Annotated in this window: 99 protein-coding genes, 1 tRNA gene, 1 pseudogene and 1 riboswitch (2 of these 102 cut by a window edge); of the genes and pseudogenes, 61 read left to right on the top strand and 40 right to left on the bottom strand. The window is 42.7% G+C overall.

All coding sequences use genetic code 11. The features are described from left to right. The 4 genes from alaS to VB775_RS00735 all read left to right on the top strand — a co-directional run. Positions 1-1,095, top strand: partial view of an alanine--tRNA ligase gene (alaS, locus tag VB775_RS00750; protein WP_281007435.1) — the final stretch only. Its footprint begins 1,548 nt before the window's first position; 1,095 of the gene's 2,643 nt are visible here — the last part of the coding sequence; the start codon falls outside the window, past its left edge; it ends in the stop codon at positions 1,093-1,095. A gap of 33 nt (positions 1,096-1,128) precedes the next feature. Continuing rightward, entirely contained in the window at positions 1,129-2,202 is a 1,074-nt protein-coding gene (locus VB775_RS00745) for an AAA family ATPase (RefSeq protein ID WP_281007436.1), read from the top strand. A gap of 6 nt (positions 2,203-2,208) precedes the next feature. Then, the gene (locus tag VB775_RS00740; protein WP_281007437.1) at positions 2,209-3,147 is read left to right on the top strand and encodes a hypothetical protein; all 939 of its coding nucleotides are present in this window, start codon (positions 2,209-2,211) and stop codon (positions 3,145-3,147) included. Positions 3,148-3,209: 62 nt separating this feature from the next. After that, positions 3,210-4,037 carry an ATP-grasp domain-containing protein gene (locus tag VB775_RS00735; RefSeq protein WP_281007438.1) on the top strand — a complete coding sequence of 276 codons (828 nt, stop codon included), beginning with the start codon at positions 3,210-3,212 and terminating at the stop codon, positions 4,035-4,037. A 46-nt stretch (positions 4,038-4,083) separates the two neighbouring features. Here VB775_RS00735 and VB775_RS00730 read toward each other — a convergent pair whose 3' ends face one another. Further along, positions 4,084-4,230: a chlorophyll a/b-binding protein gene (locus VB775_RS00730; protein ID WP_126388604.1), complete on the bottom strand. Its 147-nt coding sequence runs from the start codon at positions 4,228-4,230 to the stop codon at positions 4,084-4,086. Positions 4,231-4,410: 180 nt separating this feature from the next. Between VB775_RS00730 and VB775_RS00725 the strand changes: the two genes are divergently transcribed. Further along, the gene (locus VB775_RS00725; RefSeq protein ID WP_281007439.1) at positions 4,411-4,683 is read left to right on the top strand and encodes a hypothetical protein; all 273 of its coding nucleotides are present in this window, start codon (positions 4,411-4,413) and stop codon (positions 4,681-4,683) included. Between the two features lie 45 nt (positions 4,684-4,728). Here VB775_RS00725 and VB775_RS00720 read toward each other — a convergent pair whose 3' ends face one another. The 3 genes from VB775_RS00720 to VB775_RS00710 form a co-directional block, all read right to left on the bottom strand. Then, positions 4,729-5,160 carry a photosystem I reaction center subunit II PsaD gene (locus VB775_RS00720; protein ID WP_323216609.1) on the bottom strand — a complete coding sequence of 144 codons (432 nt, stop codon included), beginning with the start codon at positions 5,158-5,160 and terminating at the stop codon, positions 4,729-4,731. Positions 5,161-5,347: 187 nt separating this feature from the next. After that, positions 5,348-5,749, bottom strand: coding sequence for a Holliday junction resolvase RuvX (gene ruvX, locus VB775_RS00715; protein ID WP_281007440.1), 402 nt, complete (start codon positions 5,747-5,749; stop codon positions 5,348-5,350). A gap of 247 nt (positions 5,750-5,996) precedes the next feature. Beyond that, a complete protein-coding gene (locus tag VB775_RS00710) occupies positions 5,997-6,884 on the bottom strand; it encodes an alpha/beta hydrolase (protein WP_281007441.1) in 888 nt (295 codons plus the stop codon). Between the two features lie 164 nt (positions 6,885-7,048). On the opposite strand from VB775_RS00710, the gene VB775_RS00705 reads away from it, so the two are divergent. Both VB775_RS00705 and VB775_RS00700 read left to right on the top strand, forming a co-directional pair. Further along, positions 7,049-7,273: a helix-turn-helix domain-containing protein gene (locus VB775_RS00705; RefSeq protein ID WP_281007442.1), complete on the top strand. Its 225-nt coding sequence runs from the start codon at positions 7,049-7,051 to the stop codon at positions 7,271-7,273. A gap of 1 nt (position 7,274) precedes the next feature. Next, positions 7,275-8,045 (top strand): LlaMI family restriction endonuclease, encoded by a 771-nt coding sequence (locus VB775_RS00700; RefSeq protein WP_281007443.1) that lies wholly within the window; start codon positions 7,275-7,277, stop codon positions 8,043-8,045. Here VB775_RS00700 and VB775_RS00695 read toward each other — a convergent pair. Both VB775_RS00695 and trpC read right to left on the bottom strand, forming a co-directional pair. Continuing rightward, positions 8,042-9,034, bottom strand: coding sequence for a DNA cytosine methyltransferase (locus VB775_RS00695; protein WP_281007444.1), 993 nt, complete (start codon positions 9,032-9,034; stop codon positions 8,042-8,044). The two genes, VB775_RS00700 and VB775_RS00695, sit on opposite strands and share 4 nt — an antisense overlap. A gap of 29 nt (positions 9,035-9,063) precedes the next feature. Continuing rightward, a complete protein-coding gene (gene trpC, locus VB775_RS00690; protein ID WP_281007445.1) occupies positions 9,064-9,936 on the bottom strand; it encodes an indole-3-glycerol phosphate synthase TrpC in 873 nt (290 codons plus the stop codon). Between the two features lie 176 nt (positions 9,937-10,112). On the opposite strand from trpC, the gene VB775_RS00685 reads away from it, so the two are divergent. Then, entirely contained in the window at positions 10,113-11,930 is a 1,818-nt protein-coding gene (locus VB775_RS00685; protein WP_281007446.1) for a hypothetical protein, read from the top strand. 131 nt (positions 11,931-12,061) lie between these two features. Here the strand turns inward: VB775_RS00685 and VB775_RS00680 are convergent, their stop codons facing one another. Both VB775_RS00680 and VB775_RS00675 read right to left on the bottom strand, forming a co-directional pair. Next, on the bottom strand, positions 12,062-14,029 hold the full coding sequence (locus VB775_RS00680) for a CHASE2 domain-containing protein (protein WP_281007447.1): 1,968 nt from the start codon (positions 14,027-14,029) through the stop codon (positions 12,062-12,064). 341 nt (positions 14,030-14,370) lie between these two features. Beyond that, the gene (locus tag VB775_RS00675; RefSeq protein WP_407073011.1) at positions 14,371-15,378 is read right to left on the bottom strand and encodes a type I glyceraldehyde-3-phosphate dehydrogenase; all 1,008 of its coding nucleotides are present in this window, start codon (positions 15,376-15,378) and stop codon (positions 14,371-14,373) included. A gap of 864 nt (positions 15,379-16,242) precedes the next feature. On the opposite strand from VB775_RS00675, the gene lnt reads away from it, so the two are divergent. Together lnt and VB775_RS00665 are read left to right on the top strand one after the other, a co-directional pair. Beyond that, positions 16,243-17,781, top strand: a complete 1,539-nt coding sequence (gene lnt / locus VB775_RS00670) for an apolipoprotein N-acyltransferase (RefSeq protein ID WP_281007449.1) — start codon at positions 16,243-16,245, stop codon at positions 17,779-17,781. Between the two features lie 209 nt (positions 17,782-17,990). Continuing rightward, the gene (locus VB775_RS00665; protein ID WP_281007450.1) at positions 17,991-18,152 is read left to right on the top strand and encodes a hypothetical protein; all 162 of its coding nucleotides are present in this window, start codon (positions 17,991-17,993) and stop codon (positions 18,150-18,152) included. Positions 18,153-18,210: 58 nt separating this feature from the next. On the opposite strand, the gene VB775_RS00660 is transcribed toward VB775_RS00665, so the two are convergent. From VB775_RS00660 to VB775_RS00640, 5 genes are all read right to left on the bottom strand, one after another. Continuing rightward, positions 18,211-19,692, bottom strand: coding sequence for a glycosyl hydrolase family 57 (locus tag VB775_RS00660; protein ID WP_407073012.1), 1,482 nt, complete (start codon positions 19,690-19,692; stop codon positions 18,211-18,213). A 245-nt stretch (positions 19,693-19,937) separates the two neighbouring features. Continuing rightward, positions 19,938-20,387, bottom strand: a complete 450-nt coding sequence (locus VB775_RS00655; RefSeq protein WP_281007452.1) for an Hsp20/alpha crystallin family protein — start codon at positions 20,385-20,387, stop codon at positions 19,938-19,940. Between the two features lie 433 nt (positions 20,388-20,820). Then, entirely contained in the window at positions 20,821-22,224 is a 1,404-nt protein-coding gene (gene lpdA / locus VB775_RS00650; RefSeq protein WP_281007453.1) for a dihydrolipoyl dehydrogenase, read from the bottom strand. A gap of 140 nt (positions 22,225-22,364) precedes the next feature. After that, complete coding sequence (locus VB775_RS00645; protein ID WP_281007454.1) at positions 22,365-22,742, bottom strand: helix-turn-helix domain-containing protein; 378 nt, start codon at positions 22,740-22,742, stop codon at positions 22,365-22,367. A gap of 25 nt (positions 22,743-22,767) precedes the next feature. Continuing rightward, positions 22,768-23,061 carry a type II toxin-antitoxin system HigB family toxin gene (locus VB775_RS00640; RefSeq protein WP_281007455.1) on the bottom strand — a complete coding sequence of 98 codons (294 nt, stop codon included), beginning with the start codon at positions 23,059-23,061 and terminating at the stop codon, positions 22,768-22,770. A gap of 133 nt (positions 23,062-23,194) precedes the next feature. Between VB775_RS00640 and VB775_RS00635 the strand changes: the two genes are divergently transcribed. Next, positions 23,195-23,818: a Uma2 family endonuclease gene (locus VB775_RS00635; protein ID WP_281007456.1), complete on the top strand. Its 624-nt coding sequence runs from the start codon at positions 23,195-23,197 to the stop codon at positions 23,816-23,818. Positions 23,819-23,861: 43 nt separating this feature from the next. Here VB775_RS00635 and VB775_RS00630 read toward each other — a convergent pair whose 3' ends face one another. Further along, positions 23,862-24,368: a hypothetical protein gene (locus VB775_RS00630; protein ID WP_281007457.1), complete on the bottom strand. Its 507-nt coding sequence runs from the start codon at positions 24,366-24,368 to the stop codon at positions 23,862-23,864. Between VB775_RS00630 and VB775_RS00625 the strand changes: the two genes are divergently transcribed. The 3 genes from VB775_RS00625 (at position 24,342) to VB775_RS00615 (ending at position 25,787) form a co-directional block, all read left to right on the top strand. After that, positions 24,342-24,752: a hypothetical protein gene (locus tag VB775_RS00625; RefSeq protein ID WP_281007458.1), complete on the top strand. Its 411-nt coding sequence runs from the start codon at positions 24,342-24,344 to the stop codon at positions 24,750-24,752. The two genes, VB775_RS00630 and VB775_RS00625, sit on opposite strands and share 27 nt — an antisense overlap. Before the next feature lie 175 nt (positions 24,753-24,927). Next, positions 24,928-25,602 (top strand): DUF4033 domain-containing protein, encoded by a 675-nt coding sequence (locus tag VB775_RS00620; RefSeq protein ID WP_281007459.1) that lies wholly within the window; start codon positions 24,928-24,930, stop codon positions 25,600-25,602. 111 nt (positions 25,603-25,713) lie between these two features. Continuing rightward, positions 25,714-25,787, top strand: a tRNA-Arg gene (locus VB775_RS00615). A 40-nt stretch (positions 25,788-25,827) separates the two neighbouring features. Here VB775_RS00615 and VB775_RS00610 read toward each other — a convergent pair. Further along, entirely contained in the window at positions 25,828-26,907 is a 1,080-nt protein-coding gene (locus tag VB775_RS00610; protein ID WP_281007460.1) for an LCP family protein, read from the bottom strand. A 61-nt stretch (positions 26,908-26,968) separates the two neighbouring features. On the opposite strand from VB775_RS00610, the gene VB775_RS00605 reads away from it, so the two are divergent. From VB775_RS00605 to VB775_RS00595, 3 genes are all read left to right on the top strand, one after another. Beyond that, positions 26,969-27,925 (top strand): NDP-sugar synthase, encoded by a 957-nt coding sequence (locus tag VB775_RS00605; protein ID WP_281007461.1) that lies wholly within the window; start codon positions 26,969-26,971, stop codon positions 27,923-27,925. Between the two features lie 388 nt (positions 27,926-28,313). Further along, positions 28,314-30,374 carry a zinc metalloprotease HtpX gene (locus VB775_RS00600; protein WP_281007462.1) on the top strand — a complete coding sequence of 687 codons (2,061 nt, stop codon included), beginning with the start codon at positions 28,314-28,316 and terminating at the stop codon, positions 30,372-30,374. Between the two features lie 222 nt (positions 30,375-30,596). Continuing rightward, a complete protein-coding gene (locus tag VB775_RS00595) occupies positions 30,597-30,833 on the top strand; it encodes a DUF433 domain-containing protein (RefSeq protein ID WP_281007463.1) in 237 nt (78 codons plus the stop codon). A gap of 104 nt (positions 30,834-30,937) precedes the next feature. Here the strand turns inward: VB775_RS00595 and VB775_RS00590 are convergent, their stop codons facing one another. The 3 genes from VB775_RS00590 to VB775_RS00580 are packed head-to-tail and all read right to left on the bottom strand — an operon-like array spanning position 30,938 to position 32,715. Then, the gene (locus VB775_RS00590) at positions 30,938-31,453 is read right to left on the bottom strand and encodes a hypothetical protein (RefSeq protein WP_281007464.1); all 516 of its coding nucleotides are present in this window, start codon (positions 31,451-31,453) and stop codon (positions 30,938-30,940) included. After that, a complete protein-coding gene (locus VB775_RS00585; protein ID WP_281007465.1) occupies positions 31,434-32,318 on the bottom strand; it encodes a hypothetical protein in 885 nt (294 codons plus the stop codon). The genes VB775_RS00590 and VB775_RS00585 overlap by 20 nt, the downstream gene beginning before the upstream one ends. After that, positions 32,305-32,715, bottom strand: a complete 411-nt coding sequence (locus VB775_RS00580) for a prevent-host-death family protein (protein ID WP_281007466.1) — start codon at positions 32,713-32,715, stop codon at positions 32,305-32,307. Before VB775_RS00580 ends, VB775_RS00585 begins: the two co-directional genes overlap by 14 nt. A gap of 274 nt (positions 32,716-32,989) precedes the next feature. On the opposite strand from VB775_RS00580, the gene VB775_RS00575 reads away from it, so the two are divergent. Beyond that, positions 32,990-33,244: a hypothetical protein gene (locus VB775_RS00575; protein WP_281007467.1), complete on the top strand. Its 255-nt coding sequence runs from the start codon at positions 32,990-32,992 to the stop codon at positions 33,242-33,244. Next, complete coding sequence (locus tag VB775_RS00570) at positions 33,225-33,572, top strand: type II toxin-antitoxin system PemK/MazF family toxin (protein ID WP_281007468.1); 348 nt, start codon at positions 33,225-33,227, stop codon at positions 33,570-33,572. The genes VB775_RS00575 and VB775_RS00570 overlap by 20 nt, the downstream gene beginning before the upstream one ends. Positions 33,573-33,590: 18 nt before the next feature. Here VB775_RS00570 and VB775_RS00565 read toward each other — a convergent pair whose 3' ends face one another. Next, positions 33,591-33,926, bottom strand: a complete 336-nt coding sequence (locus VB775_RS00565) for a XisI protein (RefSeq protein WP_281007469.1) — start codon at positions 33,924-33,926, stop codon at positions 33,591-33,593. Positions 33,927-34,202: 276 nt separating this feature from the next. Here VB775_RS00565 and dnaG point away from each other — a divergent pair, with 276 nt between their 5' ends. Further along, positions 34,203-36,161 carry a DNA primase gene (gene dnaG, locus VB775_RS00560; RefSeq protein WP_281007470.1) on the top strand — a complete coding sequence of 653 codons (1,959 nt, stop codon included), beginning with the start codon at positions 34,203-34,205 and terminating at the stop codon, positions 36,159-36,161. 354 nt (positions 36,162-36,515) lie between these two features. Here dnaG and sds read toward each other — a convergent pair whose 3' ends face one another. Next, positions 36,516-37,499, bottom strand: a complete 984-nt coding sequence (gene sds / locus VB775_RS00555) for a solanesyl diphosphate synthase (protein ID WP_281007471.1) — start codon at positions 37,497-37,499, stop codon at positions 36,516-36,518. Between the two features lie 343 nt (positions 37,500-37,842). Here sds and VB775_RS00550 point away from each other — a divergent pair, with 343 nt between their 5' ends. The 8 genes from VB775_RS00550 to VB775_RS00515 all read left to right on the top strand — a co-directional run bounded on the left by VB775_RS00550 (position 37,843) and on the right by VB775_RS00515 (position 44,877). After that, complete coding sequence (locus tag VB775_RS00550) at positions 37,843-38,583, top strand: response regulator transcription factor (RefSeq protein ID WP_323216611.1); 741 nt, start codon at positions 37,843-37,845, stop codon at positions 38,581-38,583. Between the two features lie 514 nt (positions 38,584-39,097). After that, complete coding sequence (glgA, locus tag VB775_RS00545; protein ID WP_281007473.1) at positions 39,098-40,474, top strand: glycogen synthase GlgA; 1,377 nt, start codon at positions 39,098-39,100, stop codon at positions 40,472-40,474. A 582-nt stretch (positions 40,475-41,056) separates the two neighbouring features. Beyond that, positions 41,057-41,941 carry a hypothetical protein gene (locus tag VB775_RS00540; RefSeq protein ID WP_281007474.1) on the top strand — a complete coding sequence of 295 codons (885 nt, stop codon included), beginning with the start codon at positions 41,057-41,059 and terminating at the stop codon, positions 41,939-41,941. 266 nt (positions 41,942-42,207) lie between these two features. Next, positions 42,208-42,630 carry a hypothetical protein gene (locus tag VB775_RS00535; RefSeq protein WP_281007475.1) on the top strand — a complete coding sequence of 141 codons (423 nt, stop codon included), beginning with the start codon at positions 42,208-42,210 and terminating at the stop codon, positions 42,628-42,630. 420 nt (positions 42,631-43,050) lie between these two features. Then, positions 43,051-43,254 (top strand): DUF751 family protein, encoded by a 204-nt coding sequence (locus VB775_RS00530; RefSeq protein ID WP_281007476.1) that lies wholly within the window; start codon positions 43,051-43,053, stop codon positions 43,252-43,254. Between the two features lie 69 nt (positions 43,255-43,323). Continuing rightward, entirely contained in the window at positions 43,324-43,614 is a 291-nt protein-coding gene (locus VB775_RS00525; RefSeq protein WP_323216606.1) for a DUF6464 family protein, read from the top strand. Between the two features lie 260 nt (positions 43,615-43,874). Then, positions 43,875-44,258 (top strand): 30S ribosome-binding factor RbfA, encoded by a 384-nt coding sequence (gene rbfA, locus VB775_RS00520; protein ID WP_094528551.1) that lies wholly within the window; start codon positions 43,875-43,877, stop codon positions 44,256-44,258. Continuing rightward, positions 44,251-44,877 (top strand): MotA/TolQ/ExbB proton channel family protein, encoded by a 627-nt coding sequence (locus tag VB775_RS00515; RefSeq protein WP_281007478.1) that lies wholly within the window; start codon positions 44,251-44,253, stop codon positions 44,875-44,877. The genes rbfA and VB775_RS00515 overlap by 8 nt, the downstream gene beginning before the upstream one ends. A gap of 67 nt (positions 44,878-44,944) precedes the next feature. On the opposite strand, the gene VB775_RS00510 is transcribed toward VB775_RS00515, so the two are convergent. From VB775_RS00510 to VB775_RS00500, 3 genes are all read right to left on the bottom strand, one after another. Beyond that, positions 44,945-46,369, bottom strand: coding sequence for a carotenoid oxygenase family protein (locus tag VB775_RS00510; protein WP_281007479.1), 1,425 nt, complete (start codon positions 46,367-46,369; stop codon positions 44,945-44,947). A gap of 204 nt (positions 46,370-46,573) precedes the next feature. Next, the gene (locus VB775_RS00505; protein WP_281007480.1) at positions 46,574-47,038 is read right to left on the bottom strand and encodes a cupin domain-containing protein; all 465 of its coding nucleotides are present in this window, start codon (positions 47,036-47,038) and stop codon (positions 46,574-46,576) included. Positions 47,039-47,060: 22 nt separating this feature from the next. Next, on the bottom strand, positions 47,061-47,549 hold the full coding sequence (locus VB775_RS00500; RefSeq protein WP_281007481.1) for a hypothetical protein: 489 nt from the start codon (positions 47,547-47,549) through the stop codon (positions 47,061-47,063). Positions 47,550-47,850: 301 nt separating this feature from the next. Between VB775_RS00500 and VB775_RS00495 the strand changes: the two genes are divergently transcribed. The 3 genes from VB775_RS00495 (at position 47,851) to VB775_RS00485 (ending at position 50,669) form a co-directional block, all read left to right on the top strand. After that, the gene (locus VB775_RS00495; protein ID WP_281007482.1) at positions 47,851-48,387 is read left to right on the top strand and encodes a PadR family transcriptional regulator; all 537 of its coding nucleotides are present in this window, start codon (positions 47,851-47,853) and stop codon (positions 48,385-48,387) included. 285 nt (positions 48,388-48,672) lie between these two features. Then, positions 48,673-48,861 carry a PCP reductase family protein gene (locus VB775_RS00490; protein WP_281007483.1) on the top strand — a complete coding sequence of 63 codons (189 nt, stop codon included), beginning with the start codon at positions 48,673-48,675 and terminating at the stop codon, positions 48,859-48,861. Between the two features lie 113 nt (positions 48,862-48,974). Beyond that, entirely contained in the window at positions 48,975-50,669 is a 1,695-nt protein-coding gene (locus VB775_RS00485; RefSeq protein ID WP_281007484.1) for a GspE/PulE family protein, read from the top strand. Positions 50,670-50,744: 75 nt separating this feature from the next. Here the strand turns inward: VB775_RS00485 and VB775_RS00480 are convergent, their stop codons facing one another. Continuing rightward, positions 50,745-51,029, bottom strand: coding sequence for a DUF427 domain-containing protein (locus VB775_RS00480; RefSeq protein WP_281007485.1), 285 nt, complete (start codon positions 51,027-51,029; stop codon positions 50,745-50,747). A gap of 147 nt (positions 51,030-51,176) precedes the next feature. Between VB775_RS00480 and VB775_RS00475 the strand changes: the two genes are divergently transcribed. The 5 genes from VB775_RS00475 to VB775_RS00455 all read left to right on the top strand — a co-directional run bounded on the left by VB775_RS00475 (position 51,177) and on the right by VB775_RS00455 (position 57,439). After that, positions 51,177-53,318, top strand: a complete 2,142-nt coding sequence (locus tag VB775_RS00475; RefSeq protein WP_281007486.1) for a sugar transferase — start codon at positions 51,177-51,179, stop codon at positions 53,316-53,318. 160 nt (positions 53,319-53,478) lie between these two features. Then, on the top strand, positions 53,479-54,525 hold the full coding sequence (gene trpD / locus VB775_RS00470) for an anthranilate phosphoribosyltransferase (protein WP_281007487.1): 1,047 nt from the start codon (positions 53,479-53,481) through the stop codon (positions 54,523-54,525). A gap of 349 nt (positions 54,526-54,874) precedes the next feature. Beyond that, complete coding sequence (locus VB775_RS00465) at positions 54,875-55,282, top strand: VOC family protein (RefSeq protein ID WP_281007488.1); 408 nt, start codon at positions 54,875-54,877, stop codon at positions 55,280-55,282. 252 nt (positions 55,283-55,534) lie between these two features. Then, the gene (locus tag VB775_RS00460; RefSeq protein ID WP_281007489.1) at positions 55,535-56,449 is read left to right on the top strand and encodes a M15 family metallopeptidase; all 915 of its coding nucleotides are present in this window, start codon (positions 55,535-55,537) and stop codon (positions 56,447-56,449) included. A gap of 279 nt (positions 56,450-56,728) precedes the next feature. Continuing rightward, the gene (locus VB775_RS00455) at positions 56,729-57,439 is read left to right on the top strand and encodes a hypothetical protein (RefSeq protein WP_281007490.1); all 711 of its coding nucleotides are present in this window, start codon (positions 56,729-56,731) and stop codon (positions 57,437-57,439) included. A 175-nt stretch (positions 57,440-57,614) separates the two neighbouring features. Here the strand turns inward: VB775_RS00455 and VB775_RS00450 are convergent, their stop codons facing one another. After that, positions 57,615-59,060 (bottom strand): folate/biopterin family MFS transporter, encoded by a 1,446-nt coding sequence (locus tag VB775_RS00450; protein WP_281007491.1) that lies wholly within the window; start codon positions 59,058-59,060, stop codon positions 57,615-57,617. 353 nt (positions 59,061-59,413) lie between these two features. Here VB775_RS00450 and VB775_RS00445 point away from each other — a divergent pair, with 353 nt between their 5' ends. The 3 genes from VB775_RS00445 to VB775_RS00435 all read left to right on the top strand — a co-directional run bounded on the left by VB775_RS00445 (position 59,414) and on the right by VB775_RS00435 (position 62,455). After that, the gene (locus VB775_RS00445; RefSeq protein ID WP_281007492.1) at positions 59,414-60,028 is read left to right on the top strand and encodes a nucleoside triphosphate pyrophosphatase; all 615 of its coding nucleotides are present in this window, start codon (positions 59,414-59,416) and stop codon (positions 60,026-60,028) included. Beyond that, positions 60,025-61,815 (top strand): 2-succinyl-5-enolpyruvyl-6-hydroxy-3-cyclohexene-1-carboxylic-acid synthase, encoded by a 1,791-nt coding sequence (menD, locus tag VB775_RS00440; protein WP_281007493.1) that lies wholly within the window; start codon positions 60,025-60,027, stop codon positions 61,813-61,815. Before VB775_RS00445 ends, menD begins: the two co-directional genes overlap by 4 nt. Before the next feature lie 70 nt (positions 61,816-61,885). Then, positions 61,886-62,455 (top strand): Uma2 family endonuclease, encoded by a 570-nt coding sequence (locus VB775_RS00435; RefSeq protein WP_281007494.1) that lies wholly within the window; start codon positions 61,886-61,888, stop codon positions 62,453-62,455. Between the two features lie 34 nt (positions 62,456-62,489). Here VB775_RS00435 and thiO read toward each other — a convergent pair whose 3' ends face one another. Then, complete coding sequence (thiO, locus tag VB775_RS00430) at positions 62,490-63,521, bottom strand: glycine oxidase ThiO (protein ID WP_281007495.1); 1,032 nt, start codon at positions 63,519-63,521, stop codon at positions 62,490-62,492. 104 nt (positions 63,522-63,625) lie between these two features. Next, complete coding sequence (locus VB775_RS00425; RefSeq protein ID WP_281007496.1) at positions 63,626-64,285, bottom strand: class I SAM-dependent methyltransferase; 660 nt, start codon at positions 64,283-64,285, stop codon at positions 63,626-63,628. A gap of 267 nt (positions 64,286-64,552) precedes the next feature. Between VB775_RS00425 and VB775_RS00420 the strand changes: the two genes are divergently transcribed. The 8 genes and pseudogenes from VB775_RS00420 (at position 64,553) to VB775_RS00385 (ending at position 74,877) form a co-directional block, all read left to right on the top strand. Beyond that, entirely contained in the window at positions 64,553-65,584 is a 1,032-nt protein-coding gene (locus VB775_RS00420) for a chlorophyll a/b binding light-harvesting protein (RefSeq protein WP_281007497.1), read from the top strand. 193 nt (positions 65,585-65,777) lie between these two features. After that, positions 65,778-66,416: a Crp/Fnr family transcriptional regulator gene (locus VB775_RS00415; protein WP_281007498.1), complete on the top strand. Its 639-nt coding sequence runs from the start codon at positions 65,778-65,780 to the stop codon at positions 66,414-66,416. 89 nt (positions 66,417-66,505) lie between these two features. Then, positions 66,506-67,015, top strand: a complete 510-nt coding sequence (gene fldA, locus VB775_RS00410) for a flavodoxin FldA (RefSeq protein WP_281007499.1) — start codon at positions 66,506-66,508, stop codon at positions 67,013-67,015. 514 nt (positions 67,016-67,529) lie between these two features. Then, a complete protein-coding gene (locus tag VB775_RS00405) occupies positions 67,530-68,453 on the top strand; it encodes a FecCD family ABC transporter permease (RefSeq protein WP_407073013.1) in 924 nt (307 codons plus the stop codon). 2 nt (positions 68,454-68,455) lie between these two features. Then, positions 68,456-69,322 (top strand): ABC transporter ATP-binding protein, encoded by an 867-nt coding sequence (locus VB775_RS00400; RefSeq protein ID WP_281007501.1) that lies wholly within the window; start codon positions 68,456-68,458, stop codon positions 69,320-69,322. A 611-nt stretch (positions 69,323-69,933) separates the two neighbouring features. Beyond that, complete coding sequence (locus VB775_RS00395) at positions 69,934-72,600, top strand: TonB-dependent hemoglobin/transferrin/lactoferrin family receptor (protein ID WP_281007502.1); 2,667 nt, start codon at positions 69,934-69,936, stop codon at positions 72,598-72,600. Between the two features lie 330 nt (positions 72,601-72,930). Further along, positions 72,931-73,284: pseudogene (locus VB775_RS26305) on the top strand (VOC family protein); the annotation flags it as partial. Between the two features lie 669 nt (positions 73,285-73,953). Continuing rightward, complete coding sequence (locus VB775_RS00385) at positions 73,954-74,877, top strand: ABC transporter substrate-binding protein (RefSeq protein WP_281007504.1); 924 nt, start codon at positions 73,954-73,956, stop codon at positions 74,875-74,877. Between the two features lie 212 nt (positions 74,878-75,089). On the opposite strand, the gene VB775_RS00380 is transcribed toward VB775_RS00385, so the two are convergent. The 6 genes from VB775_RS00380 to VB775_RS00355 form a co-directional block, all read right to left on the bottom strand. Further along, positions 75,090-76,118 carry an iron ABC transporter permease gene (locus VB775_RS00380; RefSeq protein WP_281007505.1) on the bottom strand — a complete coding sequence of 343 codons (1,029 nt, stop codon included), beginning with the start codon at positions 76,116-76,118 and terminating at the stop codon, positions 75,090-75,092. 166 nt (positions 76,119-76,284) lie between these two features. Next, on the bottom strand, positions 76,285-77,505 hold the full coding sequence (locus VB775_RS00375; protein WP_281007506.1) for an ABC transporter substrate-binding protein: 1,221 nt from the start codon (positions 77,503-77,505) through the stop codon (positions 76,285-76,287). A gap of 140 nt (positions 77,506-77,645) precedes the next feature. Then, positions 77,646-78,512 (bottom strand): (2Fe-2S) ferredoxin domain-containing protein, encoded by an 867-nt coding sequence (locus tag VB775_RS00370; RefSeq protein WP_281007507.1) that lies wholly within the window; start codon positions 78,510-78,512, stop codon positions 77,646-77,648. A gap of 63 nt (positions 78,513-78,575) precedes the next feature. Then, positions 78,576-80,711 (bottom strand): TonB-dependent receptor, encoded by a 2,136-nt coding sequence (locus tag VB775_RS00365; RefSeq protein ID WP_323216604.1) that lies wholly within the window; start codon positions 80,709-80,711, stop codon positions 78,576-78,578. Positions 80,712-80,944: 233 nt separating this feature from the next. Then, the gene (locus tag VB775_RS00360) at positions 80,945-81,310 is read right to left on the bottom strand and encodes a DUF1636 domain-containing protein (protein ID WP_281007509.1); all 366 of its coding nucleotides are present in this window, start codon (positions 81,308-81,310) and stop codon (positions 80,945-80,947) included. 303 nt (positions 81,311-81,613) lie between these two features. Beyond that, a riboswitch (cobalamin riboswitch) is annotated at positions 81,614-81,786 on the bottom strand. A gap of 132 nt (positions 81,787-81,918) precedes the next feature. Beyond that, on the bottom strand, positions 81,919-82,452 hold the full coding sequence (locus VB775_RS00355) for a PadR family transcriptional regulator (RefSeq protein ID WP_281007510.1): 534 nt from the start codon (positions 82,450-82,452) through the stop codon (positions 81,919-81,921). A 394-nt stretch (positions 82,453-82,846) separates the two neighbouring features. Here VB775_RS00355 and VB775_RS00350 point away from each other — a divergent pair, with 394 nt between their 5' ends. The 3 genes from VB775_RS00350 to VB775_RS00340 all read left to right on the top strand — a co-directional run bounded on the left by VB775_RS00350 (position 82,847) and on the right by VB775_RS00340 (position 89,138). After that, positions 82,847-84,175 (top strand): efflux RND transporter periplasmic adaptor subunit, encoded by a 1,329-nt coding sequence (locus VB775_RS00350; protein WP_281007511.1) that lies wholly within the window; start codon positions 82,847-82,849, stop codon positions 84,173-84,175. Positions 84,176-84,323: 148 nt separating this feature from the next. Next, positions 84,324-87,425: an efflux RND transporter permease subunit gene (locus tag VB775_RS00345; RefSeq protein ID WP_281007512.1), complete on the top strand. Its 3,102-nt coding sequence runs from the start codon at positions 84,324-84,326 to the stop codon at positions 87,423-87,425. 552 nt (positions 87,426-87,977) lie between these two features. Further along, complete coding sequence (locus VB775_RS00340; RefSeq protein WP_281007513.1) at positions 87,978-89,138, top strand: 5-(carboxyamino)imidazole ribonucleotide synthase; 1,161 nt, start codon at positions 87,978-87,980, stop codon at positions 89,136-89,138. A gap of 256 nt (positions 89,139-89,394) precedes the next feature. Here the strand turns inward: VB775_RS00340 and lipA are convergent, their stop codons facing one another. Then, on the bottom strand, positions 89,395-90,255 hold the full coding sequence (lipA, locus tag VB775_RS00335; RefSeq protein WP_281007514.1) for a lipoyl synthase: 861 nt from the start codon (positions 90,253-90,255) through the stop codon (positions 89,395-89,397). A 362-nt stretch (positions 90,256-90,617) separates the two neighbouring features. Here lipA and VB775_RS00330 point away from each other — a divergent pair, with 362 nt between their 5' ends. Continuing rightward, on the top strand, positions 90,618-91,937 hold the full coding sequence (locus tag VB775_RS00330) for a hypothetical protein (protein WP_281007515.1): 1,320 nt from the start codon (positions 90,618-90,620) through the stop codon (positions 91,935-91,937). Positions 91,938-92,011: 74 nt separating this feature from the next. On the opposite strand, the gene VB775_RS00325 is transcribed toward VB775_RS00330, so the two are convergent. Continuing rightward, complete coding sequence (locus VB775_RS00325; RefSeq protein ID WP_281007516.1) at positions 92,012-92,530, bottom strand: RNA recognition motif domain-containing protein; 519 nt, start codon at positions 92,528-92,530, stop codon at positions 92,012-92,014. A 436-nt stretch (positions 92,531-92,966) separates the two neighbouring features. Here VB775_RS00325 and VB775_RS00320 point away from each other — a divergent pair, with 436 nt between their 5' ends. Then, a complete protein-coding gene (locus VB775_RS00320) occupies positions 92,967-93,125 on the top strand; it encodes a hypothetical protein (protein ID WP_323216603.1) in 159 nt (52 codons plus the stop codon). Positions 93,126-93,341: 216 nt separating this feature from the next. Beyond that, the gene (locus VB775_RS00315; protein WP_281007518.1) at positions 93,342-93,926 is read left to right on the top strand and encodes a rhomboid family intramembrane serine protease; all 585 of its coding nucleotides are present in this window, start codon (positions 93,342-93,344) and stop codon (positions 93,924-93,926) included. Positions 93,927-93,967: 41 nt separating this feature from the next. Here the strand turns inward: VB775_RS00315 and VB775_RS00310 are convergent, their stop codons facing one another. Together VB775_RS00310 and VB775_RS00305 are read right to left on the bottom strand one after the other, a co-directional pair. Further along, the gene (locus VB775_RS00310; RefSeq protein ID WP_281007519.1) at positions 93,968-94,345 is read right to left on the bottom strand and encodes a response regulator; all 378 of its coding nucleotides are present in this window, start codon (positions 94,343-94,345) and stop codon (positions 93,968-93,970) included. A 412-nt stretch (positions 94,346-94,757) separates the two neighbouring features. Then, positions 94,758-95,909, bottom strand: a complete 1,152-nt coding sequence (locus tag VB775_RS00305) for a UDP-sulfoquinovose synthase (protein ID WP_281007520.1) — start codon at positions 95,907-95,909, stop codon at positions 94,758-94,760. Between the two features lie 336 nt (positions 95,910-96,245). On the opposite strand from VB775_RS00305, the gene VB775_RS00300 reads away from it, so the two are divergent. Together VB775_RS00300 and VB775_RS00295 are read left to right on the top strand one after the other, a co-directional pair. Then, entirely contained in the window at positions 96,246-97,307 is a 1,062-nt protein-coding gene (locus VB775_RS00300; RefSeq protein ID WP_281007521.1) for a hypothetical protein, read from the top strand. Between the two features lie 161 nt (positions 97,308-97,468). Next, positions 97,469-98,107, top strand: a complete 639-nt coding sequence (locus VB775_RS00295; protein ID WP_190576524.1) for a hypothetical protein — start codon at positions 97,469-97,471, stop codon at positions 98,105-98,107. A gap of 25 nt (positions 98,108-98,132) precedes the next feature. On the opposite strand, the gene VB775_RS00290 is transcribed toward VB775_RS00295, so the two are convergent. Continuing rightward, positions 98,133-98,423 (bottom strand): hypothetical protein, encoded by a 291-nt coding sequence (locus VB775_RS00290; RefSeq protein WP_281007522.1) that lies wholly within the window; start codon positions 98,421-98,423, stop codon positions 98,133-98,135. Between the two features lie 110 nt (positions 98,424-98,533). On the opposite strand from VB775_RS00290, the gene VB775_RS00285 reads away from it, so the two are divergent. The 4 genes from VB775_RS00285 (at position 98,534) to VB775_RS00270 (ending at position 107,086) form a co-directional block, all read left to right on the top strand. Then, positions 98,534-99,862 (top strand): hemolysin family protein, encoded by a 1,329-nt coding sequence (locus VB775_RS00285; RefSeq protein ID WP_281007523.1) that lies wholly within the window; start codon positions 98,534-98,536, stop codon positions 99,860-99,862. Positions 99,863-100,136: 274 nt separating this feature from the next. Beyond that, positions 100,137-102,854, top strand: coding sequence for a cation-translocating P-type ATPase (locus VB775_RS00280; protein ID WP_281007524.1), 2,718 nt, complete (start codon positions 100,137-100,139; stop codon positions 102,852-102,854). 277 nt (positions 102,855-103,131) lie between these two features. Continuing rightward, complete coding sequence (locus VB775_RS00275; protein ID WP_281007525.1) at positions 103,132-103,716, top strand: cobalt transporter; 585 nt, start codon at positions 103,132-103,134, stop codon at positions 103,714-103,716. Between the two features lie 229 nt (positions 103,717-103,945). After that, positions 103,946-107,086, top strand: a complete 3,141-nt coding sequence (locus VB775_RS00270) for an efflux RND transporter permease subunit (protein ID WP_281007526.1) — start codon at positions 103,946-103,948, stop codon at positions 107,084-107,086. 79 nt (positions 107,087-107,165) lie between these two features. Here the strand turns inward: VB775_RS00270 and glyA are convergent, their stop codons facing one another. After that, on the bottom strand, positions 107,166-108,464 hold the full coding sequence (gene glyA / locus VB775_RS00265) for a serine hydroxymethyltransferase (RefSeq protein WP_281007527.1): 1,299 nt from the start codon (positions 108,462-108,464) through the stop codon (positions 107,166-107,168). Positions 108,465-108,672: 208 nt separating this feature from the next. Between glyA and VB775_RS00260 the strand changes: the two genes are divergently transcribed. Further along, on the top strand, positions 108,673-111,951 hold the full coding sequence (locus VB775_RS00260; protein ID WP_281007528.1) for a helicase-related protein: 3,279 nt from the start codon (positions 108,673-108,675) through the stop codon (positions 111,949-111,951). Positions 111,952-112,189: 238 nt separating this feature from the next. Here the strand turns inward: VB775_RS00260 and VB775_RS00255 are convergent, their stop codons facing one another. Beyond that, the gene (locus VB775_RS00255; protein ID WP_281007529.1) at positions 112,190-112,339 is read right to left on the bottom strand and encodes a type II toxin-antitoxin system HicB family antitoxin; all 150 of its coding nucleotides are present in this window, start codon (positions 112,337-112,339) and stop codon (positions 112,190-112,192) included. Between the two features lie 147 nt (positions 112,340-112,486). Between VB775_RS00255 and VB775_RS00250 the strand changes: the two genes are divergently transcribed. Further along, on the top strand, positions 112,487-115,343 hold the 5' portion of the coding sequence (locus VB775_RS00250; RefSeq protein ID WP_281007530.1) for an Eco57I restriction-modification methylase domain-containing protein. It continues 449 nt past the right edge of the window; 2,857 of the gene's 3,306 nt are visible here — the first part of the coding sequence; its start codon is at positions 112,487-112,489; the stop codon falls past the right edge of the window.

Here is a 115,343-nt window from a genome sequence, read left to right as displayed (position 1 = left end):
GCGATCGCCAAAATCAGTGATGTTCAAAAACAAGCAGATCTGTTTATTCATATTGGACAAATCGAGCGTGGCGAAATTGCTGTCGGCGATAGTGTTAATGCTCAAATTGCAGTATCCGAGCGTCGTCGCATTCAATCACACCATACTGCTACCCACCTCTTGCAAGCAGCACTAAAGAAAATCGTTGATCCTAACGTCTCTCAAGCTGGTTCTTTAGTCGATAGCGATCGCCTCCGTTTTGACTTTAACCTCAATCGGGCAGTTACTGCGGAAGAAATCCAGCAAATCGAACTCCAAATCAATAACTGGATTGCTGAAGCCCATGACTCTGTAATTGAAGTATTACCCATCGCCCAAGCCAAAGCTAAAGGTGCGATCGCGATGTTCGGTGAAAAATATGGCGCTGAAGTCCGCGTTATGGATATTCCTAACGTATCCATGGAACTCTGCGGCGGTACGCACGTTAAAAACACTAGCGAAATCGGCGTATTCAAAATCATTGCCGAGGCTGGTGTTGCTTCTGGTGTGCGCCGCATCGAAGCGATCGCAGGTCAAGCCGTCCTCGAATATTTAACTGTGCGCGACAATATCACCAAAGATTTAAGCGATCGCTTTAAGATTAAGCCCGAAGAAATTAGCGATCGGATTACAGGGCTGCAAAACGAGTTAAAAAACTCTCAAAAAGAAATCGAATCTCTCAAGCAGCAACTAGCTCTAGTCAAAGCTGATAGCCTCCTCTCTGAAGCAGAACCTGTTGGCGCATTTAAAATTCTCATTGCTCAACTTCCAGACATTGAAGCAGAAGCCCTCAAAGCGGCTGCCGAAAAACTATCAGCGAAGTTAGGACATAGTGCCGTAGTACTTGGCTCCTTTAGCGAAGATGGCAAAGTCACACTGGTCGCTTCTTTCAGCAAAGAAGTAATTGCTAAGGGGCTACAAGCTGGCAAATTTATCGGTGCGATCGCCAAAATCTGCGGTGGCGGCGGCGGCGGTCGTCCGAATCTTGCTCAAGCAGGTGGAAAGGATGCCAGTAAGTTACCCGAAGCTCTAGAGGCTGCGGAAGCTCAGTTAAGACAAGCTCTTGGTAATTCTTAACAATATCTCTTAGGTCAAGATAGAAGTCTAACCATGAAACTACACTCGTTAGAAATTGAAAATTTTCGAGCCATTAAACATCTTGAATTAGATTTTACTGACGAATTATCAAAACCAAGATTAATGACTTTAATCGTTGGTCCTAATGGTTCTGGTAAAACTTCTATATTTGACGCTATTGATATCGTTGTCAAAACCTTTGAAGATCCACAAAATCCAAATCCTCAACTAAGAGATGGATTGATTTTTTCTCCTCAGCAAATTGTAAGAGGAAAAGGGTTTGTAGCGAATATAGGCTTTGAATATTCAATAAATAAGGATGAAGCAGAAGTAATTAAAAAAATTTATGCTGATCTTGGTATTTCTGCTTTTTTAGAACAGGGAAAAAATTTCCCAGTACAGGATAGTCTGAATCTCACTTGGTTTTTTCCTCCATCACAAATCATGGAGCAATTTAAGACTTTTGATTGTGATGAACCAACTAATTTACATAATATTTTAGGCGCAAGAGGAAAAGCTCGAAAGTCTATTGAGAGAAAGCTAGAATCTGAGAGCATTTTTGATAAAGTTGGTAGTATTTGTTATTTAGATCAAAGGCGCACAGTAAAGCTAGAACATAGTATTTTCAACAATAGAAATCATGAAGAATTAGAACATAATGGGGTTCTTTCGCTGCTATATAAGTACTATTCTAGGCATATCACATGGAATGAAGAAAAATTTGGTGAATCATATTGGACTAGAATAAAGCGATTATTTAATAAGATTTGTTATCCAGCAGAACTAGTTCGTTTTGAATCTGGACCTGATTTAGATACACTTATTTTGAGAAAAAATCAACTTGAATATGATCTATACCAAATGAGTTCTGGTGAGCATCAAATTTTGCGAATCTTAGTAGGTTTAACTTCGGCAATCGCAAAAAATTCAATTGTGTTAATTGACGAAATCGAACTTAATCTGCATCCTACTTGGCAAAAAAGACTAATTAAAGCACTGAGAGAAGACACAGACAATAATCAATATATTTTTACTACTCATTCGCCTGATGTGATTGGTCTTTTCTATGACTCAGAAATTATTCATCTTGGGAAATTGTCAGAGTAGTTAATAATGAATATTAAAGACGACACTCTATATATCCTAGTTGAAGGAGAACCAAATAGTCCTGAAGTTGAATCATTTGGTCGGCTTTTATCATCAGATATTAGTACAGTAAATTATGAATTTATTGAAATTGGTGGTAGTAGCAATTTTAATACAGTCGCAAAGCTAATATATAACAAAGTAAAAAACAGAGAAAATTCTATTCATAAAGTAATTCCTGTATTAGCGATCGCAGATCGTGATTTTCGTAAATCGTCAGACGATAATATCGCAGACAATCTTTTGATTGAAAGAAACAAAGCAAAAATCATCTATTGGGAACGCCATGAATGGGAAAACTTTTTACTTGATGAGCTAGATGTAATCACATCTTTCTTGAACCAACTACCAGATAAATCATTAAACAATAAGCCTACAAAGCAAGCCATAACTCCGATAACAGAAGAATTTATCAATGATTTTTTATTACAGTATTTTCAAAATCAGGTTCAAAAAGAATTTATAGAATGTATTAGATTTAGATTTCTACATTCAGACAAGTTATATCCTAAATTAGAAGCGCCCAATAACATTACAGGTATAGATGATTTACGGAAATGGTATATATCGCAAATAGATGAACAATCTCAACGATCTAAAAATAAAATAGCAAGTTGCGCTGCTATTTTTGATCAAGTTTTGGAAGAATATAATTGGAGAACTTGGATTGAAGATCCACAGTCTTTACGACTAGAGGATTGCAAACAATATTTTCGTGGAAAGGAAGCCTTTAAAAACCTCCTAAACCACTTGTCAAATGAATTCAAAATCCATCATCTTCATGAAAACAGATTAAAAGAGCGTATTCTCAGAGATTTAGAAAATAGTAAAGAATCGATTCTAGTTTCTCAGATTAATAAACTACTATCCCCTTACTTAGGAAAAGCTAGGGAGATTTTAGAATGACAAATAATTATTCTATTCAATTCCTAATGTCTACACATAGCTATTTATAGGATTAGAGAACTATGCTAACAAACATTAAAATGCTGATTGAAGCTTGCAAAAATTCATCCATCTCCTATGAGATTTTGCATCCTAATCAAAACTTAGTCAAAGTCATAATTAGCGATCGCGACTATTACTTTACTAACTATTCAACGCCATTAACACCTCAATCAGTTGCTGAAATTTTTAAAGATAAGCAGTATTTTTATCAAGTCTTCCAAGATGTCGTAAAGATGCCGCGAACTCAATCTTTCATTTCTCCCTACTGCGATGAAAAATATAAAGAGTACTTACAGTTTTTTCCCATAGATGAAATTGTTGCCGAAATCGAGAAAAAATTTGAACTGCCTATTATTCTCAAAAGAAATCGGGGATCGGGAGGAAGCAATGTTTTTAGATGTCACGATCCGCAGCAAATGCAAAAGGCTCTAGAGCATATATTTAATTTCAATTCTAAAAGCTACGACTATATTGCTCTTGCCCAAGAGTCTATCAATATTGTCAAAGAGTATCGCTGCGTATGTCTCAATGGCGAGCAAGTGATTTTGTATGACAAAGACTTTTCGCAAGCAAAATTTACAGGCAATCTGAGTCCTTTACATTGGGAAGGGGCGATCGCTAAACAAGTAAGCGATTCTCAAGTTATTCAGGCGATCGATGCATTCATTAAACCAATTTTTCAGAAAATGGCGATCGCCTATGTTGGTTTAGATGTTGCTTTGGATGATCAGGGGAGTTACTGGTTAATCGAAGCGAACTCTCATCCGAACTTTGATATTTTTATTCGTGATAATGGTGAAGATGCGATTATCAAGCTGTTTCAGAAAATTTTGGATTATTTAGCATAAAAGAAGGGGTCGGTGCTTAGCACCGACCCCTTCTTTTAACTAAAAACTATAGCAAGCCGATTTGAGAAAGAATACCTTGACCAGTGAGCAACTCTGTCGCTAAACCGATAACGAAGCCAAGCATTGCAAGACGACCGTTCCAAGTTTCAGCGAAGTTGTTAAAACCAAATTTAGGCTCTGTAGTGTCAGACATTGCAATTATCTCCTATGTGTTTTTGATTTCTAGACTTTAAAAATCTTTGCTTGAATTAATAATACTTTATATTTCTTAACAAGCTATACCACCAAAGATAGATTCGATAAAGCTATCAGAGTTATTACGAAAGCAAATGGGGAACAAGGGGCTTAAGCCCCTTGTTTAACAATCTACAAGATGAGTGGCGGCGCTTTGCGCCGCCACTCATCTTTTCGGTTTAAGAATGAGTGGTGCGGTGCTTCGCGCCGCACCACTCATTCTTGTGGGAGAAAGGACGCGATCGCGACAGCCTTTGGACTACTGAGAGACTCGCGCCAGCGAGTATCGACAAAACAAAAGCTGCCGAAATTATGCGATCGCGACAGCCTTTGGCCTACTTTGAGACTCGCGCCAGCGAGTATCGACAAAACAAAAGCTGCCGAAATCATGCGATCGCGACAGCTTTTGTAAAAAATAAAAATAAATGAGAGCGATAGTAATAGCCAAAGCTATTAATTAGACATCGTAAGTAGCCTTACCTGTAAACTTGACGCTTATAGGATTAGGATTATCACCAATCTTGCGGCTGACGCTATTAGCGGCAACACGACCAGCATTCACCTTCTCAGGGAATACACCATCACTAGGATGTAGATATACTTGGTCGCCATTAGGAAATTCGCGCCAAATTTTGTAATTGGTGATCTTAAATTTACGCAACTGTGTACCCAAAGCAAGAGCTTGCTCTTTCTTTGCTAAGTAAAGCAAGTTGTCGCCACTGACCATAGTTGCAGCGCCGCCTGTAGGCATTTCAAATACTTGCTCTTTGGGGCTATTCCAAGAGATCAGGTACTTTTCCTCAGTAAAGGCTGCGTTGAGTAGGCCACCAGTGCTACCGCCCCAAATTGGGGTTTTGCCTGAAGGCTTTGCCATTGTTTCTTCTGACATTGAGATGTTCTCCCAAATTGCGTATACGCTTTTGATATCAAGTGCAAAGATATCATTTCTACATACCCCTGCTTCAAGCTTACTTAACGTTACTTTACGAAGCTTGACAAAACTTTTAGAGAAAAATCCAAATAATTTTTAATAAGACTGGCAAAGCCAGTCTTATTAAAAATTATTTGGGTTTGAGTCATGAACTAATTAGACGACTAAGATACCGCTCAATCAGGATGGCGGCAACAATGTCATCAATGGGGCGATCAGGCGATCTCATTCCGAGGGGGACTAACTTCATTAAGCCTTTAGCTGGATAAATTTGCCAAAACCTTTGACGCGCCTCTTCGCTACTAAAACGCTCATCTACGGTGATAATTCGTAAATCAGGGAATGTGGATTGTAGTTCAGCTTTCCACTGCTTAGAGGCGGTTTGATCGCCCATGATCATTAGGGAAATGGGATAGCTATCTAACAAGTTACCGACTTTAGCGATCGCTTCGGCACTTGGGATGACTGCCTGAAAATGCAGCTTACGATCTAAGCCCATCACAGCGACACCACATTTTTGTTTTCCTGGATCGAAACCTAGCAGCACAGATAGATCTTCCTAAGTTGATAATTCGTAACTCTTATAGCTGTCGCCATTCTTGTTAGGGCATAAAAGCCAAATAGTGTGAGACGGCGCGAAGCGCCGTCTCACACTATTTGGGTTTTAATTCATAAAAGTGTAATTGCACTTTTATGAATTAAAACCCAAACCTAGTAAGGATTTTCAAGTTAAGAAATGGCATAGCCATTTCTTAACTTGGGATAATTCGTAATTGTTGGTTCGCTGTTCACGATTATATACTTTTGATAAATTCGTTAAGCCCATTACGATAGGTTTCGAGGGAATCCAGAAAGCCGCCATTATGATCGCCACGTAGTTTAACTAGTTTTTTAGGCTGATTGGCTACTTGGAAGTTGCGATCGCCATGATGAAAAGGAATGATCTCATCATCAATGCTATGAATCACTAAAACGGGGATTTTAATGCTGGGCAAACGGTCAATGGAGTTGTAGGAAAATCGCGACAGAAATCGAATTGGCATAAATGGATAAAGCTCAGCCGCGCGATCGCTAATTGAGGTAAATGTTGAGGCAAGCACCAAACCACCTGCATTATTGTTGCCATTGGGTTGTGAGATTTTCTGGGCTAAGTAAGAGGCGATCGCGCCCCCCAGAGATTCACCATAAATAATAATTTTTTGCGGGGGAATTTGTCTTTCTTGAGTCAGATATTGCCATGCAGCTTCAACATCTGCATAAGTTCCTTCTTCGGTAGGAGTCCCTCCACTTTTGCCATAGCCACGGTAATCAAACAGGAAAGTTGCCAGCCCTAATTCTCTAAAAATCGGTAAATAACTGATGCGGTTACTAATATTGCCACCGTTGCCATGACAAAATAAAATCACTCCTTTGCCAACTAAGTCATTATCTTTAGCTGGTACAAACCAGCTATCTAAATTAACATTATCTCTAGTTGTAATTTGAATGTTTTCAAACTTTATTCTCAGCATTTCAGGTGTTTCTATGACATCTTTACTAGGCATAAAAACCAAGTTTGATTGCCCAATGTACAACACGATCGCTAAGCCGATATAAGCAAAGGCAAGAATGCGAATAACTGGCAGTAAAAACTTCTGAAATATTGTAATAATTTTAGCTTCTAGAAGCTTTCTTCGTAACATCCTAAATCGCTCCGTACCAATCAAAAATTTGTCCGTACAACTTAATTATTTGTTCTCCTTACATCAATTTTTAAGTTGATTATGGTGGCAAGAACATGATTTAACCATGAAAATGAGACGGATTGTCCGTTGTCGTTTTGTCTGCATTACTTTAGCTTTGAGCTATGGATGATGACTCAAAGTTAACACTAAAACTTCTGGCAGAGCAGATTAAAAAAAAGCGGAAAACGCTTGGATTGTCTCAAGAAAAATTGGCTGAAAAATGTGGGTTTGACAGAACTTATATCAGTCTACTAGAAAGAGCCGAGCGAAATCTCTCCTACTTAAATTTGAAGAAGCTCAGTGATGGCTTGGGTATTAGTCTATCCGAACTATTAGATGAGCTATAAAATGGATCAAGGTAAACAGGAAATCATCAGACGTTTTAATAATAATGTGAGGGGTAAAAAACCTGATACATCTATTGGCAATCAAAACCATGATGGTAGATCAGGACATTGGCTTGAGCGTCAGATGGGAATTGAGGTTAACAACAGAACTGAAGCAGATTTATTTGGTTATGAAATGAAAAATCAAACTACTTCTGGGAAAACAACTTTTGGTGATTGGTCAGCAGATTACTACATTTTCAAAGATTCTAGATATTTTAATTCTAGAGTTAATGGGATAAATAGAGATCGGTTTATGCAGATATTTGGGACATACAAACCAGACAAGGGACGTTATTCTTGGTCTGGTGAAGTTATTCCTAAAATAAATAGCTTTAATCGATATGGGCAAAAGTTAATAGTTGATAACGACAAAAATATTTTTGCAGTTTATAGTTACGATCAAGATTTAAGAGCAGATAAATCAATTGTTATCGAATCTAATATGCAAACAAATGATTTGATTTTAGCGCAATGGAGAAATGATTCTATGAAGAAAAGAGTTGAGTCAAAATTTAATAATAAAGGTTGGTTCAAGTGTCTTCAAAATAATTTAGGAATTTATAATGCCATTCAATTTGGAAAACCAATTACTTTTGAAGATTGGATAACACTTGTTAAAAAAGGAACTATTTTTTTCGATAGTGGTATGTATCAAGGCAATAATAGACCTTACTCTCAATGGCGTGCTTTCAATGACTTTTGGAATAGCCTTATAATAGAGACTTACTAATCTGATTCTAAGCAATTTAGTATGCTAATTGCTAAATGTTCAATAACAGGAACAGCTACACTATTCCCAAATTGTTTATATGCCTGTACATCACTAACAATAATTTTAAATTCATCAGGAAATCCTTGAAGTCTCCCAGCTTCTCTAGGTGTTAGTTTTCGTGGATTTTCATTTTTTTGTTCAATTAAGATTTCAGAACCATCTTTGTAATATCTAGCACTAATTGTACTGGTATAAGATGATTCATCATTAAACAAAGAATATCCAAATCCATTACCTTTTGCTTGATGTTCAGCTTTTCTTCTTTGATGTCCTTCCCATAATTTATCAGAAATAGTATATTTACTATCAACTTTAGTTTCCAAAATATTGCCTAATTTGACATCTTTACTACCTCCAATAGGAAATGTAAAATCAATATCTTGATTGAGAAAACCAATAATATAAATCCTTTCTCTGTTTTGAGGCACACCAAAATCTTTTGCATTTAAGACTTCAGCAAACACCTTATATCCAAACTCATTGAGAGTCTTTTTAACAACAGCAAATGTATTTCCTTGGTCATGGTTTTTAAACCCTTTGACGTTTTCAAGAAAAACAACTTTTGGATGATGAAACTCTACAATTTTTGCAATATCAAAAAATAAAGTACCTCTTATATCATCAAACCCTTTCTTCAGTCCTGCGTGGGAAAAAGGTTGACAAGGAAAACCAGCTAATAAAAAATCAAATGCTGGGATGTCTTGAGGATCAACTTTAGTAATATCACCATGAGGGATATCACCAAAGTTATTTTCGTAAGTTATTCGAGCGTATTTATCAATTTCAGAAGCAAAAACAAATTCTATTTGATTCTCAAATACTTGCTGAAAACCTAACCTTATGCCACCTATGCCTGCGAACAAGTCTATTGCTCTGTATGAGGTTTGCAAAGGTATTGTAAGTTGTTTGAACAAATTAAATTGCTCATGCTTTGTTAATTGCTTCATTGTTTTTACCGTCTGGATATATAAAATATTTAAGATTGTTTTAGCAAGTTATTAACAGCCTCTTCAATATTTTCTTGCTTAATTAAAGATTCACCTACCAATACAGCACTTGCACCACAACTTTGAACAAAATCTAAATCTTGACGAGTATAAATACCAGATTCACTGACCCAGAGATACTTATTTCTAGTTTCTGGATCTAGTCTATCCATCAAAACTTTGGTCTGCTCAAGCTCGACCACAAAGTTTTCTAGATTGCGGTTGTTAATTCCGATTAAGCGCACATCAGGAATTTGTAAAACCCGATCTAATTCCGCTTGCGTATGCACTTCAACTAGAGCCGCCATCCCTAATTGGTGAATCAATGCTTGCAATTCGGTTAACTCGGCATCAGTGAGAATTGCAGCTATTAATAGGACGGCATCCGCGCCATGCGATCGCCCCCAATAGATTTGATAGGGGTCAATAATAAATTCTTTGCAAAGTAAAGGTAAATCAACGACTTGGCGGACTAATTGCAGATTCTGGAATCCACCTTGAAAAAATTCTGAGTCTGTTAATACTGAGAGACAACTTGCGCCACCAATTTCGTAGGCTCTAGCGATCGCTTGAGGATCAAAATCTTCACGAAAGACACCTTTGCTAGGAGAGGCTTTTTTAACTTCAGCAATCAATGCTGGTTTGGTGCGTGAATTTTCTAATCTGCCATAAAAATCTCGCGGGGGCTGAACATTCGCAACTTGAGATTTCACAACATCTAGGGATGCATTGACATACATCTGGGCAACCTCACGCTCTTTCTGCCAGACAATTTTTTCTAGGATATTTTGAGGCGCATCAGTGAGCGCGGAGATCGCATAGCCTTTGTTTCTAGCGGTTTCAGATTGGCGACGTACTTGCATTGATGAAAACAATTTTGAGCGTGAAAAGTATAACTTTTAGCATAAAGCAATTTATCAAAAAGCCGCCTAAGGTTACGCTTTAGCAAATTGCTTTATAAATTATGAGGTTTCTTTACAAGCAAAGCGCTCATTTTTCGGTATATTTGCCTGTGTAATCTGAGTTGAGCATAGTTTTTATGAGCGCGATCGCAAACTCTAACCAACCCGAAGACAAGCCAAAGACTTCGCGAGTTTCATCTTATTGGCGAAATATCCCTTGGAAAAAGTTATCCAGTTTGCTGATGGCGATCGCCCTGTGCTTTTACCTCACAGCTTGCGGAGGTGATAATAAATCAGTTAGTAAAGCCCCGACTAAAACAGTAGCTCCTAACATCAATATCACCGAAGTTTCGCCACCTACTGAAATTCAACGCCTCGGACGCCTGCTTGAGCGCTATACACCACAGGTCAGCATCGTTAGCCCCAAACCTGATGAAGAGCTAAACGATACCCAAGTGTCAGTCAAATTTGATGTAAAAGATTTACCGATTTTCAAAAATGCTGATTTTGGCTTGGGTCCCCATATCCATGTGACTTTGGATAACCAAGAATACAAAGCAGTTTACGATCTCAATCAAACCGCAACATTTGATCATCTCAGCGCAGGAACCCATACAATTCGCGCCTTTGCTTCCCGTCCTTGGCATGAAAGCTTCAAAAATCAGGGGGCATATGCCCAGACTACTTTCCATGTCTTGACCAAGACAGGTGAAAATACGCCAGAACCCAAAACCCCTTTGCTTACCTACAGTCGTCCTGTGGGAACCTATGGGGCTGAGCCGATCATGCTTGATTTTTATCTGCAAAATGCACCTTTACATTTGCTTGGCAAAGAGGAGGAAGCGATCGATGACTGGCAAGTTCGCGCCACCATTGACGGAAAAAGTTTTACCTTTGATCGCTGGGAGCCAATCTATCTCAAAGGTTTTAAAACAGGACAAAACTGGGTAAAACTGGAATTACTAGAGCCAGATGGCGATGCGATCGCCAATGTGTTTAATAGCACTGCTCATTTGATTAACTATCAACCCAATGGTACTGATACCCTAGCGCGTCTAGTCAGTGGCGAAAAGATTGCAAATATTGAGGCGATCGTCAATCCCGACTATGTGCCACCTGCCCCTGAAGTAACACCTGCACCTGTCGAGTCGGCAAGTCCAGAACCTGCCGCTATTACTCCTACAGAAAAGCCCGCAGAGACACCTAAAGCTATAGCTCCTAGCCCTGCATCCGCAATCAAGGAAGAGATTAAGCCTTCAGTAGTACCTGTGATTCCTGTTGCACCAGTTCCTGTAGTTCCAGTTCCTGTTGCACCAATCAAAACAACTCCCGAAGCGATCGCCCCTATTGCACCAAAATCAGCACCAATTACTGAACCCATTAAGAGCAAATCTACCCCTGTTGTAGAACCAGTCAAGGTTGCACCAGTTACTGCTCCAGTGATCACTAAGGTTGTCCCCGTTAAGGTTGCACCAGTTGCTGAACCTGCCAAAGTTACACCGCTCAAAGTCAAAGCTGCTCCTGTTCCTGTAGTGGTAGAACCCGCGAAGCCAGTAACACCAACAGTCAAGGTGAAAACCGCACCTGTTGTCGTGCCAACCAAGGCGATCGCGCCTAAAGTAGTAGCTCCTCCAGTGAATTCTAAGGAGTCCGCGAAAAATACAATTCAGGTAGTTCCAAAATCCGAGCCAGTCAAGGATGTCTTACCTGAAAAGGAGCCTAAGGTATTCAAGCCAACTGCTGCTCCCAATGATGTGTTCAAAAATTTCAGCAACTTTGATCCACGTAATTTTTTCCCAGCCAAAACTGAAGAGACAAAGCCCGAATCTAGTTCTCCTGACACCAAGGAAACCTCAGAAGTTAAACCTCAGGCTAAGTCAACAGACAAATCTCCAGTATTAACGGATTTGTCAACAACCACATCAACACCAGTTAAAGTGTTAACTAAAAAATAAATTATAAGCTGTCGCCATTCTTGGTAGGACATAAAACCCAAATAGAGTGAGGCGGCGCTTCGCGCCGCCTCACTCTATTTGGGTTTTGATTTGTCTAGCGAGGTACAAATGGCGGCGCGAAGCGCCGCCATTTATTTATTTTCAGTCAAGCCTGTGGGACTAAGTTGATTGTTTTTCTTGTGGATATCCAACACGCGATAAATTCCTGTTTCTTGGGTTTTTCCTTTGAGAGCAAATTTACCTACAAACTCAGTCTGAAAATTATTATCTAAGCGCCGATGTGTTTCTTCACTAATTAAGATGTGATGGGGCCCACCATCAACCTCTTTATTAAAGCTTTCTAGACGTGACGCAACGTTAACCGCATCTCCTAATACAGAATATTCAAGGCGCTCCGAACTTCCTAAACTTCCTGCAATCACTAGCCCAGAGTTAATGCCAATTCCTGTCGAGACAGGAGGTAATCCTTGGGCGACCCATATATCATTCATTTCTGCTAATTTACGGGCGATCGCTAAAGACGCAGCAACAGCAGATTGAGCATCACGGGTACGCTCAACTTCATTGCTATGGGGAATCGGTACACCAAATACTGCCATCACCGCATCACCAATATACTTATCGACCATCCCTCCATAGGCTAAAACTTCGTTTGCGATCGTACCCAAATAATTATTGAGCCAGTTAAGGGTCTCCCCAGGAGCCTGAGCCTCCGCCGCCGTACTAAAATTTCGCATATCTGTAAACAAGACCGTTACATATACCTCTTGTCCAGTGATCCGTCCCTCTTGCAGAAATTTTTCGCGGTTTGACCAAATAATATCGGCTAACTCCTTAGAGACATGTCGCGAAAACAATCCCATCAACACTTTGCGTTCTGATTGTTGAATCGCAAGCTGATAAGCCATCACAAGTACATTCGCCGAAATTAAACCTAATAGGGCAGGGAATAAGGGAATCCACAAAGCCTGACCAAAAGCAAAATAGCTAACCCAAACTAAGCCCCCAGCGAAAATAATTAAAAGTCCAATATTTTTACCAGCATGGGCAATAAATGCTGCCATCGCACCACCAGCGATCGCCCAACATAAAATCCAGATATTTTCGAGTTCATTTGACCATACTTGAATAAAACGGCGATCGTCTAAAGTACTACTAATCAACTGGCTGGCAATATTTGCATGGATTTCGACTCCATACATCACCTCACCATCAACATTGACAGGTGTAGGAAAGCTGTCTTTAGTACTTTCGGCAGTTACACCAATTAGAACAGCGCGATCGCGTAGTTTTTCAGGAGCAACACGTCCCTCAAGTACGTCAGTTGCGCGAATATGCTTGAAAGCTCGTACCTTTCCTCGATAGCGAATCATCATTTGATATCCACTATCATCCTCTTTGCGATATGCCCCATAATTTGTCGTTAATCTGGGAATAATTTGTTTTCCAGCCTTAAACTGAATTGCTTCGGGATTAAATTCAATGCTTTTGTTGTGTAATTTTTGTAAATATAAATTGGCAATTTCAAAGGCAAAAGAACCTGAATCCCCGACTATTGAAGCCCGCCTCACAAGCGCCCCTTTGTCCGTAGGTAAGTTTACATAGCCATGGGTGCTAATTTGTTCGAGATCTTTTGCAGGATCAACACCGCTTCTACCTGCTACCGTGGCAATAAATTTAGCGTTGACCACATTTCCTGCATTCTTAATTGCGGCAACTAACTCATCACGACCTACTAATACAGGTAAATCTAGATATTTATCAATGCCGATCGCGGCGGGTTTGGCTACGGCAATTTGATTAATCAGTTTGGCAAATAAGCGATCTGAAATCGGCCATCGCTCACCATATAGCTTAGAAAAGTCTTGAATATCCGCTTCTGAAATTTCGACAATGACCACACGACGATCTTGAGGTTCATGGAGTTGAGATCGCATCAAACTGTCATAGACCCAAAGCTCAATTTCCCTAAAAGCTCCACTTTCCCTTGATCCCAAGATCCCTAAGGACAACGAAAAAGTAATCAATCCAGCGACTAATTGCTGATGATTGCGTTTACAGAACGCTCCGAAATTAACCAAAGCAGAAGGTATTTTCATTGCGATTGCCGATGAGAAAAGAGTGCTTTGTTATTTTTTTGAAAAGAATCGAGGAGTTTTTTACAACAATAGCAACTGAATCTTAATTGTTTGCGATTATGTTGCGATTATGTAATGTAACTTTTATACCAAAACACAAAATGGCTAAGCCATTTTGTGTTTTAAAACTCTTACTGGATTTGGTTTTTAATTGACAAAATTATGACCACATTTTTGTCAACATTTTTATCAATTGGTAATACTCAATCTAACTGCATCGCTCTATATCCATACATCAGCGAAATTGCGTGAACTCAAAAAAAAAGAGGCGGTGCATAGCACCGCCTCTTTTTTTGAAAAATTTATTTCCAGTTCTTAGCTACAACTTCGGCTAAATCAACAACACGTTGGCTATAGCCCCACTCGTTGTCATACCATGCGACAACTTTTACCATGTTGCCGCCCATAACCATGGTCAGAGAGGAGTCAACAATCGAAGATGCATCAACACCGCGATAGTCAATGGATACAAGAGGCAATTCGTTGTATTCCAAAATGCCCTTCATTGGGCCTTCAGCAGCAACGCGGAATGCTTCGTTCACTTCTTGAGCGATCGTGTGCTTTTCGACTTCTACCACAAAGTCTACAACCGAGACGTTAGGAGTTGGTACACGCAAAGCAATCCCATTCAGTTTGCCAGCTAGTTCAGGTAGTACAAGAGCAACTGCCTTAGCTGCACCAGTTGATGTTGGCACAATGCTCAAAGCTGCGGCTCTTGCACGACGAAGATCACGGTGGCTAGCATCTAGCAAACGTTGGTCACCAGTGTAGCTGTGGGTAGTCGTCATCACGCCCTTAACAATACCGAAGTTCTCTAGAATGACTTTAGCTACAGGTGCTAAGCAGTTGGTGGTGCAGCTAGCATTACTGATGATGTGATGAATGTCGTGATTGTACTTATCTTCGTTTACACCAACTACAAATGTCCCATCTTCATTTTTGCCAGGAGCTGTAATCAAAACCTTCTTAGCGCCTGCGCCAATATGTCTACCAGCACCAACCTTGTCAATGAATACGCCTGTAGATTCAATAACGAGATCAATACCCCAATCTTTCCAAGGGAGGTTGTCAGGATTGCGATCGGAGACTGTTTTGATGGTTTTGCCATTGACAGTAATTGTGGTGTCATCAGCACTAACTTCGCCAGCAAATTTGCCGAGCATGGAGTCGTATTTGAGCAAGTGAGCGTTAGTTCTGGGATCGGATGTATCGTTAAGTCCAACTAATTCTATGTTTGTTTCTGAGCGACCAGCCCAACATCTGAGAAAGTTACGTCCGATGCGTCCAAATCCATTAATCGCTACCCTGATAGTCACTTCTTGTCGCCCTTTATATAAATTTAACTTTTTACTTTAATCTGATGCTTATGATACCGAAAAACCGTCACCAATTTATTCTCTGTCAAGCAAAATTTTTTTACTGCTGCGATGACATTTTTTGTGATGTCTCGCGCAAAGACAGGGCTAATTTTCAGGTTTGTAATTTATTTCTGTTGTTGATTTTAGCGATCGCATTGCCAAAAAAAGATTTTTCCATTTTGTTGACACAATCAAGGATATCTAGCTACTTATATACAACGACCAAGATCCTTCTCAGCCTACAAGCAATGGCGAGAGTCAGGAGTACTGAGGGAAATCAAGACTGCATTGCATGAAGGGGCTTGCAAGAAAATAAAATGCCAATCCAGATTTTCCAGAATCAGTGGGGCGGCGGAGCCGCCCCACTGATTCTGGTTTTATATTTGGTATTTTATTAAGTCTCAAGTCCTGAGCAGGTGAGAGGACAAGCTAGGCTTTGACTGAAATGTTTGCTCAAAATATCGACTACTGTGAATTGGTATAAGCAGGAAAAAGCTTCTCTGGGCATATCTGAGTTTTTGTTCATTCCTATGCGTTGGATTGTAGAATCTTCCAATACTTGGATGGAGTGTTGTAAAAGACCGTTCAAAAACTTTGATAGAACTTTAGATAAGGCTAATGTGAGAATCCATCTTTGCTTTATCAGGCTTATGGTTAGACGGATTGCTAAGACTTCCTAAGATACCAAATGGGTTCTATAGCCGTTTAGAGTATAGTCAGTTTCATAAAGATCTTTTATGCTAGATTTTAGTTTGGGAACTATTTTTAGCCATACTTACTGACTACATCATAATACAAAGGTTTTTTGGCGCTTCTATGCGAAATTTACGCAATATCCTATTTGCCGCTTTTGGTGGTGTGATGATGGGACTCACCCCAGATCCATTTAGTCAATGGTGGCTAGCATGGATCGCGTTGATTCCCCTTTGGATGCTTTCTCAAAGGTTAAAAGTCAAAGATGCGATCGCTATGGGAGCGATGTGGGGATTTTGCTATCATGGAATGGCTCTGTTTTGGATTACGAGTGTGCATCCGATGGAATGGATGGGTGTACCTTGGTGGACGAGTTTTTGGATTGCCACATTGGTTTGGTTGCTGATTACAGCTTGGGGAGCGGTATTATCGGGATTATGGGCTGGGGGAATGTCTCTCTTTACGCAGAATCTCAATGTAACTAGTCGGGTAATTATTGCCTGTGCGATGTTTAGTGGATTAGAAATTGTGTGGAGTTGGGGTCCACTTTATTGGACAGCACTGGGTTACACCCAAAGCCCCCATGATTTGCTGCTGTTACAAATTAGTCGGATTTCTGGACAACAGACTATGACTTCAGCGATCGTGACAATTAATGGATTATTTGCGGAAATTCTCTTGCAGAGAACTTGGGCAGATAAACGGCGCTGTGTGATCGCAGCCATTGCTCTCTTGATTGCGATCGCGGGTTATGGTGCATGGGAAATGCAAGGCGATCGCATGGCAAGCAGTAATGGACAAGCGATCAAAGCAGGGATTATTCAAGGCAACTTCCCAAATGCTCTGACTGTAAAGCCGAAAGGATGGGAAATTGCGGTTAACAACTATACCAAAGGCTATGAAAAACTAGCTCAGTCAGGAGCAGAAATGATAGTCACCCCTGAAACTGCGATTTCTTTTCTTTATCCTAATTACGATCCTCGTCGAGAACCCTTTGATCGCGCGGTGGAGAAATATCGAGTTCCAGTATGGCTAGGCGGATTTGGTACAACTCGTAATCCCAATGCGGAAGACCCAAATAATTATACAAATAGTCTGTTTCTGATTGATGGTTCTGGCAAGATTCTCAGTCAATACGATAAAGTTCGGCTTGTGCCAGTGGGTGAATATATTCCCTTTAAACCAATTTTAGGAAATCTAATTAGGCGCTTATCGCCATTGCGGGGTGAAGTGGATGCAGGCTCTAGTGAACAATTAGTCGATACACCTTGGGGACGCTTCATTGTAGCGATTTGCTATGAATCTGCCTATCCTGCTACTTTCCGTTTCCAAACTGCCGCAGGTGGCAAATTAATTCTCTCTGCTTCCAATAATGCTCATTTTGCCTCCTATATGTCGGCACAACATCATGCTCAAGATGTGGCTAGAGCGATCGAAAGCGATCGCTGGGCAGTGAGAGCAACTAATACGGGCTATTCGGGCTTTGTCGATCCCAATGGGCGCACGATTTGGCTATCTGATGTAAATACCTATGAAACGCATTTGGAAACAGTTTATTTAAGAGATACTAAAACTCTATACGTCCTATGGGGTGATTGGTTGACTCCTTTACTCTGTGTGATTAGCATTACAATCTATGGTAAGCATAGATTTACTAACTGATGTTACGTGGATCTCTGAGAATTGGGCTTGGAGACCAAGCCCCTACAATCAATATGCAGGGATTTGGTCTCCAAATCATCTTTTAATGTCAGTTCGATATAGCCATCATTTGTGTCGTGCTTTGCACGCCGCAAATGGCGAAAAATGGTAAGAATCGCTCAGCGATTCTTACCATTTTTCGCTTTCGTCGAACTGACGTTAATATAGCAATGCAAGAGATAGCTAGGACAAATCAAAACCCAAAAGATGAGTGGCGGCGCTTTGCGCCGCCACTCATCTTTTGGGTTTTATGTCCTGAGCAAAACTTACAATGCTATAGTGCCAACTTCATAGCAATTACCAATCATAATGAATCACAAGAAGATTTTTGAAAGCGTTGTGAAGCAAAGCTTTCAAAAATCTTCTTAATTGATCGCTAAGAGCGATGAATTACAAAGCTTCACCACGACGATAGAGTTCGCGAGCATAGTCTGTCCAAGTTCCTTGTCCCCAATAACGGAAGCAACTGGTTTGAACTAAGAGATTGTAAAGCAGAGCTTGCTGATAGTCCGATCGCTTAGTAACTGAGGGATCTTGTGCTACAAGCACATCATATTTTTCATGGAACTTGGCACTGAGTTTATTCATCGGCTCCAACACGTTTTCATAGCCATGTACCCAACTCATGCTATTTGTCCATGATGCACCATCCATATGGAATTGATGGTCACTTGCTTTGAGTTCAATAATCACTTGTTCAATGTCGGCTGTATTAAGACTATGGCGATCGCCGCTTTGTTCAATCTTATTCCAAACCTTATGCTGTTGCACCGCTTGAATCGTCGGGTAGTCAAGGGGACTGACTCCAGCCGCCTCAATCATTTCTAGATATTCGGTTCCATTTAAGCCCACAACGCCCGAACTGCCACGACCATTATTCTTCAGTTGATCCCATACCAATGGATAGTCACGGGGAAACTCATTCATCATTACGCCGCCATTCTCGCCATCGGCAATTTGCGAAACTAACGAAGGCACAGCAATATTACCAAGCATCTGTTTGTTCCGACTTTTTGCCTCATGATAAGGCTGCATTTGGGCGACTAGTTTCGTATCTGAGCCTTGGGTTTTAATCAAAGCGGTGATACTAATCGATTCGCCTTGGGAATTCATCGCCACTAAACGATTTGGCAAATATTTCTGATCTTGAGTTAGCCCTGAGCCATCCATACGCTCTACGGAATGTTCTTGAACCATCAACCATCGATAGCCGCATTCCTTAAGGGCTTTGATATATTCATACAAAGTGTCGGGATGATTGGGAAGGTGCATTTCTGGGGGCGAGAAACCTTTAACTCGCTTTAGAGCGTCAATGCCAAAAATGGAAGCAAAATGACTTTGCCATGCTTGAATATGCAGTTTCACATCGGGAATTGGTGTTGATGGAATCACTGCGTGACTCCACATTGTGCCAAGCCATTCCACATAGGGCTGATATTGGCGATCGCAGGTAATGCGTTTGAGATTGTCCAAAATGTCATGGCGTTGCATCTGCTGTAATCCCCAGAGCAAATTTCCTGAATAGTCCAGCATAATCCGAGGATTGCTGCCTTGCGCCACTAATTGCGGGATAAAGTCTCCCATGCGGCTATAGCACCAAGCAAACACCGAAGCGTTGTGATTATCACCTTCGCCTTGATGTTCAAACATATTTTGCAAGTTACAAATTAACGCTCCATTTGCACCTGCGGGAATTGTCGGTTGATGCATATGTAATGCACAGGCAAAGGCTGCGCTAATCTCTTCAAGACGCAAGTTATTATCGTTTAAAAATATAGGTGCATCATCTTGCACAGCGCGTTGAATTACGTCTTCATTTCCGCAAATAGCTGGGAAATCGGAGGTGACAAAGCTTGACGGTGTAGTTGTAATCAAAACTTGAAAACCTCAATATAAATTTATAGCAGATTTGAGATCATCAGTCTGGGCTGATCTCAAATCTGCTATGTTACATTCTGACAGAACTTGGGATGAAGAATCAAACAAATGGTGTTTATCGCAGACCATTATGTTATGCCAACTTACGAAAGTGCTGTCCACTTGTAGGAATTAAAAGCTAGACCCAGTAAGGGTTAAAAAACACAAAATGGCTATGCCATTTTGTGTTTTGGTATTAATTAGGAAGCAGGTAACTCGGCTGCAACGTTGACTTTAAAAGCTTTGACTTCATTAGCTTTAGGCAAAGTCAGCGTAAGGATGCCATTGGTGTATTCGGCTTTCACTTGTTCGTTTTCGATCGCTACAGGTAAAGCAAAGACACGACGGAACTTGCCGTAGCTCATTTCACTCCAGTAGTAGCCTTTCTCGGATTCTTCCTTGCGTTGAATATGACGTTCGCCAGAAATTGAGAGAGAATCCTTAGTTACTTGGATATCGAGATCTTTGGCTTCGATTTCAGGAAGCGCGAGTCTTAGAGTTAAGTAGTCGCCATCGTCACGTAGTTCACTAGCGGGAACCCATCCGCCTTTTGCTGTTTCTTGATCTAATGGAGCAAATTCGCGAAATAAGCGATCAAATTGACGACGCACTTCTTCCATTTCTTGGAAAGGTTGCCAACGTACTAACATAAATATCACCTTGAACTATTTCAAAACAACAATGAATTAACAATGAACGTTAGGAAGTAGAAAAAGAATTTGATGTTGTGTACTTCGCTTTCGTTCACAGCACTATTATGAAATAGTTGCAAAGCTATGAGGAGCAGGAGATCCTTACTTTTTAAGTGCGGTTCTCCCTACAGGCAAAGGGTTTGGATACAAAGTGCGATCGCTAAGCTGTCCCTCTCACTACGCAGGATGGAAGCTTCTGGTGTTGAGCTACTTAATATCAATTCACGAACGTGAGGCAATACTTTTATGGATTAAATGCCAAACCCAGTAATGGTTTTCAAAACACAAAATGGTGTAACCATTTTGTGTTTTGGTACAAATAAATACAATTCAAGAAATTAGGCGATCGCTAATAGACATAAAAAAGCACCCCATCGGGATGCTTTTTTAGTTAAATGTGTGCGGCGCGTTTGTAAGCTTCATCCAAGACTTCGCTGAGCGTTGGGTGAGCATGAACAATCGTCGCTAACTTCTGCACCGTTTGGCGATCGCGTATAGCCGCCGAAGCCTCATGAATCAAGTCCGAAGCATGGATACCAATGATATGCACGCCCAAAAGTTCGCCCGTATCTTCACGGTAAACAATCTTGGCTAGCCCCTCAGTTTCTCCCTCTGCGATCGCCTTGGAATTACCCTTAAAGTATGACTTCGCTGTAGCAACCTTAAAGCCTTCCGTCGCACCTTTTTCCTTAGCCTGTGGTTCCGTCAAGCCGACAAAGCTAACTTCAGGATGAGTAAACGCCGCCGCAGGGATGCTTTGATAGTCAACTGTAGAAGTACGACCACACATATTCTCAACAGCGACAATACCCTGCGCTGAAGCTGCATGAGCTAGCATCATCTTGCCCGTCGCATCACCGATCGCCCAAAGATGGGGAACGGAAGTTGCCATCGTGTCATCCACATCAATGAATCCTCGCTGATTAGGCGCAATACCTACACTTTCTAAACCAAGATCCTTAGTGAGCGGAATCCTTCCTGTGGCAACCAAGCAAGCATCCACTTCCAGAACTTCCACTACCTTCTTCGTTTTGGCATCGGTAAGTTCAATCTTGACGGGAGCACCTGCGGTAATCTTGGTAGCGAATACACCCGTTCTCGTTTCAATATCGCGAGGTTTGAGAAGTACACGCTCCGCGATCTTGGCAATATCAGGATCAAATCCGGGCATCAAAATATCTAATGCTTCGATCATCGTTACTTCTGAACCCAGCGCCGTATAGACATCGGCAAATTCTAGCCCGATGTAACCACTACCGATAATCGCTACCCATTGGGGCAAGGTTTCTAGACGCACAGCCTGATCGCTGGTGTAGACAGTTTTGCCATCGATTTCAATGCCGCGTGGCACAAATGGCTCGGAACCAGTGGCGAGAATAATGTCTTTAGCGGTGTAAGTCTTACTGCCGACGCTAACTTTCTGTACACCTGCGACACGACCACGACCTTCCAAAATATCTACGCCTAATCGTTTGAGGCTATTGGTCAAGTCACCGCGCAATTTCAGTACTAAGTTATCGGCATGACTAGCGATCGCCCCGCGATCGAAATTCACTTCACCCACATCAATACCTAGCGCCTTTAGGTGAGACTTTGCCCGCATTTCGCGTACCCGTCCCGAAGCCGCTAGTAATGCCTTGGAGGGGATGCAGCCACGATTAACGCAGGTTCCGCCCATTACGCCATCTTCGACGATCGCTGTTTTTAAGCCACAAGCGACAGCATGGAGGGCTGCGCCATGTCCGCCAACGCCAGCACCAATAATGATCAAATCGTAATCAAATTTGTCCGACACCTAATCTTTCTCCAGTAGAATCGATCTACTATTTTGACATCGTTTGCGCCTCCTGTTAGCTCTGGCAAGATGTAGCTGTTAAGGAAATTGCCATAGTTTGCTCATAAGATTCATCAAAATATCTTAACTGCAATAATTACTTAGGCAGAAGTTTGTAATGATTGGTAAGGCTGAATCAGAATCTCAGCGGGAACTCCAAGTTCTTTATGTAGCTTTCTGATCATTTCTAGGGTTAGAGAAAACTTACGCGCTAATATCTCAGTCGAACTAACTCGACTCCCAAGACAAGATTCCAAGTCATGGTGTGACCATCCACGCGCATCCATGTAGTAACTGATTGCTTCAATCGGATCGGGAAGTTCTATGGGAAAGTGTAATCTTTCATAGGATTCCGCTAAGGTGCTAAGAATATCTAGGCGATCGCATTCAGGGCTATTTGGTGCAGCATCGAATAATAATTCAATCTCTTGTAAGACTTGTTGATAATCTGCTTTAGTCCTAATGGGTCGTAGTTCCATAGGTTTACCTTCATTAGAGTAACTACTAAATTGTTGCTGCATCTACTCTGTCATATTCGGCATGAGTGCCAATAAACTTGATAAACACAATACCAATATCATAGCGAATTGCCACAATTAGCCGATAGCTGTTGCCTTTGATATTAAAAACCACGCGATTATTGGCAATGATGCTGGCGTTACGATGATTAGCTTTTATATCGGCTGGACTTTGCCAATTGGCATGGGATGCTTCGTAATACCAAGTCTTCAGGGCTTCTTCGGCATCTGGATGAGATTCCCAAAAGTCTCGCAATGTGTTGCGGGATAGGATACGCATTGTGTTTTTGAAATAGTTACCAGACTAGTCTGCAAATTTTTCTGTTTACTTAATCATTGCAAGTTTTGCCATAAAGTATTAGTCACAGCTAAAATTTGGTAAGCTGAAAATACTAATTGGGGCTAGATGACCTATGACCCTTGCGATCGCACAAGTACAGCATCAACCTGTCAGCCTAGATGAGTTTATTGCCCGTTATGGTGGGGATAATCGCTACGAATTGATTGATGGAGAGGTTTTCAATTTGGAACCAACGGGGCAGCATGAGGAAGTTGCGGCTTTGATCACAGCAAAAATCTGTGTGCAGATCGATCACTTAGGTTTGCCTTGGTTTGTGTTGCAAAGGGGCTTGTTTCGTCCCTCTAGTGCCAGTATGACGGCTTTTCGTTCTGATGTGATGGTTGTAGATCGAACAGAAGTTGCAAAAGAACTGCTCTGGCAAGAACAATCGATCATCACAATGGGTAGCTCAATCAAGTTTATTGCAGAAGTTGTGAGTGGTAATTGGCAAAACGATTATGCGCGTAAGGTTGAGGATTACGCGGCTTTAGGTATTCCTGAATATTGGATTGCCGATTATTTAGGTTTGGGTGGGATTCGACATATTGGCAAGCCTAAGCAACCTACTCTCTCGATCTGTACATTGGTAGATGGAGAATATGAAATTAATTTGTTTCGCGGTAATGATGCGATCGCTTCGCCCACATTTCCAAATTTGAACTTAACGGCTGAACAAGTTTTGAATGGTAGGATGTGAAACTGAAACTATACTTTATAGGATACAAGCAAGCATTAAATGGTTAACTACACTCTTGAAACTTCTGAACAATTTTACTAACAAGTAATTCTATTCTTGGATTATTAAATCTTGCTCCCAATTCCAGAAGATTTTCGCGTCCTAAATTAGAATGTTTTTGAGTAGAAAGAAATTTTAATAGAGCTTGAAATAAGTTTTTTCCTCGTAAAGCTCTAGTGTAGTCACTATAAATTTTGTCTACGAGTTCTTGTGGTGGATCAACAAAATTTATTTTTTGTTTGAAATCACTATCTAGAACATTATTTGGACATATTTTATACAAATCAAAATTGCATTGTGAAGAACCAGTCTCTATATAACGATTAACTTCAAAGGCAAACCAAATCGAGAGTTCTTTAATCAGCTTATAAAAATCTATAATTTCTTTTTTGTCTAATAACTGACTAAATTGCGACTCAATGTAAAGATCATTTTCCAAGGAATATCCATCTGTAAAAACGATATATTCCTCATATCTTTTCTCTTGAGGAATACCAACGAAAAACCACATATCCCTAATGATGCATCCAAGCAAGAAGTAGACAAAGAATCGAGTTTAGTTTCCCCTTCTACAAAATCAGATAATCCAAAGTCGGTTGGATCTGCGATTGACACTGATAACTCTAGAGCAAAACAAGCCCTAGATATTTACCTTCATCGTTTACGTTCTTGCCTTGGCTCTATGCTTATGAGTTTAGGTGGTATGGATGCGATCGTATTTACATCGGAATTAAGTGAGAATTCGGAGATCGTCCGCGAACTTATTTGTCAATCTTTAGGTTTTCTAGGATTAAAGCTTGATTTAAAACAAAATCAGAACGATCCTGTAGATTCTGATATTGCTACCACTAATTCTAAAGTGCGGGTGTTGGTGATTAATCCCCAAGAAGCTTAAGCGATCGCTTAAGCTAGAGTCAAAACCTGTAGCATATACTTAGCGTGTGTCATAGATTTTGACTTTGGTTTTATATTTAATTAAACCTAATTAATCACAACTCAAAGTACTGCGTGATTGAAAATTCAGTTAAGATCGCTATAGTAAATCTTGGTAGTCTGATTTAAAGGGATCTATGCAGTCTAAAGCCGTACAACCTATTGCGCCTATTGCTAAAGATGAATATAACGATAATTTGATCGATCGCTTATTCATTGGGCTGTTTTCTCGCAAGATGGCCCAAGCTTTGGGCAAGGGAACCAATATTGACGGCTATGATGGCTTTGTTGATTTATCGAAACAAATTATGCAAGGACGCAATGCTCAAGAGCAGCAGGTGCTTGTAGCGCAAGTATTGCAGTCTTTAGTTCCAGCACCCGCCCTATGGGCAATTCGCACATTTTTTTCTCCGACAAGACTGGTATGTGTGCTTAATGCGTGGTTTGCGGCGCAATTATTTGAGTGGCTAGTGGGTCCCTGTGAAGTCACTGAAGCTGAGATCAAGCTTGCCGATGGAACAGTGCGATCGCAACCTTCGGCTGTACATATTAAAAAATGTCGTTATCTGGTGGATAGTGGCTGTGTTGGTATGTGTGTCAATATGTGTAAAGTCCCAACTCAAACATTTTTTACTGAGAAGTTTGGTATTCCCCTCACCATGACCCCCAACTTTGAAGATTTAAGTTGTGAGATGATTTTTGGACAAATGCCTCTCGCTCCCGAAAATGATCCCGACTACAATCAACCATGTTTAAAGCAACAATGTCCTACAGCAAGTTTCACTAATGATGCTTGTCCTAAACTAAATTAACGTCAGTTCGACGAAAGCGAAACTTACATAGCCATATGACAAGCAAAAAAGAAAATTTATTTTTTGCTTGTCAAGATTGCACACTGTGTTATCATTAGATTCGCGAGTTAAGGGCTTGTAGCTCAGTGGACTAGAGCACGTGGCTACGGACCACGGTGTCGGGGGTTCGAATCCCTCCTGGCCCGTCCTAAATAATAAAAAAAGCAGCGCCTAGCGCTGCTTTTTTTATTGAGGATTTTGCTTAGTTGTAAATTTGTCAGCGATCGCCTGATCGACATCTTCAGGACTCACAATCCAATAACTAAAGCGAAATTCATTAGGATCACTTGGTCTACCTTTAAGACTATTAGCTTGGATTTGTTCAGGTTTTAAGGTCATGGTGAAAGTGGCGATCGCCATCATCTCGTCAAAACTGAGATTAGAGTCCACATGTTTTTGCATGACGTTAATCAAATCGGGAAGATTTAGTACAACCGCAGGATTAGCAATTTTTGCCTTCACTGCTTTCAACACAATCTGTTGTCGCTGAATCCGTCCAATGTCTCCATCTTCATCATTGCGAAATCGAGAAAAGCCTTCAGCCTGTTCGCCATTCAGAGTCTGCACACCCGCATAGAGATCGATATTTAGCTTTTGAGTATTATCAACATACTTCATCCTCTTGGGGACATTTACCTCAATGCCGCCAAGCGCATCAACCAAAGCCGATAGTCCATGGGTATCAAGACGGACATAGCGATCGATTTCCACACCGTTCAGCTTTTCTGAAACAACCTCTTGGGCTAGTGGCGCACCACCGTAGACATTAGCAGCATTAATTTTGGTCACGCCGTAGTCTGGAATTGGCACTTGGGTATCGCGAGGGATTGATAGCATATGCACGGAGCGATCAATCGGATCGAGGCGAATCAGCAGCATACTATCGCTACGACCGTTAAAGGACTCAGGAGAACCAAGAGGCGCATCCAGTACCCGATCAACCCCCATGACCAGAATCTGATAAGGACGGTCTAACTTGCGACCTAATCCCTCCATCAAGACATCTTCAGGCTTGCGACCCGTTAATAGTCCGCCCCAATCTAGGGCATTAATGGGGATAATCCGCCCTAAAAAAGCACCAACGCCTACTGAGACTAGTAGAGATAAAGTAAAACCAATTTTTGCAAAGGGGATGCGTTTCAATTTAGTAATGGTAGTTTGAGCCACATCGATTTGCGTTGCTTCTAGTGAATTAATAGGCAAATCAGCGCGATTGGTGGTATCGGCTGACCGAACTTTGGATGCAGTTATCGGTCTATTGCTCACACACCACTCCATAACTTCTATAATGCTCAACAAACAACATATACCGCAAGTCAACAACTCTATGCAAGCTGTAATTATTGCTGGTGGAAAAGGAACTCGCCTCAGACCCTTGACCTATGGCTGTCCTAAGCCAATGCTACCTCTGGTTGATCGTCCATTTTTAGAATGGATGATTAATCGTTGTCGTGAAGCTAGTGTGTGCGACATTTTGCTAAACGTGCAGTATCAAGCGCGACAAGTAATCGATTATTTTGGTGATGGCGATCGCTTTGGTGTCAAAATTCGGTATGTCGAAGAGTCCACACCACTTGATACCGCAGGCGCAATTAAGCTTGCTGAGCCATATTTCACAGGTGAGTCATTAATTATATTCAATGCCGATATCCTTACCAATTTAGACTTGACGGCGCTCATAAAGTTTCATAAGTCAACTGAAGCTGATGCAACTTTGACTTTGACAAGAGTTCCTGATATTACGCCTTTTGGCTTAGTAGAAATTAATGAGCAAAGTCAAGTCCAAGCTTTTCGAGAGAAACCAAATGCTGAACAAGCGGTAGAATTTCTGGCTCAAGGTATTGATACGATTAATGCGGGAACCTATGTTTTAGAGCCCAAGATTTTTGACATCTATCCAATGGGTGAACCTCTAAGCTTTGAGCGGAAAGTTTTCCCCAATGTTTTAGAGCGTGGTTTGAAGATGATGGGGTTTGTATGGGATGGCTATTGGATGGATATGGGAACACCTGAGAAGTATTTTCAAGCCCAGACTGATGTTTTGGAAGAAAAAGTTCCGTTTGATTTCGGCGATCGCGTTGAGCAGAGAAGCGAGGGAATTTGGATTGCGAAAACTGCTAAGGTTGCGGAGGGAGCATTTTTGAATGCACCTTGTTATATAGGAGAAGATGCTTCTATTGGCAAAGATGCTCACATTCCAGCAAAAACTTTAATTGGAGCAAATTCTCTTGTTAATGGGGCGATATCGTCAGGTATGTATGCCGCAGGTTCGATGTTGATTTAGTCAAGAGCTAGGGGATCGCTATTAGAAACCATTTACAGCGCTTTGCACTCAATCCCATGCTAAGAGAAAAATTTGAAAGCATTGCAAAGCTATGCTTTCAAATTTTTCTCTTGCGGCTCGTTTGCTCCAAACCAAAAAGATGAGTGGCGGCGCTTCGCGCCGCCACTCATCTTTTTGGTTTGGATTTGTCCTATCTATCTCTTTCGTTGATATATTTAACGCGAATTCGATATCGCCATTTGCTTCGTGCTTCGCACGAAGCAAATGGCGAAAAATGGTAAGAATCGCTTAGCGATTCTTACCATTTTTCGCTTTTGTCGAACTGACGTTATATTTAGTGCGGTAAGTGTCAAAATAAGTTCTAACGTTGTGAGATTGAGGCGAAACGATGTCACTAAAAGCTGGCAAAGAAGCATTGCTGCGAAAGCACTATACTGAGGCGATCGCTATCTTGACTGAATATAGCCGAGAAAGTAATGATCTGACATCCAAAGACTATGTGCAAGCGCAAATTTGGCTGGTTTCGGCGTACAAAAAAACAGGTCGAGCCGATAAAGCGATCGCTATTTGCGAGCAGTTAGAGGCTCATGCTGACCCGCAGTTGCAAAAATGGGCGCAAAAATCCTTAATTACCCTTCGCATTGAGCTTGATGCACCAACTGATGATCGCATCAGACGTAATGAAGATGTCGCTTCGGTAATCAAGTCCGATCCTCGCCGCTATCGCAAAAAAGACGTTACCCTATCCCTTCCCTCTCGCTATAAATATTTTCTGATTGCAGCGATCATTCTGACCGTTTGCGCGATCATCGGATTGCAATTTTTAATCAGCTATGGAATTTCGCGGATTTTTACCGATTACTTTTCGGAGGCTTGGGTAAAAATTACAGCGATCGTGTCAGTAGTATTCAGCGTTTTGCTGTTTTTTATGTCGCCTTGGATTATCGACATTACCCAAAAGCAATATCACCGCATTCAATGGATTACCTTGGCAGATTTGGATGAAAAGAGTCCTGAAGCTGTGGAAATCATTGAGAATTTTTGTGAAAAGTACAATATATTTGTGCCGCGATTGGGATGGATTGAAGATGATGCACCTGTAGCTTTTACCTATGGCGTAATCTCCAACTCGGCGCGAATTGTCGTCAGCCGTGGTCTATTTGCCTGTCTAGATGATGACGAAATTGCGGCGGTTTATGCCTATCAACTCGGAAGAATTCGGAACAAAAGCTTTGCAGTTTTGACCTTTGTTTCCGCTCCTGTTCAAGTTCTTTATTACATTTATGTGTTACTGAGCCGCCAAAGTTATCGCGCTAAAAGTGCTAAACAAATCTGGCAAATTGCAGCCACCTTTGCCAATGTTCTCTATTCTCTCAGTAATTATTTGTTGGTTTGGCTCTCCCATGCGAGTACGATCGTCAGCGATCGCTTTGCCTCAGAAGTAACAGGCAATCCCAACGCTTTAGCCCGTGCGCTACCCAAAATGGCGCGACAAATGTTGCCCTACAATCAGCCTGCCATGCCCACTAATCGTCTGCTAGAATCCACCAGAGCCATCGGTATTTGCGATCGCCAAACCATGACTGCGATCGGGCTAGCTATGGAAATTGCCCATGTTGGACAAACCGATCAAGATCCCTATCGAGTTTTCCTCTGGGAGCTATTTAATCCTTGGCGGCGTTGGCTAGAACTTCATTCTACCCATCCCTTAGTTGGGAAACGTTTGAAGTTTTTATCGGGATATTCCAAACAATTGGGACTACTAACAGAATATGACTTTGCGGAACTATTAAAGGAAGAGAAAAAGCTCAATAAAAAAGCCCTATATCGAAACTTTTGGCGCGATTTGCTAATTCAAATTTCGCCTGTTGTTGGTGTGGCGATCGCCGTAATTGCTGCCATGCTGTTATCGCAACTGTACAACCGATGGTTATTACTCAGCCTATTAATGATTGGCTTAGGCTTAGGATTTATGCTGCAAGGCAGTTTGCGCTATCCCGATTTTCGCAAAGTTGCCGACACTGATCTCGTGAGCCTCTTGATCGATCCCTATGCCAGTTATGTCCAAGGTACTCCCATCCAAATTCCGGGGGAATTGCTCGGCTATGGTACTGATGAGTTTTACATTGGTTATATGCTACGCCTAGAGGATCAAGGGGGCTTAGCCTTCATCAACTATATTCCCAACTTCCGTCAATGGATTATCGATCCTTCTAATACGCTTAAAAATCTAGAAATGTTATGCGATCACTCGATAATTGCGACAGGTTGGTTTCGACGCGGCAAGTTCCCAATTATCGATCTATCAACGTTACAACCAATCATGGAGGATCGCCCCAAGCAACGCGCTTCTCTCACCAGCTATCACCAATTCTGGAACAACATCGGCAGTTCGATTCTAGTTTTACTAGGCTTATCGCTTTTACTCCTAACTTCACGGTTGTTCTAAGAACCCATTTAAGAATTGGACACTTAAAACTCTAGGTGTCTAGCCCCCTAAATCCCCCAATACTGGGGGACTTAAATATGCTTCCCCCCAGAATTGGAGGGCTAGGGGGGCAAAAACTACAATTCTTAAATGGGTTCTAAAATGTAGAAGCATTTTCTTCTGCAAGTTAAGGAAAGACTGTAAGATGTAAAAAAAGAACAGCGATATATTCTAGATACTCCTATGGATTGGCAAGATAGAATCACCCTCAACCCCGAAGTGTTATTTGGTAAGCCAGTTATCAAAGGTACTCGCCTTGCTGTTGAGTTTATTATTGATCTTTTTGCTCAGGGTTGGAGTATCGATGAAGTTCTTCGCAATTATCCTGATATTACAATTGCAGATATTCAAGCCTGCTTTACCTATGCTAGTGCTTCTCTAAAAGCTGAGAAAATCTCAACAGCGATCGCATTTTTTTGAGGTAAAACCATAGCTTATAAGTTTTTCAATCTATCGTCTAAGTCCATTATCAAAAACTGGCAATGTGATCGCGGTAATTAAGGCTAATAAAGACAATCAGGCTGTCAAGATTTTCTGACCCGATCTAATAAGGGAGGAGAAACACTTCTATCGGCTACACAGCAAGAGATATTTTTAACATCCACAATTTTTATTGGGAAGCCAATAGTACGATAACCACAATTCTGAACGTGCTTTTCTTTTAATTGTTCTCTCTTTTGCCAGACAAGCAATCTAAAATCGGATGGTTTAACGATATAGAGATTGTTGTCTGGCACTAGAAAAATCCAATAATCTGCTTGTGAACTCCATCCCCAACCAGGTATCCCTGTAGTATCTACAGATGTGGTTTCAAAGAAAAGATTGCCAGTTCTACCTGCCGCTTTATCAAATTTATACTCTACTGATAGAGTAAATCCACTAGGATGAATCAGCAGCCTATCAATTCCTGAAGTTTGATATTGCAAGATATGCGATACATCAATGATTTGATACTTGGAAGATAACCAATCATCAAGAATCTGTTCTCCCTGCTTTCCGAGTGAGTCTTGTTTCTGAAAGCTATATGTTTTGGTCTGCATAAATGTATGGAATAAATAGCTGTTTACTGTCTGAACCTTCATAGCGAATTGGAGTTCCAGTTTTATGGCACAACCAGATTGCCCAAGTTCTCAATGCTTGTGCTCTACGTTTGCTTGTAACGTCAGTGTGATCGTGAGGACAGAGTTTTTTGTCAATTAAATCTTTAACAAACTGCAAGCTAAATGGTTGATCTTCGATAATCTCGCCATAGACTAGTTGCATGGGTTTGTAGCCAAGCATTGCCTCTATCATTACTCGTTCTTCGATGGCTGAATTTTTAGCAGTTGCAATGCGGCATCCTGATTTAGTTAGTTCATATTTGCTTCCACGACCGTGCTTTACTGTTCGACCAAGCCCTAGTTCACAAATAATCCTTCCAAGATACTGCCCATGCCTCTCGATACTTCTTTGTTCACCTTTATGTCCAAACTCATGAGCAATTTCAAAGGGAGATTTTGGTGCTGTCCCAATAAATTTTACTGCGCTAATAATTTTGTCTGGATTGTCAACTTGTGTTATGTAGATTGGATTATCTTCATCTGTGCAATTCGCGCTTCTAAAGGTCTTTATACATTCGTCTACCTCATAAGAAGTGAGAATGTGACAAGACCATATTTTCACACACTTTGATTGCCCATCAAATGTATATGTCAGCTTGAAATGATCACCATAAACCTCTCGAACACCACTTCGATTATCAATGCAAGGATGGCGAGTTAAATGAAATCCTGAAATCTCTCCAGTTGATTTCAACTTTTCAAGAAAATCTCTAATCTCATCTTTCTCACTTTGAGTACATAACTTTTCAAGGTTTAAAAAGATTTCTTGTACACCATCTGCATACTCGATCTTAAACTTTTGCATTGACACCTCCAGTTATTTGAGATTTGTTGATTTGAGAAAAAATCTGTTTTATATCCTCTGAATTGGTAAGAGGAATTGGTAAATAACTTGCTAAGTTACTACTAACAAAAGCTACGACTGGTCGATTATGAAATGTTAATTTTAAGCAATCAACACCAGACTGTAGTCGTTCCCAAGCATCATGTACTTGATCCCGAAACTTAGTTAATGGCATTTCCTCGGTTTTAACTTCTGGAAAGCCATTCTCTGGACTAATGTCACTCAAAGGAACAAGATATCCAATGATTTCGCCATAACAGGTAATGACTAATCTTTGTTTTCCTAGTTGAACGCTTCTTTTTAACTTTGATAATTGATGTCGTAGCTCAGATATTGGTATTTGAGGGAAAAGACTCATAACCTGAACTAAAAACTATAGTTTGAATACTTTTAAATCATAGTACGTTTTGTAGATTTTGTACGTTTCTTAATATTTCTTAACAATTGAGTTGCTAGCCGATAAACACCTAATCTTTATGTCAGAATTAGAAGAATATTCAAAATGAAGCTGAAAACCTATGATTTGGGAAATTGAAGAAGTAAAGCAGATTTTCTCGGAAATTATTAATGCATCTAGTTCAAACCCTCAAGTAATTTATCAATGCTGCCAATTTTTAAAGGGAGAATAATCAATGACAACAATTATTAAAGAATCTCTCAAACAAGAGTTAGACTACTTCAATGATGAACAACTGAAACAAGTTGCGGATTTTATTGCATTTATCAAATTTCAGACTAAATTAACGCGCCAAAAAACTGATCTCAGTCAGTTTGCTGACCTCTATCAAGAATTTGCTCAAGAAGATCGAGAATTAGCTGAAGCAGGTATGTCGGAATACGCCGAACTATTGAATAGTGAGGACAAAGATGAAAGTAGAACGTGGTGAAATATGGTTAGCCAATCTCGACCCCACCAAAGGCTCAGAACAAGCTGGAACTCGTCCGATTATCATCTTTCAAGAAAACACCATCTCTAAATTCACCAGCACGATTATCACAATTCCCCTCACAACTAATTTGCGCCGTGCGGCTTTACCAAGCTGTTTACTGATTCCTAGCGGTCAAGGCGGACTAAATCAAGACTCAGTTGCACTTTGTCATCAACTCCGAGTACTTGATAAAACTCGCTTGATTAAAAGAATAGGACAGCTAGACATAGAGGTGATCGCAGAATTAGAAAGAATTATTCTATTTACACTTGGATATCAAATGTAGTGAAGCTTTTAGGTAACGCTAGCTCACAGCAAACTCTGTATACTTTCTGGCATAAGGAGCATGATAAGCCAAGACAATATCTTGCTTAGGTACACCTAGATCAATTAGTTCATTGGCAACAGAATACTCCGTTCCATTATACTGAATCCAAATCTTTCCATCTTTAATATCCACATGAATTAAACAGCCGTACATCCGAAATCCATCTTCCCAGCCCACACTAACCACTTGATAATGATCGCCTGTTGTGTCAAATATAGTATAGGTTTCCATCGCTTCACCAACAGGATCGATTTTACAGTGATAAGTTAAGATGGATTGAATATGTTGGCGATAGAGAGTTAATTTATCCATTGTAAAATTTCCTCACGTTGAATATCAAAAAACGTGATTTTGATATTGTATTCAGAAATGCTGAGTATTGCTTTTAAGATCGCAAGTAGGTCAACAAAAGCAACCTGTAAATGCACAGATCCCCGACTTTTTCTAGGCACGCAAAGGCAACTTACAAATTCACAAAAAAAGTCGGGGATCTCAATCTGTGCTTTTTAAATAGGTTCTGCTTTTTTGAAGGTGATTGATATAAAATATATTGAGCATACTGCGGTTTACAAATAGGCGATCGCGATTATGTCTGGACAGTTCCAAATCCACAAAGACACCATTGACCAAGTAAGTCAAAGGGCAGACATCGTAGATATCGTCTCCGAGCGCGTTGTGCTACGTAAAAGTGGGGCAAACTTTCGGGGGGCTTGTCCTTTTCATAATGGTACAAATGCTACAGCGCTGACGGTGAACCCATCGCGGCAGATGTATCACTGCTTTAACTGTGGGGCGGCTGGTGGGGCAGTCAAGTTTTTGATGGAGATCGACAAGCGATCGTTCTCTGACGTAGTTTTGGATTTGGCGAAACGTTATAACGTTCCCATTCAAACTGTCGAACCCGAAAAAGCAAAAGAAATTCAGCGTCAAATCTCCCATCGCGATCGCCTTTATGAAGTGATGGCTCTGACGACAAGTTTTTATCAACATGCGCTCTATGCACCACAGGGAAGGCAGGCTCTTGCCTATCTTGCCGAAAAGAGACAAATGAGCAAAGAGACAATCCAGAAATTTCAACTGGGTTATGCGCCTGCGGGTTGGGAAACCTTAATGGGATATCTGGTGCAGCAAAAACAGATTCCTGTCAGTTTAGTAGAAGAAGCAGGTTTAGTAGTTCCGCGCAAAACAGGTAATGGATTTTACGATCGCTTTCGCGATCGTTTAATGATTCCTATTCACGATACTCGTGGGCGAGTGATTGCCTTTGGTGGGCGATCGCTTGGTGATGAAGAACCAAAATATTTAAATTCACCTGAAACAGAACTTTTTAGTAAGGGTACGGTTCTGTTTGCGATGGATAAGGCGCGAGATGCTATATCTAAATCTGATCAGGCGATTGTGGTGGAGGGTTATTTTGATGCGATCGCTTTACATCAAGCGGGAATTGAACAGGCGATCGCCACAATGGGTGTAGCGCTTAATGCCGATCAAATGAAGCAGTTACTGCGCTATAGCGAATCGAAGAATGTAATTTTAAATTTTGATGCGGATAAGGCAGGAATTACGGCGGCGGAAAAGGCGATCGCAGGTTTTAAGGAATTAGTTTTTAATGGCACAGTGCAATTGCGGGTGTTGACGATGCCCGATGGCAAGGATGCCGATGAATATCTCAAACAACATAGTGCTGAAGCTTATCGGGATTTGCTGACAAATGCACCATTGTTTCTCGATTGGCAGATTGATCAAATCCTTACAGGGCAAGATCTTAATCAAGCTGATCGTTTTCAAAAGAGTAGTCAAGCGATCGCGCAATTGCTCAATAATCTACCCGTTGATTCCTTCTTTCGCACCCATTACATCCATACTTCTGCTCAGAAACTATCTCAAGGCAATTCCTATCTAGCTTTGCGTTTGGAGCAAGATCTCCGTCGCCAATTACGGAATACGCGCTGGAATAGCAATAAACCTGCTCCTTCGCTGACAACGACTACAAATTCGCTGCATATTGCCGAAACTCAACTTTTGCAAATCTATCTGCATTTCCCCCAACACCGCGCTTATCTATATCAAGAGATTGCTGAAGAAGAGAATATTGAATTTACGCAATCCAATCATCGCTATCTTTGGCAAACAATTCTCAATCTGCTTCAAGAGAACAAAACTTCCCTTGCTGCTGAAGAACCCTATCCTGATCATCTAGTTCAGCAATTACAGATTCTCTGTGCTGAGCAAGAGGAAGTTGCCCAGCAATTGCAGCATCTGCTTTGGCTCGATGAAAATTCGCGTATCGGTTTATTGCGCCCCCAGATTGTTGTGAGAACTGCGATCGCGAAGATTCAATACATCATGTGCGAGAAACATGAAAAGGATTGGTTGAGCAAATATCAAAGTATTGATGTGATTGCTAATCCCGCATTTGGTTATGAGTGTCAAGCCAAAGTTAAGGAAGCAAGACAACGTAAAGCCGAAATCCGTAAACAGATTGAGGTTAATTATCTTGATCTCTCTGGTACTAGTACGAGTGAGAAGAATATCATTGAGTTTTAAAACAATATATTTAACCGCAGTTCGGGTTAATTCACAAAAGTGTGATAGGTAGCTCACCATAATTAAACCCTAGAAAGCTGTCCCGCCCGCTACGCAGGCGGGATAGCTTTCTAGGGTTTTAGTTTACTTACAGCAATTATCAATCAAACGAACCAAAAGAAAAAACTTGAAAGCGTTGCTTTGCAAAGCTTTCAAGTTTTTTCTTGGTTTGGGTTTGAGCGCAAAGGGCTGTATGTCTAATTACTTAATACTTTGGTGAATTGGTATTAGAGATTTGGAGAGTAACTATATCAATGCCAACATTATCAATGCCAACATTAGGGAGGTTAGCGCAAAGCGTTATGCTCACAATTTCTAATACAAGCGATCTAGAACGTAGTTAGTTAAACCGATGAGGGATTGCTTAGGCGCAGAAGATGGCAACCACTCGATCGCAGTTAGCGCAGACTTAACATGACTCTTCGCAAGGTCACGCGATCGCGAAATACCTTCACTTTTATTCACTAGTTCTAAAGCCTTATCGAGATCATCCACTTCACTAAACTCTCTTTCGATTAAGCCGCGCAACTGTGGAAATTCCTCTATCGCAAATAACACTGGTGCTGTCAAATTACCTTGCTTGAGGTCAGAGCCAGCAGGTTTACCCAAAGTCTCAGTAGAACTGGTGAAATCAAGAATGTCATCGACAACTTGAAAAGCAATGCCAAAATGCTTACCAAAGTTAAATAATTGCTCAGCCTGTACCTGACTGACACCGCTCAACACCCCCGCAGCCTTAGCACTACCCGCCATAAGCGAAGCCGTTTTATAAAAACTTTTTTCTAGATAATCCTCTAAGGTCAAATCGCTATCAAATGCAGTCAAGCTCTGCCGAATTTCACCCTCGGCAAAATCAGTGATTACCTTTGACAAAAGCTTAACGACTTCCAGATGATCCAAATTGGCAAGATACCAAGATGCTTGAGCAAACAGAAAATCTCCTGCTAATACCGCAATGCGATTACCAAAACTGCTATTCACAGTTGGCATACCGCGCCGTAGGTCAGCCGAGTCAATCACATCGTCATGCACCAGACTTGCAGTGTGGATCATTTCCGTGATCTCCGCGAGGCGGCGATGGCGTGAGGTGATATCGCGATCGCTCATGGTCGCCCGTGAAGCCAATAAGACCAGTGCGGGGCGCATACTCTTGCCCTTAGCTTCAAACAAATGCTCAGCAGCAGCATACAAAATTGGATGTCTTGCCCCAACCAACTGCTTCAGATTATCCGTGAGCATACGCAAGTCATCTTTGACTGGTGCAAAAAGTTCGGTGACAGAAGTAGTTGGAAGGCTCATGCGAATAAACCAGTATTAAATATTAAATCAATTTTTACATATCTTCATATATTGTATGAGTAATGTTGTAAGAGTTAAAGCCCGACTTAGCTTGTTTTTGTGGTCATCATCATTCAAACGACTGCAAACGGCTGATACTCTGTACCTACTACTCCTTTAGCCAGAAATTTTTTGGCGATCGTGATAGAGGAACCAAATTTTTTGTGACGGGGCTTAGCCGCGCCACAAAAAATTTGGTTCCTCTATTTTGAGGACTGCGTCACCTTTACTCGTTATGTATCGTAATGATATATATTATTTAACAAATCGTAATCCAATCGTATAGATGGAACTTTGACTAATGATGCCTAGGCTGCTCTTGATTGATGATGATCCGATAATCTCTGAGATGGTGACGCTGAACCTCGAACATGCTGGCTATCAAGTCAGTCAAGCGAGTGATGGTATCAAAGGACAAGCACTCGCCATTCAGTTAATACCTGACATGATCATCCTTGACTTGATGCTGCCTAGAGTAGATGGGTTTACTGTCTGTCAAAGATTGCGCCGTGATGAACGGACTAAAGAAATTCCTGTAATGATGCTCACAGCGATGGGGCAGACCCAAGATAAGGTCGAAGGATTTAATGCTGGTGCAGATGACTATCTGACCAAGCCCTTTGAGCTGGAAGAGATGCTAGCGCGAGTACGTGCTTTACTACGCCGTACTAATCGGATTATTGACACTGCTAAGCATGGTGAAATTTTAATCTTTGGTTCCTTGACGCTCGTACCTGAGCGCTTTGAGGCGATTTGGTTTAATAAAACCGTCAAGTTAACTCATTTAGAGTTTGAGTTGTTGCATTGTTTGTTACAGCGTCATGGTCAGACCGTATCGCCTAGTGAGATTCTCAAAGAAGTCTGGGGCTATGAACCCGATGATGATATCGAGACTATCCGTGTGCATATTCGCCATTTACGCACCAAGTTAGAACCAGATCCTCGCCATCCTAAATATATTAAAACTGTATATGGGGCTGGCTATTGCTTAGAGCTTCCCAAAGATGATGATAACCATCAAGACGAAGGGGCGATCGCTGAATAAATCGAAAAGAACTGGTTTTACAAGTTCTTTTTGCCAAGAAATTATGCGACAGCTATAAAAGTAAGTGAATTGCCCTTACTTTTATAGCTGTCGCCATTCTTGTTAGGACATAAAACCCAAGTAGTGTGAGGCGGCGCGAAGCGCCGCCTCACACTACTTGGGTTTTGATTTGTCCTGATACAGGTGGCTATAGCTATAGATACAACGATCAACAAAAGAAACCCCACGAAGTAGGGTTTCTTTTATCTCTCAAGCTACGCTTGTAAAAATTACTGCTGTAGCGATCGCGTCGATCATCCAAAAGAAAACCCACTCCTTGGGGTTTCTTTTTTACTCTCAAGCCACGTTGTAAAAATTACTGCTGTAGCGATCGCGTCGATCATCCAAAAGAAAACCCAAGCAGTGGGTTTTCTTTTTTTACTCTCAAGCTACGCTTGTAAAAATTACTGCTGTAGCGATCGCTATATGCCTGAAAATAATTTAGATAGCCTGACATACGAGTAATGATCAACAAATGAAAATTTTATTTGCGGCGGCTGAAGTTGCACCTCTTGCCAAAGTTGGTGGCATGGGCGATGTGGTGGGTGCACTCCCTCCGATTCTCAAGAAGATGGGACATGACGTGCGGATCATCATGCCTTACTACGGCGTAATCCCAGACAAACTCAAGGAAAACCCTGAATGGAAATGGAAAGGCTATGCCATGTTTCAGGAGTTTGATATTTTTGAAACCGTTTTACCGGGTACAGATGTGCCCTTGTACTTAATGGGGCATGGGTCATTTATTCCTGCTCGCGTTTACGGTGGTGAAGATGAAGATTGGCGGTTCACCATGTTTGCCAATGCCGTCGCCGAATTTGCATGGAACTATTGGAAACCAAATATTATTCACTGTCATGATTGGCATACAGGCATGATCCCTGTGTGGATGCACCAAGTATCTGACATTGGCACAGTATTCACGATTCATAACCTTGCCTATCAAGGTCCTTGGAAATGGTTCCTCGATAAAATTACTTGGACTCCTTGGTATATGGATGCCCATAACACCATGGCGGCAGGTATCAAGTATGCCGATCGCGTGAATACAGTATCTCCAACCTATGCTCAGCAAATCTGTACACCCACCTATGGGGAAGGGCTAGAGGGCTTACTATCGTTCCTGAAGCCTTGGGGAATTTTAAATGGCATCGATACCGAGCTAGAAAATCCCGCCACCGATCAATCTTTGGTGCAGAACTATTCTGTAGGAACCCTTGACGATCGCATGGCAAACAAAATTGCTTTGCAAAAAGAGTTAGGGCTAGCCGTAAATCCTGCAACTTTCTTGATTGGCATGGTCGGACGCTTAGTAGAACAAAAAGGTATTGATCTACTGCTGCAAACTTTAGAGCGCTTCTTGGCATATACCGATGCTCAATTTGTAGTTTTAGGAACAGGTGAGCGTTATTACGAATCACAACTCTGGCAAATTGCCTCTCGCTATCCTGGGCGCATGTCGGCACAGATCCTATTTAACTCAGCACTTTCCCATCGGGTTTATGCTGGTTCCGATGCCTTTTTGATGCCTAGTCGCTTTGAGCCATGTGGTCTGAGCCAACTAATAGCCCTGCGCTATGGTTGTGTACCAATTGTTCGTCGTACTGGCGGATTGGTGGATACTGTATCTTTCCATGATCCAATTGGGCAGACAGGTACAGGCTTTAGTTTTGATCGTTACGAGCCATTGGATATGTATACCTGTATGGTACGTGCATGGGAAAGCTATCGCTATACCGATGCATGGCGACTATTGCAAGAACGTGGCATGAGTAATAATTTCAGTTGGCAATCTTCCGCAGAGAAGTATATCCAGCTATATCGATCGATTCCTGGACTAGATAATGCCTAGATAAAAGCATTAATATCTTGACACACCATGCAAAAAATCCCCCCTTAGTCCCACCTTGGAAGCTACGGTGTACACACAAGTCATCAGCTAGAGCATGAGTTACTAATGATCCCCCTCAATCCCCCTTAAAAAGGGGGAAGAAGAAAATTCTCCCCCCTTTTTAAGGGGGGGCTGGGGGGATCTAAACCCTCAAACATAGACAGAGAGACTTGTGTGTACATGGAAGCCTTTGGAAGGGGGGAAGTCTAAGTTCTCCCCCTTCCAAGGGGGAGCTAGAGGGGGTTCTAGAGATTTAGTGCATCAAGTATGTTAATGCCTAGATCAAGAGGGGGCGTATAGCGCCCCCCCCTCTTGTTAGCAGCTTGCAAATCTCTCAAAGCACTGTAAGAATTACATTTAATTAACTCATGTTATGTAAAAGCTGAGATTTGGGCTTGGAGAGCAAGCCCCTACCTGTACAAATTCTGTAGGGGCTTGGTCTCCAAACCCTCTATCAACCTGACATTGAAACATTAGGAATATCTTTGTTCTAAGTAATATTCAGTTAATTAAATTTAATCGCTCTTTCAGGCTACCTAATCAATGCGTCAGTTTCCTACTATTCTTATTCCTCCAGAAGTGCAGCGCATTGCTCAGTCTAAGCCTGTTGCACCCAAGCTAAGTATGTCCTTGCCAAGGTTGCCTTCCAATCAACAGCCCACGCCAATTCAAATTCAAGAAGCGATCGCCTTGAGCTTTGGTTTGATTGTCCTAGTAGCAATAGTAACCGCCGTTGTCAAAGAGTTAGGGATAATGATGCTGATCGTGGGAACAGTAGCGATTGTGTTAAGGATCAGATATCAGTTTCTCACTTACAAAAAACGATATCAAAACCATCAAAATCAACTGCAAAACTATTTCGCAAAGCTAGAAGCTTATTCCCGCGAAGAGGTTAGTTATCAGCAACAATTGGCGATCTCCCATGCGCCTGAACGTATCCTTGAGTTTCGCCATCAGCAATTTCAGAAGTTCTTTGCCAAGATTCCGACCGTCGAAAATGCGATCGCCTTAGCCCAGAGTCGTAAGCCTACGGATCGCGATCAATCGGCTATTTATGATTTTGGAAAGACTCTCCAACAGTATTTATCGGGAACGCTCTATCAAGGTGTCAAGATTTATATTCCTAGCATTAACCATGATTGGGTTCCTGCTTTGACCTATATTGATCCTGCGTTGAATGTGCATATTGCGATCGAGATTATTGCAGATTCAGAAAGTGCGGCAAATCTAATGCAAAAGGATCTTAGCGATCGCTTTTTAGTAGATTCAGGCTGGATCATGATCAAGTTTTCACAAAAGCAAATCTTGCAAAGCTCAGCCCAATGTTGCAAGGAGTTTGCCAAGTTACTTGATCGCTTAAGTCTTGATCCATCTGTCCTACCAAACTTTGAGTCTATTCCTGATTTAGTAACTACCAGAAGCAATTGAGAGATTTGCTGCGCTGAGGCGAAAAATCCATAAAATTGGCTTTATAGTCAGAATTGCTACAGCGATCGCGAGTTAATAGGGTTTATTGTTGGCAAATGCTAAGATCAGTGACTATACCAATTCACAAAAGTGTGGCCACACTTTTGTGAATCAAAGTCTAAACCCAGTAAGGGTTTTTAAATTAAGAAATGGCGTAGCCATTTTTCAATTTGGGATTGCTAGCTGATAAATCTTCGTTTTGTAGGTTTTATGTGAGGGTACTGCCCGTGAATGCTGCTGAACAAGCTAGAAATGTGGAAGTAGCGATCAAAATCGCCACGATTGTCAATTTGTTTAAAGCTATTTACCCAGCCGCACGCTCTGATTTGAAACCTTGGCTAAATAATTCCGATACACGCAGATTACTCGATCCAGACTCGATTGATGTCGGCTTCCATTTCCCAGGGGTGAGCTGGCGGCTCAAGGTTCGTAGCATTCTTTTCCAAATTCGACTATATGAAGATCCTGTCGATGGAGATTTACGCGCGATCGGGGTTGAAGCTAGTGGACATGACTATAAGGGCGAATGTTGGCGATTTTCGACGGTGGATAACTGGCAATTTTTTGGTGAAAAGATGCCAATGGAAGATGGAGTTGAAAACCTACGTGAGTTTAGTCGTCAAACCTTAGAAGTTTTCAATCGTAAGTAATGTGAGATCGGGATAATTTCAAACAGACTTTGACTCTCAAATCCCATCATCAAAAGCGTTGCATAGCAAGGTTTTTGATGATGGGATTATAAAATTTGTAAAGTCTGTCAAGAGTTCCTAAAGTTTCATCGGTAGCGGATACTCTGTCTTGTTGTCACATAATTTAACGTGAGTTCGATATAGCCATTTGTGGCGTGCGAAGCACGCCGCAAATGGCGAAAAATGGTAAGAATCGCTTAGCGATTCTTACCATTTTTCGCTTTCGTCGAACTGACGCTAATTTAACAGATATTTTTTATGTTGATAGTGACCTACAAAAGTTAATGTAATTAATAAAACTACCAAAAAATTAAAACTACACCCTATATTCAATAGGATGTAGGCTATTTGTCTCAGCCTGTCTTATTGATATTCAAACCTATGAAAAACTTTATTCAAAATCTGCTCCGCTATCCTAAATTCTTAGCACTAATTACTGGCGGAGTCCTGTCTGTGGTAATTGCCCCAATTATTCCATTACTCAAACAACCCCTAACTGCGATCGCTATGATTACAGCGATCGTTAGTGGATTTATTGGTGTATCACTAGTATTAAGAGCTATGCTAGGACTAGACATCGCTTAGCATAGGTTTAGCAAAACTCGATTTGTCCAATACTTCGCCGCATGTTGAAATATCACCATGTTAAGCAATATGTTAGATATCGTCGTTATCTTACTAGTGGGTGTAGCACCTCCAATCCTGTCTTTATGGATACTTCACCGTACCCAAGATCATTATCGGCGAATAAATTCCGCTGTAAATGTAACTCCTGTAACCCTAAGCCTAAAAGCCTTACCCCCTGCTGATATGACCTGCATTGATGGCTTTGGTTATGTGATTGGCAAGGTTAGCTGCAAATACAATGCGCGATCGCCGTATATTCGCTGTGCGATCAATCCTAGTGGTCCCTGTCAAGATTGTCGGCATTACGAAAGCCTATGATAAAAGGCTCCAAGCCCTCACCCCTCTGCTTTTGGGCTACGATGTTCACCAAGTTATCAGCTATAGCGTGAGTTACTATTGATCCCCCAGCCCCCCTTAAAAAGGGGGGAGAATTTTCTTCTTCCCCCTTTTTAAGGGGGGCTGGGGGAGATCTAAACCCTCAAACATAGACAGAGAGACTTGATATGTACATGGGATCTCCTACAGGGATGAGGGCAACAAATTCAAAAATTAAAGTTTACTGTGATAAGTACAAATCTATGGCTACTACAAGACGAGTTGCGCGTGTTGCTGAATTAATTAAGCGAGAAGTCAGCAATATGTTGCTCAAAGATATTAAAGACGATCGCGTTGGTATGGGCATGGTCAGTGTCACCGATGCCGAACTATCAGGCGATCTCCAACATGTGAAAATTTTTGTCAGTATTTACGGTACTGAGGAAGCAAGACAGCAAACTATGGAAGCCTTGGCTTCAGCTACGGGGTTTATCAAGCGTGAAGTTGGTCAAAGACTAGCCTTGCGCCGTGTGCCTGAAGTCGTCTTCCATGAAGATCGCTCCTTTGAACGTGGTGTTAAGGTGCTGTCCCTCATCAATCAACTCAGCCGTGAACGTGAAGAAAAGGAGTCGAATCCCAGTGATTGAGTTGATCAAGGCGGGTGGACCAGTCATGTATCCACTCATCGCCCTATCGGTGTTTGCTTTGGCTGGGATCATGGAGAGGCTCATTTTTTGGTTCGACATCATTAAGCAAGAACAAAAAACTGCTGAGAATATTTTGGCGATCGCTCGTCAAGATTTAAAACTCGCCGCAGTGGCGGCTGAGCAATCCTTAAAAGTCCCTGTGGCAAGGTTTTTACATGCTCCTCTAGCTTTAGAAAATCCTGAACCTGAGCTTTTTCGCCTCGCGCTTGAAAGTACGGCTGATGAAGAACTAGCAGGAATGCTCAAGGGTGAGAAATTACTGGAAGCGGTGATTACACTCGCGCCTTTGTTGGGACTGTTAGGAACTGTGACAGGGCTGATTGGTTCCTTTGGTTCTCTCAAAATTGGTGATGTTGCGGCTAATACGAAGTCGGGATCGCTAACCGAAGGGATCGGACAGGCGCTAATTACAACTGCGGCAGGTTTAATTATTGCCATTTTTGCTTCGGCATTTCACCGTTTATTTTTGGCACTTCAAGATCAGCAAAGCAAGCTATTTATGAAGTTTGGCAATCAGTTAGAGCTAATCTATCGTCAAAATTGGCAACGCCATGAGTAGCTATAGCTATAGCTACTCACTGTATATACAAGAAAAAAAGAGGTGCTTTGCACCTCTTTTTTTCTTGCTACGATCGCCAAGTGCCATGAAAACCCATTGGCACAATACTGGGCAGAGCTAAACGACAAATCGGTTCGCTATCTAAGTGATCGCTATCAAAAATCCATACTTCCGAACATTGGCGATCGCCATCAAAGACCACCGTAATTACATAACCGCGATCGGGATTGGTGGAGTCAGGGGCAAATAATGGCTCCATCGGATAGCAATTTGCACCCAGATCCGCTTCGATCAGGGTATGGGTTTGGTAATCGTAACGAGCGATCGCACCGAATAGCTCTTGATTAATCACCGCATCAGGACGCTGAATTGAGAGATAGGTGTAGCGAGAGTCTTGACCTACTTGTGAAGGAGCCACACTAGGAAACTCAGAACCGCGATCTACCAATTGCGAAGCTTCGAGAAATTCACCTGTTTTCGGATCGAGTCGCATTTGCCAGAGAGTACCTTTGGCTTTAGTTTTAGTTTGCCCTGAAGCAACTTCCTTGAGAAACTGATTGGTAGTGAAATCAGGATAGCGGATTAAATCAAAGACTACATTGCCATCGCGATCGCTATAACCATTACCAAAATGCCATTGAAACCAAGGCTCAGCAACGTTGCGACTAACCAATTCAAGATTATGACGATTGAATACTAGAATTTCAGTCCCTTCTTGGGGCTTCCATTGCAATGACTCACTATAACTCTGTAAATTTAGCAGCACAGGAAATGGATTCATCCGTAAAGGTGGTACGCAAAAGATTAGGTAATCTCCAGCTAGTACAAAGTCATGAATCATTGGTATTCCATGCAAAGTTGCCTGATTCTTTTTAAGCAGCTTACCTGTGCGATCGCTACGGTAAATATGCAACGTGGCATTCTTGCCATAGGAAAGTCCAAAATTGAAAATCTCGCCTGTTAGAGGATCACGCTTCGGATGAGCCGAATAGGGCAAACGATTTTCTAGTCCTTCTAGATCTTCTAAACCATAGGTTTCGAGAGTTTCCAAATCTAAAGCATGGGGTAAGCCACCTTCCCAAAGGGCAAGCAGCTTGTCAGGTAATGCTAAAACGGAAGTATTCGCCACATTCTTAGTTGATTTACCGAAACGTTGTAGCCATGAGCCAGTGGCAACCATCCCGTAATTGCCATAAATGAATTTATTGGCGCGTTCTTCTTCTAAATATCCTTCAGTTTGCACATAGCGATAGGTAGCGCGAGATTGTCCTTCGGCAAAATGCACGGCAAGAATTGCGCCATCACCATCAAACCAATGTCCTACTTTTAATCCACCACGTTCCAATCGTGCGGGACCATTACGATAAAGAGAACCTTTGAGTGATTCAGGAATCTTGCCAGAAATAGTTGAGAGTTGGGTAAGGGGAAATTCTGTCGCTGATCTTGCGATCGCCTTTGCCCAAGATGCTTGTCTTTTCGTAGTTGTAGTCATGATATTTTCCAATGAATAAATTTCTATTGATTAATTGATGTTACGTGGAAGGAATTCCTATAATGGCATAGGTTTGGGGCTGGCACGGGGGGCACAGCCCCTACGAGAATCTTTAAATTTTGGAGTAGGGGCAATCCCCCCGTGGTTGCCCTGCTTCGCTACCAGCAAGAGATTCATCATGTGCGTTCCACATAACATCAGTGATTAAGAGAGATAAGGAATTCCATTCTTATGAGTAAATTGCCAGCCTTGTTCTGAAGCGATCGCAATCAGATCATCATCGGGATAGTTTGCAGAATCATCAGGAGTGCGATCGCCTATTTCTAGATAAGTAGCAACTTCGTCACTATGGTTATAGAGACAATGCCCATTAGCCTCACCCGCAGGAAATCCTGTCGCTTGTCCCGCTTGTAAAATTGAGTCTCCTGCATCGGTAATCAGGGTTAGCTCTCCTGATAGCACATAGATAAATTCATCCTGTTTTGTGTGCCAATGACGGAGCGCAGATCGAGATTTTGGGGGCAGGGTAGTCAAATTTACGCCAAAGTTTTTTAGTCCTGCTGCCTCACCTAAACGCTTTTTTTCACGTCCAGCAACTACTGGTTTGAAGTGATCGGGATAGTTACTTCCTGTTCGGCTGGGTACTTGGCTCGGATCAATGATTCTCATAGACTTGTGCTGGGAATTTGCTTTAAATTTTTGTAGCAATCTTCTGAGCAGATTGGGAAGCTTTACTTTTAACTAGTTCCTGTTCTGCTTGCGATAGATATTGGCGATACCACGCAATTGTATGGCGAATTGCTTCACGATGTGGTGTGGCAATATCACCAAAGGTCTTGACAAATTTAGAACTATCAACAACAAAGGGATTCTCAAACTGATACATCATCTCGATTGATTCCGCCGCTTCAGGAATAAAAACAGCACCGATTCGCATCATCAATTTGCCCATGCCATTCATTTTTGCTGGCAATTCCAATTCCTCAAAGAGAATATTTAACATTTCCCTTGTGGAAATCGTGGGCGCGTTGGGAACATGCCAGACTTGCCCGATCGCATCGTCTCGTTCTCCCAAAATGATCATCGCTCTCGCAAAATCTCGAATATTTGTATAGGTGTGTGGCAAATCCAAGTTGCCGATCGCTTCGGCAGTCTTGCCTTGAATTGCAGGAATAAACACGCGATCGCCAGACCCAATGCGCCCGTACCAAAAATAACGTGAAGTCCATCCTGAGAAGCATCCATGATTTTAGTCTCCTGTAACAAGATAGTGAGATGTTATGGCAATCTTCAATAGTTTGTGGAGGGCTACGACTTCGCTCAGCTAGCTTATACCGTCAGCTGAGCGAAGTCGAAGCCCTGTTTTTTTGAATTGCCTATAATATTCAATTAAGCTAATATGCACTAAATTGAATATGTTGAATAATGTATACTCAACTAAGTGCATATGTCAACCTTCATTATCGTTGATTTCCAAAAACATGTCCCTTGCTTACGCTCTCTTGGTTTCACTGGTTCAGGAACCCAAAAGTGGTTATGACCTCGCCAAACAATTTGATGGATCGGTGGGATTTTTCTGGCAAGCCACGCACCAACAGATTTATCGAGAGCTAACCAAACTGGAGCAGCAAAGTCTTATCTCTGCCGAAGCGATCGCCCAAGAGGGAAAACCAGACAAAAAGATATTTTCTGTTACAGATCTAGGTTTGTCGCATCTAAAAATATGGCTACTGCAATCTAGCGATGTTGCATCTGTAAAAGATGAATTTTTGCTTAAAATTTATGCAGGATATTTAATTCCTGAAGAGGCGATCGCCCAAAAAATTAAAGATCATCGTCAACTGCATCAACAACAACTGGAAATTTATCAGGCGATCGAGCGTAACTTTTTTAGTTCACCTCAAGATTGTCCTAAAGAGTCTCGTTTTGCCTACTTAACACTCCGACGAGGGATCAACTTTGAAAAAGGTTGGATCGATTGGTGCGACGAAACCTTGGAGATTCTGGCTACTTGGTAATAACTCAAAAGACAAATATCGTCGGAATATCCTAATAAGTACCTGTGCAGAATAAATTACCCAAACCCGTAAAGTTGCGCCCCGCAGGGGCGCAACTTTACGGGTTTGGGTTTGTAATTAATTATGCCCATCTACTGCAAGGATTTACTGTAGATTTGAAGATATAGCTATAAGAGGATAGTTGGGGCAAAGCCCCAACTATCCTTTTGGTTTTTAGAGTGGCGATCGCGATCGCTAGGTTAAACTTTAAGTAAAACTAAAAATCCAAATAGACTATAAAAACCAATGAGCGAAAAGATTGTATGGACTGCCGAAGCTGAAGCTAAGCTAAAAGATATTCCTTTTTTTGTGCGTCCTTTTGCCCGTAAAAAGATTGAAAAATATGCTCAAGATAATAGTTTCTCGCCAATTACAGTCGAGATTTACGATCAAGCTAAGAAAATGTTCAATAAAAAATACGACCAAATGAATTAAAAAACCAACCCAGTAATGATTTGAAAATCACAAAACGGCAGCGCCGTTTTGTGATTAGGGCAAAGCCCTTATTATTAAAATAGGGAAAGGTTCTAACACAGAGCTTACACAATATGAGTCAAACATCTGGGCAGTCAGTAGGGGAATCAGTCTGGAAAAGACTGCGTCATGGCAACATTGCAACCTGCGAAGAAGCATTACGATTTTTAGTAGATATTGAAGGCAATGTGCATTTGGCTTGGCTTGACCAAGATCTAACCCATCGGTTTTTTCGCGAATTTGAAGACCGTAGTATCTTGCAGCCCGTAATTCCATTACTACTATGGCGAAATTGTTTTTATATTGGTAGTCCCCAAGCTCTCAATGATGACCAAATCAAGCTGATTAGTGATCGCACCTTGACTGAGATCAGAGTGATCAGGATTACTACCGATAGCTATCGCAAATGGTTCCGTCGCCAAAATATTCCTAATCCTAATCAGATTCATTCAGCGCAGGCGATCAATCCTCTCACCGGAGAAACTGAGCAGGTTGATATTGGCGAAGTGACTGACCTCTATCTAGCGCAAGCTGTCGATCAAACTCGTCGCATTAATGCCCTGATCTCGATCGCTTTGCAGCATCGTGCCAGTGACATTCACCTAGAGCCAACGCCCACAGGTTTACGAGTTCGCTTTCGCATTGATGGTATTTTGCGTGACATCAAAACCCTGCCCCTTGAAATCAGCCGCAAAATGATTGTCGCCCTCAAGGTGATGTCGGATATGGATATCGCCGATAGTCGTCGCCCTCAAGACGGACGCATTGGTAAAGAATACACCAGTGAAGAAAGTCTACACCTCAATCTAGATATGCGGGTGAGTACTTTACCCTGTGTCTGTGGTGAAAAAGCAGTAATTCGATTGTTGCCCCGTGACAATCCTTTTTCTAATCATTTAGAATGTTTAGGATTTAGCGATCGCACCCTCAAAATTTATGACAGTTGGCTACGACAACCCCAAGGACTCATTATCATGACTGGCCCCACGGGTTCAGGTAAAACCAGTACTCTTTACACCAGCCTGCAAGCGATCGCCCAAGAACATGTAAACGTAATCACCGTTGAAGATCCCGTTGAATACATCTTGCCAAATATCACCCAAACTCAAGTTTGTGAACCCGCAGGCATGACCTTTGCGGCGGGATTGCGGGCGATTTTACGCCAAGATCCCGATATTGTAATGGTGGGTGAAGTTCGCGATCCCGAAACTGCGGAAACTGTCGTCAGAGCGGCGCTAACTGGGCATTTGGTATTATCAACAATGCATACGAACGATGCCGCTAGCGCCATCCCACGCCTCAAAGATTTAGGACCAGATCCAGGGTTGATTAGTGATGCTTTATTGGGTGTGGTCGCTCAGCGACTAATTCGCAAAAACTGTCCCCATTGCTCATCGCCCCATTATCCTGCCTTGTCGGAACTGCAAGCCCTGAGACTGGATCGTGATGATATTGATCCCAGTCATTGGCGCAAAGGTAAAGGTTGTGAAAAATGTTTTTTCACTGGTTATATTGGGCGAGAAGCTGTTGTTGAATTGATTGATATTGATGATGCTTTTCGGCAAATGATTTATGAAGGGACAATCACCCAAATGAATCGTTATCTTAATGAAATTGACTTTAATTCATTCCGACTTGCCGCGATCGACAAATTAAACGCTGGTATAACCACAACCGAGGAAGTTTTGCGGGTCTTACCCCGTAGCGCTATATATCGAGTGAACTCACCTACGTCTCGCCAAGCTCATATCAAGGCTATTAACTCATAAAAAACAAATCCCCACGCGCCAAGCTCGTAGGGCTTCTAAACAAATAAAAACAAACGCGCCAAGCGCGTTTGTTTTCTAAGACTGGACTTTTACACCCCGCCAAAAAGCGATGTAGCCTTTGATTTGCTTAGCAGCATCCTTTGGCTCAGGGTAGTACCAAGCCGCATCCTTATTGGTTTCGCCATTAACTTCGATACTGTAATAGCTAGCAACACCCTTCCAACCACAAGTTGTATGAGTATTACTAGGTTTAAAATATTCCATATTTAGTGAATCCGCAGGGAAATACTGATTACCCTCAACCACTTCGCAGCGATCGCTTTCTGCAAGAACAACACCATTCCAAATAGCTTTTGTCATAAACTTGAGGCTTTTATAATTATTTTATTTGTTATTGTAATGTTTGATAGACTCAGCTAGTCAACTTTAGCGTTACTATAACTCTCTAGGTATAGAATACTAGAAATGCTGAAAGTTGTTTAGTTTTGATGTAGTAAGGCTTGAGACATGCTTTTAATCACAGTTGGGACAGAACAATATCAATTTAACGCGCTAATGCATTGGATAGAATTGTTGTCTAAATACCAACTAATTAACGAAGATGTATTAGTACAATATGGGGCTTCAACGCATTTACCTGATGGGGCTAAAGCTTATCGAAATTTGTCTGAGCAAGAATTTTTGAATTTTGTAGAAAGCTCTAACTTAATCATTAGTCACTGTGATGAAGATATTGCCCAACTTTTAGAAGATAAAGACACGCCTTATGTTCTTGTACCTCGTTTACATAGGTTCAGAGAATTTATTGATAATCATCAAATGGAAGTTGCTGATGACTTTGAACGTCGAGGCATTCCGATCGCTAGATCCCCTGGGGATCTAGTCAAATTTATCAAATTACGACAGACATCCTCGGTAAGCTCTAAAGTATCCGAGGCTCAATTATGTGAATATTTAAAAGATCGATATAAATCTCAAAAAAAGTTGATGCTTGTTTGTGCTGCGGGAGGATACTTTCGCTATATGCAAAGCCTCCAAGGCTTTTGGGAAAACTATAACGAGCGTCTGTGGATATCAGTACGAACCAGTATCACTGAGCGCGAGATCGAAGATAGTGATCGTTATTGGGGATACGTTCCTATAAAAGATAACTTACTAAATATTATTCGTAATTTAGTTCTAGCTTTTAGAGCCGTACCGCGCTATAAACCAGATCTAGTTATTTCTACAGGTTCAGGGTTTTCTCTTCCTTATCTATTAATTGCTAAGTTTTTGTGTGGGAGTAAAGTCGTTTTTATCGAATCGAAAACGCGCTTTCAAAAAATAGGTTTACCAGCGTGGGTACTCATGAAATTAAGAGTGCTTGACCTCATTGTGGTGAGAAGTAAGGCGATCGCAAATTTGTATCCCGAAGCTGTCTATATCCCAGTTAGTGACAGTCTTAGTGATAAAACTAAGCAAAAGCGGGATTATAAACAAGCTTCAATAGTCACCTTTGATGAAGTCGCATTTATATTTAGTCCTGAACGGCTCGTGTTTTCTACCGCTAGAGAATTTTTGCTTGATTTTCAATCTATTTGCAATATTGATGAATCCTATAAAAAGGTTGTGATCGATATGAGTCACACCACCGTTATGGATAGTGCGGGGCTAGGCGCTTTAACCAATTGCCTACGAATGGCTACAGCAAACAAGACTCAATTAGCTTTGTGGAGCGTTAGTGATGCTGTCAGTGCTTTGATTGGATTATCTTCAATTAGTAATTTATTTATAGTCGAGCCAACTAGCAACACGTTTAGATTTTCTAATTCCATCCAAAGAACCAAAGTTAGCAATATTACGATGTTTGGTTTATTGCTATTTCGGACTCAGCTATTACTCAAAAAGATTCCTATACTCAGAATCTTCTATCCCATTCTCAAATTTCTTTTCCCTTTCATTGACATTGATCCTAGCGTGCCTGTGCATCCTTCAGTACGTAATCCCATTAAAAGAATCATTGATATAGTTGGTTCTTTAATTGGGCTAAGTTTTACTGCTGTTCTATTTGTTCCGATCGCTCTTGCGATTATGCTAGAGAGTAAAGGTAATGTTTTGTTTGGGCAAATTCGTTGTGGGCTATTGAGCAAGCCGTTCAAAATTTGGAAGTTTCGATCAATGGTAAAGAATGCCGAGCAACTTAAGATCAAGGTGGAGAATCAGGTTGAGGCAAGTTCAAATGTTCCTATTATCGGTGGAGATGATACGACAATAAGTGGCAAATTTTTTAAGAATGCCGATGACCCACGTGTAACTAGAGTTGGTAAATTCTTACGGAAGACTAGTCTAGATGAATTTCCACAATTTTGGAATGTCTTAGTTGGAGATATGAGCTTAGTAGGAACTCGTCCTCCCACCTTTGATGAGATTAACTCCTATGAATTAGAAGTTGAGTATCACGATGAGCGCTATACAGAATGGAATCGTCTAGATGTTAGACCAGGGATTACTGGTGTGTGGCAGGTAAATGGACGATCTAATGTGAGAACCTTTGGGGAAGTGGTTAACTATGATATTGAGTATCGTAAAAATTGGAGTATTTGGTACGATCTCAAATTGATTGTCCAAACTTTTATGGTTCTATTTGATAAAAAAAATAAGGCGGTGTAATCAATAAAAAACTCATGTATTTGAAATTAAGGGAGGCACAATATTTTTGTTAAAAGTGTTGCAAAGCAACACTTTTAACAAAAATATTGTGCCTCTTATCTCAGCGCAAAGCGCTAAAGCATTGTATCCTTTTAAGCAATAGCTACATATAGAAGAGATTATGGAACAGAATTGGTCACAACTGCTAAAGCAGCTTATGGATAGACAAACCCTGATGAGCGAACAGGCTACAGCGCTGATGCAGGGTTGGCTAGAAGGAGCGATCGCCCCAGAGCTATCGGGGGCAATTTTGACGGCTCTACAATTTAAGGGGATTGAGGCTTCTGAATTAGCTGCCATGTCGAATGTGCTGCAATCTCAGAGTGAAGGGCAAAAGTTTAAAGATCAATTTGGCCACATTGTCGATCGCACTAAACCTTTAATTGATACTTGTGGTACAGGTGGCGATGGCGCATCGACGTTTAATATTTCCACTTCTGTGGCTTTTGTGGTTGCCGCCGCAGGAATTCCCGTTGCTAAACATGGTAATCGGGCAGTGTCAAGTCGCTCTGGCTCGGCGGATGTTTTGGAAGCGATCGGGATTCACCTTGGTACATCCACAGAAAAAATTTATGAAGCTTTACCTGCGGTGGGGATTACCTTCCTATTTGCTCCAAGTTGGCATCCTGCGATGAAAGCGGTTGGTGCAATTCGCAAAAGTTTAGGAGTTCGCACCGTATTTAACTTGATTGGTCCATTGGTCAATCCGCTTCATCCTACGGCTCAAGTTTTAGGAGTCTATAATAAGCAACTAACCCATACCGTCGCTGAAGCTTTGCGTTTACTCGATCGCCAACAAGCCGTGGTTCTCCATAGTCGAGAAGGGATGGATGAGGCTGGTTTAGGAGATCTGACAGATATCTCATTTTTGTGTGATGGGGTGGTGACGGAAGAAGCGATCGCTCCCCAAGAGTTAGGATTAACTCCTGCTCCAATCGAAAGTCTGAAGGGTGGTAATGTTCAGGAAAATGCTGATATTTTACGGGCAGTTTTGCAAGGTAAAGGAAGCCAAGCTCAAACTGATTGTGTTGCCCTCAATAGTGGCTTAGCTTTAAGAATTGGCGGTGCGGCGAGTACTTGGGCAGAAGGTGTCAGTCTTGCTTCTGAAATTCTCAAAAGTGGTGCAGCATGGTCAAAAGCAGAGTCATTAGTCGCATTCTTAAAATAAATAATTAAGTGGCAGGGCGCTTCGCGCCGTCACTTAATTATTTACTGATGTTACTTAGAACTCAGATGATGAACCTCTTGCTGCTAGCATAACAGGGCAACCACGGGGGGATTGCCCCTACCTGTAAATTTTGGATTTTGTAGGGGCTGTGCCCCCGTGCCAGCCCTAGACTTACGCTATCGCAAAAATTCCTTCCATGTAACACCAGTTATTTAAGAAGTTATGGTGCTTTGCGCTGCTATTTACAACGCTGTGCGCTCAAATTCAAACCAATAGATTTTTTGAAAGTGTTGCTTTGCAACACTTTCAAAAAATCTATTGTGGTTCGGTTACTCGGTAATTGCTTATTATGGAAATAGACTACATTGCCCTATTTGTGTCAGATGTGGCGCGATCGCTGATTTTTTATCGTGATGTTTTAGGCTTTAGCTTTGATAAACCAGCCAAACCCGATGGCGTGGAGGGATATAGTGGCAGACTAAAAATCGGCCTTTATGATTGCAGTTGGTTGCCAAAGTTATTTGGCGATCGCGGCAAGCAGATAATTAGTGGTAATCCATTTTTGCTATCGATGACCGTTGATGATCTCGATCAGGTTTATCAGCAAATATGCGATCGGCAACTTAGCATTCAAGAAAGTAAGCTATTTGATATCATCTCGCCACCAGAAGTTATGCCTTGGGGACAAAGAATTTTGTTTTTAAGCGATCCTGATGGCAATTTTCTCGAAATAGTCCAATCAAACCTGAACCAATAAATTTTCTAAAACTGTTGCAAGGCAACAGTTTTAGAAAATTTATTGGTTCGGATAGCTGCGAGCATAGACATACAGCGAAACAAAAATTAACTAGTACAAACCAAAAAACCAGAGGCGAGTGGCGGCGCGAAGCGCCGCCACTCGTCTTCTGGTTTTATGTCCTAAGCAAAACTTGATTTGCTATATCTTTGGTATTTTGGAAAAGAGAGTATATATTTGACCTTGGTTAAAACTTCAAACGTTTGTATACCTATGCCTACCCAAAACGATATCCCCGTTGCTCAAAGAGTCAGCGATCCTAATCGATCGCCCCAAAAGCAACCTGAAAAAGTTAACTCAATTTCGCGATCGCTACAGTCAGTTCCTTGGTGGGCATATGGTTTGGCATTCCTAGCTTTTTTATCACCTATTGTCAGCACCCGCATCTGGTTTGCCCTGAACGCAAATGCTACAGATCAGCCCCAAGAAATTATTACACCTGTTGAAAGTTCGCAACCAGTTTCTTCTTTGCCTGTGCAACCGTCTGTGAGTCCCACGGTTGCACCATTGATAAACACAACTCCTACGGCTAACAATGTTAATAGCAAAAATCCAGAAGTACTAGCTAAAGCAAACGACAGTCCTCCAGACTTATTTGGTCATTACGCTTTTAATGAAGTTCCAGCGCATAAATTACGCACTATTAGTAGGGCTAGTGACGGTTATGAAATTCGACTGCATGAAGCAGCAGCAAAAAGTTATCTCCAAATGGAGGCTGATGCCAAGGCTGATGGGGTTGATTTTGTTGTAATTTCAGGCTTTCGGACGATCCCTGAGCAGCAAGAACTCTTTTTTGACATCAGCAAACAACGCAATCAAACCCCAGCCCAACGCGCTAAGGTTAGCGCTCCTCCAGGTCATAGTGAACATCACACAGGCTACGCGCTAGATATCGGTGATGCAGCTGTTCCAAGTGCCAATCTATCTACTAATTTCGAGAAAACTGCTGCTTTTCAGTGGTTACAGAGTAATGCTGCTAGATATGGATTTGAGATGTCTTTCCCGCCTAATAATCCTCAAGGGGTAATGTATGAGCCTTGGCATTGGCGATTTGTGGGTGATGATGATAGCCTCGCGACTTTCTACAAGAAGTCTAATCGCAGTAGTTCCTTTATTAAAAAGCCATAATGTTTATGTGGGGCGGCAAAGCCGCCCCACATAAACTTAAGCCATAATTTTCTTGTGGAGAGAGGCAAAGCCGCCCCACAAAACCTTAAGTTATAACTTTCTTGTGGAGAGAGGCAAAGCCGCCCCACAAAACCTTAAGCCATAATTTTCTTGTGGAGGGAGGTTTTGCAGCCACCATAAAAACTTAAGTCATAACTTTCTTCAGAGGGAGGCTTTGTCTCCCTCACCAACTTCATAGTGCAGCACATCCCAAACTTGGGTTTATTTTTGAACTTTGCCATGAATGTTAATGCTACAGATTTACTGGCGATCGCCATATTTACAATTACGATGATGTCTTTGGTAGGGACGATGGCGGGATTGTCTCCAATTGTTCCTAGTGCGATCGCCATTACACTACTTAGCATATGGGGACTTGATGTTGGCTTTTGGCAAGGGAAATTTGGAGCCTATGCTCAAGCGTGGCTGAGGGCGCGATCGCCTAAATACCGCGAGCGCGTTTCCTATCACGAAGCAGGGCATTTTCTAGTGGCGCATGTATTGGGATTTAAAGTTGTCAAATATGCGATCGCGGGTATCGTTGGCCGATCGTTAGGTGAGATCTTAGCTGATGAGAACTTTACGGGTATCGAAGGTGGTGTAGAAATCGAGACTGCTGATGTGAATAGTTCTGGCAATTTAGCAACCAATTTATCAGCTAATTTACTTGATCGCTACAGTACTCTCTATATGGCAGGTATTGCGGCTGAACAACTGATGTGCGAAGGCGAAACTGAAGGTGGTATTGATGATATGCAACGCCTAAGGCAAGCTATTTCCCATTTACCCAATCCGATGACCCAAGAGCGTTGGGCGTTATTAAATGCTCGTAATTTATTAAGCGATCGGCGTTCAGTATTAATTAAGCTTGCCGAGAAAATGCTTAATGGCGCAAGCGTCGAAGATTGCTGTCAAACCATTGATCAAGAACTATCTTTACAAAAGAACTAAGAGCGTCACTTTCTGCCGCTCTTAGTTCTTTTGTAAGGAGGAGGATTTGGAGACCAAATCCCTACATTTTTATAGGTAGGGGCTTGGTTTCCAAGCCCCAATCTCTGCTGAGGATATAAACCCCAAAGGTAATGGTGGGGCGAATTACCGTCATTATCTTTGGGGTTGAGCGTTGCTATAAATTGAGTGCCTCTTCAGTAGTGACAATAGGAATTTGAGGAGAAGTTTCTTGCTTAATATTTTTCTCTTCGGGCAACCACTTTAAAAGAGGTAATGGCAAAAGACTGGTGAGATTGGCAATTAAAACCAATAACCATAAATTGTCAAAATTAGATTCAGTAACGCCTAATAGATAGGTCAAACCTGCTCCTAGTTGAAAAGAACATAGCGCTGAAATATTCAACACCGACATTAACAAAGCAAATAAAGTCGCCTCGATGCCTTCAGGACATAGCCGCGCTGCTAACACCAGCACAGGCATAAAAGCAATTCGCCCCGCCACAGTCAAAATTAAGTTGTCACCAAGACTAAACCAGCGATCGTCAATACCAAGTGAACGGTTGGCATGGGTGACTAGCAATAAACTTGTAAGTCCCAATAAAGTCGAGACAATCGTTGTCCAGAAGAATATCTTGCGGGTTGGTACACCTCTAAAAAAGCGCTGAAATAGCCATACACCTAATAATCCCGCCCAACTTCCAAAGAATCGAATTGTCCCAAGAAACTCAGGATTAAAGTTCAGTTCATTGGTTGTGAAATAGAAGAAAGCAGTATCTGCACTTGGTGAAGCTTGCCAACAGAACAAGAAAGCGGCTGGTAGCCAAATCGCCTTATTGGTAAAGGCTTGACGTAATTGGATAAAGTTAAACTTGAGCGACATCCAGATCTGTGAATTTCGCGATAACTGTTCTGGCTTTTCTGGCTTTGTGAATGCTTCTGTCGGTGATGATGGTGTACCATCGGCGGAATTATGAGCAGGATCGGGAGTCACAATAAAAATTGTAGACATGGGAGGATCGGCGATCGCAAAGGCTGAAATGCCCACCAAAAGCGGCAAAATCGCTGTAATTTCAAAAACGAATTTCGCGCCAAAATGTTCTAATAGATAGCCACTCAAATAAGCGGAGATGATTGCCCCGATCGACGAAGCAATCCAACTAAAGGACTGTAATGATCCTGCATCGCCTTCTGGTTCTAGTCGGGCGCGTTGGACAATCAGAGCATCGGTAATCGCATCAGAGAAAGCAAGGGATAAGGAACCAGTCGCAATCATAGCGATCGCCCAAAAGGGAGTCGTGACCCATGAACTCATGCTTACCCATGCAAAAATTCCTAAAACGCTTGATAGCAATAGGTAAGGGCGGCGACGATAGCCAAAAACAGGAAATCCGTCAGAGATTAAGCCATATAAGGGTTTAACCGTCCAAGGTAACATCGTAATGCCAACCATTGAGGCAACTTCCGTAGGGCTAAGTCCCAAGTCATCCTTAAGGAAGAAGCTGACGGCAAGTTGCGAAATTGCCATTGCTCCTTGCACAAAATAAATTATTGCGATCGCCCCCAACTCTAGGTCAAACGAGCGCCCTCCTAGTCTTTTGAGCCAGTCTGATTGGATTAGCACGATACGATTGCCCAAATATTAAGAAACTTTAATCTAAGTATATTTTAGTATCAATCCACAAAAGTTGATAGCCATCGTCAGAAGACAATGCTGGCAATCACTAACTGATTTTAAGCGGATGGAATTCTTGCAATCATACTAAGTCTAGGGCTGGCACGGGGGCGCAGCCCTACAAAATCTGAATTATCGGGGTAGGGGCAATCCCCCCGTGGTTGCCCTGCTTCGCTAGCAGCAAGAGATTCATCATCTGATTTACAAGTAACATGAGTCACTAACGAAAATAGGGTAGGGTAAATAAGAGGAAAGTTAGCGCAGATTCTGAATATTCTCTCTTTTTTACTTTGTTAGATCCTATGTCCAATCCTATTTTTGTCCTTGCTTCCGCTTCGCCCACACGCAAGAGCATTTTAGAAAATGCTGGTATCAAGCCAGTAATCAGAGTGAGTCACTTTGACGAAGAGGCGATTCAGGTGAGCGATCCCACATCATTAGTAATGACCTTGGCGCAATGCAAAGCCAAAGCGATCGCCGCAGAATTTACAGGACAGAATGCATTAGTTATTGGCTGTGACTCAATCATGTATCTCAATGGCATGATTTACGGCAAGCCTGACTCCAAACAAACGGCGATCGCCACATGGCAAAAGATGCGCGGCAATTATTGCGAACTCTATACAGGACATTGTTTGATTGATGCTAACAATGAGCGATCGGTTCTGCGATACGGAGTAACTAAAGTCCATTTCTCAGAAGTAACTGATGCGGAAATTGATAGCTATGTGGATTCGGGCGAGCCACTATGCTGTGCAGGATGCTTCACTTTGGAGAAATTGGGGGGATTGCTAATTGATAAAATCGAAGGATGTCATACCAACGTTTTGGGATTGAGCTTACCGATCTTGCGGCAAATGTTAGCCGAACTGGGTTACAGCATTCACTTTAGTGAGAATGGAACTGTAATCAGATGAATACTGCCAATCGGAATACGCTCTGGGCAAGTATCGTTGCTGAAGAACTCTATCGCTCAGGTGTACGCACAGTTTGTGTGTCTCCTGGATCAAGGTCTACGCCGCTTGTCATCGCTTTTGCAGAATTGCGCGATCGCTGTCCTGATTTTCAGATTTTAGTGCATATTGATGAGCGATCGAGCAGCTTTTTTGCCCTAGGTTTAGCGAAGGTAAAAATGACTCCTGTGGCGCTACTATGCACATCGGGAACTGCCGCAGCTAATTACTATCCTGCGATTATAGAGGCTTATTATAGTCAGATTCCCCTTGTGGTCTTGACTGCTGATCGCCCGCCAGAAATGCGTGATTGTGGCTCAGGACAGACTATCGATCAGATTAATATTTATGGAAAGAATGTTCGCTACTTTTTTGAAGTAGGAACACCAGAGATTCTTGGTTTTCGACTGCGTTATTTGCGATCGCTAATTAGCCGTTCTGTCAGCATATCCATGGGCAAAGGAGACAGCCCCGCAGGTGCAGTTCACCTCAACTTCCCCTTTGCTGATCCGATGCCACCTTTGACTGTGGCTAATGATGTGCCAGAAGATTTAGCACTCAGCAGTCCAGAAGCCATGTTTGGTAACCCATCGGGAGCCGCCTATAGTCAAGTCATTACGGGAATGAGATCGCTCGGTACAGATGCGATCGCGGCTATGGCAAATCAGATTATTAGTCATCCTAAGGGTGTGCTAGTTGTGGGTGTATATGACGCACCCCCAGATTTTTTAGATGCTGTCCGAAAACTCGCCAAAGCAACGGGTTATCCATTGCTGATCGAAGCCACGGGAGCGCATCGTCGGGATGAAATTGGACATTATGATAGTTTTTTGCGATCGCCGAATTTCTCTAAGGCTCATGCTCCTGAAATCGTGATTCGTTTTGGAGCAATGCCAACTTCTAAAAGCTACATGCTATGGCTACAGCAGCATATTGGCTGTCAGCAAATCGTCGTTGGCAGTACCAATAGCGATCCGACCCACGGAATTACTCAAGCGCTAAATGTTCAGCCCGTTAACTTTTGCTTGCAATTAGCCAATTACTTAGAAAATTATGCTCAACCCATTTGGCAAGATAAACAATGGCGCTTAGATTTTGAACTAGCAGAGAGTATCGCCGAACATGCGATCGCCGAATCTCTTGCAGAAATTGATGAATTGTTTGATGGCAAAGTTTATGCAGAACTCGCCGAGATTCTACCTGCGGATACCTATATCTATGTAGCCAGTAGTACGCCGATTCGCGATCTTGATACATTTTTCCATAGCGATCGCCCGATTACAGTTTTAGCCAATCGTGGTGCAAATGGTATTGATGGAACGCTATCAAGTGCGCTGGGTGCAGCATGGGGATGCGATCATTCGATGGTTCTCATCTGTGGAGATTTAGCGTTCTATCATGACCTCAATGGATTATTAGCGGCGAAAAAATATAATATTTCACTCACGGTAATTCTGCTCAATAATGATGGAGGTGGTATTTTTGATTTACTACCCATTTCCAAATTTGAAGATACCTTTGAAGAATTCTTCGGAACAAGTCATGGACTAGACTTTGCACCGATTATCTCGGCATATAGTTGCGAACATATGCTCATTCAAGATTGGCAAGATTTTCGCGATCGCCTTACTAGTTCTTTGAGTGCTAAGGGAACGCAAGTTTTAGAAATTAGAAGCGATCGCAAGCGTAATAAAGAACTCCATTTTGCGATCTGGAATAAAGTGATCGCAACTTGCGATCGTAATTTCTAAAACTACGAAGGGCAGAGCCTCGCTCCGACCTTCGTATATAATTGAATCAAAGTTGGGAGGCTAAAAACTCATGGTACTTGCAACAACTAAGCGCTACACCGTAGATGAATATCTCGAACTAGAAGAAAAAGCCGAGTTTAAAAATGAATTTGTCAACGGAGAGATCATACCTATGGCAGGAGCAAGCGCAAATCATAATAAAATCTCTCTTAATTTCTGTCGTCTTTTTCCCTTGTCGATTCAAGAGCAGGAATATGAGATATTTATGAGTGATATGCGTCTATGGATGCCAGATCATAAACGCTATACTTACCCTGATGTTTTGGTAGTAAAAGGACAGCCAATTTTTACGGATGAGAAAAAAACTGGAATTACTAATCCCTGTTTAATTGTCGAAATTCTCTCTAACTCCACAGGAGAATACGATCGCAAAAATAAATTTAAGCTTTATCGCTCTATTCCTAGCTTTCAAGAATATATCCTTGTCGATCAAACTGACTATGGAATAGAACAATATGCAAAACAGGCTGATGGTAAATGGATTTTATCCGACTATGTGGGTGAAGATGCAATTCTGGAACTGGAATCGGTAAATTTTGAAATTAGTTTGCGAGATTTATACAAGCGCATTACATTCTAGTAACTTAAAAGCCATGTTTCGCATGGCTTTTAAGTTACTGCAAATAGATAGAATCGGTTATGCCATCAACCATAAAATCGGTGATTAGTTTAGCTGTAATTGGTGCGAAGAGAATCCCATTACGATAATGCCCTGTCGCCAAAACTAGATTCTCATAATCACTAGCCCCTAGTAGTGGAACTTCATTAGGAGCATGGGGACGGAATCCCCACCATGTTTCAGTGATTTGCATATCAGCGATCGCAGGATATACAGCAATGGCTCTGTTTAATAATTGGGCAATTCCTGCGGCGGTATTACCCTGCGAGAAGCCATTATCCTCAACCGTTGCACCGATCACAATAGTTCCATCTTGGCGCGGCACAATATAGCAACTTGGCGCATAAATCACCCGTTGTAATTTACGATCACCATCAAATACTGAAAGCATTTGTCCTTTGATCGGCTTAATCGGCAAAGGCAGCAGCGATCGCGTCCAAGCCCCTGTTGCCAACACATAGCGATCGCTTTGCAATTTACCAGCACTAGTATCAAGATGTGTGACTCGCTTTTGATCACGCACTATTTGATAAACTGTCGTGCCTTCTAGGATTTTAATTGAGAGCGATCGCGCAGTCGTTAATAAAGCTTGCGTAAGTTTGCGATTATTAACTTGTCCATCTTCAGGTAACCAGAGAGAGCCTAAAATCGCTTCTCCCAAGCCAGATTGACGCTTACGAGATTCTTCACGGTTAATATATTTGGGATGTTGAGAAATAACTTGGCGATCGCTTTCTTCTAAAACTGGAGCGATCATCCCACAACACCAGTAGCCGCAGTCTTGCCCTGATAATCGCATCAAGTTCGCTATCCATTGCGGATACATTTCCCGACTGCGAATCCCAAATTCTAGGAGATCTCCCTCTAGTCGTTCTGCTTCAGGTGCGAGCATTCCCGCCGCCGCCCATGTCGCGCCACGTCCACAAATATCACGCTCAACCACAGTCACGTTTGCGCCTTTTTGAGAAAGGGCGATCGCTGTCGCTAAACCAATAATCCCGCCGCCAATTATTAAAACATCAGTCATTCTATTTTGCCAAATTCATATTGCTATAGCGCTTTGCGCTAAATTAAAACCCCAGATTTTTTAAAAAGTGAAGCTTTGCTCCACTTTTTAAAAAATCTGGTGGTTTAGTTTTCAAGTTCGCAACGAGTTGCTACTACAGCATAAAACGGATCGCTGCTAGCCATACCAAACATTGCTAGAAGAGGAGAACTGGGCGGCACATTTGCCACTAGTTCAGGACGGGAAAACCCTTTCGGCACAGAAGCAAAATACTTGAATACTAACTTAGTGCGATCGCTTTCTTCAGCATCCCGCCATGCTTGAATCGCTTTTTGATAAAACATCCGATTTGAGAAGCTAATAATTGCGATGCCGCCAACTTTGAGAATGCGATGAATTTCCGCAAATACGGCTTCTGGATATTGCAAATACTGCACTGAGACTGTGTTTAATACAGCATCAAAGGATTGATCGGCAAAGGGTAATACCTGTTGCTGATTGAGATTTTGGACAAAATAATGATTTAAGCGCGGATTTCGAGCCAATTCCTCAGCATTAAGTCCATGTCCCTCAATATGAGCAAATTCTATCTCTTCGGGCAGATGCGACACCCAACTACTCATCAAATCAAGAATTCTTGTATGGGGCTGCAATCGCTGACGATAAAGCTCTGTCAATTGCTGAATAAAGCGATCGTCTACATGGGTGACAAAGCGCGGATAGTCATAGAACAGCGCATCATCAGAGTTATCAAGTTTTGTACGTTGTTCTGAGGCAAGTTGCATAGATAGTTAGCAAAAGAGATAAGAACTTAATCATACTCAAATTTGATAAGGGATCTGCGATCTAATGAAGAACCAACGTTTTGGTGGCGCGGCTACGCCGCGCCACCAAAACAGCTATTGATTAAGTTTTGTTAAGAATTTTAATGAAAGTAATTGTCAATAAAGAGTTGTCTAGTAAGATTGACTAAGAAAAATTATTGCAAGTAATTCTTATTAGTTGAATCTCAAATTTTGACTTTTGAAAACTTACTGTTGATCTAGGTAGCTATGCAAATCTCTGAAAATCCTAACGTAAAATCTGATTGGTGGGCAGGAAATGCCCGTTTTGCCGATCTTTCTGGTCTATTTATCGTAGCCCATGTCGCTCAAGCCGCTTTGATTACCTTTTGGGCTGGCGCGTTTACTTTGTATGAAATCTCTTGGTATCGAGCCGATTTGCCGATGGGTAGCCAAGGTTTGATTTTACTACCCCATCTTGCTTCCTTGGGTCTTGGTGTTGGAGAGGGAGGTACTATTATTGATAGTTATTCCTATTTTGTGATTGGCTCCCTGCACCTGATCTCTTCCGCAGTTTTAGCGGCTGGAGCCTTATTTCACCTCACCAAAACCCCAGCTAGTCTTAAGGAATTAAAGGGTTTTGCTAAGAATTTCCATTTTGAATGGAGTGACTCGCGCAAATTGGGGATCATCTTGGGACATCATTTGTTGTTCTTGGGCGCTGGTGCATTATTGCTGGCTGCCAAAGCAATGTACTGGGGTGGGCTTTATGACTCGACTATTCATGCTGTCCGAGTTGTAACTGTACCAACCCTCGATCCATTAGTGATCTATGGTTATCAGACTCATTTCGCCGATGTCAATAGCCTTGAGGATCTGGTTGGTGGTCATATCTATGTGGGGCTGATGCTGATTGGTGGTGGAATTTGGCATATTGTCATGCCGCCAATGGCTTGGGCAAAGAGAGTCTTGATTTTTTCTAGTGAAGCTATTCTGTCCTATTCCTTAGGAGGAATTGCATTGGCTGGTTTTGTTGCCTCTTACTTCTGTGCGGTGAATACACTTGCTTATCCTGTGGAGTTCTATGGCGAAGTTTTGCAAGTGAAACTGAGTGTGATGCCTTTCTATGCTGACACAGTATCCTTACCTTTGGGAGCGCATACTCCCCGTTGTTGGTTGGCTAATGCCCATTTCATTCTTGCCTTCTTCTTCTTGCAAGGACATTTGTATCATGCACTGAAGGCGATCGGCTTTGATTTTAATCAAGTGAGTCGGGCTTTGAACATGACGACTGCGGAATAACCTTGCTTTCAAAGGCGTGGCAAAGCCATGCCTTTGAAAAGAGAAAATATTAGAGAATATTAGAGAACAAAATCATGGCGATGTTTCTTGGGAGTCTGCTCACGATCGCTTCATTAACTTATCTGGTCAACTTTTGGTTACTGATGACCTTGATCCAGAGGTAAATATATAGAGATTTATAGAGGTTCAAGTCATGAATTCCACATTTGTTAAATTAGCTGACAATCATTTATCAATTTCGATCACTCCCCCCAAGGTCTTACACCTTCTCAATCACGGACTTAAGATCTACAATTTCAAACGTTACGAATACATTCCATTGCGTAATGATGTGTTGTGGCAGATTAAAACAGGAATTGTGCGAACCATGACTTGGGATGAGGAAGGTAACCAAATTGTCTTGGGACTGTGGAGCGAAGGCGATATTATTGGTAGCCTCATGTCTACCCTTGAGCCTTACCAGATTCAATGTTTAAGTAATGTCGAAGTAGAATTATTGCCATCGATTTTGTGGGAGCAAGCTTCTAGTGCGATTATTGCCCATTGTCACCAAACCCAACATTTACTGAGTATTTCCCATTGCCGCACAGTTGATGTCAAGTTGAAGAAGTTTTTGATTTGGCTATCGGAGAAGTTTGGTAAACCCTGCGATCTCGGTATTTTGATTGACCTCAAGATCACGCATCAAGACATTGCTGACACAATTGGCTCGACTAGAGTAACAATGACGAGATCTTTAAATCAACTAAGACTTGATGGATTGATTAGTTGGAAAAACCACTATTTGACATTGCATTCAAACTTTAGTGATAGGTCATTTTCTGCTTTATAAGAAGGTTTTATAAGAGATATTTGCAATCAAATAACCTCAATAAATTACTAACAATTACTATTTAGAAATCATTGAATTAGAGAAATATCATGGCTAAGATTGGTTTGTTTTTTGGTACTCAGACTGGTAATACTGAAAGTGCGGCTGAAGAAATACAGAAAATTTTTGGTTCTGGATTGGTTGATTTGCATGATGTTGCCAAAGCCGACGCTAGTGATTTGGTAGGCTATGATTGCTTGATTATTGGTTGTCCGACTTGGAATATTGGTGAGTTGCAATCGGATTGGGAAGGCTTATTTCCTGAACTTGATGATCTTGATTTCTCTGGTAAGAAAGTTGCTTATTTCGGTTGTGGTGATCAGGTTGGCTATGCGGATAATTTCTTAGATGCGATCGGTATTCTCGAAGAGAAGATCGCGGAACGTGGCGGTAAGACCGTTGGTTATTGGTCAACGGAAGGCTATGAGTTTGATGAATCTAAGGCAGTTCGCAATGGTAAATTTGTCGGGCTGGCTCTAGATGATACCAATCAATCAGATTTGACTGAGCAGAGATTGAAAAAATGGGTAACGCTATTAAGGGCTGAGTTCGGTGTCTAAGAAATCATTTAAGAATTGTCTAGATCCCCCCCCTTGCGAAAGCTAGGGTGTACACACAAGTTTCTCTGTCTGCGTTTCAGTGTTTAGATCCCCCCCCCAGCCCCCCTTAAAAAGCTACCGTGTACACACAAGTTATCAGCTATAGCATGAGTTACGAAAGATCCCCCTCAATCCCCCTTGCAAAGGGGGAAGAAGAAAATTCTCCCCCCTTTGCAAGGGGGGCTGGGGGGATCAAAACCTTAAAACGTAGTCAGAGAGACTTGTGTGTAACACAGTTAAAAAGGGGGGAGAATAAATTAAATTATCTTCTTCCCCCTTTTTAAGGGGGATTGAGGGGGATCTCTTAGAGTCTCTGACCGTAGGAAATAATTCTTAAATGGTTTCTAAAGAATTCTTAGGTTAATTTAGATTAATGGTAGTTCAGAAAGTAAATCAGAAAGTTAAATTTAATTATTTGCTGCGCGATCGCTTCTTGCCCACGTTAGGTTTGTTGACGATTGGACTGCTATTGACAATGGCAGTTTCCCTATGCAAAGGAGCAGTTCCCCTCAGTTGGAACGAACTCTGGCAAGCGCTTTGGCATCAAGGCGAATCGATTAATCAAACAATTATTTGGGAATTGCGATTACCGCGTATCATTGCCGCGATGGTGGTCGGTGCGGCTTTGGGAATGTCAGGTGCTTTACTGCAAGGAATGTTGCGAAATGGGCTTGCCGATCCCTTTGTGTTGGGCATTTCCGCAGGTGCGGGACTCGTAGCGATCGCCATGATTACGCTCGGTGTAGTCCAGACTTTAGTTCCCATAGGCGCATGGTTTGGCGCGATCGCTACGGCAATTCTCGTTTATACCCTTGGTTATTTGGGCGGAGGACTTTCCGTTGAGCGCTTGATTTTGGCAGGTGTGGCGATTAGTTCTATGTTTGGCGCAATCCAAACCACTCTGCTCTTACTTGCGGATGATGGCAGAATTCAGTCGGCGCTAAATTGGCTGATTGGTAGCCTGAATGGGCGTGGCTGGGCTGAGGTAAATAATGTGGGTCCCTATGTGGGTATGGCGCTAATCGCAGGTTGTCTATTAGCGCGTCCATTGAATTTGCTGAATCTTGGTGACGACCTCGCATCAGGTTTGGGAACTTCGCTAGTGCGATCGCGTTTAGCGATTGGTGCAGTAGCAAGTTTACTGGCGGCAAGTGCGGTGAGTATGGCGGGACTAATTGGCTTTGTCGGCTTGGTTGTGCCGCATGGTGTGCGCTTGCTAGTCGGTTCTGATTACCGATGGATTTTGCCATGTTCCGCGATCGGTGGTGCTTGGGTGTTGACGCTAGCGGATTTGCTGTCGCGACTCGGCACGGTGGAATTACCTGTGGGCGCAGTGACAGCGTTGCTTGGTTCTCCATTATTCATCTGGTTACTCTATCGGCGCGGTCAGAGAGGTTAGTAATGGATAATCATGATTCCTATAATCTTGCTGAAGCATTGCTAGAGGCTCGAAATCTAGTCGGTGGCTATGGTAAGCAGACAATTTTGCAGGATGTGTCCCTATCTCTCCATAAAGGCGAATGGTTGAGTTTAGTAGGTGCAAATGGTTCAGGCAAATCAACTTTGTTGAAGCTATGCAGTCGAATTCTGACACCGCAAACGGGAACGGTTTTACTGGATGGCAAAGCAATCCATCAACAGCCTGCCAATGTTGTCGCTAGGCAGTTAGCGATTTTGCCACAACAGCAAACGATTCCATCGGGATTGACGGTGCGACAACTAGTCAGCCTTGGACGCACACCCCATCAACCTTGGTGGCAATGGGATCTGAATGTCGAGGATCGGCAAATGGTGGAAACAGCGATCGCTCAAACTCAACTCACAGAATTAAGCGATCGCCCCGTTGAGCAGCTTTCAGGTGGTGAGCGCCAAAGAGCTTTCCTAGCCTTAACCCTAGCGCAAGATCCTCAAGTTCTCTTATTGGATGAACCAACCACATTTTTGGATTTGCATCATCAATTAGAACTATTGGAACTGCTGAAGACGCTCAATCAAGAGCGGCAATTGTCAATCGTTACGGTGCTGCATGACATTAACCTAGCGATGCGCTATAGCGATCGCCTAGCGATGTTAAAGCATGGTGTGATCAAAGCGATCGGGCGATCGGCTGATGTGATCACTCCTGAAAATCTGCGTCAAGTCTTTGATGTGGAAGCAGTGACGCTCATTACGCCTGTGGGTTTGCAGATCTGTTTGCTTTCGCCATCGCATACTTTAGTCAAGAGTCGCGATGTGAAGCCCTCACCCCCCAGCCCCCTCTCCCATTAAGGGAGAGGGGGAGTAAGACGAATCTCTTGTTCCCCTCTCCCTGAATGGGAGCTACGGTGTACACACAAGTTATCAGCTATATCGTGAGTTACTAATGATCCCCCTCAATCCCCCTTGAAAAGGGGGAAGAAGAAAATTCTCCCCCCTTTTTCAAGGGGGGCTGGGGGGGATCTAAACCTTAAAACGTAGACAGGAAGACTTGTGTGTACACGGTAGCCCATTCAGGGAGAGGGGGAGTAAGACGAATCTCTTGTTCCCCTCTCCCTGAATGGGAGCTACGGTGTACACACAAGTTATCAGCTATATCGTGAGTTACTAATGATCCCCCTCAATCCCCCTTGCAAAGGGGGAAGAAGAAAATTTAATTTATTCTCCCCCCTTTTTTAAGGGGGGCTGGGGGGGGATCTAAACCTTAAAACGTAGACAGGAAGACTTGTGTGTACACGGTAGCCCATTAAGGGAGAGGGGGAGTAAGACGAATCTCTTGTTCCCCTCTCCCAAAAGGGGAGAGGGGTTAGGGGTGAGGGTCTTACAATTCCAAACAAAAAGGGCAAGCGCCAACTTGCCCTCAAATATCGAATTTATCAATATCAAATCGACATCAATATCATATGAAACTTCATTACATTCTGCTCAGGAATGCTGCTTTTTTATTGTTTAGCATTCCCGCTCTGGTTTTCCTTGAAGACGTAGCGATCGCTGAAAATGTTCCCAATAACTTAGCAATTCTCACAGAAAACAAGGGGCTTAAGCCCCTTGCCTCACAACTTGCCCAAGCCGCCCCTGTACAAATCACCAATGTGCAGATCAATCCCACTAGCAGCCGCTTAGAGATTATTCTGGAAACCGCAGAGGGGCGATCGCTGCAAATTGACACTAATAACTTTCGGATTGAAGGTAATAATCTCGTTGCTGATATTCCCAATGCGGTGTTAGCAATTCCCGATCAGCAGGAATTTACCAGCGCCAATCCCACGGCAGAAATTAGTAACATCAGCCTGACACAATTAGAGGGAAGCACGATCCGCGTCAATGTGGCTGGCAAAGATAAACCGCCTGTGCAAGAAGTCACTTTAAAAACTCAAGGTGTTCTCTACAGCCTCAATCGCGATGATGATCCCGATGAAGAGATTACGATTACGGGGGCAAGGCGGGCGCGTCCTGTGAGACTCACCCCTGGTTCGATTAGCGTCATTGATGCCGACAAAATCGATCAAAATCTCACCCAAGATCTGCGCGATCTTTTTCGCTATGAGCCTAATGTTTCTGTTGGTAACAATCGCCGCTATGGATTGCAGGATATAAATATTCGTGGACTAGGCGGTAATCGCGTTCTCATTCTCAATGATGGCGTGCGCCTTCCTAATCAGTTTTCCTTCGGCACACCTTCAATTGGGCGTGACTATGTGGATATTGAGACTTTGCAACGAGTAGAAGTTGTGCGAGGGCCTGCTTCGGCACTCTATGGCAGTGATGCCCTCGGTGGTGTGGTCAGTTTCCGTACCATTGACCCAGAGGATTTACTCAAAAAGCGTCCCGATCAATCGGTTGTGACCAGTCTATCCACCAATTACGAAACCACCGATCGCAGTTTTACAAATACCGCCGCGATCGCTTTTCGAGATGGCAATTTTGAAGGCTTACTGGGATATACGCGCCGTGATGGAGCCGAGGCAAGGGTTCCCACGGGTAACGAGTTTGTCGATAGCCGTAGCAATGCCCGAAATAATTGGCTTGCGAAATTGGTATATCGCATTGATTCCACTAGTAAGATCGGCGTGGCGGCGGAGATTTTCCGCAATCGCGATGACTTTAGACTTGCGCCGATTACAGTGGCAGGCTTGCTAGGACCAGCAGGATTTCGGGGGCAGGATGAAACGATCAATTACAACACTTCCCGCGATCGCTTCAGTATTTCCTACGATTACAACGATCCCAACAGCACGGGATTCTTAACTGCCGCCAAAGCGATGCTCTATTACCAAAATGCCAATGTCGATGAATTTCGATTTACCGACTTTGTGAGAACAGGGGCAGGCGTGGATCGCCGTCGAACTCGCAATCTTGCAAACACCTTTAGCGATCGCATCTTGGGTGGTGAAGTTCAATTCCAAAGCCAATTTAAAATCGATCAGATTCCGAATATTCTCACCTATGGATTTGATATTTCTAACACCAGCAATCAAAGGATTCGCAATGGCATCGAAAATCGTTTTAATGCGGCTGGAACCAATATCCTGAGTACCAATGTGGTTGGTGCTGACAGTTTTCCAGTTAAAGATTTTCCTGATTCTGATACCTTCCGTTTAGGGATATACGCCCAGAATGAATTTAACTTTAGCGATACCTTCTCCGTAATTGCAGGTTTGCGCTTTGACTCCTATAAACTCACCACCAAACTCGATCAACTTTTTCTTAATAATTCCCCCAGTGTGATCGCGGCGGATTTCAGCGATTCGGCAGTTTCCCCTAGTCTTGGCTTTGTTTGGCAAACTACCCCCGAATGGACGTTAGTGGGACGCTATGCCAAGGGATTCCGCACTCCCTTATATAGTGAAATTAATGCTGGTTTTACAAATCTAACTAATCCTTTCAATCGCTATCAAACCCTCTCAAATCCTAACCTCAGACCAGAAACCAGTGACACCTTTGAGCTAGGGATTCGTGCGAACTATCCCCAGTTTAATTTTGCCCTGACAGGCTTTTACAACAGCTATAACAACTTTATTCAATCCTTTGCGAGCTTAGGTAGGGGAACGGTTAATGGCATTCCCAATGTCAACCTCTTTCAGACTCAGAACGTGGCGCGAGCGAGTACCTATGGCTTTGAGCTAAGTGGTGAATATCGCTTTAGCCCTGAAAAGCATGGCTTTAGCCTCATTTCGGCTCTGGGTCTGACCGTTGGCGACAATTTGACTACCAATCAACCTTTGGAAACCGTCGATCCAATTAAGTTAGTGACAGGGCTGCGTTATCGCGCTCCCGAAGATCTATGGGGTGCAGATTTGATCGCCACCTTTGCGGGGCAGCCTCGACTCGCCAGTAATCGTCCTGCCAATTCCTATACGCCCCAAGGCTATACTGTGATTGACCTGACAGGATTTTATAAGATCACTCCCCAACTCACTTTAAATATGGGCATCTTCAATTTATTTAATAGTCAATATTTCCTCTATTCCGATGTACGTCCCTTGGTTACGGCTCCTGCGCCGACGGATCTGGCTAGATTTGCCCAACCAGGAGTCAGTTTGAGAGCAGGTTTGACTTTTGTGTTTTAAATACCCTCACCCCCCAGCCCCCTCTCCCATTAAGGCTACCGTGTACATACAAGTCTCTCTGTCTACGTTTCAGGGCTTAGATCCCCCCCAGCCCCCCTTAAAAAGGGGGGAGAATAGATTAAATTTTCTTCTTCCCCCTTTTTAAGGGGGATTGAGGGGGATCTTTAGTAACTCGCGCTATAGCTGATAACTTGTGTGTACACCGTAGCCCATTGAGGGAGAGGGGGAGTAAGACAAATTTCTTGTTCCCCTCTCCCTTAATGGGGAGAGGTGCCGCCATCGGTGAGGGTTGTATTGATCAATTCTTTTTCTATTCAGGAGCAATTAAAAGTGACTATTCAATTCCGACATATCATGCTGATGATCAAAGATGTGCCTGCGGCGGTGAAGTTCTATCAGGAAGGCTTAGGGCTAACGGTGGTCAACGCCAGTCCCAACATGGCAGAACTAGATGCAGACGGCACAAAAATCATCATCCACGGTGCTGAGAATCAAGCCGAAGTAGGCGGATCGCCTATTCTTAGTTTTCATGTCGCTGATTTGCAAGAGACGATCGCCAAATTAGAATCCCTCGGCGCATCCTTACAGGGGCGGGTGCGTGAACCCTCCTTTGGTAAAGTTGCCGCCATGCGATCGCCCGAAGGACATTTGCTAAGCTTGTTACAACCAAAATCTTCAAGTGAGAGGGCAATGTCTTTTGAAGAAGCGATCGCCTATACCGAGACCCTGCTATCGCGCACCGATCTTGATGATGCTCAACTGCAATCGGAAATTACCAATCTTGTCAAAACCGCCAATGGAGCTAGAGGCTTTTTCGTTTGCTTCTTGACAGGAGAATGGGAACTTGCCGACAACCCTAGCCCTGCAATCATTCAAGCTTTGCAAGCCGAACCGAATGCGATCGCTGAATTGCTAGTCAAAAACCTCGCCATGTCCACCGCTATGGCAATTACTCATCGCCGCAATGGAGATGCAGAACAAGCACAAGGTTCCGATCGCGTGGCGAAACGCACATCTCTATTAATTGAGAAAGTCGATCTATCTGAAGTGCAAGCGATCGCTACTCAAATGAAGGATTCGGCTAAGACCAATGCTGGAGACTATGCCGCTTTCCTTGAGAAATGGGGCTATGACGATGAGCAGAAAATTGCGATCGCTAATGTTTTAGGTTAGCAAAGAGATCCCCCTCAATCCCCCTTGTAAAGGGGGAAGAAGAAAATTCTCCCCCCTTTACAAGGGGGGCTGGGGGGATCTTTCCTTTTGCTCATCGAAAGTAATTCGTAGATTTGTAGGGTGCGTTACGCTTCGCTAACGCACCCTACGCAAGATCCAAATTATCAATGGCTTATAATTATGATTTATCGAGTATTTCAATTTATGCGATCGCTAAGAAATTGGGTAATTATTTCCCTAATCGCCATATTTACCATAGCTTGCAACCCTGCGATCCCTTCCCAATCTACGGCTCCAACAACACCCGTACAATCCCCAACCGCCGAGGTTAAACCCGTTGGCGCTTCTAAAGTGGTTGCTTTAACTTCGCTTTCCGCCGATATTGTGCATCGCTTAGACAAAACGAAACTAGTCGGTATTCCTGGAAGTCGCTTATTGAGAGAGAATGCCGAAATCTCTAAAATCACCCAAGTCAGCGAAGGACAAACCCCACCAAATTTAGAGAAAATCATTGCCCTCAAACCTGACTTAGTAATTGGTGCATCAGGGTTTCATGATCAGGTTCTTGCTAAGTTGAAGGAGCTAGGTATTAAGACCATGACCTCTAGCATTACCAGTTGGCAGTCCTTAGAGGAATTAACCAAGGCGATCGCCACTGAAATACAAGTCGATCCCACCGCTCTAATTCAGTCCTATCAATCACTAATTTCTGCTAAGGCGACTACTCCCAAATCAACCCTCGTTCTCGTCAGTTCGCAGCCTATTCTTGCACCTAATAAAAATAGTTGGGCAGGGGATTTATTAACTCAGTTCCAAATTAATAATGCGGCTGCCGAGTTACAAGGTCAAAGCCCTATGCGAGGCTACATAACACTTTCAGCGGAAAAGGTTTTAGAAGCGAATCCTCAGGTTCTCATTCTCGTTGATGTTGGTGATGGCACAATTAATAAATTAAAGGAAACTCCCTTTTGGAATAAGCTCGATGCAGTGACCAGCGATCGCGTTTACACCTTCGACTATTTTGGACTAGTCAATCCTGGAAGCATTGATGCAATTACTAAAGCATGTAACAAGTTACAGGAGATTGTTAAAACCAATGCTTGAGATCTCTCCATAACATTTTCAACTACAAAAAGGATGGTCTTAACATCATCTTTTTTGTAGTTGAAGGCTTTCCCGAATATTATAGAGAGCCTAAGTGAGTTGTATGATGTGGAAAATTGTGAAACTACGCCTAAAAGCGACGTACTATCACAATCCATTTAGGATTGCTATAGTTTATATACTGATGCATCTCTTCTCTAAAGAAAATAGTGTTACTTTCTTCTCAAAATTGTCCAGACCACAATCGGTGCGCCTAGGAGAGATGTTACGGAATTGAGAGGCAGTAGGGTTTTGTTGGGTAATTGCGTAACTAGATCCGCCGCGATCGCTAAGTTTGCGCCGACTAGGATCGTGGCGGGGAGAATAATTCGGCAATCGGTGGAGCGAAATAGGGCGCGACAGAGGTGGGGGACAGCGACACCGAGAAAGGCGATCGGTCCACAGAATGCGGTGACGGTTCCTGCTAATAGGGCGACATTGATTACAATTCCTAATCTCAGTTTAGAAATTTGTGTGCCTAAACTGCGGGCTTGCATTTCCCCTAGCAGCATTGTATTCAGGGGCTTGATTGCGGCGATCGCTAATAATAATCCCAGCGAAATTGCGCCACATAGCATCGGTAATCTTGCTACCGTGACCCCTGCGAAACTGCCAAAAGTCCAGTTGATATAGGATTGCACCCGTTCGGGGGAACTGAAATAGAGCAAAATATTCACCACTGCGCCTACGCCATAGCCCATCATTAGCCCTAAAACTAAGAGAGTGGTGGAATTCTGCACAAATTTGGAAGCGATCGCCACTAAACCCATGGAGAAAGCTGCACCAATACAAGCGGCGACTAAGGTGGATTCGCTGCCTAATACGGCACTGACTTGTCCTAATGCCTCCGTTGCCAGAATAGCGATCGCTACGCCTAAACTGGCTCCAGAGCTAACTCCCAATACAAAGGGACCCGCTAAGGGATTACCAAATAGAACCTGCATTTGTAAGCCACTGACGGCGAGGGCGGCTCCACAAAAGATGGCGGTAAGAGCTTTAGGTAGCCGAAATTGCCAAAAAATCTGCGCCCAGCCTGTCTCAGGGGATTGATGAAGTATAATTTTGACGAGATCGGGGAGGGGAATCCATACGGAACCCACAACTAAGCTGGCGATCGCGCTTAATCCTAGGCTGATTAAAAGCGCGAGAAAAATTAGGGCGATCCGATGTTCTTTTAAGGAATATTTCAATGGGTAATCCATTCTTCTTGTTTATCCCTAACTTTTTGGGAAGTTACCTTATACATATAATTCATCAGCTACATTTTTATTCTTAAAGATCCCCCTCAATCCCCCTTGTAAAGGGGGAAGAAGAAAATTCTCCCCCCTTTACAAGGGGGGTGGGGGGGATCTATTATGGTATTGCAAATCATGGTTCAATTTTGCGGTAATAGAAGAGTTGATGATCGGGCATGAGTTCGGGATGAAAGATTTTTACAAGATCGGCGAGTACGACATCGGGACTGGTAATGCCGCTTTGCCAGTAGTCATTGCCACCTGTGGGACTGATGCGGGCATTGGCGCTATACATCTGTCCAGTTTGCCAAGCTTGAAAATCACGATAACGGATATCGGCTTTGGGAATGTCTTCTTTCTGTTTCCAATCTTGACTACCATTGAGCCAAAAATCTGCCGATCGCCCGCGTCGATAGACTTCTTCAAAACTGAGGGGATTACTGCCAGAGGTGGGATCGTCTGCCCAAAGATATTCGGCTCCCGCATCGGTTAAATACTTTGCCACATAGCTTTTGCCACCTGCCACATACCAAGTACCATTGCGATGAAATCCTGTAACTACAGTGGGCTTATTTTGAGCGGATTTGGCGATCGCCGCCACCTTTTCATAGCGAGCTTCCATCTCATCAAAAACTTGATTAGCGCGTTCTTCCTGATTAAAAAATAGGGCTGTAAACTTTAGCCATTCCGCCTGTCCGAGGGGACTAGATTCCATATATTCAGCATTCAGCCCCACTTTCAGCCCTGCTTCTAGAAGTTTAGGATGGCGATCGCGTTCGGGGCTGCCAGTGCCGAAGGTGGTCACGAGGGCAGGGCTGAGGGCTAATATTTTTTCCACATTAACGGTGCTGCCCCGTCCCAGATCCTGTACTCCTTGGCTTTTGAGTTTTGTTTGAGTTTGCTGTCCATAGACCAGATCGAGGCTACTCATAGCAACGAGGCGATCGAGCAATCCCAGTTTCTCTAAGTGGGCAAGATGGGTGGTGGAGAGAATGGCGATCGATGGTACGGGAACTTGGATGATTTGGTCGGCGCTAAATCCTTCGGGAATCGGCGTGCCGCATTGCACCAGCACATAACGGAATACCTGATTAGCGTTTTTCCAAGGTTGTTTGACAGTGATGATTTTGTAATGCTTATGGTAGGACACATCAAAGCCGAGCGCGTGCTTAATCTTGGTTTTGACAGGAAAATAATCGCGATCGCTTTCGTATTTAGTAATGCAATTTGAGGAGGTGTTAGGGCTTTTAGAAGCCAAAGAATTGTTGGGAGCAGGAGAACTAAGGGCGATCGCGCAACCAGTTCCCATAGCCGCCAAACCTAGGCAGAGCAAGCTTAGACTGAATTTACGCATAAATCTTTTGAACATTCTTTTGGGATGATTTAGATTTAGAAAAGATACCCCCCAGCACCCCTTGAAAAAAGGGGGGAGAATTATCTTCCTCCCCCTTTATAAGGGGGATTGAGGGGGATCTAGTCAATTTTCAATTAGAACTAGGGATAAACGTGCTTAGCTACTGGCTGACCTGCGACTAGATGCTCCTGTACGATTTGTTTCGCAGTTTCAGGAGTTACTCGGCTGTACCAAGTGCGATCGCCTGAATAGAAAACCACAGGTCCCATTTTGCAAACCTCCAAACAGCCAGAAACGCAAACTTCCACATCTTCCAAATTTGCCTCCTTGACGGCTGATTGTAAAGCCTCGTAGATGGGCTGATAGTTGCGTGATGGCAGACAACGACTAGATCGGCATACCGAAATATATTTCTTATTAAGGGGATTGCGATCGTAAGGGAGTTCCTTTGCCCCTAAAATGTAAGTTTCCCTTAGCTCCTCATACAACTTCAACTTTTCCAAGTTTGGCTTGCGCTCTGAGAGCAGATCCTCATTGTCACCAATAAAGGGATTAGGTAAAAAGAAAGTCATCATCTTCACCCCTGCGCCATTCCAGAACTGAATTCCCCAACTGCGTGGTTCTCCTTCAGGATTAAGGCGGCGATAGAGGGCAGCGCGGCTGACCAGACGGCTTTGGATCTGCTCAATTGGTGTGCGGCGATCGGGACCACCAATATTTTCAGCGATGCAGAGATGTAAATGCCATCCTTCCGTCACTACGGTCAGATAGCCATCATAGAGTTTAAAGATTTTCGGTGGAGCATTAAATTCCAATTCCAAGACGCTGCCATCCACCATGTGACCAATGCCAATGTCCTGCCAACGCTCTTGACAGAGATGATGCAGCAAGGGAGCCGTTACATCAAGATCGGTGGGAAAAAATTCATATTCAATTTGACCGCCATTGGGTAAGGGTTCAATTTCGGTGAGATTAAGGGGAGTGACAAGGCGGGAGAAGGTGTTCATAGTTGTTTATTAATTTAATGAGGATTAGGGCGGCGCGAAGCGCTGCCCTAATCTGTTGATCGGTTAAAACTGAAAACTTAAACTGCCGCGAATCGTGCGCCCACCGTCGGGAAAACCTGCAAATAGCTGAAAGCGTTGGTCGAAGATATTCTCAATACCAAGGGTCGCAGATATTTGGGCGGTGATGGGAGCGCGAAGTCGCAGGTCGAAGGTGGTCTGTCCAGACAGAAATTCGGTATTCAGGTTATCAGTGGGAAAACCACTAAGGGAATTCATGAATAATCCTGCATACCATCCCTGCGGATTTTCGTAGGACAGCCCAATATTCAGTTTATTTGCCCCTGCAAAGCGGAGTTCCTTGCCATTTTCCCCTGCGTTGACACTGGAGATGATGCGCGGATCATTGAGCGTGTAGTTGGCAGCAAGGAAAAAGTTGGGAACAATTTGCAGATTTAATGATGCTTCCAGTCCATTTGTCACCACCTGACCGAGATTCTGGAAAGTGCCAGAGATGCCATTGACGGGCGGCGCAATTCTTTGGAAAGCAATCAGATTAGAAATGTTATTGGAGAAAGCGGTCAGCCGAAACAAACCAATATCGCCTAACTTTTGATCGATGCCGATGTCATAACTGTCGCCAGTTTCAGGTAAGAGGTTAGGATTGCCGATATTCGTGGGGTTGGCATTAAATAAATTGGCGATTGTGGGGGTGCGGAAGTTGCGGATATAGTTTGCCCTAACAGTTGTGGAATCAGTGAGCGCATATTTAATTCCTACCGATGGCGTGGTTGCCGAACCATTTACTAAGCTGCTGAACTCTTGCCGCAGTCCTGCGGTAATATTCAATCTATCCGTTAAATCGTTGCTATATTGAGCAAACACAGCCCCTTGGGAAATATTGGCATTATAACTAGGGGTAAGCACGTTGGTAGCAAGGTTTGTGGTTTCACTAATCGCATTGGTGGAGCGATAGTCAAAGCCATAGGTGAGGATCTGTGTGGGCGCAAATTTCCAATTGTGCTGAATTTGAAAACCGAGGCTATTTTGACGGGTTTCAAATCGCTGTGGAGTTCGTGGCGTATTTGTCAGAACGGGAGGATTGCCAACAAGGGTATTAGCGGCGGTGGTGCGGTTGTCAAAGCGCGTATTTAAGCGATCGCTAAAAGCTCTCACCAACAATAGCGAGTCATCCCCTTCACCTAACTTCTGTTCCAATCCTAAATCAAGAAATACCTGATCGGTAAATTTGCGATTATTATCGGTGAGACTATTAAAAAATCCTTGCCCAAACAAGGGATTGGCAATTGGCACACCCCCAGGGGTTCCCTGATTTTTAGCAAGATAGAAGCCTGTGAATGAGAGTTTTGTGCGATCGCTGGGCTGATATTCTAATTTGATGTTCGTGTTATTAGCGATCGCGTCATTATTCGTTCTGACACCACTAAAGCCGACTTCAGGAATGCTAAAAGGATAGTTATTTTGAGCCTGTGTGCGTGAAAATCCCACTAAATAACTAAATTCACCGACACGCTGACTCAGTTGTAATGACTGCTCATTTAAGCCATAACTTCCTAATTCCACCTTGGCATTAGCCGTAAATTTTTCCGTTGGGCGGGTAGTAATGATGTTAATAATCCCACCGATCGCATCGGAACCATAGAGAGTCGAACCACCGCCTGGGATGACTTCAATCCGTTCGATAATACTGGCGGGAATTTCTGATAGGTCAAAGCCACCACCACCAACATTATTCACGGGGCGACCATCGATCAAAATCAAAACTTGATTGGTATTGGAACCCCGAATAAATTGACCACTAAGGGCATTGAATTCTGTGCCAACAGTGCCGCCACCAAGAATACTGGGCAGAAATTTCAAGGCTTCTTTGGCAGTTCTTGCACCCTGTTGTTCGATCTCTTGGCGATTGATCGTGTAGGCAGGACGAGTGCCATCCTGCAAGGTTGCATCACGACGTTGAGTGGAAGTGACGGGGCGATTGAGGATTTTGCCAGTTACGGTAATGTCAATTTCAGGCTCCTCATCTTCCACCGCGATCGCTACAGGGATCACCATTATCGAAAGCCCCAGCAGCATCCAAGACAATCCAACAATTTGAAAAGATTGGACAAGAAAATATTTTGTGAATTGGCTTGATAATTGACTTAATAATTTATGGGTGAAGCCGTTCCTTCTAGTCATTAATAGAATCCCTAGGTTTATTACAAAAGTTTTAAATGGAGTCTCTGAATGAGGGGATTGTTAAATTACTTGAAGTCAAATTTTTAGAGTTTTTGCATAAACAAAATCAAGAATGATAATCATTCTCATAATTTAACATTTACATATAGGTGGTAATTGTGTCAACCCTAATTACCTATCGATCGAATCACAGGAGATTTGAGTGCAAAGCTCTGTAACCGTTGTGGGAAAATCTATGAAGGCGGTAGTACCACAAAAAGTTTGCGCTTGATCGCCTCTGGACGCTCTTGGTAGGGAACGGCTCCCGTGGGATGCTCTAAATATTGTTGGCAAAATTGCGATACATCAGTTGCCGCCTCTAACGGGTGCAGATCGCTAAAAATAAACGTATGCTTATTCGCTCCTGTAAAGGCAACCGCACAGGCGCGATCGCAAGCTGCCATACACTTCACAGGCTCAACTTGTAAGCGATCGCCTAGTCCTGCCAGATTCTCGCTGAGAGCATTAAAAAGATGCTGTCCACCTCTCAAGCCTTCATATTCCTTTTGGGTATTGGAAAAACGGCAAAGGGTACAAACAAAGAGTTTATGTTGAGTCATTCTGTCTATCTCGTGTTTACTTATTTCGCACAAAAAAATTCAGTGATTTCTGTATTTCTCAAATTTTTCCAATGAGAAACTAGCCAAATATTTGGAATGGAATAGATATAAAGAATCTCAGAAAAGTTGGCAAAAGCTCTCTTAACTTTGATTTGAGATAGATCGCTGCGAATGCAAAAAAAGACAAATTAGTGAATAGTTTGCCCAATGGTCATATAAAGATGTGAATATGACAAGCTGTCTAGCTTGCCACGGCAAAGCTTTGATAGAATCACTCATTCTGTAACTCGCAGATGGGATATAGGTTTACAAGAGTTGTTTGGTGGGCATCCTGACTCGAAAAGCTTGTTAAGAAAGATCAATTAATGATCAATCAACTTTCATCACAGTTGCGGTACAGCGTCGGATTTACACCGAACTTTCCCCGTTTCCTCTAGTGACTGCTCCTCACTAGAACCAAACAATGTACTGAACTATATCAGTATGATTGCAACATAGCAAATGACCCATCAGAATTGCCGCAGAAAATTAAACGAAGCTACCAATTTTTGGTAGTGAGGCTTCGCCTCGCCATCAAAAATCTTAAATTACAGAACCCTTTGTCCTTTTTATTTTTGCTGTAACTGCGCGATCGCCTCATCACACCATTCAACCCACATTGTCTCGTAGCGAATTCCGCAACGCAGGGTTAAATAGAGATGTCGTTGTGGACGCGCCAAATTTGTTGTATCGCCAAATTCTGGTTCAATGGAGTAATAATAATTGAGCTTTTGTTGATGGATTTGTTTACGTCTTTTAATTTCATTAATGAGAATCTCTTCAGGAACAATAAACCCACTACGGACTTTTACTAATAATCCTTCTCGAACAGAAGTAGGTTCTGATGGTTCCATAATCCAATTGATTAAATCCTGTTTGCCAGCTTCCGTAAGGGAGTACATTTTTTTATCGGGTCGATTTAACTGAGGGATATTTTCCATTTCAACTAAACCTTTTTCTTGCATTTTTGCTAGTTCGCGATAAATCTGCTGCGATGTGGCTTGCCAATAGCAACTTACTTTTTCGTCAAATTCTTTGCTGAGGTCATAGCCAGTATGGGGAGACTGAAGCAAGATGGTGGCGATCGCATGGGATAGGGACATAGGTTTTAGTTTTATTTGAATTTATTAAATTTTACTTGACATATACAACTTGTTGTATAAAACTGATTTTATAAAGTTGGTTTTATATGGCTATCTAGTTTTTGTAATTAATTACATTAGAAACAATTTAAGAATTGTCTAGATCCCCTCCAGCCCCCCTTAAAAAGGGGGGCTGGAGGGGGATCTCTTAGAGCTTTTGCCCGCAGAAAGTAATTCTTAAATGGTTTCTTAAGTAACTTAGCGCAATTAAATATAAAACCCTAAAACCTGTGGCGCACGCTGCGCGTGCGCCACAGGTTTTAGATCTGGTTTTTAATAATCACGTTGAGTTTTAGGGATGTTTTAGCAGATTATCCCTCACAACCGCCGCAGAGCAAATTACACATAGCAGATTATGAATACAGAGAAAATCAGCAGCATCGGTTGGCAGCGCAACTCTTGGATTGGCATTGTTGCGAGCGGTTTAGTTGTAGTAGGTACAGGAGTTATTCTTTATCAACGTTTTGTGCTTTCAGAACAGCCTGCGCTAACGAAACCCCTGACTGTATCTACCGTTAAGCTTGCACCTGTGAATTCCTACAACATCACGCGCTATTACACAGGCGAAGTCGTAGCAACAAGACGCACTGATCTGGGATTTGAGCGTGCAGGCAAAGTAATTGAAGTTTTGTATGATCGCGGACAGATTGTTGAAGCGGGAGCCGTAATTGCCAGATTAGATACGCAAAATCTACAAGCACAATTATCGCAATTAGAGGCGCAGAGATTACGAGCTTTAGCGCAATTACAGGAATTACAGAATGGTTCGCGGCAAGAAGTAATTGCATCGGCGCGATCGCAGGTTTCTGATTTAGAAAATCAATTGCGCCTAGCCAATACGCGGAGCCAACGCCGAGAATCGTTATATCAAGAAGGGGCAGTGAGCAAAGAGCAGTTTGAAGAAGTTGCTTTTAATCGTGATGCCTTGGCGGATCGCTTAGCGGCGGCGCAAAGTCAATTGGAAGAAGTCCAAAATGGCGCGAGAATTGAACAAATCAATGCTCAAGCGGCGGCGGTGGCTCAGATCGAAGCTAGTATTCTGGATTTAGAAATCACGATCGCCAAGAGTAATTTAACGGCTCCCTTTCGGGGTGTCATCGGTGAGCGCAATCTTGATGAAGGCAGCGTCGCACAGGCAGGACAAGCGATCGTGCGGCTAGTGGAAGCGGTAAATCCAGAACTGGAAATCGGTGTACCTTTTGCAGTGGCGGCGACTCTGAGAGTGGGCAGTAGTCAAACTGTGGAGATTGGCGATCGCACTTATGCCGCGACCGTGATCGCCATTAAGCCTGAAACTAATTTGCAAACCCGAACTAGTACAGTGGTTTTGAAATTGCAAAGTTCTAGTCAAGGTTCCAATCAAGGGGCGAAGAAAGCAAGTGCCAATACCGCTAATTTTGCGATGCCCAAATCGGGCGAAATTGCCCGCCTGAAAGTATCACAAACTGAGCAGATACAGGGGTTTTGGTTGCCAACTACGGCGCTCTCTAGGGGTGAGCGTGGTTTGTGGTCATGTTTTGCGATCGCCCGCGATGGTGATGCCTATCGAGTAGAAAAACGCGATGTGGAAGTTCTACATACAGAAGGCGATCGCGTTCTCGTCAGAGGTACTATTTCTGCCAGTGAAGAAGTTGTCAGCAGTGGTACACAGCGCTTAGTTAATGGACAAACGGTAACTAAATAAAACGTAAAACCCTCACCCCCCAGCCCCCTCTCCCATCAAGGGAGAGGGGGAGTAAAACTATTTCTTGTTCCCCTCTCCCCTTTTGGGAGAGGGGCTAGGGGTGAGGGCTTAATTTAGACAAACTTACAGCCGCTAGGTTAGGCAAACTATGGCACAACTATTCTTTCGTAATCTCCGCCTATTAGCCTTGGTCATCTTTTTGATCGTTGCTTGGGGAACCGTCAACTATGAATCTTTACCGCGATTAGAAGATCCTGAACTGACATCCCGTTTCGCGCTGATTACCACATTCCTCCCAGGTGGCACTGCCGAGCGTACTGAAACCTTAGTTACCGATCCCATCGAAGAGAAGATTGCCGAAATCTCTGAAATTAAGACCTATGAATCAACTTCAAGGACAGGAGTATCAGCGATTTCTGTCGATCTTTTGGATAGTGTTAGTAGAAGTCAAGTGCCTCTAGTTTGGTCTCGAGTGCGCGATAAATTGCGTGATGTCCGCGCTACTCTCCCCGCCGAAGCAACGGAACCAGAACTAGATGAGGGTGAAGTGCGTGGCTACGCATTGTTAACTTCCATTAATTGGGATCAGGATAGTCCGCCCAACTATGCGATTTTGCGACGTAGAGCCGAAGTGTTAGAAACTTCGCTTAAGGCAATATCAGGAACCGATGAAGCCAAAATTTTTGGTGCACCCGATGAAGAGATTGCTGTAGAAGTGAATACCAGTAATCTCGCTAGTTTGGGCATTACCACCGCCGAACTCGCTAACCAAATCCAACAAAGCGATGCCAAAACCTCCGCAGGACAGTTTCGGGGTGAGAATAATTTACTGTATGAAGTTAAGGGTGAACTCGACACATTGAGCCGTCTGCAACAGATTCCGATCCGATGCCCATCCTGTCAATCTAATCGTGATTTTCGCCTATTGGGTGATATCGCGACTGTCAGTAAAGGGATTGCCATGCCGCCCACAGAATTGGCGATCGCTAAAGGCAAACCTGCGATCATGATTGGAGTCTATGTACAGCCCCAATATCGCCTCGATCGCTGGTCAGTCGATGCTCAAAAAGTTCTTAGAGAATTTCAAGCGGATTTGCCAAAGGGACTCAGTTTAGAAGTTGTCTTTGATCAAAGTCGCTATGTGACAGCAAGATTAAATAATTTAATTAGTAATCTGCTATCAGGTGCGCTGATTCTCTTTCTAATCTGCATCTTGATGATGGGTTGGCAACAGGCGATCGTCGTGCAAATTACATTGCCCCTTTGTGTGGCGATCGCCTTAATTGGTATGGGCATTTTGGGCATTCCCTTACACCAAATGTCGATTACAGGGCTAATTGTCGCTTTAGGCATTCTCATTGATAACGCGATTATTTTAGTCGATGAAATGAATATGCGAATCAAGCAAGGAATGCCCCTTGAAGCCGCAATTCTCGATACAGTGCAGTATTTGCGAGCGCCACTTTTGGGTGGCACATTAACTACTGTCTTCTCATTCGCACCGATCGCATTACTTTCGGGGGCTGTGGGCGAATTTGTGGGGACAATTGGACTGAATGTGATTTTGGCAGTTATGGCTTCCCTCGTGGTTGCTCTGACGATTACCCCAGCGATCGCCGCCATTGTCTATCGCTGGAGTCATCAACGCACTTTTACCAGCAGTGGCATCATTTATCAGGCGATTGGTAATCGTCGATGGTTACAGACAGGATTCGCCAATCAAGGCTTAACTCGATGGTATCAGCGATCGCTAAGCTGGGCACTGAGCCATCCTAAAAAGGCGATCGCGCTTACCCTGATTCCTTCCTGCATCGGCTTTGGGCTAATGAGTACCCTCAGCTTACAGTTTTTCCCACCTGCCGATCGCGAACAGCTTACCCTAGAGCTAGAGATGCCCGCCGCCAGTTCTCTCAACCAAATTCAAAAGCTGACTCAAGATGTGGAAAAGCAGTTACGGACTCATCCAGAGATTCAGCAGGTGCATTGGATGCTAGGGCGGAGCGCTCCCAAGGTTTACTACAACCAAATCACAAATCGTGAGAATGACAGCAGCTTTGCCAATGCGATTTTACAAACTCAAGGTGTTGCCTCTAACAAACTAATTCATGATATCCAAATAGAAATGGATGCCGCCTATCCTGCGGCGCGGGTATTGGTGCGTCAATTTGAGCAAGGACCGCCTTTTGAAGCCCCGATTGAATTGCAGGTTTATGGCAATGATGTTGATGTTCTGCAAAATATTAGTGAGCAATTGCGATCGCTATTGGTACAGTTACCATCAATTACCCATGTGCGAACTCGCCTGACCGATCGCTTTCCCCAACTCGCCTTACAGGTTGACGAACCCGAAGCGCGATCGCGGGGTCTGAGTCGCCGCGACATCGCTCAACAGTTAAACAGTGCCACCGAGGGCATTCGTGGCGGCACAATTCTCGAAGATACGGAAGAAATTCCTGTGCGCGTCAGGTTTAGCGATCGCGAACGGGCTGATCTCAATCAACTGCAATCGACCAGTATTCTGCCCAGCGATCGCAACGGCTATATTCCCCTAGAGTCCATCAGCACCCTCACCCTCGAAGCTAAAAATGCGGCGATCACCCGTAAAAATGGGCGGCGAGTCAGCACCGTCGAAGGCTACCTCACAGCAGGAACCATCCCTAGTCAAGCTCTAGCCGAGTTTCGTCCCATATTAGCCAAGCAGTTTCAACTGCCACAGGGCTATAGCTTAGAATTTGGTGGCGAAGAAGCCGAACGTACAAGCGCCACAGGCGGACTGTTAGGCTATGGCATCATTTTAGGAATCGCCCTTGTGGTTACGTTAGTTTTATCGATGGATTCCTTTGCCTTAGCTGGATTTATTGGCATTGTCGCAATTCTCTCCGTGGGATTAGGTGGACTCTCCCTCTGGCTATTTAACTATCCCTTTGGCTTCAACCCGATCATTGGCACTGTTGGACTAGTCGGTGTAGCGGTGAATGATTCTATTACCGTGCTGACTGCGCTTAAAACCGATCTCAAAGCACAAACAGGCGATCGCCAAGCCATGATCGAGGTGATTCTCCACACCACTCGCCATGTTCTCACCACCACCTTCACCACGACGGCAGGCTTTTTACCCTTGATTCTATCGGGAGGAGGCTTTTGGCCTCCCCTCTCAGTGGTCATTGCAGGTGGTGTATTTGGCGCAACGATGTTGGCGCTCTACTTTGTTCCCTGTACCTATCTACTGTTTGTGGATAATCGTGGATAATCATTGATGCAAAATGGTGAGCAGTTGGTATGTTTTCTTGCTTTGTCTTGACGCTTATTCGACCACGATGGGCTTTCTAAAAAGTGATTTTTATGATGAGAATTGCCGCACAAAAGTGTGACGGTACTTTCGTGAATTGGGATAAAGCTAAAATTAATACCAATTCATGAAAGTGTTTTCATACTTTTGTGAATTAAAAACCAAATCCAGTAAGGTTTTTAAAAGCACAAAAGCCAAACTCAGCAAGGTTTTTAGAGCATGTTGGAGAAGTTTTTACCCCCTCTAACTCCCCCTTGTAAAGGGAGAGAATTTAAGTTTCTCCCCTTGTAAAGCGGGGATTAAGGGGGGTAAAAGCAGAAATTTATGCTAAGTAGGAGACTTCTCAAATACACTCTTAAAAACATAAAATAACTTCAGTTCGATATAGCCATTTGCGGTGTGCAAAGCACGCCGCAAATGGCTATATCGAACTGAAGTTAAAATAGTGTAGCCATTTTATGTTTTGGTATATAGAGCTATCTGTCATACGAACATTGATTTAGGGATTTTGAAGTGATTACTCGACAAAAAATCGGGGTGATTGGAGGTGGGCAACTAGCTTGGATGATGGCGATCGCTGCCAAGCATCTCGACATTGAGCTAACCGTACAAGCAGCAAGTCCTGATGACTCAGCCGTAACCGTAGCCGATCGCGTGATTTACGGAAAAGTTGCTGATGCTAGTGCTACCGCCCAGCTTGCCGATCATTGCCAAGCGATTACCTTTGAGAATGAATTTGTCGATCTGGTTGCTTTACAAAAGCTGACTGATCGTACTGGCGATCGCAGCTTATTGTTTTTACCAAAATTAGAAACCTTGGCGATCTCTGTCGATAAGCTAAATCAACGTCAACATTTTCGCGAGCATCATATTCCCACGCCCGAATTTTATGCTGTTGATACAATATTCGACCTTTTAACGGCAGCTGAAAAATTGAGTTATCCTTTAGTACTCAAAGCGAGAAGACATGGCTATGACGGCAAAGGTACTTGGGTAATTGCCGATGAAAGTGAAATGCGATCGGCTTGGGAAAGTATGCATCAAGCCCCTGCGATCGCTGAAGCCTTCATTCCCTTTGAGCGAGAACTTGCTGTCATTGCCGCACGATCAGAATCAGGGGAAATAGCCATTTATCCCGTTGTCGAAACTCTGCAAACCAATCAAGTTTGTCGTCGCACGATCGCCCCTGCAAGGGTTGACTCGACAATTAGTAAAAAAGTAGAAACCATAGCGCGACAGATTGTGACCACCCTAGATGCGATTGGTGTATTTGGAATCGAATTCTTTTTAACAGTCGAAGGCGAAATCAGCGTTAATGAAATTGCACCGCGTACCCATAACTCAGGACATTACACCATCGAAGGATGTCAAACTTCCCAATTTGAGCAGCTATTGCGCGTTGTTAGTGGGAGGCAATTAGGTAACGTCTCAATGGTTGCATCTGTGGCTGTGATGGTCAATTTGCTGGGTTTTGAGAAAACATTGGGTGTAGATGCTGATTATTTAGAAAAACGCAAGGCGATCGCTAGTTTCCCTAATACTCATATCCATTGGTACGGTAAAAAGAGTTCTTCAGTCGGGCGTAAACTTGGTCACGTTACAATTTTGGCTGAGACTCATGATCTAGCTATAAATATTAGCGATCGCATCGAAAGCATTTGGTACAGCAATTAGAAATCACTAGGTAACAAGGGGCTTAAGCCCCTTGGCTCTTAATACAGTATTAAAAATTTCTGAATCAAGCCAAAATGCTTATATAGAAAGCATTTCAAATAAGCGCTTTAGCTGATGAAAACCCTTTTCGCTTCGTGGGAAGTTATACATGCGTCTCAATTGTTTCATTGAACAAGAGTTAGCGGGAAGTGGATTTACTGACGTTGCCATGACCCGCTATTTTTTTGCGATAAAAACGCTCCCGTAGGGAGCGTTTTTATAAGGTTTGACTAGCATGATAGGAACTGCGTACCAAAGCGCCCGATCGCACATGGGTAAACCCAACCTGCTTAGCGATCGCCCCTAGTTCATCAAACTCCTCAGGAGTCCAATATTTTTGTACAGGCAAATGCTCAAGGGATGGACGCAAATATTGACCAATCGTCAGGGAACTACAACCGATCGCATACAAATCTTGCATCGTCTCCGTTAACTCTGCCACCGTTTCACCATGCCCCACCATTAGCCCCGACTTGGTAATAATGCGTGAATCGATCTCTTTTACAATCGCTAAAACCGACAGCGATCGCTCGTACTTTGCCCCACGTCGTACTTTGCCTTGTAAACGCTTTACGGTCTCAATATTGTGGTTGTAGCACACAGGCTCAGCCAAAGCTACCGTCTCAATGCAACGGCGATCTCCCCGAAAATCGGGAGTTAGTACTTCAATTTTGACATTGGGACGCGATCGGCGAATCTCTTGCATCGTTTCCACAAAACAACTAGCCCCCTGATCCGCCAAATCATCCCGCGCCACCGAAGTCAGCACCACATAATCCAACCCCAATAAATTTACTGCCTCCGCTACTTTCTTCGCCTCATCGGGATCAAGTTGCATGGGCTTATGTCCCTTATCAACTTGGCAAAACCCACAAGCACGAGTACAAGTTGGCCCCATTAATAAAAAAGTTGCTGTCTTTTGGGCATAACATTCCGCACGATTGGGACAGCGACCCTCCTCACAAATAGTATGAATTCCTCGCTGCTTAATAATTTGCTGAACTTCAGATATTTCATCAGCTTTGCCGATTTGAGGGCGCAACCAACTGGGTAAACGTAACTCTTCTTTAGCGGACATATTGTTATATAAAAAATATATAGCTCTCTTATTAAAACCTATAAATTTAGAGCCATATCAAAGTATAACGGTAGCCAAACCCAAGAAGAGAGTTACGGCGCGAAGCGCCGTAACTCTCTTCTTGGGTTTATTATCGCTACACCAATGCTGAATTTATAGGTTTGTCATAAAAAGTCTGATAAAACCTGACTAAAACCCTTTACAGATGCAACCCTATTGACTAGCATATTGCACTGACACATTTTAATAGCCGTCATGATGCATGGGACACAAGCAAAAAACAAGGGAGAATAAGGTGCAAATAGCCCTGTTCTCTCTTGTTTTTTACTTCATAAGCAATAGTAAAGAATTTTGGAGGGGTAGTGTTTGATCTATTAACCAATATTCTGATTTGGATTATTGCAATCCCAATTTTCGTAATTCTGTTTAGAGCTATTCCCAAAGACTGGTTTCGTCTTTTTGGATTAGTCATATTTACAGCGTTAATCGCAATTATTTTTGCGAACTTCAGATTTGTTGAAGACCCGATACCCAGAATTGTTGTTGATTTCCTCACTTTCCCCTTTACGCTAGTGGGAATTATCCTACTCTTGCTGTTCTTTAACTTCTGGTTAAGGCTCAAAGATCTAAAGATTAAAAGTGGTGATAAGGTTGATAATAAAGGTGCTTCGGATAAAATTGCCACAGTTAGCAAGGAAATATTAATAGTTTTACTGATTTTTGCGATCGCTACAAATAACGCCACCTCAGAACTATTTACCTGTTATTTAGAACAGCAAGGAGCCAATGCGATCGAGCAATCTTACCGTCGCCCAGTTCGCAATTTGACAGAACAAGAACTGCTGGATTTTAGACGCGGAGTCTACGATCTTATTGTTGTGCTTGCCGAAAATCCTCCCTATGAACCCCGTCTCCAAGAAGCGATCAGATTATGGAACGAAGCTGATATGCAAAAAAAGCCATACATCATCTTAAGTGGCGGTAGACGTACATCTTATCCATCCACTAAAGGATATCCATGCCTGACATCACCACCATCTCCTCCAACGCGCACTAAAGAAAATGTCAGAGATCAGATTGCCAGTCGTGCAGACATACCCAACATTGGATTGCGCTATGACCCCCGCTATGAAGGCTACTTTACCAATCCTGCTAATCCTAGCGAAGGCATTCCTGAAGTCGATCTCACTGAAGCCGATCAAATGTGTAGTGCATTGACTAGTTTCCCAAATATTTCTTTCATTCGTCCCTTTGTAATTATTGAGCCATCAGGTCGAACAATCCGAAGTAGTGGCGATGAAATTAGTAAACTGATCAAATTTATGGAAACAAACAAGTTAATCGCCGAAGATACTCGTAATAGTCGCAGAATTTTACTGATTACTTCTCCAATTGAAGCAACACGGGCTTTTTTGTCTTTTAGAAACCAAGACCTTAATGCTTCTCTGACCACGGCTAGTTATCCCTCCGATAGTCATAGTAATCTGGGCGAGCAATGTCCTTGGCCGATTGGTAAACAGTTTAGACTTAAGCCACAATATTTTCTATTTAATGCCGAGGCTTTTGTAGATTCTGAACGAGTGTGGACAGAAATCAAAGAACTAGTCTTTTACACGCTCAGATTTTGGTTGCGTCCCCCATTAACAGACGAACGCTCTTACTATCCCAAGCAACCAACCTAATAAAAAAGAGAGTCGGCGCTTTGCGCCGACTCTCTTTTTTGAGAAGCCTCGTTTAGCGAGGCTTTTTATTGAATCTACTTAGCTGCACCCTGAGCTTCTAGAAGCTGCTGTTTCAAACGCTCTAGGTCTGAAGCCCAACGGGGATCAGGTTGATGTGCCTCAGAAGAGCTGCTAGAGCTAGATGTGCTTCCAGTGGTCTTCTTGTTGTTATTATTACGTTTTTTGCGTTTTGCTGCTGCTTTAATTGGAGCATCAACTGTACTTGTTACTGAAGACTCGCTCTTTGACTCAGATGAATCATCAGCACCTTCTTCCAAATCAGAACCATCTTCGGCTTTACCCTTAGTGCGAGGCAAAGCTTTTTCTAGCTTTAACACAGCACCATTAAAGTCATAACCATTAAATTTTTCAATGACAGTGTCAGCAACTTCATCAGAGCCGACGGTCACAAAACCAAAACCACGGCATTTGCCTGTTTTGCGATCAGTTATAACTTTCAAAGATACTGAATCACCTGATTCATTGAAAATTTTTTCTAGAGCTTGGCGATCTAATTCTGCTGGCAAGTTGCCAACATAAAGGCGAATGGACATGATAATAGAAAACCTCTACGCTATAAAATCTTCAGCAGGTGACTAGAGCAGCCGCTACAAAAAACTTGTTTAAAAAACTTGTTTGCTACTTGTTAGCTTAAATTTGAGCTATTGATTACGTGCTACCTGCGATTAATCAAATTGATACGACACTCTTGTGCCATGTAACAACATAACATACAAAATGCTTGTAGTTAAAATAAAATGTAATGAAAGTATCAAAATTCAATCCTTTGCAAAAGCTAAATAGGGAGCGATCGCTAGGTTGATTAAGCCCTAAAAGCTATACAGTTAAATCTTTTACTTGGCAGTAGACACAGCTTTAAATTGTTTCTGATTGCTAAATGTTAAGTTCTAATGTTTTTACAGCTAATTACTTGACTAATAAATTTCCCCTACTGTACTATCCAATTCCATAAATTTACATGGAATTTACATGGAATTTTTTGGCGCTATGATCATTGGTTACTGTTTGTGGATTAGTCAGGCACTCAATGATGCCCAAAAGAAGCAAGAACAGGAAGTTGAAAAACGGATCAAAGAAAAGATGAAAAACGATCAATACGTAAATATCCGAATTATTGAGAAGCCTTAGATTTATGGACTTATTCCTATCCGTAGAATGCATTAGGCTATATAGCGCTCCTAAATGATTTGTAAGATTTGGAGGGTTGTGAGAGTGCCGCTCCGAAGGGGCGGCACTCTCACAACCTATTTAGGATTGCTATAGATTAAAGCATCTTCAGCTAAAATTGCTATGATTTAGGCTGTCAAAGATGCAATCAATGTATGATTCGGTGTAATAAAGATCATGAAGCTAAATCTGCAAGCTATTGGTGGTGAGCTAAAAACTCAAGTTAAAATCTTGGCGGCTTCGGTAGCGACTTTTTGGATTATTTTTATCTTAAATGAAGTAATTTTTGGGGGCAGACTTAATGCTCTGGGAATTCTACCGCATAGATTTATCGGGTTGCGCGGGATCTTATTCGCACCATTTCTGCATGGAAATTTTTATCATATTGCAGCAAATACTGTCCCGTTTGTGATTTTGGGCTGGATGGTGATGTTGAGAAACACTAAGGACTTTTATTTTGTATCTTTTATGTCGGCATTGGTGGGAGGTCTAGGGACTTGGTTAATTGGTAGACCTAATTCTGTGCATATTGGGGCGAGTGGTGTAATTTTTGGCTATTTTGGCTATCTACTTTTTCGCGGTTATTTTGAAAAGAGCTTTGTGGCGATCGCTATTTCGATCGCGATCGCGATTGGTTATGGAGGCATGATCTGGGGAGTATTGCCAACAAGATCGTATATCTCATGGGAGGGGCATTTATTTGGCTTTATTGGTGGCATCCTTGCCGCTAAGCTATTGTCCGCAAGTAAACCCGCCCAATAAAAAAGAGTCGGCGCTTAGCGCCGACTCTTTTTTATTGATGTTTAACCAACACTTTTGATTGCTTCTAGCAAACTACGAGTACAAGCCCCTTTGTCACAAAAAGCATCAATATTTGCGCCATTAGAAAGAGCTTGAGCTTTACCACCATCGGCGGCGGAGTAAGCGACAATTTTAATATGGGGATATTTAGTTTTAATAGCGTTTGAAGCTGTCCAACCATCCATTACAGGCATGTGTAAATCCATGACCACAACATCAGGTTCATGGTTTTGTACTTTAGCGATCGCTTCTTTGCCATTTGTTGCTACTTCAACAACGTCAATACAGGATTGGAGGGAAAGTGCTAGCTGTAAAGTACATCTGGTTAGTTCGTGGTCATCCACCACCAAAACGCGCAAAGTTTTTGTAGAAGATGTCATGGTAGGTACGGTAAGAAGGGCTTGACAATTAGTTTGTTATGTAATTAAAGATACCTCTTTTCTTACTTTAAGGCTTCTACCGCAGGGACTAAACCCAGCGCTTCTCATTATAAAAACGATGTTGGTGTTTCCAGTGCCTTCGGCACTGGAAACACCAACATCGTTTTTTTGAAAGTCTGCCAACGGAGGACTTTCAAAAAACGATGTTTATAATAAGAAATGTCAGTTCTACGAAAGCGAAAAATGGTAAGAATCGCTTAGCGATTCTTACCATTTTTCACCATTTGCGGCGTGCGAAGCCCGACGCAAATGGCGATATCGAACTCACGTTAAGAAGTGCTGGACTAAACTCCAAAGGAAAGTAGTGCCGCTACTTTCCTTTGGGGTAATTGACGATAGCTACATTAGGCAATTAAGCCCGCCATTTTACTTTTGGCAAAATTTGCTTTTGGTCAATGCGATCGCGATATTTGATCGCAAAGTTGAGCAGTGAGTCGATTAGCGCATCAGATAGGAAGTGAGGTTGCAAGCCAAGATCGAGCAGATTGGTGTTTTTGGCGTTGAAATAATGCTCTTCTAGCTCGACACGAGGATTGTCGATATTTTGCACTTCGACTTTGATTCCCAGAGTTTGCCCAGCTTTCTGCACCATCAAGGCAAGATCGCGAATTGAGAAAAGCTCAGTAAATTGGTTAAATACGCGCATTTTGCCAGCTTCCGCTGGTGTTGAGATCGCTAGTTCAATACAGCGTACTGTATCGCGAATATCCAGAAAACTGCGAGTTTGTCCACCCTTACCATAGACCGTCAAAGGATGTCCGATCGCTGCTTGGATACAAAAACGGTTGAGGGCTGTACCAAATACACCGTCATAATCAAGACGATTAATCAGTAACTCATCAGTGCCAGTTTCTTCCGTAAGTACACCATAGACTACGCCTTGGTTCAGATCAGTTGCTCTTAAACCCCATGTCTTACAGGCAAAGTGGATATTATGGCTATCGTGAACCTTGCTGAGATGGTAGAAACTGCCGGGTTGCTTGGGATAAGGCAGGGTGTCTTTGCGACCGTTATGCTCGATCGTGATGTAGCCTTCTTCAATATCAATATTGGGAGTGCCATACTCGCCCATTGTGCCAAGTTTGACTAGGTGGCAGTCAGGGTTATGTTCTTTGATGGCATACAGTAAATTGAGCGTACCAACAACGTTATTGACTTGGGTTAGGACTGCATGTTCGCGATCGATCATGGAAAATGGGGCTGAACGCTGTTCGCCAAAATGCACTAGCGCGTCAGGTTCAAAACTACGAAATGTACTCTGTAAAAATGCGTAGTTAGTGATGTCGCCTACAAATAAATCAATTTTCTGCCCTGAAACAGCTTGCCATTTATATATCCGCTCTTGAATAGAGGCGATCGGTGTGAGCGTTGCAACACCTAACTCATTGTCCCAATGTCGGCGAACTAGGCTATCTAATACTCCAACTTCATATCCTTTATTGGCAAGATGTAAAGCTGTCGCCCATCCGCAATAACCGTCGCCACCAATTACCAGTACTTTCATGAATTCTGTGGGTTACAAAAATTTTGAGTTACAGTTTCCAAATTAACCCTATCAGGATTTCTCTCCTTTGTGATGCACAAGACCGAAATTTATTAAGTTGTATGTGTCGAGAAACACATGGAGTGTTTGGGGTCTGAGGATTATTCTCAAAAAGTCGAGTGGGGCGCTGTGCGCCCCACTCGACTTTTTGAGAATAATCTATATAATAAATATTTGATACAATCACGCAATTTAGCCGATCGCAGCTTTTAATCGGCAAGTGTAATGTATTGAAATTAAGATAGCCAAGAGTAGCCAGTCAGCTATTCACTATTAGCCTAGGACGATTAGTCAAGTATGCTTTCGATTGCCGAACTTGCCCATAAACGAGATCCAAAGGCGATCGCCGAAATTATTTGTCAGGAATTACAGCCCCTTGACATTGATAAACTTGATGTGGCAGTAGAAATTGTCGATAGTAGCTTGGAGCTACAAATTCATACAGATTCTGCCATTGACAAAGAAAAATTGCTGACATTAGTCCATGGCAAACTTCAAAATTTGCATGTAGAATCAGTAGCTAAATTTAAGATTCACTGTTGGCGCAATGATCAAGAAATGCATGAGCAGCGCCTACTATGGACGGAGCAATTTATGCTAGATTTGCCGAAATCATCACCCAGTAACATCTCTGACTTAGAGCCAGATGTTGCTAATACGCGATCGCCAGAAACCAGAGCGCCAGAGCCAAAGCTTTCTAAGCATTCTGTCCTGCAACAAGCGATTTCAAAAATTGCTCCAAATCATAATCAAACTCAAAATCATTTACCAGCTTCAAATCAAGAGCCTTCTTCCTCTAAGAGGGTAAGCAGTTCATCACTTGTGCTTACCAATCATCATCAGCAAAAAACTCAGTCAATTGGTAATTATTGGCAGTTGGTATTGGTGGGGTTATCGATTGTTTTGTTAGGTTTAGGTATTGGTGCATCTGTCAGAGCCATAACATCTAGGGGAGTGGTTGAGTCCAGTTCGGTTACACCAGTTGTAGACTTACCTATAGAAGACAAGGTGGAAAAAAATCTAACGACTAGCACTCCAGCCTCTACTCAAACTAGAGAACCATCCGTTGTCACTTCCCCAGCTAAACCTACTGCTTCGCCATCAGTTGAGGCGATCGCCTCTTCTCCTGATGTTCAGGAGTCAGAAGCGGTTACTTTGGAAAAGTTTAATCGTATCCAAAAAGGGATGACCATTGAGCAAGTGGAAAAGGTTTTTGGTAAATCTGGACAGGTCATTGCTGAAAATAATTCTAACGATAGTATTGGAAAGGTTTATTCGTGGAAAAATCCTCAGGGTAGTAATGCCATTATTGAGTTTAAAGATGGTCAAGTAGTGGCTAAAGCTCAAGCTGGTTTGTAGTATTCCTTAAAACTCAATAGCACCAAAAAAGAGAGAGGACGCGGAGCGTCCTCTCTCTTTTTTGGTGCTATTGCTATAAAATTACATGGTGGGTAGCTAACTAATTTCTTGATTTAAACAGCTAGTAAAACCCAGTCAAAGCCTCGTGGGAGAAAAATTTTTTGGGTATCGATTTACGCAGCTACGTTTATCTAGACAACTTACAAAAACAACATGCTGCTTACTTAGGAACGATCGCACAAGGATTTTTGCCATTACCAGGTGACACCTCCCTCTGGATCGAAATTTCTCCAGGTATTGAAATTAACCGCATTACCGATGTAGCTCTGAAATCAACGTCAGTTCGCCCAGGTGTGCAAATTGTTGAGCGCTTGTATGGATTGTTGGAAATTCATTCGGCTAGTCAAGGCGAGACCCAAGCCGCAGGTCGTGCCATTCTAGAGATGTTGGGCGTAACTGAAGAAGATCGGATTAAGCCAAGATTGTTATCTAGTCAAATTATTCGTAATGTGGACGCGCATCAAACCCAGCTAATTAATCGCTTTCGGCGAGGTCAAATGCTGCTGTCGGGGCAAACTCTGTACATTATGGAAGTGGAGCCTGCCGCCTATGCGGCTCTTGCCGCTAATGAAGCGGAAAAAGCTGCCTCAATTAATATTCTCGAAATTGTCGCGGTAGGTAGCTTTGGGCGTTTATATCTCGGTGGTGAGGAGCGCGATATTATGGCGGCGGCGGCGGCGGTATTGACTACCATTGCTAATGTTAAAGGCCGTGATATCTGGAGCGATCGCAAGGAATAATCAAAATTTGCGGCGCAAATACTAATTACAAATCATCTTCCCAGCCACAGCATTTGCAACGCCATTGCTCAGGTGGTATCCGCATTCGCGAAAAAGGAGTGCGACATTCTGGGCATTTGCCTGTAAAGATGGGATGCCAGCCACATTCTGATTCCATGTCAGGATCATAGCTGTGGGGATCATCAGGTTCCCATAATTCTGCTGAGGCAAAATCCGAGCAAATTCCCCACTCTGGCCCATAAGGATGTACTGCACAGACCAAAAGCTGGCTGTGAGAGTAAAAATTACAGCGATCGCACAGAGATATTTTTGCCATAGATGTATTTTAACTAAGAATACCAAAACACAAAATGGCTACGCTATATTGAACTCTCGTTATATTAAGATCATCGCGTTATTTATTATTTGCGGATTACAGAGTCAGTTATGTCTGAAATTGCCACCGAGATAATTTTTGTGCTTCTACTCATTATTGCTAATGGAGTCTTTTCAGGATCGGAAATTGCCGTGATTTCGGCGCGGAAGGTGCGTTTAGAGCAGTCGGCTAACCAAGGCAACGCAAAAGCCAGAGTCGCTCTGAAGTTAGCTCAAGATCCTAATGATTTTCTCTCCACTGTGCAGATCGGCATTACTTTAATTGGTGTTTTGAGTGGGGCAGTGGCTGGGGCAACCCTCGCGGCCCGTTTAGCATTAGTCCTTGACGCAATTCCTTTTTTGCAATCTTACAAAGACGGGCTGAGCGTGGGGATCGTGGTCGGTGTGATTACATTTCTGTCTCTTGTAATCGGAGAGCTAGTCCCCAAACGGATTGCCCTGAATGATCCTGAGCAAATTGCTTGTACAGTTGCTAAGCCGATGCGGTTGTTGTCAAAGATCGCTTCGCCGCTAGTTTATTTATTGAGTATTTCTACAGATTTGCTGCTCAAAGTGTTGGGAATCAAAGCATCGGATGAGCCATCGGTTACGGAAGAAGAAATCAAGATGATGATTCGCCAAGGTGCTGATACGGGAATGTTTGAGGAGTCGGAGCAGGAAATGGTAGAACGGATCTTTCGCCTTGGCGATCGCTCTGTTAAAGGATTAATGACACCGCGTACAGAGATCGTTTGGCTAGATGTTGAGTCTCCCCTATCTGAAACCCTTGATGAAGTGATCAATAGTCCCTATTCACGGTTTCCCGTTGGTCGTGACAGCATTGATCAATGTTTGGGAATTGTGCGGGGGAGCAGTCTATTATCTGCCTGTTTAACCGATCAAAATCAAAATAACGTTTCCTTAGAATCCTTAATTCAGCCACCTGTTTATGTTGCTGAAAGTACTCGCGCTCTTAAACTTCTAGAGCAGTTTAAGCAAACTGGTGTACATATTGCCTTAGTAACCGATGAGTACGGCGGCGTTGAGGGATTAGTAACCCTAAATGACCTCATGGAAGCGATCGTCGGTGACTTGCCATCCATAGAGAATCCCGATGATCCCACTGCCGTGCAAAGGGAAGATGGTTCTTGGCTATTAGATGGATTGCTCTCGATTGATGAATTTAGGGATGTTTTATCAAGCGATAACATCTCTCTGCCTGAGATTCAAACCGATGATTACCATACCCTCGGCGGCTTTGCAATTTATTCGCTCAAGCGGATTCCGCGCACGGGTGAGCATTTTGAGTGGCATGGCTTAAGGTTTGAAGTCATGGATATGGATGGTACAAGGGTTGATAAGGTTCTAGTTTCTAAGGTTGCTGCTAATCCATCGGTATAGCTGCTGTCGATAGTGTTAGGGCAAAAGCAAAACCCAAGAAGAGAATGGCGGCGCTTCGCGCCGCCATTCTCTTCTTGGGTTTTATGTCTACACTTGGCGATAGCTATAAATGAAAATTAAGGCTAAAACCTCAACCTAGGGGGCTTGAATATTTCTTTAGGATGTTGTGCAATATTTTTAGCAATTAGTTTTATTTGCTAAAAACCGTGACGATCGCTATTTTCGATTAACAATCTTGATTAGCGATCTTTATCCACAAAATTGTTGAGTTTTTTTGGAGGAAGCATCTCTCATTTTATTACCTCACCCGTGGCATCATCTAACCGTAGAGAAAGTATCTCAAATTCTGGGAAGTGATTCGGATTGTGGTTTAACCTCTGAAGAGGTGGTCAATCGACAGACCGAATATGGCTTAAATCGCCTCACTAATCAATCCAAAGAAAGCATTTGGCAGCGATTTATTAAGCAATTTCAGCAGCCAGTCCAATATATTTTGCTAGTGGCGGCAACAGTCACAGCCCTATTTAAAGAACCTGTGGATGCAGGTGTGATTTTTGCAGTGGCAGTCGGTAACGCCGTGATTGGATTCATTCAGGAAGCAAAGGCAGAAAATGCGATCGCCGCTCTTGCGGAGGTTGTTACCGTGAGTGCGACCGTACTGCGGGACGATCAGAAATTACAGATTTCGTCCCGTGAATTAACCATTGGCGACTTGGTGGTGCTGGCGGCAGGAGATAAAGTACCAGCAGATCTGCGCCTTACCGATACCTTTGATTTGCAGATTGATGAATCGGGGCTGACGGGTGAGTCAGTGCCAATCATGAAAATCATAGAACCCATAGACTCAGAGATTTTGCTTGCCGATCGCCTGAATATGGTTTATGCGGGGAGCTTGGTGACAGCAGGGCAAGGCATGGGCTTTGTGGTGGCGATCGCCGATCAGACTGAGACAGGGCGAGTCGCTCAACTGATGCAGCATTCCACTAATCTGAAAACGCCGCTAACCCGCAAGATTGACAAGCTAAGCCGAACTTTACTCTATGCAGTTTTAGGACTGGCGGCGATGACTCTGGCGATCGGGCTGGGGCGCGGCGGCGATTTTTTTGAAACCTTCAAAGCGGCTGTCGCCTTGGCGGTAAGTGCTGTTCCAGAGGGCTTACCTGCGATCGTCACGATTATGCTGGCGAGTGGGGTATCGCGGATGGCAAAACGCAATGCGATCGTGCGCGAACTTCCCGCCGTGGAAACCTTGGGCAGTACCACCGTGATCTGTTCCGATAAAACGGGAACCCTGACCAAAAACCAAATGACGGTTCAAGAAATTGTGGCAGGTGGGTTGTCCTATGGGGTGACTGGGGTTGGTTATGCTCCTGAAGGGCAGATTTTGAGCAATCAGCAGCTAGTGGATCTTGCCACCAATCAAGCACTGCGGGAATGTCTCCAAGCAGGACTACTATGCAATGACGCGCATCTTCAGCTTGATGATGATCAATGGGAAGTTGTTGGTGATCCCACTGAGGGAGCCTTGCTGGTAGCGGCTGGAAAAGCGGGACTAGATCGCGATCGCCTCGAGACAGAACTGCCGCGCCTAGATGTACTGCCCTTTAGTTCCAAAACCCAGTACATGGCGACTTTGCACGAACATGAAGGAACCCGCGTTGTTTATATCAAGGGTTCCATTGAAGCGATTTTGCCACGCTGTCTCAATTTACTACAGCCGCAGTCAGAGCAAATTCCGTTAGACCTTAATCAAGCACAGCAACAAGCAGAAGCGATGTCTAAACAGGGATTACGGGTGCTTGCCTTTGCTAAGAAAGTAATTGCAAACCATGCGGAAACCATTGAGGTTGAAACCATCGAGCCAGAGGATTTAGAACAGGATCTCATTTTTCTGGGTTTGCAAGGCATGATTGATCCGCCTCGTCCCGAAGCGATCGCCGCCGTTCGTGATTGCCACAACGCAGGTATCCAAGTGAAGATGATTACGGGCGATCATCCCACGACAGCCAAGGCGATCGCCCAGTTGATTGGTTTACAAAAAGTCCAGACTGCACTCACGGGTTACGAACTTTCGCAAATGCCCCCCGATGATTTGCGCTATGCGGTCGAATCCACGGATGTATTTGCGCGGGTCGCCCCAGAACAGAAACTGCGACTGGTGGAAGCATTACAGGCTAAGGGTGAGATTGTGGCGATGACAGGCGATGGAGTCAATGATGCTCCTGCCTTAAAGCAAGCAGATATCGGCGTGGCGATGGGAATGGGAACAGAAGTCGCTAAGGAAGCGGCGCAAATGGTGTTGACCGACAATAATTTTGCCTCAATTCGCACAGCCGTAGAAGAAGGACGTACTGTTTATCGCAATCTCCGCCGTGCGATCGGGTTTATCTTGCCGATTAGCGGCGGCGAGTCATTGACGATACTATTAGGCATATTACTGGGAACGGTGCTACCCATTGTTCCCGTCCAAATTCTCTGGATAAATCTAGTCAGTGCGATCGCCCTATCTCTGCCCCTAGCCTTTGAACCAAAATCTCAGAGCGCTATGCAAAGACCACCCCGCGATCCTAATGAGGCATTACTTTCGAGAGGTTTACTGCTTCGCATATTGATTATTTCGGTTTGGAACTGCATTGTCACTTTTGGGATGTTTGATTGGGGCTTACGATCTACCAATGATCCAGATATTGCCAGAACGATCGCCATCAATGCCTTAGTATCTTCAGAAATCTTCTATCTGTTAAGTATCAGCAGTTTAGTCCCCAATCTTGTCGCCAAGCTGCGCGGAAAGCGTCGCCAGCTAAGTTATGCTCCTGCGATCGGTGCGATCGGGCTAGGAATTTTACAGGTTCTATTCAGTCAATGGGCTGTGATGAATGAACTTTTTGAGACGCAACCTCTAACTTTTACCCAAGGTGCTTTAAGCCTTGTGGCAGGACTGCCCATCATTCTCTGGGCGAGCCTAGTCCAAAAAATCGATCCTATCGATTAACCAAAGATATATATAGCAATCCTAAATGAATTATGAGAAACAGAAGCTTATAACAATGGGCTTAAGCCCCTTGCCTTTCTCACAAATGAAATAGGATTGATATATGCTGACAAGATTGTAAGCATATATCAATCCCAAAAGTGTGAGGTGGCGCGGCGCACCGCCTCACACTTTTGGGGTTTTGACTTGATTTCATCTAAGTTTCATTGCACCTCTGGCAAACTACTTAATAATTTATTAAGTTCATTGAATTATTAATTGCTTGTGAGGATATCCCATGAAAAAGTTTTCTCTATTTAGTTCTATATTTAGCCCACTATTGGCGGCAGCTTTGACCCTGAGTACCACTGCGATCGCCTTAGCCCATGTGGGACATGGCGATGAATTTCAGGCAACGGGCGGCATCGAGAGGGTAAAGGTAAATGCTCCTACCGATAAACAGTTGGGCATTGAAGTCAAGGCGATCGCCCCTGAAGTTGTCAGCGCCAAAGCAGTGTTGATTCCTATGACGGCGCTGGTGGATGTCGATGGCAAGCAGCTAGTTTTTGTGCAGTATGAAAATTTCTATGAGCCAGTGCCTGTGAAAACTGGCTCCTCTAAAGGAGATTTAATTGAGATTACCGAAGGTCTGTCCGTTGGCGAAAAGCTGGTCACTCAAGGCAGTCTCACCCTCTATGCCGAGTCTCGCAAAACTAAGCCCACCAATACTGCTGCGAGTCCATCAGCAGCACCAATTACCAAAACCGATGCGACCGTAACTAACACGTCTGCAAACAATGCTCCTGCGAATAACACGACTGCAAATAACACGACTGCAACAGCACGGAAGGGGAATTTCCAATCATGCAAGCATCAATTGTAGGTGGCGGTGCATTATTAGTTGCCACAGGTGTGATTGCTTTCACAGCGACTCGTGGCAAGGGCAAGAAGGGAGACTCTTAGAAACCATTTAAGAATTGTCTAGATCCCCCCCAGCCCCCCTTAAAAAGGGGGGAGAATTCAAATTCTTCCCCCTTTTTAAGGGGGATTGAGGGGGATCTCTTAGAACTTTTGACCGCAGCAAGTAATTATTAAATGGTTTCTTAATCTAGATGTTTAATTCTCTGCTCAATCAAACCCTCAAAAACTCGATCGCTCAGCGTTGGCTGATTGTCACCTGTGCAATTGTGGTAACGGTATGGGGCGTTTTCACGATTACGCAAATGCCGTTGGACGTTTTCCCCGAATTTGCACCGCCTCAAGTTGATATCCACACTGAAGCAACGGGACTCGCGCCTGAAGAAGTGGAATCGCAAATCACGATCCCCATCGAGAGCGCTGTCAATGGCTTACCAGGGGTGACGATTGTGCGATCGTCCTCCAAGGTGGGGCTGTCGATGGTGAATGTGGTCTTCGATCAAGATGCTGACATTTACAAAGCGCGTCAGTCAGTGACAGAGCGCTTGCAACAGGTCATGAACCAACTGCCTGAAAACGTGCATCCGCCCGAAATTTCGCCCCTCGCTTCGCCGCTAGGTACGATTTTGCAATATGCCTTTACAGTGAACGGTCAAGGCAAAACTTCATTAATGGATTTGCGCCGTCTTGTTGACAGCACGCTCAAAAATCAGATCCTGTCAGTGGCAGGGGTGACGCAGGTAACTGTTTATGGAGGTGATGAGCGTCAAGAACAGGTGCTAGTCGATCCTGCCAAACTGCGATCGCTAAATGTATCTCTCAATGAAGTAGCCGCAGCCGCTAAGGGTGCAAACTCTAGCGCTCCTGCGGGGTTCCTGATTGGTGGTGGTCAAGAGGTGCTAGTCAGGGGGATAGGTAAAGTCAATTCCATTCGTGATCTGCAACAGTCAGTGGTGAAGGTTAATGATGGTAAGCCGATCCTGTTGCGCGATGTTGCCCAAGTTAAAACGGGTGCTGCATTAAAACGTGGCGATGGCAGTTTTAATGGTCAACCTGCGATCGTGATGATGATCAATAAGCAGCCCGAAATCGACACGCCCACGGTAACGCGATCGGTTGAAGCGGTGATGGCATCTTTACAGAAGACTTTTCCTGCGGATGTTCAGTTAGCGAGAACCTTCCGTCAGTCAAATTTTATTGATGCAGCGATTAAGAATGTGAGCGGCTCTCTGATTGAGGGAATTATCATCGTGTCGGTGATTATGCTGCTATTTTTGATGAATTGGCGGACGGCGGTAATTACCCTGAGCGCGATTCCTCTATCTTTGCTGATTGGATTGATGATCATGAAGGCAGTTGGTTTAGGCATCAATACCATGACCTTGGGCGGCTTAGTCGTAGCGATCGGCTCTGTTGTCGATGACTCGATCGTGGATATGGAAAACTGCTATCGAGGAATGCGGACAAACCAAGCACAGGGCAATCCTAAGCATCCTTTCCAAGTTGTCTATGACACATCGGTAGAAGTCCGTTTGGCGGTGATCTTTTCCACCGTAATTATCGTGGTGGTGTTTGCGCCAATTTTTAGTCTTACGGGTGTAGAAGGACGCATTTTTGCACCAATGGGATTGGCTTATTTGATCTCGATCGCTGCCTCTACCCTTGTCGCCATGACCCTTTCCCCAGCCCTTTGTGCGATTTTATTAGCAGGTCAAACCCTGCCGCAAGAAGGTACTTTTGTTTCCCGTTTAGCCGAACGGCTCTATCGCCCTTTGTTAAATATTTCAATTCGCACACCACAAATTATTCTGGGTATCGCTCTTGCAGCGCTAGTTGCGGCTGTGGCGATCGTACCTTCTCTTGGTCGAGTCTTCTTGCCAGAGTTCCAAGAAAAATCAATGGTTAATTCGATGGTTCTCTTCCCTGGTGTGTCTCTCGACATGACCAATCGGGCAGGGATAGCGCTCTATACTTCCCTCAAGGGCAATCCCCTATTTGATTGGGTGCAAGTGCGATCGGGACGCGCCCCTGGGGATGCCGATGGTGCGGGTGTGAGCATGGCTCATGTGGATGTCGAACTCAGTGACGCTGCGTTAAAAAATCGTGAGGAAAGCATCAAACAATTGCGCGAAGCCTTTACCAATTTGCCAGGAGTTGCTCCTAATATCGGTGGTTTTATCTCCCACCGTATGGATGAAGTGCTGTCGGGTGTTAGAAGTGCGATCGCGGTCAAAATCTTTGGTTCTGACTTGGTTGAACTTCGCAAAATTGGCGAACAAGTGCGCGATGTGATCCAACCGATTAATGGACTTGTCGATTTACAGCTAGAGCCACAGCTACCAATTCGCCAAGTTCAAATTGAATACGATCGCACGGCAGCAGCAACCTACGGCTTGACGATGGCGCAGGTGTCAGAAGTTGTAGAAACGGCTCTCAATGGTCGTGTTGTGTCACAACTTGCTCAAAATCAGCAATTAATTGATGTCACAGTTTCCCTTGCTGACAATGCTCGTAATAACATAGATGCGATTCGGGCGATTCCATTGACTGCTCCGACTGGTCAAACGATCGCGCTTGGAGATGTAGCGAAAGTGGAGTACGGTATGGGTGCAAATGTGGTCAACCGTGAAAATGTTTCTCGCCTAATCGTAGTTTCGGCAAACGTGGCGAATCGTGATTTGGGTAGTGTTGTCGGCGATATCCAAGCCCAGATTCAGCAAAAAGTGCAACTTCCCAATGGTTACTTCATCCAATACGGCGGACAGTTTGAATCTGAGCAACGAGCCACCAATAACCTATTTTGGTACAGCATCCTTGCGGCGATCATCATTGCGGTGTTGATGTTCTTCTCTGTGAAGTCCCTTCCTGCGGCGATCTCGATCATGGTTAACTTGCCCCTAGCTCTAGTTGGTGGCATTGTCTCGATCGCCATCACTAGTAAAGTCATTTCCATCGCTTCGCTGATTGGATTTATTACCCTATTTGGTGTCGCTGTCCGTAATGGTTTATTGCTAGTGGATAACTACAACAATAAGTTTCTCGAAGGTATGCCGATCAAAGAAGCTATCTCTAAAGGCTCCCTAGAGAGAATTAATGCGATCCTGATGACTGCGCTTACCTCGGCGCTAGGCATGTTGCCTCTAGCCATCTCTGGCAGTTCGGGCAATGAGATTTTGCAGCCTCTAGCGATCGTGGTTTTGGGTGGTTTATGTACCTCCACCGCCTTGACCTTGTTAGTGATTCCTTCTGTCTATGCCAAGTTTGGTAAATTCATGGTTCCCAGACAGAAACTTGCAGAACAAGAGTCAGTTTTTGTCTTAGAGTCTAAGGCGTAATACAAAAGCACAAAATGGCTACGCCATTTTGTGCTTTTAAAAATCCCCAAAAGTGTTGCCACACTTTCTTGAATTGGTATTAGGCTGCTAGAGCAGGTTCTTTAGAGCTAATTGTCGGATACTCCAGTTCAGGATAGAGAGGGAAGCGATCGCATAGAGCTTGAACTCTAGCAATACAATCAGCTTGGACTGCATCGCTGTCTGGGCTTAGTAGGCGATCGGCGATGATATTGGCGATTTCGCGGAAGTCAACTTCCTTCAAGCCGCGAGAAGTCATTGCAGGAGAACCAAGACGCAAACCACTGGTCACAAAAGGTGATTCAGGATCGAATGGAACTGTATTTTTGTTGGCAGTGATATTGATACCACTTACTAATAGGTCAGCAACTTTGCCAGTCATACCGATAGAGCGTAAATCGACCAGCAACAAATGGTTGTCAGTACCATTGGAAACTAACTTCAAACCACGTTCTTGCAATTGAGCAGCAAGGGCTTGAGAATTGGCAATCACTTGTCCGCAATAGGTTTTGAACTCAGGACGCAAGGCTTCACCAAAGGCAACAGCTTTAGCGGCGATCACATGTTCGAGGGGGCCACCTTGAGAACCTGGAAAAACTGATTTATCAAACTTTTTACCGAGAGCAGCATCACGAGTCATGATCAAGCCACCGCGAGGGCCACGTAGAGTTTTGTGAGTAGTGGTGGTGACAACATCACAGTAGGGGATGGGGTTAGGATGATGTCCAGAGGCAACTAGTCCCGCAATGTGAGCGATATCTGCCATCAAGTATGCGCCCACTTCATCCGCGATCGCTCTAAATTTAACAAAATCAATAATCCTTGGATATGCCGAGTAACCGCAAATAATTAATTTGGGCTTATGTTGCAAGGCAAGATCACGAATTAAATCAAAATCTAACTGCTCAGTTTCTTTATTTAAGCCGTAATGGACTTTGTTAAACCACATACCTGATACGTTCACAGGGGAACCGTGGGTCAAGTGTCCGCCGTGGGACAAGTCCATACCCAAGAAGGTATCTCCTGGTTTGAGGAGGGTTAGAAATACTGCAAAGTTAGCCTGTGCGCCAGAGTGGGGTTGGACATTGGCATGGGCTGCGCCGAACAATTCTTTGATGCGCTCAATGGCGATCGATTCGATCTCGTCTACAAATTCACAACCACCGTAATAGCGCTTGTTGGGAAGTCCTTCAGCATATTTGTTGGTCAATACTGATCCCTGTGCTGCCATAACTGCAAGGGATGTAAAATTTTCGCTGGCAATGAGTTCGATATTATTGCGCTGTCTTTCGATTTCTTTGCCGATAAAGCCTGCGACAAGGGGATCGGATGCGGCGAGGATGGGAAACAAGTTGGTCATTTTGCTAAGCTTCTGTGCTGATTGTCTGAAATTAATATTGGTCTAAAGCGGTGCTGGGTTAGCCTAAACGAAAACACCCGTCAAATAATAATGCTAACACGCGGTGATAGGTAGCGCTTTGCGCTAAATTAAAATCCAAAGAAATTTTTTGTGGGCGAGGCTTTGCCTCGTCCACAAAAAATTTCTACTTAAATCCTCAATAGGCTATATGTCAACCAAGTTTTTTACGAATAACGAAGAAAATACTTTAATCAAAAAGTTTGAAGGAGTATTTACCTATAATCCGAATATCGAATATTTTGATGCTTTGGTTGGCTATTTTAGAGCGTCTGGTTATTTTAGAGTTAGACCTTTTTTAGATAGGGTTCCTAAAATCAGGATATTGGTGGGAATTAATGTTGATCGCTTGCTTGCCGAAGCGCAAAAATCAGGACTAGAATTTTTTAAGAATCACGATAAGACTAGAGACGAATTTATTGAAGGAATTCAGAAAGATATTGCGGAAGCAAGTTATGACAGAGCTACGGAAATGGGGATTTTGCAATTTATTGATGACATAATTCAAAAAAAGATTGAAGTTAAAGCGCATCCCGACAAGAAAATTCACGCTAAGGTTTATATTTTACGTCCTGAGCCATTTAATGAACATACACCTGCGATCGCAATAACAGGCTCTTCAAATCTTACGGATGCGGGGCTTGGTGGCGGTAACTTTTTTAATTATGAATTCAATGTTCAACTGGGAGAATATGCTGATGTGAAGTTTGCGACTGATGAATTTGAAAAACTTTGGGCTGAATCTGTTGATATTTTGCCAGTCGATCTTCAGGGGATGAAGAAGAAAACTTATCTGAATGAAGATACTACTCCATTTGAGTTATATATCAAACTGTTGGCTGAATATTTTGCTAGTAATGTTGATTATGATCCTGATTCGATTGGGGATTTACCGCAAAACTTTAAGAAGCTTTCTTATCAGGTTGATGCGGTGAATGAAGGTTTTAATATGCTGATTAAGCATAATGGTTTTATTTTGGCTGATGTTGTGGGCTTAGGTAAGACGGTGATTGCGGCGATGGTTGCAAAAAAGTTTTTGAGCAAAAATGGTCGGGATAATACAAAAATATTGGTTGTGTATCCGCCAGCAGTTGAGAAGAATTGGAAAGATACTTTTAAATATTTTGATATTGATAAATATACTAAATTTATTACTAATGGAAGTTTGGATAAGATTATTAATGGACATCAGGACTATTGGAATAAAGAAGAGTACGATTTGGTGATAGCGGATGAGGCGCATAAGTTTCGGAATCATACGACGGGAGCTTTTCAAAATTTGCAGTTGATTTGTAAAAGTCCTAGAGTGAATAAGGGATTTATTTCTGGACTACAGAAAAAAGTGATTTTGGTGTCAGCCACGCCTTTAAATAATCGACCTGATGATATTTTTTATCAGATTCAAATGTTTCAAGATGCGAGACAATCAACTTTAGAGGTTACGAACTTAACGAGATTTTTTAATCCATTGATGGAGCAGTATAAGGAATTAAAGCGTTTTGATGAGCTAGATGTAAATAAACTCAGGGAAATCTATGGGAAAATCCGTAAGAATGTAATTGAACCAATTACGGTGAGGAGAACGCGCAAAGATTTAGAAAATAATGATGATTATAAACTTGATTTAGAGGCGCAGGGGATTAAATTTCCGAAGGTAGAACCACCGCAAAAGGTGGAATATGTGATGGATGACAAGTTAAATACTTTGTTTCATACAACTGTTTTCTATCTCACTAACAAAGAAAAATTAAACTATAGCCGCTATCAGGCGATCGCTGGTTTACATCCCGACATTCAAAAGAAATATTATGAGAATGCGGAAACAGTTTCTAAGTCTTTAGCTTTTATCATGAAAACGCAGTTGGTCAAGCGCTTAGAAAGTAGTTTTGATGCGTTTAGAAATTCGTTACGCAATTTCAAAAAAGCAACTGATCGCATGATTGTGATGTTTGAGAATGATAAGGTATTTATTGCTCCTGATACTAATGTGAATAAGTTGTTAAATGATGGTTGGAGTGATGAGGATATTGAGAAAAAGATTGAGGAATTAGCGGAAGAAAATCCCAAGAATCAAACTTTTAGTAAAGACGACTTTAAGCCAGAATTTATTGATAATTTAAAAAATGATGCGGAATTATTACGAGAGTTACTAAGTAGGTGGGAGGCTGTAGATAATGATCCTAAGTTGGATATTTTTGTTGCTAATTTAGATAATTTGTTTTTTAATCCAGAGACTAATTTAGAAGGAAAGTTAGTTATATTTTCGGAATCAAAGGATACTTTGGATTATTTGGCTGATGTTTTGCAAAATCAAGGTCGTAAGGACGTATTGGTCGTTTCTAGTAAGAATAGAAAGCAGTTATATGAGACGATCACTAGTAATTTTGATGCTAATTGGGAAGCTACTAAACAGGTGAATAATTATAATATTATTCTGACAACTGAGGTCTTGGCGGAGGGGGTTAACTTACATCGCTCTAATGTGGTTATTCATTACGATACGCCTTGGAATTCGACTAAGTTAATGCAAAGGATTGGGCGAGTTAATCGGATTGGTACGAGAGCCGATACTATTTATAATTATGTGTTTTATCCTTCGGCACAGGGGGATGAACAGATTAAATTAAATAAGACAGCGTTTATGAAAATTCAGGCTTTTCATACTGCTTTTGGTGAAGATAATCAGGTATTTTCTACTGAAGAAATTCTAGATGAGGTATCGCTTTTTAGTCGCAATTTTAAGGAAGAAGAAGATGAAAGATTAAAGTTTTTGTTTTTCTTGCGTAATTTTAAAAAGAAGAATAAAGATTGGTTCGATCGCATTAAAAAGCTACCTCTCAAATCACGGGTTGGACGTAATGTGATCGCTATTAATAAGCCTGAGTCTCAAAATGGTACGGTGGCTTTTCTCAAAACTTCACAAAAGTTTGAGTTTTATTGGGTGGGTAGTGATCATCAACCGAAAGAGATTACGGCGATCGCTGCCTTTAAGATTTTTGAGGCTGATCAAGCTGAGAAGGCGGTTGAGTTAATTGCGGAACATCATGATCATGTGAATTTAGCGATCGCTGATTTTGAAGGTTTAGAGCAGGAGTTAGTGCAGTCGCAAATCGATCCAGAAGCATTGGGTGGTGTGGCTATGAGGTCTAAGAATTGGCTTTCTGAAGTTGTTATTAAATGTCCTCAAGTTACTGATCAACAAAAGGAAAACATAAAAAAAATGTTGAATCTGATTAATATAGGTAAATATGCTAATTTGACTACTGAGGTTGATAAGCTGAGAAAAAAGAATTTAAAACCAGATTCTGCGATCTTGTTAGAGATTGATAAAATCTGCGATCGCTATAGTATTAATCTGTCTGATTTTGAAAAAGGCAAAAAGAGAAAAGCTGAAAAACCGATGTTAATTCTTTCAGAATCTTTTAGTTAATAAAAAAATGTTAAATGCCAAGAGGGTAGAGCATTTGCGAATCGAAATTGTTGTGGAAAATTGATGAATTGTCGCGCAAATGCTCTACCCCTACAATTTTTTTTGTGTAAATTCTAATTTAATTTGTTCATGCAGAATATCAGGTTATTGTAATTCTCGTACCAGTGGTACGAGAATTTGGCTGGAGTAAATGTATTGCTATTTTAAAAAAGTGTAAAAACACCAAAAAATGCAGATTTTATATTTTTAAACAGCCTTCCACGGCTTCATATAAATTTTGTAATAGTTCTTCAAAGGTATCTCCCTGTGTTGCACATCCAGCGATCGCAGGAACTTCTGCCCAATAGCCGCCTTCTTCGGCTTCATGAATAACGACTTTAAGTTTCATAAATTTACGATTACGTTTTGAATTATTTTTATATTAACATTTTGCATTGACAGCCCTAAAAATGTGATGAAATATCTGATAAGATTAATGAATATTTTAGTCTGATAAGATTAATGAATATTTTAGTTTGAAGCGATCTCCTTAGTCATGCCTGAAATTAAACAGCTATTTAGCAATGCTTATAACCGAGCTAGTTGGAAACAGTTTTTGGCTGGGGTATTTGTGGGCGCTGACTTATTTCTAGAACCCAATAGCGTTGATGTTGATACCCATGTTGCTACTAGCGCTCAAAGATTGGGTTTTATTAAGATTAATGAGGATGGAATTGAGAAACAAATAGTGCTGTATGAGGTGACGCTAGCGGATGGAATTATTTTGGAACGTAATCGGGTGGGATTACGGAATGCGTTGCGAAAACATTACGGTAATTATGCTGCCGCTTTTATTGTTTATCATCGTCCTGAAGATCGCAATTGGCGCTTAACTTATGTCTCAGAATTTGCAGGGACGGAACCGAAGCGCTATACCTATGTTTTGGGTGAGGGGGAAACGGTGCGGACGGCGGTGAGTCGTTTTGAGAAGATTCAGGAGAAGGGGCGCGGGGTTAGTTTAGATGATGTGAAGGATGCCTTCTCGGTGGAAAAGCTTTCTAAGGTGTTTTTTGGTGATTATAAGAAGCATTACGAGGATTTTTGTAATCATATGCTTGCTGATCCTTATAGTTATCAGACAATTTTTAAGGGCGATGAGAAGGGGATTCGGGATTTTAGTAAGAAGTTGTTGGGGCGGATTGTGTTTTTGTACTTTATCCAGAAGAAGGGTTGGCTGGGTGTGAAGGTTGGGGATGCTTGGGGGAAGGGTGATTTTAATTTTTTGACGGATTTGTTTCAACGGAACAAGGCTCTTTTTTATGAGCAGTTGTTGTCGCCTTTGTTTTTTGATACGTTGAATACGAAGCGTGATCATGATGTGATTGAGTTGGTTGCGGGGGAGCCTTGTCGGATTCCTTATCTAAATGGTGGTTTGTTTGAGGAAGACGATCGGATTCATCGTAGTTTGGTGTTTCCTGTGCAGTTATTTGAGAAGCTGTTTGAGTTTTTCAATCAATACAATTTCACGATCTATGAGGATGATCCGAATGATCATACTGTGGCGGTTGATCCTGAGATGTTGGGACATATTTTTGAGAATCTATTGGAAGACAATAAGGATAAGGGGGCTTTTTATACGCCGAAAGAGATTGTGCATTATATGTGTCAGGAGAGTTTGATCGAGTATCTGACGACTTGGTTTGAGAATAATGGTTATAAAGTGGTGGGTTTTGTCACTATTGGTAAGCCTGAACAGCCGAGTTTGCTTTCTGAGAATACGGTGCGGGAGGGTCAGTTAGAGTTAGAAGTGCCTGTGGAGGCTGAGTCTAATACTAAACAGATTAATCGGGTTTTGATTGAGAAGTTGTTGAAGAAGACTTTGAGTGATGATGAGAGGTTGTTGGTTGGCGGCTATGCGGATAAGTTCAATGTGGCGTTGGATGCGGTGAAAATTTGTGATCCTGCGATCGGTTCGGGGGCGTTTCCGATGGGATTGTTGCATGAGATATTTACGACAAAGCAGACTTTGTATGGGATTGTGCATGGTAATGCAAATGGGTTTGCGGCTTCGGAGGTGAAGTTAAATATTATTCAGAATAGTATTTATGGTGTGGATATCGAGCGCGGGGCGGTGGATATTGCGCGGTTGCGGTTTTGGTTGAGTTTGATTGTGGATGAGAGTGATCCGAAGCCTTTGCCGAATTTGGATTATAAGATTGTGGTGGGGAATAGTTTGGTGAGTAAGTTGGATGATCAGGTGATTGATCTGGATTGGGGAATGAAGGGGATTAAGCAGACAAATATTCTCTATGATGTGTCGAAGCCTGAGAGAATTTTGCGGTCTATCGGTGAGAAGCAACGGGAGTTTTTTAGTCCTGACAGCAATAAAAAGCAGTTGTCATCGGAGATTCGGGATCTCAAGATTGATTTGTTAATCAGTCAGTTGGAGTTGATGATTAAGGATCGCGGGTTGGAGGCTGCGCCGATTGGTACAGGCAAAAAGTTAGCGGAAGAAACCAAGAAGCATTTACAAACGCTTGGATGGAAAAGTACGATCTCTCAGTTAAAGAAGTTACGGGCTAAGCCTGATGGTGTGCTTAACTTTTTTGATTGGAAGTTGGATTTTCCAGAGGTGATGAATGAGCGGGTTTGCGATCAGGTTGGATTTGATATTGTAATTGGTAATCCTCCATATAAAATCATTTTTGATACTGAAGAGAAAAAAGTACTTGAAGATAAATTCCCAACATTCAAGAGAAATAATGATCTGTATGTTGCTTTTTTTGAAAAATGTTTTAAATTATTGAAAAACAAATCAACTCTTAGTTTTATCACTCCTAATACATTCATTAACGGAGATTATTTTAAACCATTACGAAAAGAAATCACTTCGTATTTTTGGATTATGGAATTAATTGGTTTTAAAGAATCAAAAGTATTTAGTGATCCAACTGTGTATGTATCAATCTCATTTTTTAAAAAAATCAATCAAAATGAGATTGACAATAAAAACACAAAACTAAAATTGAGTAACGAAGACTTCTCTTCAACTATTGTTAAAAATATTACCCTAAAGTTGTCATCAGAAGAAGCATTTAAAGAGTCTAATTATTTACTTGATAGATTTAACAAAAACTATTTAGATGAGTTTTTCTATGTTAAAGATGTCGGCTTTAAATACTGGAGTATAGGGAAGGGTAAAAAGAGAGATGGTAATTCTATTGGCGATAGAATTTTATATTCTGGAAAACAAAAAGATATTAAAGATTTGCCTTTTATAAAAGGTAAAGATATATCCAAAAATTTTATTAATGAGCCAAGCCATTTTTTGAGACATAATTACAATGACTATTTAGTTAAAGGAATTGATATCTTTAGATATTCACAGGAATTCCTACAAATTAACCCCAAAA

It is taken from the genome of Pseudanabaena sp. CCNP1317 (assembly GCF_034931345.1).
Taxonomy (GTDB): domain Bacteria; phylum Cyanobacteriota; class Cyanobacteriia; order Pseudanabaenales; family Pseudanabaenaceae; genus Pseudanabaena; species Pseudanabaena galeata.
Note: the sequence above shows the minus strand (reverse complement) of the source record. Positions and strands in the feature narration are given on the sequence as shown.

What these genes read in the sequence shown, in the direction of transcription:
- VB775_RS00425 (WP_281007496.1), bottom strand. Translation starts at nt 64,285, where the DNA reads ATGCAACTTGCCTCAGAACAACGTACAAAACTTGATAACTCTGATGAT.
- VB775_RS00575 (WP_281007467.1), top strand. Translation starts at nt 32,990, where the DNA reads ATGACAACAATTATTAAAGAATCTCTCAAACAAGAGTTAGACTACTTC.
- VB775_RS00705 (WP_281007442.1), top strand. Translation starts at nt 7,049, where the DNA reads ATGGATGATGACTCAAAGTTAACACTAAAACTTCTGGCAGAGCAGATT.
- trpD (WP_281007487.1), top strand. Translation starts at nt 53,479, where the DNA reads ATGGAACAGAATTGGTCACAACTGCTAAAGCAGCTTATGGATAGACAA.
- VB775_RS00310 (WP_281007519.1), bottom strand. Translation starts at nt 94,345, where the DNA reads ATGACATCTTCTACAAAAACTTTGCGCGTTTTGGTGGTGGATGACCAC.
- VB775_RS00305 (WP_281007520.1), bottom strand. Translation starts at nt 95,909, where the DNA reads ATGAAAGTACTGGTAATTGGTGGCGACGGTTATTGCGGATGGGCGACA.
- VB775_RS00285 (WP_281007523.1), top strand. Translation starts at nt 98,534, where the DNA reads ATGTCTGAAATTGCCACCGAGATAATTTTTGTGCTTCTACTCATTATT.
- VB775_RS00740 (WP_281007437.1), top strand. Translation starts at nt 2,209, where the DNA reads ATGAATATTAAAGACGACACTCTATATATCCTAGTTGAAGGAGAACCA.
- VB775_RS00595 (WP_281007463.1), top strand. Translation starts at nt 30,597, where the DNA reads ATGGATTGGCAAGATAGAATCACCCTCAACCCCGAAGTGTTATTTGGT.
- VB775_RS00640 (WP_281007455.1), bottom strand. Translation starts at nt 23,061, where the DNA reads ATGCGTATCCTATCCCGCAACACATTGCGAGACTTTTGGGAATCTCAT.
- VB775_RS00435 (WP_281007494.1), top strand. Translation starts at nt 61,886, where the DNA reads ATGGTACTTGCAACAACTAAGCGCTACACCGTAGATGAATATCTCGAA.
- VB775_RS00630 (WP_281007457.1), bottom strand. Translation starts at nt 24,368, where the DNA reads ATGTGGTTTTTCGTTGGTATTCCTCAAGAGAAAAGATATGAGGAATAT.
- VB775_RS00360 (WP_281007509.1), bottom strand. Translation starts at nt 81,310, where the DNA reads ATGACTCAACATAAACTCTTTGTTTGTACCCTTTGCCGTTTTTCCAAT.
- VB775_RS00350 (WP_281007511.1), top strand. Translation starts at nt 82,847, where the DNA reads ATGAATACAGAGAAAATCAGCAGCATCGGTTGGCAGCGCAACTCTTGG.
- VB775_RS00370 (WP_281007507.1), bottom strand. Translation starts at nt 78,512, where the DNA reads ATGAACACCTTCTCCCGCCTTGTCACTCCCCTTAATCTCACCGAAATT.
- thiO (WP_281007495.1), bottom strand. Translation starts at nt 63,521, where the DNA reads ATGACTGATGTTTTAATAATTGGCGGCGGGATTATTGGTTTAGCGACA.
- VB775_RS00345 (WP_281007512.1), top strand. Translation starts at nt 84,324, where the DNA reads ATGGCACAACTATTCTTTCGTAATCTCCGCCTATTAGCCTTGGTCATC.
- VB775_RS00485 (WP_281007484.1), top strand. Translation starts at nt 48,975, where the DNA reads ATGAGTCAAACATCTGGGCAGTCAGTAGGGGAATCAGTCTGGAAAAGA.
- menD (WP_281007493.1), top strand. Translation starts at nt 60,025, where the DNA reads ATGAATACTGCCAATCGGAATACGCTCTGGGCAAGTATCGTTGCTGAA.
- VB775_RS00420 (WP_281007497.1), top strand. Translation starts at nt 64,553, where the DNA reads ATGCAAATCTCTGAAAATCCTAACGTAAAATCTGATTGGTGGGCAGGA.
- VB775_RS00405 (WP_407073013.1), top strand. Translation starts at nt 67,530, where the DNA reads ATGGCAGTTTCCCTATGCAAAGGAGCAGTTCCCCTCAGTTGGAACGAA.
- VB775_RS00490 (WP_281007483.1), top strand. Translation starts at nt 48,673, where the DNA reads ATGAGCGAAAAGATTGTATGGACTGCCGAAGCTGAAGCTAAGCTAAAA.
- VB775_RS00460 (WP_281007489.1), top strand. Translation starts at nt 55,535, where the DNA reads ATGCCTACCCAAAACGATATCCCCGTTGCTCAAAGAGTCAGCGATCCT.
- VB775_RS00365 (WP_323216604.1), bottom strand. Translation starts at nt 80,711, where the DNA reads ATGACTAGAAGGAACGGCTTCACCCATAAATTATTAAGTCAATTATCA.
- VB775_RS00355 (WP_281007510.1), bottom strand. Translation starts at nt 82,452, where the DNA reads ATGTCCCTATCCCATGCGATCGCCACCATCTTGCTTCAGTCTCCCCAT.
- glgA (WP_281007473.1), top strand. Translation starts at nt 39,098, where the DNA reads ATGAAAATTTTATTTGCGGCGGCTGAAGTTGCACCTCTTGCCAAAGTT.
- VB775_RS00580 (WP_281007466.1), bottom strand. Translation starts at nt 32,715, where the DNA reads ATGAGTCTTTTCCCTCAAATACCAATATCTGAGCTACGACATCAATTA.
- VB775_RS00510 (WP_281007479.1), bottom strand. Translation starts at nt 46,369, where the DNA reads ATGACTACAACTACGAAAAGACAAGCATCTTGGGCAAAGGCGATCGCA.
- VB775_RS00380 (WP_281007505.1), bottom strand. Translation starts at nt 76,118, where the DNA reads ATGGATTACCCATTGAAATATTCCTTAAAAGAACATCGGATCGCCCTA.
- VB775_RS00680 (WP_281007447.1), bottom strand. Translation starts at nt 14,029, where the DNA reads ATGAAAATACCTTCTGCTTTGGTTAATTTCGGAGCGTTCTGTAAACGC.
- VB775_RS00325 (WP_281007516.1), bottom strand. Translation starts at nt 92,530, where the DNA reads ATGTCCATTCGCCTTTATGTTGGCAACTTGCCAGCAGAATTAGATCGC.
- VB775_RS00445 (WP_281007492.1), top strand. Translation starts at nt 59,414, where the DNA reads ATGTCCAATCCTATTTTTGTCCTTGCTTCCGCTTCGCCCACACGCAAG.
- VB775_RS00275 (WP_281007525.1), top strand. Translation starts at nt 103,132, where the DNA reads ATGAAAAAGTTTTCTCTATTTAGTTCTATATTTAGCCCACTATTGGCG.
- sds (WP_281007471.1), bottom strand. Translation starts at nt 37,499, where the DNA reads ATGAGCCTTCCAACTACTTCTGTCACCGAACTTTTTGCACCAGTCAAA.
- VB775_RS00260 (WP_281007528.1), top strand. Translation starts at nt 108,673, where the DNA reads ATGTCAACCAAGTTTTTTACGAATAACGAAGAAAATACTTTAATCAAA.
- VB775_RS00385 (WP_281007504.1), top strand. Translation starts at nt 73,954, where the DNA reads ATGATTTATCGAGTATTTCAATTTATGCGATCGCTAAGAAATTGGGTA.
- lnt (WP_281007449.1), top strand. Translation starts at nt 16,243, where the DNA reads ATGCGAAATTTACGCAATATCCTATTTGCCGCTTTTGGTGGTGTGATG.
- VB775_RS00495 (WP_281007482.1), top strand. Translation starts at nt 47,851, where the DNA reads ATGTCCCTTGCTTACGCTCTCTTGGTTTCACTGGTTCAGGAACCCAAA.
- dnaG (WP_281007470.1), top strand. Translation starts at nt 34,203, where the DNA reads ATGTCTGGACAGTTCCAAATCCACAAAGACACCATTGACCAAGTAAGT.
- VB775_RS00620 (WP_281007459.1), top strand. Translation starts at nt 24,928, where the DNA reads ATGCAGTCTAAAGCCGTACAACCTATTGCGCCTATTGCTAAAGATGAA.
- VB775_RS00645 (WP_281007454.1), bottom strand. Translation starts at nt 22,742, where the DNA reads ATGGAACTACGACCCATTAGGACTAAAGCAGATTATCAACAAGTCTTA.
- VB775_RS00400 (WP_281007501.1), top strand. Translation starts at nt 68,456, where the DNA reads ATGGATAATCATGATTCCTATAATCTTGCTGAAGCATTGCTAGAGGCT.
- VB775_RS00475 (WP_281007486.1), top strand. Translation starts at nt 51,177, where the DNA reads ATGCTTTTAATCACAGTTGGGACAGAACAATATCAATTTAACGCGCTA.
- VB775_RS00655 (WP_281007452.1), bottom strand. Translation starts at nt 20,387, where the DNA reads ATGTTAGTACGTTGGCAACCTTTCCAAGAAATGGAAGAAGTGCGTCGT.
- VB775_RS00570 (WP_281007468.1), top strand. Translation starts at nt 33,225, where the DNA reads ATGAAAGTAGAACGTGGTGAAATATGGTTAGCCAATCTCGACCCCACC.
- VB775_RS00735 (WP_281007438.1), top strand. Translation starts at nt 3,210, where the DNA reads ATGCTAACAAACATTAAAATGCTGATTGAAGCTTGCAAAAATTCATCC.
- VB775_RS00590 (WP_281007464.1), bottom strand. Translation starts at nt 31,453, where the DNA reads ATGCAGACCAAAACATATAGCTTTCAGAAACAAGACTCACTCGGAAAG.
- VB775_RS00700 (WP_281007443.1), top strand. Translation starts at nt 7,275, where the DNA reads ATGGATCAAGGTAAACAGGAAATCATCAGACGTTTTAATAATAATGTG.
- VB775_RS00415 (WP_281007498.1), top strand. Translation starts at nt 65,778, where the DNA reads ATGAATTCCACATTTGTTAAATTAGCTGACAATCATTTATCAATTTCG.
- VB775_RS00525 (WP_323216606.1), top strand. Translation starts at nt 43,324, where the DNA reads ATGTTAGATATCGTCGTTATCTTACTAGTGGGTGTAGCACCTCCAATC.
- trpC (WP_281007445.1), bottom strand. Translation starts at nt 9,936, where the DNA reads ATGCAAGTACGTCGCCAATCTGAAACCGCTAGAAACAAAGGCTATGCG.
- VB775_RS00600 (WP_281007462.1), top strand. Translation starts at nt 28,314, where the DNA reads ATGTCACTAAAAGCTGGCAAAGAAGCATTGCTGCGAAAGCACTATACT.
- VB775_RS00685 (WP_281007446.1), top strand. Translation starts at nt 10,113, where the DNA reads ATGAGCGCGATCGCAAACTCTAACCAACCCGAAGACAAGCCAAAGACT.
- VB775_RS00375 (WP_281007506.1), bottom strand. Translation starts at nt 77,505, where the DNA reads ATGCGTAAATTCAGTCTAAGCTTGCTCTGCCTAGGTTTGGCGGCTATG.
- VB775_RS00270 (WP_281007526.1), top strand. Translation starts at nt 103,946, where the DNA reads ATGTTTAATTCTCTGCTCAATCAAACCCTCAAAAACTCGATCGCTCAG.
- VB775_RS00530 (WP_281007476.1), top strand. Translation starts at nt 43,051, where the DNA reads ATGAAAAACTTTATTCAAAATCTGCTCCGCTATCCTAAATTCTTAGCA.
- fldA (WP_281007499.1), top strand. Translation starts at nt 66,506, where the DNA reads ATGGCTAAGATTGGTTTGTTTTTTGGTACTCAGACTGGTAATACTGAA.
- VB775_RS00635 (WP_281007456.1), top strand. Translation starts at nt 23,195, where the DNA reads ATGACCCTTGCGATCGCACAAGTACAGCATCAACCTGTCAGCCTAGAT.
- VB775_RS00505 (WP_281007480.1), bottom strand. Translation starts at nt 47,038, where the DNA reads ATGAGAATCATTGATCCGAGCCAAGTACCCAGCCGAACAGGAAGTAAC.
- VB775_RS00550 (WP_323216611.1), top strand. Translation starts at nt 37,843, where the DNA reads ATGCCTAGGCTGCTCTTGATTGATGATGATCCGATAATCTCTGAGATG.
- VB775_RS00710 (WP_281007441.1), bottom strand. Translation starts at nt 6,884, where the DNA reads ATGTTACGAAGAAAGCTTCTAGAAGCTAAAATTATTACAATATTTCAG.
- VB775_RS00605 (WP_281007461.1), top strand. Translation starts at nt 26,969, where the DNA reads ATGCAAGCTGTAATTATTGCTGGTGGAAAAGGAACTCGCCTCAGACCC.
- VB775_RS00665 (WP_281007450.1), top strand. Translation starts at nt 17,991, where the DNA reads ATGCAAGAGATAGCTAGGACAAATCAAAACCCAAAAGATGAGTGGCGG.
- VB775_RS00720 (WP_323216609.1), bottom strand. Translation starts at nt 5,160, where the DNA reads ATGTCAGAAGAAACAATGGCAAAGCCTTCAGGCAAAACCCCAATTTGG.
- VB775_RS00585 (WP_281007465.1), bottom strand. Translation starts at nt 32,318, where the DNA reads ATGCAAAAGTTTAAGATCGAGTATGCAGATGGTGTACAAGAAATCTTT.
- rbfA (WP_094528551.1), top strand. Translation starts at nt 43,875, where the DNA reads ATGGCTACTACAAGACGAGTTGCGCGTGTTGCTGAATTAATTAAGCGA.
- VB775_RS00455 (WP_281007490.1), top strand. Translation starts at nt 56,729, where the DNA reads ATGAATGTTAATGCTACAGATTTACTGGCGATCGCCATATTTACAATT.
- VB775_RS00320 (WP_323216603.1), top strand. Translation starts at nt 92,967, where the DNA reads ATGGAATTTTTTGGCGCTATGATCATTGGTTACTGTTTGTGGATTAGT.
- VB775_RS00465 (WP_281007488.1), top strand. Translation starts at nt 54,875, where the DNA reads ATGGAAATAGACTACATTGCCCTATTTGTGTCAGATGTGGCGCGATCG.
- VB775_RS00480 (WP_281007485.1), bottom strand. Translation starts at nt 51,029, where the DNA reads ATGACAAAAGCTATTTGGAATGGTGTTGTTCTTGCAGAAAGCGATCGC.
- lipA (WP_281007514.1), bottom strand. Translation starts at nt 90,255, where the DNA reads ATGTCCGCTAAAGAAGAGTTACGTTTACCCAGTTGGTTGCGCCCTCAA.
- VB775_RS00540 (WP_281007474.1), top strand. Translation starts at nt 41,057, where the DNA reads ATGCGTCAGTTTCCTACTATTCTTATTCCTCCAGAAGTGCAGCGCATT.
- VB775_RS00395 (WP_281007502.1), top strand. Translation starts at nt 69,934, where the DNA reads ATGAAACTTCATTACATTCTGCTCAGGAATGCTGCTTTTTTATTGTTT.
- glyA (WP_281007527.1), bottom strand. Translation starts at nt 108,464, where the DNA reads ATGACCAACTTGTTTCCCATCCTCGCCGCATCCGATCCCCTTGTCGCA.
- VB775_RS00290 (WP_281007522.1), bottom strand. Translation starts at nt 98,423, where the DNA reads ATGGCAAAAATATCTCTGTGCGATCGCTGTAATTTTTACTCTCACAGC.
- VB775_RS00725 (WP_281007439.1), top strand. Translation starts at nt 4,411, where the DNA reads ATGAGTGGCGGCGCTTTGCGCCGCCACTCATCTTTTCGGTTTAAGAAT.
- VB775_RS00565 (WP_281007469.1), bottom strand. Translation starts at nt 33,926, where the DNA reads ATGGATAAATTAACTCTCTATCGCCAACATATTCAATCCATCTTAACT.
- VB775_RS00255 (WP_281007529.1), bottom strand. Translation starts at nt 112,339, where the DNA reads ATGAAACTTAAAGTCGTTATTCATGAAGCCGAAGAAGGCGGCTATTGG.
- VB775_RS00730 (WP_126388604.1), bottom strand. Translation starts at nt 4,230, where the DNA reads ATGTCTGACACTACAGAGCCTAAATTTGGTTTTAACAACTTCGCTGAA.
- VB775_RS00300 (WP_281007521.1), top strand. Translation starts at nt 96,246, where the DNA reads ATGCTTTCGATTGCCGAACTTGCCCATAAACGAGATCCAAAGGCGATC.
- VB775_RS00695 (WP_281007444.1), bottom strand. Translation starts at nt 9,034, where the DNA reads ATGAAGCAATTAACAAAGCATGAGCAATTTAATTTGTTCAAACAACTT.
- VB775_RS00315 (WP_281007518.1), top strand. Translation starts at nt 93,342, where the DNA reads ATGAAGCTAAATCTGCAAGCTATTGGTGGTGAGCTAAAAACTCAAGTT.
- VB775_RS00745 (WP_281007436.1), top strand. Translation starts at nt 1,129, where the DNA reads ATGAAACTACACTCGTTAGAAATTGAAAATTTTCGAGCCATTAAACAT.